Source organism: Natrinema pallidum DSM 3751, from assembly GCF_000337615.1.
GTDB classification, from domain to species: Archaea; Halobacteriota; Halobacteria; order Halobacteriales; family Natrialbaceae; genus Natrinema; species Natrinema pallidum.
The window spans coordinates 1-91,548 of the sequence record NZ_AOII01000042.1 but is presented as its reverse complement, the minus strand read 5'-3'; the positions used below and the strand labels follow the sequence as shown (position 1 = coordinate 91,548).

Sequence of the window (91,548 nt, the reverse complement as noted above, 5' to 3'; positions counted from 1 at the left end):
GATGGGCCGGAGAGAGAGCCGGATGCCTGCGTCGATATTTTGCCGGCTCCGCTGGTCGATCCCGCGCCGTTCAGGGACTATCTGAGCTACAATCTGCGGTGTCAGATTCGCGACTGCTATCTCATGCGGGGCATGGAACCGCCCGCAGAATACAAAGTGCTCGGACACGGCCAGTATCGCTTTACCGGCAAATACGAGAACTTCGATCTCTACCCACCTTACCATCTTATCGACGCCGATATCCCCGGCTACACCCACGAGTTCCGCCCCGACCTCCCGATAACCTGGGGCGAACTCGCCGGAATGACCGATCCCGGCCGTGGTGACTCGCTTTACGCACAGATCAAGGGTGCTCTGTTCAGTCGATAGCTGTCCATCAGCGTGAGCCGGTGACACGGGGCCGTTCCTGGGTGGGTGCCCCAATACCGCTACTCCACTCGCCTCGAGTCAGTGCTGGTCGGCGGTGCCGGGATACTGTCGTGGACGCGAACGTATTTCATCCGTCGCGGACCAACCATCGGTCAATGGTTTCGGAACTGTTCGACGCGGAGCAGTGGGAGCCGATCGACGGATTCGATTTCCGGGATATTACCTATCACCGCGCGGTCGATTCCGGGACGGTCCGGATCGCGTTCGACCGGCCCGACGTGCGCAACGCTTTCCGGCCGGGGACCGTCGACGAACTCTACGACGCGCTCGACCACGCCAAGCGCCAGACCGACGTGGGCTGTATCCTGCTGACCGGGAACGGGCCGTCATCGAAGGACGGCGGCTGGGCGTTCTGTTCCGGCGGGGATCAGACGATCCGCGGCGAGGACGGCTATCAGTACGAGGGCGACGAAAAGCGGGCGTCCGAACAGGGCCGACTGCACATTCTTGAGGTACAGCGGCTGATCCGTCACGTTCCGAAAGTGGTCGTCGCCGTGGTGCCCGGGTGGGCCGTCGGCGGAGGGCACTCGCTGCACGTGGTCTGCGATCTGACGCTCGCGAGCGAGGACCACGCGAAGTTCCTCCAGACCGACCCCGACGTGGCCAGCTATGACGCCGGCTTCGGCTCGGCCTACCTCGCCAAACAGATCGGCCAGAAGAAGGCCCGAGAGGTGTTCTTCCTCGGGAAGACCTACGACGCCGCGGAGGCCGCGGAGATGGGCATGGTCAACGAGGCGGTCCCCCACGAGGAGTTAGAGGCGACCGCCCTCGAGTGGGGCGAGCGCATCAACTCCAAGAGTCCGACGGCGATGCGGATGCTCAAGTACGCCTTCAACATGACCGACGATGGCATGATCGGCCAGCAGGTCTTCGCGGGCGAGGCGACGCGGCTGGGCTACATGACCGACGAAGCGGCGGAAGGCCGGGACGCGTTCGTCGAGGGCCGCGATCCGGACTTCGACGACGTCCCGTGGCACTACTGATGCGACCGAGCGGGGACGACGGAAGACGAAACTACAGTTGACATGCACCGACGAACGTTCCTCCGGCGGGCGACCGCGCTCCCGGCGACACTGGCCGTTGCGGGCTGTGCGGCACCGGGCACCGAGTCCGGCGGGAGCGACGGCAGCACCGACGGGGCAGGGAACGCGGACGGGGCGGGGATCGCGCCGATCCCGCGGATCGAGAACCCGCCCGAGGCGGTCTACCTCCCCGGACACCGGAAGTCGATGCGGGTCCTCGAGCCGGTCGCGGCCGGCGACTACGCGCTCGCGCCGATGCTCACGTATCCGCATCCGTTCTGGACCGTCACCGGAACCGACCGGCACCGCGTCGACCCGACGGCCGGTCGCGGTGTCCACCTCATGCTCGTTTGCTGGGACCGGGAGACGGGGATCGTCCTTCCCGGGGACGCCGAACCGAGAGTGACGATCACGCGGCGGGGCGAGCGGGTCGCGTCCCGACAGCTCTGGCCCATGCTCTCCCAGGAGATGGGCGTCCACTTCGGCGACAACGTCACGCTGCCGGCGGACGACACCTACACGGTCAGCGTTTCCCTCCCGCCGCTCCCGACGCGGCGGACCGGCTCCCTCGCGGATCGATTCACCGAGGGCGGGACCGCGACGTTCGAGTTCACGTACGATCGGGCGTTCCGCGAGGACGTGGTCGAGGGGATCGACCTGCTCGAGCGGGAGCGCTGGGGAGACCGCGGGGCGCTCGAGCCGATGACAGGCGGCGACGGGAGCGCGAACACCGCGCTCCCGTACTCCGCGCTGCCGCCGGCCGCCGACGTGCCCGGGACGCGGCTGGTCGATCCGGACGCAGCGGCCAGCAGCCTCCCCAGCAGCGGCGACGCGACGTTCGTCGTCACCTTGCTCGAGCCCGACTCACGCCTGGCGGACGGCGAGCGGGGGTACCTGCTGGTCTCGCCGCGGACGCCGTACAATCGCGTCCCGCTGGTGAACACGTCGCTGCGCGCCGCGGTCCGCCGGAACGGGGCGGGAGTCGGCGACGAGGCCCTCGAACTGACGGCGACGCTCGACGCCGAGGTCGGCCTACACTACGGCCGCTCGGTGGCGGACGTCCGCCCGGGTGATTCGATCACGTTGACGGTCGCGTCGCCACCGCAAGCGGCCCGTCATCAGGGATACGAAACGGCCTTTTTCGACATGGAGCCTCTCGAGTTGGCGGTCCCGCCGGCGTAACGCGCGGTCCCGTCAGCGGCCCGCAATGCCAACGTTGACACTCTTTCGAGTGGGACACTCGTACAATGAGTTCGGCCGAGGTCGAAATCTCACGGACGAAGGCGTGGCTGATGGCGGCCCGCCCCCAAACGTTGCCCGCGGCTGCGGCCCCGGTCATCGTGGGGACGGGGGTAGCGATCCACGAGGGCGTGTTCGCGCCGCTGCCGGCGGTGCTGGCGTTCGTCGGGGCGGCGCTGATTCAGGTCGGGACGAACTTCGCGAACGACTACTACGACGCGATCAAGGGTGCCGACACCGAGGACCGCGAGGGCTTTACCCGGGTCACCCAGTCGGGGCTCATCTCCCCCGAACAGGTCAAGCTCGCGACCATCGTGACGTTCGGACTGGCGATCCTCACCGGTACCTATCTCGTCTACGTCGGCGGACTCCCGATCCTCGTCGTGGGGCTCGTGAGCGTCTTCTGCGGGTGGGCCTACACTGGCGGCCCCTATCCGTTGGGCTATCACGGACTGGGCGACCTCTTCGTGTTCGTCTTCTTCGGAGTGGTCGCCGTGACGGGGACCTACTACGTCCAGGCCGCGGCCGTCCGCGCGGAGCCGCTTTCGACGGCGGTTCCCGACGGCACGGTTACGGGCGCGGCCGTCGCGGCGAGCCTGCCGATTGCGGGGCTCTCGACGGCCATCATCATCGTGAACAACGTTCGCGACAGGGAAACCGACGCCGAGACCGGCAAGCGGACGCTGGCGGTCCGGCTCGGTTATCGCTGGAGCCGCATCGAGTACGTCGCCATGCTCGCGCTCGCCTACGTCGTGCCCGGCTGGCTCTGGCTCCGGACGGATGTCGGGCCCGGTGTGTTGCTCCCGCTGGTGACGCTCCCCTATGCCGCGATGGTCGCCCGCACGGTCTGTACGCGAACCGACGGTGAGGCGCTCAACCCGGCGCTCGAGCGGACGGGCAAACTACTCGCGCTGTACGCGATCTGTTTCGCCGGCGGGCTGGTGGTGCTATGAGCCTGCCCGACGAACTCGATCTGGAGTATCGGTCGTTCTCGCTGGCGCTGGGCGAGCCCCTCGAAACGGCGGACGGGACGATCGAGAGCCGGGACGGCTTTCTCGTTCGGCTGGTCGACGGCGGCGCAGCGGGTGGGAACGGCCCCGACGATGGGTCGGCCGTCGGCTACGGCGAGGCGACGCCGCTGTCGGGCTGGACGGAGTCGCGCGAGGACTGCGAGCGAGCGCTCGAGCGCGCACGCGACGCGATCCGGACCGGCGGCCCGAGCGAGGCGCTCGAGGCGGTCGACCGGCAGGTCGCGGCCCGACATGCGCTGGCGCTTGCGCTGGCGGACCTGCAGGCGACCCGCGAGTCGACGCCGCTGTACCGCTATCTCGGGCAGGGACCGATGGTCGGCCGGGTGCCGGTCAACGCGACGATCGGCGACGGATCGCCGGCCGAGACCGCCGACGCGGTCCGCGCCGCCGTCGGTCGCGGGTTCGACTGCTGTAAGCTCAAAGTCGGGCTCCGGAGCGTGGATGCGGACATCGAACGCGTCCGGCGCGTTCGCGAGACCGTCGGCGACGGCGTCGAACTACGGGCCGACGCCAACGAGGCCTGGACCTACGAGGAGGCCCGGTCGGCGATCGACGCCTTCGACGACCTCGGTCTCTCGATCCTCGAGCAGCCGCTGCCGGCGGGCGCGCTCGAGGGCCACGCCGCCCTCCGCGACCTCCGGACCGGCGTCTCGGTCGCGCTCGACGAGGGGCTGCTCGAGCACGGCGTCGACGCGATCTGTGACGCCGAGGCGGCGGACGTGGTCGTCCTGAAACCCATGGCGCTGGGTGGGATCGACGTGGCCCGCAAAGTCGCGGCCTGGCTGACCGAACTCGATATCACGCCGCTGGTGACGACCACGATCGACGGCGTCGTCGCCCGGACGGGTGCGGTCCACCTCGCGGCGGCGATCCCCGACGTGCCGGCCTGTGGGCTCGCGACCGGCGATCTGCTCGCGACCGATCTGGGTCGCGATCCCGTGTTGTTCGAGAAGGGGTCGGCCGTCGTTCCGCAGGCGAAAGGACTCGGCGTCGGCGACGTGTGGGGTGAGCGATGACCGCTCCCGTCGACTGGCCGACGCGCGACCTGCTGTCTCATCGTACGTCGACGACACCGGACGAGACGGCGCTTATCGACGCCGATAGCGGTCAGACGTGGACGTACGGGGAGTTCGATCGACGTGTCGATGCAGTCACGGAACGGCTCGAAAACGTCGTCTCCGGACCCGACGACCGTCTCGGCGTCCTCATGGGGACGCGAGCCGCGTTCGCCGAAATCTACTTCGCCGCGATGCGTCGCGGCGTCACGGTCGTTCCGCTGAACGTCCGCGAAACGGCCGCTGAACTCGAGTCGAAGGCGACTCGAAGCGCTCTCGACGCGGTCGTCTGTGAGTCGGAGACGGAGGCGCTCGCGCTCGATATCGCCGACTGTCCCGTCGTCTCAGTTGACAGTCCCGAGCACGACGGCGTCGAATCGCTGCAGCCGGTCACCGAGGCGGACGCGATCCCAGTGCCGCTCGAGCGGGACCAAACGCAGCTACTCATGTTCACCTCGGGGACCTCCGGCGAGCCGAAGGCCGTCCGGTTGACCGTCGGCAACCTCGTTGCAAGCGCGACCGCCTCCGCGTTCCGGCTCGGTGTCGGCCCCGACGATCGGTGGCTGTGTTGTCTCCCGATGTATCATATGGGCGGGCTGGCACCCGTCGTCCGGTCGACGCTGTACGGAACGACCGCCGTGATTCAGCGCGAGTTCGATCCCCGGGAAACCGCCCGCATCATCGACGACGAGGACATCACGGGCGTCTCGCTGGTTCCGACGATGTGCAAGCGCTTACTCGATGCCGGCTGGACGCCGCCTGACACGTTGCGATTCGTCCTGTTAGGCGGCGCGCCGGCCTCGAGCGAACTGCTCGAGCGCTGCCGCGAGCGTGACGTGCCGGTCTGTCCGACCTACGGCATGACCGAAACGGCCTCGCAGATCGCGACGGCGCTGCCGGACGTGGTCGCCGCCCACGAGGGGACTGTTGGACAGCCGCTCATGTTCACAGACGTCACCGTCGTCGACGAGACCGGCGCGGCGCTCGAGCCGGGCGAACAGGGCGAACTCGTCGTCTCGGGGCCGACGGTGACGCCGGGCTACCTCGCCGCCGACGAGACCGCGGCGGCGTTCGGCGACCACGGCCTCCACACCGGCGATGTCGGCTACCGCGACGAGGGCGGCCGGCTCTGGATTCTCAATCGCCGCAGCGACCGCATCGTCACCGGCGGCGAGAACGTCGATCCCGGCGAAGTCGTCGCCGCGCTCCGGGACCATCCCCGCGTCGACGACGCCGCGGTGGTCGGACTCGCTGACGAGGAGTGGGGAGAGCGCGTCGCCGCGCTCGTCGTTCCCGAACCGGGGGCGGCGAGTTCGCTCGAGCCCGGGTCGCTGCTCGCCCACTGTGACGAGCGCCTCGCGGGGTTCAAGCGACCGAAAACGATCGGTATCGTCGACGCGCTCCCACGGACGGCCTCGGGGACCGTCGACCGCGAGGCGGTTCGGGAGCGACTGCGCGCGGACGGACCGGACGTCACCGACGGGGCGTGACCGCCGTTCGCTCGCCGTTCGCTTCCCCTCGAGACTGCCGCTGGAACCGAAGTTAAGGCGGTGGCGTTCCTACCGTCGTTCCGTGTGTACGCTCACCCTCGCCTGGCAGGTCTTCGACGACGCGCCGGTCGCGGTCGCCGCCAACCGCGACGAAGCCCTGGGCCGAGACTCGACTTCGCCCACCGTCTACGCCGAGGAGCCGCTGATCGTCGCGCCGCGGGNCACCGAATCGGGAAGCGAAGAGCCGGTCACGATTACGGAACCGATCAACGCGCCGATAGTGCAAAGAACGGCATGGAAAAGGCCCTTCCAGAGCGCCAACGCGATGGCTGGTCCACTCCGTCGGAGCAAGCACTCAGCGACGATGACGCCGCCGACCAGCGACGCAAGGAGTGTCGATCGCCCCGTGGGCGACATACCGACGACAGGTGTGATACTGAGCAGAAGCCGAACTTGCGGGACGAGAGCGAACACGGCCAAGAAACGCGTCGTCGGCCCGATCGGGTCCGGGCCGTCGCTCGAGGGATCGGGTGCGTCGAGCGACGACTGCGAGGACACCGATTCCCGCGACTCGAACTCGGCAAGTCGTTCCTCGAGAGAGTCGTCCGCCATCAGTGAACTTCGACAGAAAACAGGTCTCAGGCGTCTCGACCGAGCTCCGCCAGCAGGTGCGAGACGTGAATCCGATCGCTCGTTCCCTCGTGCATCTCGAAGTCGATATCCGCGGCCAGCTGGTGGATTCGGGCGAGACGTTCACCCTGATAGCGTTTGCGAGCGATTCGAAGTATTTCCTCGAGCACCTCGTTGCCGTCCAGTCCGTCGTCGACGAGCAGGTCGTCCAGCGTCGACCGGGCGTCGGTAAAGTCGCCGGCCTCGGCGTCGTCGAGCATCGATTCGATTTCGTCTTCGAGGCCGACCTCGCCGAGCGTTTCGTAGGCCGCGCTCATCGTGAGTTCGCCCGCGTCCTCGACGGTCGTCTGGGCCGCCAGGATCGCCTGTCGGAGGTTGCCGTTGGCGTATCCCGCGACGAACTCGAGGCCGTCGGCGTCGTAGTCGACCACCTCGCGCTCGACGATGCGCTCGAGGACGGTGACGATCTCCTCGCTGGTCGGCGCGGGCAGGGAAACGGGGAAACACCGTGAGCGGATCGGCGGGATGAGCTTGGTCGGCTGGCGCGTCGCGACGATGAACTGCGTCGTCCGGTGGTGTTGCTCCATGATCCGGCGAAGGGCCTGCTGGAAGTCCTCGCGGACGTTCTCGGCGTTGTCGAGTAAGATCGTGGTGTACCCCCCCGAGACGGGCGCGTAGCTGGCCGATTCCTTGAGGACGTGGTTGATCATGTCCCGTTTCGACATCGAGGATCGGCCGACGAGGAAGTGTTCGAACCGGGGGTCGTTCGTGATCTCGGTTTTGGTCCGGCTGAAGAAGTCGGCAACGTTGATCTCGACGAAATCGTTGTCCGGGTCGGCGTGTGCCTCGCGGGCTAGTGCGCGCGCCGCGGCCGTCTTCCCGCTCCCGGGCGGTCCCTGTAGGAGGAGGTTGATCGGCTCCTCGACGGCCCGCTCCAGATACTCGCGAGCGTCGTCCTGGGGCAACTCGGCCAGCTCCGGGGCGTGGGTCTCGGTCCACAGCGGCGCGTCCATCGCCAGCGAGTACGAACGGGCCGGGTAAGAATCGGTCGGTTACTCGGCGGCCGAATCGGACCCCGAATCCTCACCACCGGAGTCGTCGCCGCCCTCCGCGTCGGCCGCGTCCCCGATAGTGACCGTCGTCCGAACTGATCGGTTATCGACTTCGATCGGCGATGCCGAATCGACATCGCCCGGATCGCCCGCGTAGAGCGCCGCCGTCAGTTCGTCACTCTCGTTGCTCGCGGCGTCTTCCGGGAGGTCGACGGTGACGTTCTCGTGATCGCCGGGCTCGAGCTGAACGCTCGTTCCGATCACCGAGCCGTTCCGCTCGAGGGCGACGAATCCGCGCTCGGGAATCGCGGTCTCGACGGTCACGCGTTCCGCGCTCGCGTCGGTCACCGAGACGCTCGGCTCCGTGTGGAACGCGAGTTCGATCCCCGCGACCGCACCGTCGCCGTCGGTGTAGACGCCGATCGTCCGGTTCCCGGGGGGTGCACCGCTCGTATCCGTCTCGAAGGTCACGCGCCGTGAGTCGCCGCCCTCGAGTTCGAGCACCCGTCGCTCGAAGACGGTACCGTCGATACGGACGGTGACGGATTGTTGGGTCTGGAACGCGGTCGGATTGCGGAGCGTCGCGTTCACCCGAATCGTCTCGTTGGTCGTCGCGGCTGCGGGCGCATCGATCGATTCGACGACGAACGAGTCGTCGAGCGCGTCCGTCTCGCCCATCGTCACCGTCGCGGTGTCGCTGACCGGGAACCCGTCCTCGAGATAGGGGTGGTCTTCCTCGCCGTCGGTTTCATAGTAGGCGAACGGATCGTCGCCGGTGTCCTGGTGGACCGTCGCCGTCAGCTGCCCGACCAGTTCGTGGGTCGCGTCGTCCTCGCGCTCGAGGGTCACGTTCTCGTGGGTGCCGGCCGCGAGGTGTTCGGAGACTGCCAGCGGCTCGTCGCCGCTGTCGGTAAGCACGACGTAGCCGCCGTCGGAGAGGGAGACCTCACGAACCGTGACATTTGTTCCCTCGCCATGCTGGTCTTCGAACGTAATCGAGGCCTCCGGATCCGCCTCGACACCGAAAATAGCCGGGGCCTGCCCGACAACGATACCGGCGGCGAGCACGATCGCGATCGCGATCAGGATCGCGACGATGCGCTTGAGCGTGCCGAACGTCAGTCTCGAACTCATTGGGGTGTGGTCGTCGTCCCTTTGGCACTCGACGGATGTAAAACGCGCAGTCCGTTTGCAGGACGGCGAATCGTTCCGAGACGATTTACGGGAATAGTCCACAGTTACCACAGTGTACGAACACCGTTCGTCGTCCGCTTCGAGCGCCCGCGGTGATCGATCCGGCGAGCGCCAGCGTTGGGGAGTGGTGCGTGCCGGGTTCGAGACCCGGGAGTCCCGGACGATCCGAAGCCGGTTTAGTCGCGGCCCGCCGAGGGGTTACCGATGCCACTGCGCGTGACGTTTCTGGGGACAGCCGGGGCGATTCCGACGACCGAGCGGAACCCGAGCAGCGTCTTCGTCGCCCGCGAGGGCGACGGGTTGCTGTTCGACGCCGGCGAGGGGACCCAGCGTCAGATGATGCGATTCGGGACGGGGTTTGCCGTCTCGCACCTGTTCGTCACGCATCTCCACGGCGACCACGTCCTGGGGATTCCGGGCCTGCTGCAGACGATGGCGTTCAACGACCGCGAGGAGCCGCTGGCGATTCACACGCCCCACGGCACGCGCCGCCAACTCAAGGGGCTGGTGAACGCCCTCGACAATCGCCCCTCGTTTCCCGTCCGGATCAACGAGATCGGGGCCGGCGACGTCGCCTACCGTGCCGAGGAATACGAGGTCCGCGCGTTCGAAACCGACCACGACACCCGCTCGGTCGGCTACGCGCTCGTCGAAGACGATCGCAAGGGTCGGTTCGACCGCGAGCGCGCCGAGGAACTCGGCGTCCCCGTCGGCCCCAAGTTCTCGAAACTCCACGCGGGCGAGTCCGTCGAACTCGAGGACGGGTCCGTCGTCGATCCCGACCAAGTCGTCGGCGACCCCCGCCCCGGCCGGACGATCGTCTACACCGGCGACACTCGCCCGGCCGAGGCGACGATCGAGGTCGCCGACGACCCCGACCTGCTGATCCACGACGCCACCTTCGCCGACGATCGAGCCGAGCGCGCCGCCGACACCGCTCACGCGACGGCCCGCCAGGCCGCCGAAATCGCGAACCGAGCCGGCGCGGCCCGGCTCGCGCTGTTGCACATCTCCTCGCGCTACGCCGGGCGGGCGGACGATCACCTCGAGCAGGCTCGCGAGGTCTTCGCAGGTGATCCCGCGGACGTGTTCGTCCCCGACGACGGGCAGGGGGTCGATGTCCGGTACCCCGACGACGGGGAAGACTGAGCGCCGGCGGATCGCTGCCGCCGAAGCCGCGTTCGGGACCGTCTTGAAGCGAGTGCAAACCCGCGCCGGATTTATAGCGATCTCGTTCCTAGCAGCCTCTGTGAGTACGCGAACGAGTGCGCTCGATGCAGTCGTCTTCGGTGTCGATATTCAGAGCGGTGACGTGCGCGGCGATGCACCGTCGTACGCACTGGCCGTCTACGACGGCGACGACGTCAGTCGGGACGTCGTCTCTCACCGGAAACTCAGGCGACTGATCGACGACGAGGAGCCGGCGATCGTCGCAACCGACAATATGTACGAGCTGGCCGCCGACAAGGACCAGCTCATCCACTTCCTGGGCTCGCTGCCCGCCGGCACCCGACTCGTCCAGGTGACGGGTGCCGAACAGCCCGAGCCGCTCTCCCGCGTGGCGAACCGCCACAACGTCCCCTACGGCAAGGACCCGATGCAGGAGGCCGAAGCCGCCGCCCGACTGGCCGCCCACAACGTCGGCCACGAAGTCTCCGCGTTCACCGACACGACAGCAGTCAAGGTCGCACGCGGTCGCTCGACCGGCAGCGGCGGCTGGAGCGAGGACCGCTACACCCGCCGTATCCACGGTTCGGTCAGGAAACGCGCCCGCGAGGTCGAGTCCGAACTCGAGGACGCGAACCTCGAGTACGAACGGGAGGTCCGGGAGGCGTACGGCGGCTTCGCCAACGCCGTCTTCACCGTCGCGGCCCGGCCCGGGGATATCCCCGTTTCGCGCACTCGGTCGGGTGACGTTCGCGTCGAGATCGAGCGCCAGCGCCGCGACGGCATCGAGTTCGAGCCGCTGGTCAAGCGCCGGGATCACGTCATCGTCGGGATCGATCCCGGCACGACGACCGCCGTCGCCATCGTCGGACTCGAGGGTGAGGTCCTCGACGTCTGGAGTTCGCGAACCAGCGACACCGCCGCGGTGATCGAGTGGATCGTCGAGCGCGGGCGGCCCGTCATCGTTGCAGCGGACGTGACGCCGATGCCCGAAACGGTCGAGAAATTCCGCCGGAGTTTCGACGCCGCCGGCTGGGCACCCGAGAGCGACCTGCCGATCGACGAGAAACAACACCGCACGCGCGACCAGCCCTACGACGACGATCACCAGCGCGACGCGATGGCTGCCGCGCTGTATGCCCTCGACGCCCACGAGGACCAGTTCGAGCGGATCGCCAGCAAGCTCCCGCCGGGGATCGACCGCGGTGAGGTCACCGCCCGCGTCGTCGCCGGTGAGGAAAGCGTCGAAGCCGTCCTGACCGACCTGAACGACGAGGAGGAGCCCGAATCGGAGCCCACCGAGCACGAGCCACGCGAGCTGAGTGAGGAGGAAAAACGGATCAAGGACCTCGAACGCCAGGTCGAGCGTCTCCAGTCACACGTCGAACGGCTCGAGGGTCGCGTCGCCGAGCGCGACGAGCGGATCGACGACCTCGAGACGGAGCTCAGTGTCACCCGTAGCGAGGAGCGGAAGGAAGTTCGCCGGGATCGGGAGGTAAATCGCCTCGAGCGGAAGGCGAACCGACTCGAGCGCGAACGCGACGCGGCTCGTGACGAGGTCGAGACGCTCGAGAAGAAAGTCGAGCGAATGAAAGCGCTCTGGAAGCTCGATCACTCGAACTTCAGTGACGTCTCCGCGGAGAAGGAGGGGCTGGTTCCGGTCAAGGTCGTCGAGAAGTTCACCAAGGGGGCGATCCGCGAGGCCAACGAGCAGTACGGCATCGCGAGCGGCGACGTCGTCTACATCCGGGACCCCAGCGGCGCGGGCCGGTCGACGGCCGAACTGCTCGCGGGGTTCGATCCCCGCGTCGTGCTCAAGGACGGCGGACTCTCCGAAATCGCCGACGAACTCCTCTTCGAGAACGAGATTCCGGTCGGTCCCGCCGCCGACGTCGCCATGCAGGAGGTCGACGAACTCGCCGTCGCACGCGAGGACGATGTCGAAGCGGCCATCGACGACTGGCACGAACGCGCCGAGGATCGAAAACGGGATCGCAAAGCGGCGATGGTCGACCAACTCATCAGCGAACATCGAGCCGGCGACAACGAGGTTTAACCCGTCCGTCGGTTCGACGGCAGTGGCGCACCGGTGGATCGAGAGGACCGCTGGCGAGAAGAAACGTATGGGATCGCAGCGAACGCAGTCGGAGACGGTTAGAACATCCCGAAGTTCTGGAGCATACCCGAGATCAGGGACTTGACGACCAATCCCAATCCGGCTACGATGAGTGCCATTCCGGCAGCAATCAAGAGGTTCTGCGAGGCGATCAGGCCGATACCAGCAACCAGAATCACGAGACCGGCGATTCCGAGCGCACCGAGATTCCGTAACATACGGAGGGTTGCAGAGCCGAGCGAAATAAACGGCGTGGTTCCCCGCTCAGCGGACGAGAACCGCCAGCCACCGGTCATTGCGCTAGATGGAACGATAAAGCGTTAAACCCCTCGAACGTGAATCCGCGGCCATGAGCGACGGAGATGGCGGTCGCAAGAACCTCCGGATGCCCGAGAACGACGAGGTCTTCGCGACCGTCACGGACATGCTCGGGGCGAATCGGGTCAAAGTACGCTGTGCCGACGGGACCGAGCGCACCGCGCGCATCCCCGGGAAGATGCAGAAACGCATCTGGATCCGCGAAGACGACGTCGTGCTCGTCGAACCCTGGGACTGGCAGGACGAGAAGGCCGATATCACCTGGCGCTACGAGAAGAGCGAAGCCGACCAGCTTCGGGAAGAAGGCCATATTCAATAGAACCGAACGTTTGCTCTGCGGGCGCGCCTACGGCGTACCCTCGGCAAAACGTCGACGAAAAGCACTTCTCTCTCCGTTTTGGCCCCTTCGGGGCCTCCACATCGGTCGTCGGCCTGCTCGGGCCTGCGGCCCTCGCGGTGAACGGCGTCACTCGGGTTCCTCGAACCGCTCGTTCGCCGACAAAACCAAGGGGGTTTCTGCGATTCGGCATCCGAGAAGTGATTGAGGGGGGTCCGACTCGAGCGGGACTACGGTACTGTGATTTACTGATTCTAGACGATCACCGAGCTCGCCATCGAATCCGCGTCAGCGGATGCAGCGGATTCACACCGAGAACGTCGTAGGTCACGTCGGTCACGTCCAGCGATTCCGACGTTCGAAACTGGTCGGAAACGTCATCACTGTAGCCGCGTTCCCGTGAATACCCGCGGCGCAGGTACCCCAGAACGGTCACCGAATGAGGGCCGACCTATTCGAGATGAACGCCGGCGGTAACTGATCGGTCGGCTGCGAGCGTCTCGAGTCGCTCGATCCCGAACGACGGATTACAGATCCGCGATGTCTTCGATCGCGTCGGTCAGTTCTCTGATGCTCTCGAGGTCGTGTTCGCCCATGTGGCCGATGCGGAACGTCTCCTCGCCGAGTTGCGAGCCGTAACCGTTCGAGAAGACCATGTCGTACTCCTCGCTGACGGCCTCGATCGTCGCGGCGACGTCGATCCCCTGCGTATTCTCGATACAGCTCACCGTCTGGGACTCGTACCCTTCCTCGGGGAACATGTCGAAGTGGTCGCGCGCCCACTCGCGGGTGTACTCGGCCATCTCCCGATGGCGCTGGTCCCGTGCGTCGTGGCCCTCCTCGAGCATGTGCTTCATCTGTTTGCGGTAGGCCAGCATGATCGGAATCGCGGGCGTGGAGTGGGTCTGTCCCTTTCGGTCGTAGTAGTCGATCGTGCGCTGGAAGCCGCCGTACCACGACGCCGAGTCCTTCTCGAGTTCGCGCTCGTAGGCGTCGTCGCTGACGACGCAGATCGCTAGCCCCGGCGGCATGGCGAACGCCTTCTGACTCGAGGCGAAGATGACGTCGATGTTGTGCTCGTCGATGTCGACGATGTCCCCACCCAGCGCGGAGACCGCGTCGACGACGAAGTACGTGTCGGGGTAGTCGGCGACGACGTCGCCGATCTCCTCGATGGGATTTCGCACGCCCGTCGAGGACTCGTTCATCACGGTCGCGACGACGTCGTAGTGCTTGTCGCTTGCCTCGAGTTCCTCACGGATGTCCGCGGGTTTGATGGCCTGTCCCCAGTCGTACTCGAGTCGGTCGACGTCCTTGCCCAGTCGCTCGGCCACGTTGGCGTGGCGCTCGCTGAAACTGCCACAGGTCGGGACGAGGATGTTCTCGTCGACGAGGTTGAGCGTCGAGGCCTCCCAGAACTCGGTGCCAGACCCCGTCAGGATGACGACCTCGTTGTCGGTGCCGAGGAACTCCTTGGTGTCCTCGACGATAGTCGTATAGAGGTCGGTCATGCGGTCCATCCGGTGGCCGAACATCGGCTCGCACATCGCGTCGATCACGTCGTCGCGCACTTCGGTCGGACCGGGGATATACAGCGTCTTGTCGGGATAGTCGCCCGTGTATTCGCGTTTCTTCGTCACGGATGTCACCTGATACGGGCTACTGCGGAACGAGGTGGTATGGTACTTTTGATGCCACCCAGTGAGTGAGCGATCACCGGCGGGACGTATTCCCTTCGCGAGCAGGCGGACAGTTCGATCAGGGACGTGCGCTCACTGCTCGAGCGTGGAACGGCTCGAGATTGACAGAACAATAAGGAGAGGGACGTTGATGCTGCATCGGGACACTCCCCGACGACGATAGGGTATCAGTAGTGATTACTGTTGTGTGGCTATCGGAGCCCACCGAGAAAAAGCGTCAGAAAGCGATCGGAAACTGCAACGGTCAGACAGTGTCGACCGTTCCGCCCGAACCGTGGCGTAGAATCCGTTATTCGAGTTTGATGCTGCCGTGCATCCCGACTCGGTAGTGGGGCTGACAAACGTACTCGACGGTATCGCTCGATGCTTCGAACTCGACGCTCAGGCCGGGTTCGCTGTCATCGGTCTTTTCAGTCGGTCCTGCGACGGCCGACTCGCTGTCGTCGTAGATCGCGAGGTTGTGTGTGCCCTGCTCGTTCTCCGCCCAGGTGATCGTGTAGGTCTCACCTTCGGTGAGGCTGAGGTCGGGGTTCTCCACGCCTTCGATCTTGGACGGCGCCATACCTTCCCAGGACTGAGCATTCGATTTGAGTTTGATTTCTTTCCCGGACTCGATCGTGTACGGCCCCTCACTGCCGCCGTTGCCGTCACCGTTGCCGTCACCGTTACCGTCGCTGCTACAACCGGCGACGAGCGCCGTCGATGCAGCCGCACCAGTAAGCTTCAGCGCTGTCCGCCGCGAAACCGGGTTATCTCGTGCCATCATCGGGGTTTGGGCCTGAGCACATAAAAATTGATACCTTCTTCCCATACAACGTTATGTGACTACATAGCACAACATAGAACGATTAGACGAGCTCGAACGGGTCCGCGATCAGGCGTTTTCGCGGTCGCCCGACCGAAACCGGTCGGGAGGCTCGAGCGAGAGCCGCAAGAATACGGGCACGGTGACGACGGCGATCGCGATCTCGAGGCCGCCGACGACGAGGAAGGCCAGATCGTAGCCGTAGCTGCCGGCGACGGTGCCGCCGATGAGAAAGCCGCCGAGGAAGCCGAGGCTGCCGGCCAGGTTGAACCCGGCCATGGCGACGCCGCGCTCGCTCTCGTCGGCGAGGTCGGTGACCAGCGCCATCGTCGCGGGGGCGACGAGCGCCCCGAGGACGCCGACCCCTGCCATCGCGATCGCCGCGGTCGGGACCGAGGGCGAAGCCCCGACGAGGAGGATACCGCCGCCGTAACACACCGAGCCCACGACGATCGGCACCGTCCGACCGATCCGATCCGAGAGGGCTCCCATCGGATACTGCAGGATGGCAAAAGGTGCGAAAAAGCACGCCAGCAGGAGGCCGGTCGTTCCCGCGCCGAGGCCGAACGTTTCCTGAAAGTAGAGGGTGCCCACGAGCGCGAAAAACCCCGCGGTAAGCCGGTCGACGAAGCCGAAGGCGTACGGGATCGACAGCGTCGGCCGGTGGCGGATACCCTCGACGAGGGCTCGAGCGGTCCGGTGCTCGTCGGGGGCGCGATCGTCGACGAGCGAGACGAGGCCGCCGACACAGACCAGGAGACCGGCGGCGACGAGCAATGGCGCGACTGGATCGACCGCCGTGAGCTGGCCGCCGACCGGAGCGCCGAGAGCGGCCCCGAGCCCGATGGCGATCCCCGCCGCACCCATGTTCCGGCCGTGGCCGCCCTCCAAGTCCATCAGCATGGTCATCGTCAGGGAGAACGCGCCGATGGTCATCGCGCCCTGAACGATTCGCAGGAGGAGCACCCCTCGAAGGGGATCGAGCCGACGATCGGGACGGCGGCGAGGGCGGCATACCCGAGCGCGCCGGCGATCGAACCGGCGACGATAAACGGCGTGCGTCGACCGGTCGCATCGCTCACGACGCCCCAGACGCCGACGAACGAAACGTAGGCGGCGAACTCGGCGACCAGAAACCACATGCTCGCGTCTAGCGGGGTCGCCGCGAACGCCGACGCCGTCGCGTCGGCACCCAGCGTCTCGACGAGCGTCGCGACGCCGGGATAGAGCAGCACTTGCGAGAACAATACCGCAAAGACCAGGGCGGCGAGCACGACCCGGTCGCGGTCACTCGAGTGCACGACCGGCTCTTTGCGCTCGGGAACTATCAAGTCGTTCGTCTCGGACCGAACCGATTCGGGCAGTATCATGCACGGCAATACGGTCGGAATCGATACGCGTTCGGTCGTCCTCGTCGTCGTCGCCGTCGTTGAGCGGACCGTCGGCCGGTTCGGGCTCGAGCGCGCCATCGATCAGGCGTGACACTCTCTAGCCTGCGCTTTTTGCCGTTACTACGACGCATATATATCTATAGAAGTATGCATGTTAAACATGAGCGACGACGCGAGCGACGGGCACGACGCCGGCGGCGAGACCGAAACGTCGGCGACACCGCCGGAGGACGGCAGCGCGGAACGGTGTCGTTCGAGGGACGACGAAGCCGCCACCGACGAGCGCGGCCTCGGCACGCGGAGCGTCCATGCAGGTCAGTCACCGGACCCGGAAACCGGTGCGATGGCACCGCCGATCCACCAGACGACCTCTTACGTCTTCGGCGACGCCGACACCGCCGCCGCCCGGTACGCCCTCGAGGACGACGGCTACATCTACTCGCGGATCGCCAACCCGACCGTCACCACGCTCGAGGAGCGCCTCGCCGCCCTCGAGGGCGGCGCGGGCGCGGTCGCGACCGGCAGCGGCATGGCCGCGCTCGACTCAGCCGTCCTGATTCTCGCCGAGGCGGGCGACAACGTGGTCTGTTCGACCGACACCTACGGCGGGACGACGGCCTACTTCTCGAAGACCGCGACCCGGCGGGACATCGAGCCGAAATTCGTCCCCACCCTCGAGTACGACGAGTACGAGGCGGCCATCGACGAGGACACTGCCTTCGTCCACGTCGAGACGATCGGCAACCCGTCGCTGGTGACGCCCGACTTCGAACGTCTTGCCGAGATCGCTCACGAGCACGGGGTTCCCCTCGTCGTGGACAACACGTTCGCGACGCCGGCGCTCTGTCGCCCGCTCGAGCACGGGGCTGACATCGTCTGGGAGTCGACGACCAAGTGGCTCCACGGCTCCGGCACGACCGTCGGCGGCGTGCTGGTCGACGGCGGCTCCTTTCCCTGGGGCGACCACGGCTACGACGAGATCGCGGGCCGGAACCACGCCTACCACGATGTCGACTTCTCGCGGGACTTCCCGGACGCTCCCGTCGCCGCCGCGGCCAGGTTCCGCTCGCTGCGCAGTCTGGGCAACCAGCAGTCACCGTTCGACGCCTGGCAAACGTTACAGGGACTCGAGTCCATGCCGCTTCGCGTCGAGAAACACTGCGAGAACGCGGCCATCGTCGCGGCGTACCTCGACGACCACGAGGACGTCGACTGGGTCACGTACCCCGGACTCGAGGAGCATCCAACCCACGACAACGCCACCCGCTACCTGTCGGATTTCGGTGGCATGGTCGCGTTCGGGCTGGAGGACGGCTTCGAGGCGGGCAAGGCCTTCTGCGAGAACGTCGAGTTGGCCTCGTTCCTCGCGAACATCGGGGACGCCAAGACGCTGGTGATCCATCCCGCCAGTACAACCCACGGCCAGCTGACGCCCGCGGAACGCGAGGAGGCGGGCGTCACGGCCGATCTGATTCGGATGTCCGTCGGGATCGAGGACCCCGAGGATATCCTGGCGGATCTCGAGGGAGCGATCGCGGCGGCGACGCGGGCGGCGGGTGAGACAGCGTGACAACGAAGGAGACGGCCAGCATCGGGACGTTCGAGTTCCTCTCGGGGGAGTCGGTTCCGAACTTCGAGATCGCGTACGAGACCTACGGCGACTTTACCGGCGACAACGCGGTCTTGGTCTGTCACGCGCTGACCGGCAGCGCCCACGTCGCTCGCCGGCCCGATTCGGGGGGCGAAACCGCCGGCCAGGCTCGCGCCTGGTGGGGCGATGTCGTCGGCCCCGGGAAAGCGATCGATACGACGGAGTACTACGTCATCTGTGCGAACGTCCCGGGGTCGTGTTATGGGACGACCGGCCCGGCGAGCGAGAACCCCGAGACGGGCGAACCCTACGGGACCGACTACCCGCCGGTCACGGTCGGCGACTGGACCCGCGCCCAGCGGCGGCTGCTGGACGCACTCGGCGTCGGCCGGCTCCACGCCGTCATCGGCGGCAGCGTCGGCGGGATGAACGTCCTCGACTGGTTGCGCCGGTTCCCCGACGATGTCGAACGTGCCGGTGCGGTCGCGACCGCCGCCCGCCTCGACGCCCAGTGTCTCGCGCTCGATACCGTTGCCCGGCGGGCGATCACGGGCGACCCTAACTGGAACGGCGGCCACTACTACGGCGGACCCGGACCCGAGGAGGGGCTGGCTCGAGCGCGCCAGATCGGACACATCATGTACCTCTCGAAGGCCTCGATGGGCCGGAAGTTCGGTCGCCGATCGGCGGGCCGGGAAGCGGTCCGCGAGGAGCCGCCGGACCCCGCCGCGGCCTTCTTCCCGTATCGCGAGGTCGAGTCCTATCTGGACTATCAGGCCGACAAGTTCACCGATCGGTTCGACGCCAACAGCTACCTCTACCTGACACGCGCGATGGACGACTTCGATCTGGCAGCCGGCTACGAATCCGACGCCGACGCGCTGGCGGCGTTCGAGGGCGAACTCCTGCTCCTCTCGTTTACCGGGGACTGGCACTTCACCGTCGACCAGGCCGAATCGCTGGCGGGGGCCTGTCGCGAGGCCGCCGTCGACATCGCACACCACGTGGTCGAATCCGACCACGGCCACGACGCCTTCCTCGTCGAACCCGAAAAAGTCGGCCCGCCGCTGTCGAACTTGCTCGAGGAGGGACTCGCCGGGCGGGCGATCACGGATACGGTGCCGGAGTCCGACGAGCAAACCGAGTTCGCGCCGGTTCACACGAGTCTCTTTTCCGAATGACGGGCTGACGGCGGGACGGGTCTCGAACGGCTGTGTGATCGTGTCGGCGGTGGCTATCCGCGACTCGAGAGACCGGAGCGGACGTTATCGGGGGGTCCCGTGGCCGGCACCGCGGTCAAAGGAGACGTACTGGTCGGCGAGCGACCGATCGGACCGGCGGCGCGCGAGCCAGTAGCGAAGGTCGGAGACGAACAGCGCGAGGTTCTCCCGGGCGAACAGGTTCATCGAGACTCCCTGTGGGGACCGGAACAGGGCGATCAACGACCACATCGAGCCGGCGGCGAACGCGCCGGTCGCCGAGAAGGTCATTCCCAGCGTAAAGAAGGTCAGACTGTAGACGAACCCGATCCCCATCGAGGGGAGACTCGTGCCGAGAGGGACCCGTGCGTTCGGGTCACGCAACGTCGGCGCGAGAAAGACGATCGAGAGGCCGCTTCCGAGCATGAAGACGAAGTCCTGCCACATCATCAAAAGCACTTACTCGAGTACGAGTTAAAACCTTCTCGGTCGAGAAATCGGAACTTAGAGCGGATATTCACGGATCGATGACCGTCCGACCGACCCAGCGGTCAGCGGCGCTTCGCGCCGCTCAGTCGCGGATCGAGTGCGAGCACGAGCACACAACAGCTGGTTACGCTCGATAAGTCAGTAGTACCGGTGGAATCAGCGGTCGGCGAGCACGCCGTCTTCGACGAGCGTCTCTCGGGCCTCGGCCATCGACGTGACGACGACATCGCAGTGGGGTTCGACCGCCGGCTTGGGTTCGAAGCCGATCGCGAGACCGGCGACCTCGAGCATCGGCAGGTCGTTGGCCCCGTCGCCGACCGCGACGGTGTCCGCAAGGTCGACGCCGACATCGTCGGCGAGGTCCGCGAGCGCGTCGTCTTTGGTGCCCTCGATCAGCGGCCCGTCGACCGCGCCCGTGAGTTCGCCCGCCTGCATCGGGAGCCGGTTCGAGACGATGTGATCGACGGAGACCCCCTCGCGCTCCAAGGCGGCCGCGACGCCGCGTTCGAATCCGCCCGTGAGAATCGCGGTCGTAACGCCCGCGTCGTTCAGTTCCTCGATGAGATCGGCAGCACCCTCGCGGAGGACGACCTCGTCGAAGGCGGCGTCGGCCTCGGCCTCTGGGAGCCCCTCGAGCAGGGCCGCGCGCCTGCGGAGACTCTCGGCATAGCCGATCTCGTCGTTCATCGCACGGTCGGTGATGTCGGCCATGTCTTCGGCGACACTGCGGCGGTCGCCGAGCAACACGGTCATCTCGGAGTCGGAAAGCGTCCCGTCGAAGTCGAAAGCGACGACTGTCATGGTGGCCCGGTTGTCGGCCCCCGGATAAACCAGTTCAGGTTTCCAGCCGCCGCGGCGCACTGGTTCCACGTATCGAGCGACCGAAACGTATTATGACGCCGGCTCCGTTGCCGCCCACATGTCGCAGAATCGACGCTTCGAGTACGACAAAGGACCGCGTCTCGAGGACGACACGACACCTCCTGAGAGCGACGATGACGCGGACGCTGACGAGCGACCCGCGCCCGACGCCGGCGATCGACGTATCGCGGTCGCCCCCTGGAAGGCCGGGTCCGTCGCGGGCGTGAGCGCGTTCGTGATCGTGTTCGCCGCGTTCTACCAGTTGATCACGGCGTACGCCGCAACGGGTTCGTACGGACAGGGCGACTCCGGCCCGAGTAACTGGGTCATCGCGGGACTCACGACGCTGGCAAACCACGGCGCGGCGATTCAACAGGGCGGCGAACCGATCGACGGGATCGGAATGTATCCCGTCGGCCTCGTCCCGTCCGTCTCGGCGCTGATTCCGGCAGTGGTCCTGCTCGCCGCCGGCTACTTCCTCGTCCGATACGTTGCCCTCGAGACGCGCCGGGAGGCCGGAGTCGCGGTCGGCGCGTTCCTCGTGAGTTACGTCGTTCTGGCCGTCGGACTCGCAGTACTCGCCCAGTGGACGCCCGGGACGGGGACCGAAGGGATGGAGGAGGGTGCGATCACTGCCGCGACGGACCTCTCGCTGATCGTCACCGTCGGCGGAACGGTCCTCACCTTCGCGCTACTCGGTGCCGGTGTCGCCGCTCTGCCGCGACTGCGACCGGCGGGCGACGAGTAACCGTCCGACCGATCCGACTCGGGGTCGCGTACAGCACTGCCGACATCCGCGCCGTCGGGCGATACGGCCGACCTCTATCTCCGGTGTTTATATAACTCGCCCGGTACGTTACCGTCGCGTGGCCAGCGACGACCGGGCGGGCGAACGACCGACCGCAAGCGAGTCCCTCGAGTCCCCGCTTTGTTCGTTCGACGACAGCGATTTCTTCCAGCAGTTAGTGGCAAACACGTCCGAGGGGCTGCTGACGATCGACGAGGAGAGCACGATCGTGTTCGCGAATCCCGCGATCGAGGACATCCTCGGCTACAGTCCCGCGGCGCTGATCGGCTCCTCGAAGACGACGCTGATCCCCGATCGACTCCAGTCGGCCTACGCTGCCGGGCTCGAGACGTACCTCCGGACGGGCGAGCGGAACATCGATTGGGACGGGATCGAACTCCCCGCGGTCCACGAGGACGGCCACGAGGTGCCCGTCTTGGTGAGCCTTCGGGAACACACACACGAGGGACAGCGCCTGTTTACGGGGCTGTTCCGCGACATCTCCGATCGGAAGGCGCGACAGCGCCGCTTCGAGGCCGTCTTCAACAATACCTACCAGTTTACCGGGCTTCTCGAGCCCGACGGGACGATCCTCGAAGTAAACGAGACGGCGCTGTCTTTCGTCGACCTCGAACTCGACGACGTCGTCGGCGAACCGGTCTGGGAGACGGAGTGGTTTCAGTTGCGCGACGCCGCGCGCGACACGGCGCTCGAAGGAGTCGAACGCGCCAGACAGGGGGAACTGTTCCGGGACGAACTCCGAATCCAGGGGGCCGACCGAACCGCGATCATCGACTTCTCGATCCGCCCGATCACCGATCGGAACGGGGAGATACAGCTGCTCGTTTCCGAAGGGAGGGACATCACCGCCCTCAAACTACGCGAACGACACCTTCGGGTCCTCCATCGACTGCTCCGACACAACCTTCGAAACGACCTCAACATCATCAACGGCTTCGCAGAAACCCTCCAGTCGGCGGTCGAAAACGAGACCCACCGCGAGTACGCGGCCGAGATCGTGGACACGTCGAGCGCGCTGATCGACACGACCGAAACGGCGAAACAGCTCGCCGATGCCACCCTCGACGAGGACGGCGGCCGGACGGCGATCGACGTCCGGGACATCCTCGAGACGGTCGTCGCGGATCTCCGGACGCAGTATCCCGCGAGTTCGATCACGGTCGTCGACTCCGTCGATGCCGCGGTCGCCGCCGATTCCCGCCTGAACACCGTCCTCGAGGAAGTGATCCACAACGCGATCGTCCACGCCGAGGGCTCCGATCCGACGGTGGAGATCAGCGTCGTCACCGTCGACGCCGATACGGTCGGCGTTCGCGTCTTCGATACCGGTCCCGGGATTCCCGTGTCCGAGCGGACGGGGATTTTCAACGACGAACAGATCACGCAGGTCAGACACGGCAACGGGCTCGGGCTCTGGCTCGCCAGCCTGATCGTCGACGACTACGGTGGCTATCTGGATTACGAACCTCGAGCCGACGGTTCCGGAAGCTGCGTGACCGTGTGCCTTCCGCGAGCGCAGCCCCCGTGAGCAACCCTGCGAATCGAACGGCCCGGCCGACTTCAGTCGTCGTCCTCGACCGGCGTCTTGACGATCGTCACCGGTCGGCTAGCCAGCCGTGCGACGCGATCGGTGACGCTCCCGAGCAGTTGGCGGTACTCGCCCGAGCGTTCCTTCGATCCCATAACGAGCAGATCGACGGCAGCCTCGTCGGCGTACGTGAGGATCTGTTCGTGGGGTCGGCCGTGTCTGACGACCGTCGTCGGCTCGAGTCCCGCCTCCCGGGCCGCGTCGGCCGCCGACTCGAGGGCCTCCTCGCCGACGTGCTCGAGGGCGGCCTCGAGACTTTCGAACTCGTGGACGTATTCGTCGCCGCTGTACGTGTTGTAGACATCGCTGTCGACGACGTACAGTAGGTGGAGCTCCGCACCGGTGTGCTCGGCGAGGGCGATGGCGTGTTCAGTCGCTAGTTCCGTCCCCTCCGCAGCGTCGGTCGGCAGCAGGACTCGATCGTACATACGGGACAATACACGCGTTCGACATATAGATATGGCCCACAATTCCTGCGTCGTGGGAGTTCCACATCGGATCGGTCGCCCCGTGCGCCGATACGGGCTATGGGACCGGCCGCTGTCGCGAAGTGTGAGTGTGCCGGACAGCGGTATTTTTTGCCGCCCTCGACCACAACGGAAGGGTTTACGTGCTCCGCGCGGTTGTCTCGCGCATGAAGGTTCTCGTCACGGATCCGATCGCGGACGCGGGTCTGGACGTACTCAGAGAGGCCGGCCACGAAGTCGAGACGGGTTACGAACTCGAGGGCGACGACCTCCTCGAGGCGGTATCCGATGCGAACGGACTGATCGTTCGCTCCGGGACCGAGGTCACCGCGGCGGTCCTCGAGGCCGCCGAGGACCTCGTGATCGTCGGCCGCGCCGGGATCGGTGTCGATAACATCGATATCGACGCTGCGAAGGACCACGGTGTTATCGTCGCCAACGCGCCCGAAGGGAACGTTCGCGCGGCCGCCGAACACACCGTCGCGATGACGTTCGCGACCGCCCGCTCGATCCCCCAGGCCCACATCCGCCTGCAGAACGGCGAGTGGGCGAAAAGCGACTACCTCGGGACCGAACTCAACGGCAAGACGCTGGGCGTTGTCGGCCTCGGTCGCGTCGGCCAGGAGGTCGCCAAGAAACTCGACTCGCTCGGTATGGACGTCGTCGCCTACGATCCCTACATCAGCGAGGAGCGCGCCGAGCGTATCGGTGCCGAACTCGTCGAGTTCGAGCCGTGTCTCGAGGCCGCCGACTTCGTGACCGTCCACACCCCGCTGACCCCCGAAACGGAGGGGCTGATCGGCGAGGACGAACTCGACCTGCTGGGCGACGGCTACCTGGTCAACTGCGCCCGCGGCGGCGTCGTCGACGAGGACGCCCTCGCTGCCAAGGTCGAGGACGGCACCCTCGCCGGCGCGGCGATCGACGTCTTCGCCGAAGAGCCCCTGGCGGCCGATTCGCCGCTGCTCGAGCACGACGAGATCATCGTGACGCCCCATCTGGGCGCGTCGACGGAGGCCGCCCAGGAGAACGTCGCCACCTCGACGGCGGCCCAGGTCAACGCCGCACTGGTCGGGGAGCCCGTCGCGAACGCGCTGAACGCCCCCTCGATCGACGAGAGCGCGTTCCCCCGCGTCGAGCCCTACATCGACCTCGCCGAAACCGCCGGCAAGGTCGCCGCCCAACTGCTCGAGGGCCGCATCGAAGACATCGAAGTCGTCTACGAAGGCGATATCGCCGATGAGGACATCGAGTTCGTCACTGCGAGCGCACTCAAGGGCGTCTTCCAACCCCTCGAGTGGCAGGTCAACGCGGTCAACGCGCCCCAGATCGCGGAGGATCGGGGCGTCGACGTCACCGAATCCAAGACCCGCCAGGCCGAGGACTTCCAGAGCCTGGTCTCCGTGACCGTCAGCAACGACGACGACGAGGTCTCGGTCGACGGGACCCTCTTTGCCGGCGACGATCCGCGGATCGTCCGCATCGACGGCTACCGCGTCGACGCGATCCCCCACGGGCGGATGGTCGTCACGCGTAACACCGACGAACCCGGCGTCATCGGCCTCATCGGGTCCGTCATGGGCTCCCACGACGTCAACATCGCCGGTATGTTCAACGCCCGCGAGACCATCGGCGGCGAGGCCCTGACCGTCTACAACGTCGACAGCGAGGTTCCCGACGCGGCCAAGGCGGAACTCGAGTCCGACGACCGGGTCATCGGCGTCAGCGACATCACGCTGAACGGGCAGGCCTGATCGGTCTCGAGGACCGAACCGACCGACGCAGCGATATTTTTCGTCACGGTCCGGTGAGAGATCCCGTCAAGCCGCAGGATCAGGGCCGATACACCGACGAAGAGCAGCCTCGAGGACGCCGCAGAGACGAGAGAGGGGATTCGAGAAGGGATCGGATTATCGACCGCTTCGTCGTCGGCCGACTGCTGCTCGCGGTCGGACTCATGGTGGTGTCGGGTCTGGTCGCGGCGTCGATGGCGACCGCCACAACGATCGCCGTAGCGATCGGCTTCCCGGTGTACACGGCCGTACCGTTCGTCCTCGGCCGCTGGAGTTGGACCGGCCGCTAGCACCACGCCCCCGTTTTCGGACCCGTGATTTTCGAAAGCGCTACGTGCGGGTCACCCGCGGCAAAAGACCTATCGCTCGGCCGACCGATATCACGAGTATGGACGACGACGTTTCGGTCGACTTCGGCGAGGACGGGCTCGTCCCCGCCGTCGCACAGGACGCCGAGACCGGCGAGGTACTGATGCTGGCATACGTCTCGCCGGAGGCCCTCGAGCGGACGCGCGAAACCGGCCGAGCGCACTACTACTCCCGGAGCCGCGACGAGCTCTGGGAGAAAGGCGCGACGAGTGGCCACGTCCAAGCGGTCGAGGAGGTCCGCGTGGACTGTGATGCCGATACGCTCCTCTATCTGGTCGACCAAGAGGGCGGTGCGTGTCACACCGGCCACCGGTCGTGTTTCTACCGGACGATCGAGGGCGAGAACGTCGGCGAGCAAGTGTTTGACCCCGACGCGGTCTACGAGTGAAATGAGCGAACGCGCCCCTCCCGCCGACGCCGGCTCGAGCGCTCCCGACCGGCGTACCGACGGCGAGCCGACGCCCCTCGAATCGCTCGAAACCGCCCGAAAGCGATTCGCGACGGCAGACGAACGGATCGAAGACCACGGCGAGGAGACCGTCGAGGCAGTGACAGCGGCCTACCGCAACGCGACGACGCTCCTCGAGGACTACGTCGACCGCGCGACCGGGACCGGCAAGGAGAACTTTCAGGCCTACATCGAACTCGAGGGCAAGTTCGACGGGCTCGTCTCCGGCCTCGCCGAGGACCTCCCCGAGTACGAGGTCTTCGAGGACGCCCTCGAGGCGATCGACAAGCGCCGGCTCAGCGAGTCCGACTTCGAGCGCGCCCACGACTGTCTCGAGCCGGCCGCCGAGTACGCCGACCTGTTAGAAGAACGCGAGGCCGCCCGCGAGGAGGTAGCGGAGGCCCGAAAAACGGCTGCCAAACGTCTACGGGGACTTGACGACGAAATCGACGAGCACGAACGGCTGCTCGAGTTGGCGAACGCGGACCTCGATGCTCCGGTCGAGCGGCTCCGGGAGCCGATCGAGCGGTACAACGAGGCGGTCCGCGAGGCCTTTCGGGAGTATCGGCTCGCGGCCAGTGCGCGCGAGGTGTTCGCCCTGCTCGAGCGGAGCCGGTGGTATCCGTTCGTGGATTACGAGCAACCGCCCGCCGATCTGGCGGAATACGTCCGCGACAACCCGGCCGGCGAGTGTACGCTCCCGGAACTGCTTGACTATGCGAGTTACTCCCGATCGAAGCTCTCACACTACGTCAACAGCGCGGACGAACTCAAGCGAAACGTCGCCACACAGCAGACGTACCTCGACGGAATCGACGCCGAACCGCTGACGATCGACTGGCCGCCGGAGCCGGCCGGCGCGCTTCGCTGCCGGGCGCGGGAGTATCGCCCCTTCGTCACCCGAATCGCCGACGAAGACACCGTCGCGGCACTGCGCGAGGTCCGCCTGCTCGCGACCGGTCCCGACTACGATCGCCTGCAGACCGCCGCACAGGCGGTTGCACAACTCACGCCCGCCGAACGCGAGCGCCTGAGCGACGGCCGCGTCGCGGACAAACTCGAGGCCCTGCGAACCGAACGGGAGCGACTCGAGGACGCCCTCGAGATCGAGGACCCGGTCTGAGTCCGCGACTCCGACGGTCCGGACTCTCGACCCCGGATTTTAGCCGCTACTCCCCGAATAGTCGCGTATGCCCAGACACGTCCTCGTCCCGATGGACGACTCCGAGCCGGCGCAAGCGGCACTCGAGCACGCCCTCGAGTGGGTGCCGGCCGATCGAGTGACGGTCGTCCACGCGGTCGACGACCTCGAGACGGACTACGGTGGCGGCGTCGCGGGGGATGACGAGCCCGCGTTCTTCGCCGACGTCCGGGACACCGCCGCCGCGTACGACGGCACCCTCGAGATGACCGTCATCGAGGGCAGCGGGGTCGCGGACGCGATCCTCGAGTACGTGACCGAAGCGGATGTCGACGCGATCGTCATGGGCAGCGAGGGGAAAACCGGCGTCTCGCGAGTGTTGCTCGGCAGCGTCGCGGAGGCCGTCACGCGGCGCGCGGAACTTCCCGTGACGATCGTTCCGTGAATAGGTGGGTGGCAGTCGAAGGATTCAGATGTCAGCCTTCGCGGCGGCCAGTGCATCGTACATGTCGCCGGCGAGTTCCTCGGCGCGGTCGCCGTCGCGGGCTTCGGCGTAGATCCGGACGAGCGGTTCGGTTCCGGAGGGGCGGGCGAGCACCCACGCGTCGCCGTAATCCAGCCGGTAGCCGTCGCGCGTGTTGAGGTCCGCGTCGGCGGCCTGGGCCTGATTGGCCGCCGCGTCGAGCATCGCGTCGCGTTCGGCCGTCGATTCGTACTCGACGTTGTGGCGGACGTTGACGTAGCCGCCGTAGGGCGCGACGATCTCGCTGACGGGGCGCTCGGCGACCAACTCGAGGAAACGCGCGGCCGTGAAGGCCCCGTCTCGCGAGAGCCGGTAATCGGGGAAGAAGATCCCGCCGTTGCCCTCCCCCGCGACTGGCACCCGCTCGCCGTTCTCCTCGAGTTCCTCGATCCGGGTGATGATGTTCGTCGAGCCGATCGGGGTCAACTCGAGTTCGGCCCCGACCTCGGTGACGACGTCGACGAGCCGCTGAGAGACGTTGACCGCCGAGACGGTGGTGTCGCCGGCCTCGAGTTCGGCAGCCGCGAGCGCGGCGAGCGTGGCGTCACCCTCGACGTACGAGCCGGTTTCGTCGAAGAAGATGGCGCGGTCGGCGTCGCCGTCGTGAGCGATGCCGATGTCGGCGTCGGTCGCGCGGACGAGTCGGCCGAGGTCGGTGAGGTTGTCGGGGACCGGCTCGGGGTCCCGACCCGGGAAGTGGCCGTCGGGTTGGGCGTTGACCGTGACCACTCGACAGCCCAGCGCTCGGAAGAACTCGGGGCTGGTCAGCGATCCCGCGCCGTGACCCGGATCGAGCGCGACGGTGAGGTCGGCGTCGGCGATCCGGTCCCGATCGGCGGCTGCAAGCAGTTCGTCGACGTACGCCTGCGTCACGCCGTCAACCTCGCGAACGCAGCCGGTCTCGTCCCAGGGGGCGACGGTGAACGATTCGGCGAGCAGCGTCTCCTCGATGGACTCGAGGTCGGCAGTCGAGAGCTCCACGCCGTCGTCGCCGACGAGTTTGACGCCGTTATACGGTGGCGGATTGTGCGAGGCCGTGATGACCAGTACTGGGACGCCCTCCCGTTCGGCGTAGGCCTGTGCACCTGGCGTCGGGACGATTCCGAGGCGGTCGACATCGGTACCGGTACTCGCCATCCCGCTCGCGGCCGCGTCGGCCAGCATCCGCCCGGTATGGCGAGTGTCGCGGGCGATAGCAACTCGGTCCCCACCGTGCCCGTCTCCCCAGGTTGTCCCCGCCGCTTTCGCGACGCGCAAGACGAACGCGGGCGTCAGCTCCTCGTTGGCGACGCCTCGTGTCCCGCTCGATCCGAAGACTTGCATCACGCCCTAGTCCGACCGGACTCCTGAAAGGGATTCCGCAAACCGACCGACGGTGGCCGTCCGTGACGGAACGTTTTCGGCCCGTCGCCGCCACGGATTCGTATGGACTCGATCGAGGAAAAACGCGTCTACGGCGACCGCAAGGGCGCGAGTACGGCCTACGTCACGAGCGAGATGGGCGTCGTCCGCGTTCGCGTCGCCGGCGATACCGTCGGCGAATTCGGACTTTGTGAGCGCTGTCACGCTCGAGACGTTGCGGCAATCGGTGACGGCGTCGCCATCGCGACCGACGACGACGTTCGCGTCCGCACGCTCGAGGGCGGGAACGGTACCGGCGACGAGACGTTCGTCGGAACGGGATTCGGCCCGGCAGTCGCCGTTGGCTACGACGACCGCGATCTGATCGCCGCCGATCCGGACGGCCGCATCGCGCGGCGAGCGGCCGGGACCGACGAGTGGACCACGCTCGAGAACGGGAGCGGTGCCACGGTGCGGGCGATCGATGACGACCTCGTCGGCACCGATGACGGCGTCTCCCGCGTCCACGGAGGCAGGCTCGAGCACGCGGGGTTGACGGCCGTCCGCGACGTTTCGGCCGCCGGTGTCCCGCTCGCCGCAACCGTCGACGGGCTCTATAAACTCGGGAACGGCTGGCTGGAACTCCTCGGAGGGTCGTTCGAGACCGTCGCGGCGGACCCGCGCTCGGAACCCGGGCGACTCGAGCGCGCACACGCGGTTGCGGACGATGCGTGCTACGAGTATCCGATCGACGGCGAGTGGGCGCAAAGCGAGCGTTCGAACGACGCTATCGTCGGATTCGGGTACGGTGACACGGTCTACGCCGTCACGGCCGACGGGACGTTTCTCTCGGCGAGCGGAGGGGAGTGGCGGACACGATTGCTCGGTATCACAGATGTTACAGGAATCGCCGTCCCGCCGCGAGGGACGGAGCGCTGAGTCCGTGAACGCGGCCGCTGTCTGACGTATATTTAACTACACCGAATTACTCTCGGTGGATACATGATGGGATACCCACGGCGGCGGCTCTTGGCCGCAACCGGCACCGCGCTTACCGGCGCAGTCGCCGGCTGTATGGGCAGTGATGGGGACGGGGACGGGAACGAGGACGGGAACTCGGACCGCGACGCGGCGGCGTCGGACCCCGATAGCGGGACCGACGGGACTCTCCTCGGGACGATTTCGCTCGAGAACTTGGACGACGAGACGCACACCATCGACGCGATCGTCGAGTTCGGCGACGGACCGGAACACTGGTCGACACACGAACTGACCGGCGACAGCGGGGCGGAACTCGAGCGAAACTGGCCGTCCGAACCCGGTGATTTCCGGGTACTGTTCCGACTGGACGGGGGCGAACCCACCCAGGTCACCCCGGCAGAGTTGGGCGACTCGAGCTGTGTCAACGTCTTCGCACTGGTCGATCGCGACGGCGGGCTGAAGATCCTGAGCGACACCGACGGCGGCCCGTGTGGCGATGGCGACGCGGCCGTCGACGACGCCACGGCGTGATCGATCCGCCGCGGTGAGCCACCGATCGGGGGCGATACATCCCGAACCCGCGTGGGCGGTTTAAGTACGTCTCGTCACAAGGTGAAGCTACGAAGGGCGTTTTCGCGGCGGAAGGTCACCCGAAACGGTGAGCACCGGCTGTCGGTTCCTCGGTATTGCGGACCGGTCGAGCGCTGCACCGAGTCTGCCGATCGAATACGGGCCGATCGAGAACGAAAACTGGTTTAGCCCCCGGGCTGTCCCACCGATTATGATCATCAGCGGATCCGCGTCGCAATCTCTGGCCGCGGCGCTCGCACGCGACCTCGAGGAACCGCTCGCCGCCGTCGAGTACGACCGCTTTCCCGACGGTGAACTGCTCGCCGCCGTCCCCGGCGTCGCCGAGGCCGAGCCGGAGCGGGCGGTAATCGTCGCCTCGACCGTCTCGAGCGACGCCCATCTCGAGGTGCTCCAACTCCAGGACGCCGTCCGCGAGGCCGGCGTCGAGGAGGTCGTCACCGTTCTGCCCTACATGGGCTACGGCCGGCAGGATGCGGCCTTCGAGCCGGGCCATCCCGTCTCCGCGCGGGCAGTCGCTCGTGCGATTTCGACCGGAACGGACCGGGTACTGACCGTCAACCCTCACGAGCGGGCGGTCTGTGACTTCTTCGAGCCGACGGCGACGGCGGTCGACGCGGCCGGGCGACTGGCCGCCCCCCTGCCCGAGGACCTCGCGGAGCCGATTTTCCTTTCTCCCGACGCGGGCGCTATCGAACTCGCCGAAACGGTTCGGGATACCTACGGCGCGGGCGAGACCGACTACTTCGAGAAGACCCGCCGATCCGGAACCGAAGTCGACATCTCGCCGAGCGATGTCGAGGTCGCCGGCCGCGACGTCGTCGTCGTCGACGACATCATCGCGACGGGGTCGACGATGAGCGAAGCCGTTGCCGTCCTTAAAAAGCGAGACGTCGGCCGAGTCTTCGTCACCTGCGTTCATCCCCTGCTGGCTCGTAACGCCGTCACGAAGCTCTCGCGAGCCGGCGTCGAAGCGATATACGGCACCGATACCATCGAGCGAGGCGTCGACACCGTCTCCGTCGCACCGACGCTCGGGGCACACCTGTAAGTAAACGATTAAGTAGCCCCCAGACGCGGGTCTAGTTGTTAGCGCGTGGCACGAGAGCGGCTCGGCCACACGAGCCGTCACGGAGAACGACCGGAACTCTCAGATGCACGGAATCGTCCACAAGACCCTCAAGGAGTACGTCGTCGAACGGACCGACGACGGTACCTGGGATACGATCGTCGAGCAGTCCGGCTTCGAGCCGAAGCTCTACCTCCCCGTTTCTCACTACGACGACGGGGAAATCGACGCTATCCTCGAGACGCTCTCGACGATGGCGACACAGGACCGTCGGGCGATCGAGCGCGACTTCGGGACGACGCTCGCCCCGAAACTGCTCTCGACGTTCAGCGCCCACATCAACCGAGACTGGGAGCTGCCCGACCTGCTCGCCGGGCTCGAGGACGTCTACAACGACATCGAGGCCGCCACGGATGACACGTCGCTTCCCGAACTCTCCTGTACGTCCGAGGCCGATCACGCCATCGTCAGCTACGACACCCACCGCGACCAGCGATACTGCGCGCTCGCCCACGGCATTCTCGAGGGCGTGGTCGCCGCGTTCGACGCGGACGCGACCGTCACGAAAACCGACTGCGTCGACGACGGAGCCGACGCCTGTCGGTTCCGCGTCGACCTCGAGTGATCGCGAGGGGGTCGTTCGCCGCCACCGTCGGAACGCGATCGGTCGGTCAGGAGTTCTCGAACGCCGGTTCGGGCAGGTGTCACGGCGACCGGAGCGGGACGGACTCGATTAGCTGCGCCGACGACCCGCCCCGACAAATACGAGTGCGATCGCTATCAGCGCCGCCGACACGCCGAAACCGGGCAGTTCCTCGCTCATTGGTGTCGACGCGTCGCCGCCGACATCGACCGTCATCGTTCGATCGCCAACGGCGACCTCGTACTGACCGTCCTCGTCGAACCAGAGCGTGGCGTCGACCGTCGTCGTCTCGCCGGGCCGGAGCGCCACCGCGCGTTCCGCGGCGACGCCGTCGGCCGTCCGGAACGCGAGGCTAGCCGCGGCCGGCCGATCGCCGGCGGCCGCGACCGTCGCAGTCGCCGTCACCGACTCGCCGGGTTCGATGCGGTCGGGCGAGACCTGCAGCTCCCTCACGGTCACGCTCGAGGACGACCGGACGACCGCCGTCAGCCGCCCCGAGCCGACGCGGATATCGTATTCACCTGGTTCGGACGGCGTCCACGAGAGGGCGTGGGTCGCATCCTCGCCGGGCGCGAGCGTCCCCCGGCGGTGATCGACGACGCGGCCGTCGACCTGTAGCGTCGCGTCGTAGGTCCCCTCGTGCTCGCCGACGTTGGCGGCCGCGCTCGGAACCGTCACGGATTCGCCGGCCGGCACCGCGATGAGCGTGCGGTCGTCGCCGTCGGTACCGCCGGTTGCCGACGCCGACCAGCGCGGCCACTCTCGATCGGCTACGTCGATCGGCCCGGACCCCAGTCCGTGCTCGAAGACCGCGGCCGACCGGCCGAAGGCGGCCTCGTGTTCGCGTCGGGTCCACATCTCGGGCGTCTCCGCCGTCCGCGTGTATCGCTCCGCGACCGTACGGACCGCCGGTCCGCCTTCGTCCTCGAGCGCGTCCATGAACGCCGCCTCGGTCACGGGTTCCTCCTGGGCGTTCAGCGACCGGAACACGTCCGCAAGCGTCCGATCACCCTCCGTCGCGAGCCGCAGCCGGCGGTCGATCTCACCGTAGACGAGTGTGCCCTTCGCGTAGTGGGTCTCCGGGTGGTCCCACGTGGACCGGTCGGCGAGGACGCCACCGGCGTACGGCTCGCGCTCGCCGCGCTCGAGGAGCGATCGGAACTCGCCGAAGTCGGTCGCGCCGCTCTCGAGGGCGAGCAGACCGGCGTAGTAGTCTGCCTGCCCCTCGGAAACCCACGCCACCGCGGGGTCGACCTCGGTCCCGTCGGCGAAATCCTGCCGGATGTGGACGTATTCGTGGAGCCAGACCGGGTTCCGCTCGTCGAGCGTGGCGTTGTCGACGACCCACGCGTCCGACTCGCCGTACTGGAGCCCGCGCTTCGAGCCCCAGTCGGTCTCGTTCGGTACCGCGACCATGAATACGTCGTCGCTCCGTGCGCCGACGGTGAGGCGGTCGCGTGCGTCCGCGAGTGCGGTCAGTACCGCGTCCGGCGACTCTTCGAGCGTCGCAGCGTCGGGGACGGCCAGCCTGATCGTCCCGCCGTCGACGGGTCGCTCGTGGACCGTTACCGGGCCGAAGAAAGCGATATCACCGCCGGTCGCGCCCGGGCCGTCGACCCGGACCGTCCGCTCGAGTCCGACGGGCGCGGTTCGCCGGTAGAAAAGCGACACGTCCGGAACCGCTACCACGCCCCAGTCGCCGGTATCGACGAACGTGTACCCCTCTCCGGAGCCGTCCCCCTGCTGTTGGCTCCCCCGCCGCTCGGCCGGCATCGCGTACCGGATCGTCGCCTCGGCGGCGTCTCCGGCCCACTCGAACGTCCGCTCGTCCGTCCGCTCGAGTCCTGCAGTCTCCTCGACGGTCGCGCCCGGTTCGAGTTCGATCTCGAGTGCCGTCACGGCCTCGGGGACGTGAACCGTCGTCTCCACCTCGAAGGTGTCGGGGTCGTCCTGCCGGTGGCGGAGGACGGTCGTCCGGGAAAGGACGTTATCGGTATCGCTGCTCGCCGTCGACCCGGCACTCGTCCCAACCGAAGCGGGCGGCTCGTCGGCGGGTCCGATATCGACGCTGGCTGCCGACGGCGAGTCGACCGGTCGGGACGGCTCCCCGGCACCGACGCCGGCCGGCAGGCTTCCGACGAGCAAGACGACGACCGCGAGACCGACGACACGGGAGTTCACTACTCGATTCTGGTGAGTCAGCGATCAAGACGTTTGTGGCAGCGTCACTGTCACGTTCGGGTGACTCCCTTCTGTCGGGACCGGTTACGCACAACTCCGGCCAGAAAACAACCGCCTCACCGCTCACGGTCACTCCGTTCCCCGCTCAGGTTCGAGGGGTGCGCATCCGCTGCAGCTCTCGCGACGTTCGGGGGACGCGATAATACCAACTGCAACGATCGACACACTGATCGCACAGCCGTCGCGTGAACGGGTGTGCGGTGACGGACAGCGGCTCTCTAGTCCGATGCTTCCGCCGCCGCCAGCGGCTCGATCGCGATCTCCATCGACACGTCCTCGACATCCCACTCCTTCCGGTGGCCGTCCTCGACGGGCCGGCGTTCGTCGGCACGAACCTCCTCGCGGATCAGACTCTCCCGTTCGTCGACGAGATCGGCGATCCGATCGTCGTCGATCGCGAACTCGAGTGCGATCCGCTCTTCGACATCGAGTTCGAGGTCCTTGCGCATCTCCTGGACGCGGCGGATGACCTCGCGGGCGTAGCCCTCGCTCTCGATGTCGTCGGTCAGCGAGGCGTCGACGTAGGCGACGCCCCGGTCGTCGCCGTCGGTGCTAAACGCGGTGCCGGCGACGCTGTCCGGCGTCTGGGTCACGAAGGAAACCATCTCGTCGGTGATCTCCTGTCGCGCTCGCGGCTCATCGCCGCTCGCGTCTTCCGCGGAGCGTGGCTCCGCGCTCTCCTCGAGGACATCCGAAACGGCGTCCTCGATCGCGTCGAGGCTCGGCTCGTCGATGCGGGCCTCGTTGAGCGCGGTCATGACCTGGCCGGCGCGGTCGCCGAACGCCGGACCGAGTTCGCTCATGTCGGCCTCGGCGCTGTACTGCAGCTCCTCCCAGCGGTCGTCCGGCGAGACGAGTTCGATCTCGCGGGCGTTGAGCCGGTCCTCGAGCAGTTCGGTGTGGCGGGAAACGGCGTCGACGACCCGCTGATCGTCGGCGGCCACGACGACGCGCGGAACGGGCCAGCGAAGCTTGCGGCCGGCCTGCTGACGGGCGTTCGCGCCGGCCTCCTCGATCGCGCGCAGGAGCGCGACGTCTGTCTCGAGTTGCTCGTCCTCCCAGTACTCGTCGACGGCGGGCCAGTCCTCCATGTGGACGGTATCGAACCCGTCGTCGCCGGTGAGCGTGCCGTAGATCTGCTCGCTGATGAACGGCGCGTACGGTGCAAGCAGGGCGACGCCCTCCCGGAGGACCCGATAGATCGTCGCATAGGCGGCCGTCTTCGAGCCGCTGTCCTCCTCGGCCCACATGCGCTCGCGGACCGCCTGCACGTAGAACCGCGAGACGTCCTCGACGACGAACTCGATCAGCGCCTCGAGCGCCCGATCCTGCCGGCGGTCCTCGAAGGCCGCGGTCATCTCGGCCTTCGTGGACTGCAAGCGGGCGAGGACCCACTCGTCGATCAGTTCGAGGTCCGCGTCGACCTCCTCGAGCGTCGTCGCCGTGGGGTCGAACTCGTCCAACCGCATGTACGGCAGCGGGAACCGGAAGACGTTCCAGAGCGTCCGGAGGTGGTTCTCCATCGTCTGCATCCCGTCCCAGTCGAAGCGCATGTCCTCGCCCTGCGGGTTGTTCGAGAGGAGGAACAGCCGCATGACGTCCCGGCCGTGGCGATCGATCGCCTCGTGGGGGTCGATCAGGATGTCCTTGGATTTGCTCATCGCGCGGCCGTCGGGCATGAGCGCGTGGCCGTGCATCAGAACCTCCTGATACGGGCTCTCGCCGAGCGCCGCGGTCCCCATCCCCAACTGGGACCAGAACCAGCCCCGCGTCTGGTCGTGAGCCTCGAGGATGAAGTCGGCGGGCCAGAGGTCGTCGAACCGGCTGTCGTCCGAGGGGTAGTTCAGGGTGCCCCACGACGCGACCGAGGAGTCGAGCCAGACGTCGAACACGTCCGGAACGCGCGTGTAGGTGGTCCCGTCTTCGGTGATCGTCAGATCGTCGACCGTGTCCTTGTGGAGGTCGACGGCGTCCGGGTCGATGTCCTGATCGACGCGGTCCGCGAGTTCCTCGCGGTCGCTGATGACGAGCCGCTCTTCGTCGTCGTCCCGGTCTTCGGGCGTCCAGATCGGGAGCGGAATGCCCCAGTAGCGCTGCCGGGAGACGTTCCAGTCGGGTGCCTCCTCGACGAAATCACGGAAGCGGTTGTCCCGCGCCCACTCGGGGTGCCACTCGCTGTCTTCGATGTTCGCGAGGAGGTCGTCTTTGACGTCGGTGATCGTGATGAACCACTGGTCGGTGACGATCTGGAGGATGCCCGTGTCACAGCGCCAGCAGTGACCGTAACTGTGCTGGACCGTCCCCGAGGCGAGCAACGCGCCGTTGTCCTCGAGGTCGGCCGTGATCTCCGGATCGGCGTCTTTGACGAACTGGCCCGCGTACTTGCCGGCCTCTTCGGTGTAGACGCCGTCGCCGCCGACCGGACAGAAGATCGGGAATCCGAGTTCGCGGCCGCGCTCGAAGTCCACTTCACCGTGGCCGGGCGCGGAGTGGACGAGTCCGGTGCCGTCGCCGTCGGTATCGACGTAGTCGGCCGCGTAGACCTCGAACGTCCCCTCGGCGTCGACGTGATCGGGCACCTCCTCGGCGAGCGGGTGCTCGTAGGACCAGCCGATCAGGTCCTCGCCGGAGTGTTCCGCGACGACCTCGTAGTCATCGTAGCGGCCCTCGCGCAGGACCGCCTCGTGTTTCGCTTCGGCGACGTACAGCAGTTCCTCCTCGCCGTCCCTCTCGGCCCGGACGCCGACGTAGTCACCGTCCTCGTCGACGGCGACGAAGGTGTTCGCCGGGACCGTCCACGGGGTCGTCGTCCAGACGACGAGTTTCCCGTCCCGATCCTCGAGATCGAATTTGACGTAGATCGAGGGGTCCTCGACGTCCTCGTACTCGACCTCGTTGTTCGCGATCGCGGTCTCACACCGGGGACACTGCGAGATCGAGCGGTGGCCCTTCTCGACGAGTCCGCGGTCGGCCGCCTTCGAGAACCCCCACCAGGCAGCTTCCATGTACTCGGGTTCGACCGTCCGGTAGGGGTCGTCCCAGTCCATCCAGACGCCGAAGTCCTGGAAGTCCTCCTGAAGCCCCTCGAGTTGCTCGTCGGCGTAGTCCTTGCACTCCTGGATGAAGTTCTCCTCGCCGAACTCCTCGATGTCCTGTTTATTTTCGAATCCCAGCCGTTCCTCGACACGGGTTTCGATCGGGAGCCCGTGCATGTCGTAGCCCGGCCGATCGGTGACGTCGTACCCCTGCATTCGCAAAAAGCGGAGGTAAACGTCCTTCAGCGATTTGTTCCATGTCGTCCCCATGTGCGCCGACCCCGACGTGTACGGCGGACCGTCGACGAAGAAGAAGGACTCGCCGTCCGATCGGTGCTCGACCGTCTGCTCGTAGGCATCGACGTCGTCCCAGTACTCGAAGACCCGCTGCTCGAGTTCGTGTGGGTCGTACTGGTCGTCGACCTCGCCGAACCTGCTCATACCCCACCTAATCGCCTCCGACAGTAAAGAGGAATCGATATTGCGGGTCACCGCATGGTTGCCACCGGTCGCTGGTAAGGGCTATCGGAACCGCTGACAGCCGAGCGCACCCGTCGCACGACGGCTGTGCGTTCGGTGTGCGAACGGTACGGCGAGCATCTATAAGAGTTCGAAAACCGAGCCAGTCCTGCGGCGCTCAGACGTACTGCGAGAGTACCTTCTGGTAGCCCAGTCCGTACGCGCCGGCATAGAGCATAACGCCGCCGAGCGCGGCCAGCCACAGCGCGATCATCGCCTCGCCGGACCCGTAGTGCTGGACGCTCGCCTGTTCGACGAGGACGCCGCCGACCGTCAACACGCCCCCGATGAGAGCGTAGAGGACCAATTGGAGTGATTCCGCGAGTAGTTCCGGGCCGATCGATGTCATTAGCACACCGTTAGCCGCCCGTCCAACGTAAACTTGTCCCCTCGAATGTGACAAGATACCGTTGTTCACATGTTCGGATCGACCGGGCTAAACCGCTGGAAGCGTATCTCCGACCGTGCCCGCGTCAGCTCCCGATACCGACCCCGACTCCGCAGGCACCGACGACCCAACCTATCCGACCAGTCGCAACGTCCTCGAGCCCGGATGTACCCGTTGCTCAGCCCTTGCCGACTCCCGGGAGTGCATTTCGTGGGGAACCGGCGACCTCGACACCAGCATCGTGGTCGTCGGCGAGGCACCTGGCCGCGGCACCCCCGACGCCGATCGCTGGCGGGGCGGGAACTGGACCGGCAAGGCCTACACCTCGCGCCACTCCGGACGGCGCATTCGTCGGCTGGTCGCCGACATCGGCTACGGTGACGACGCCTACTACACGAACGCGGTGAAATGCGTTCCAGTGGACCCGACCGACCCGACGAGCAATCGCGAACCCACTCCCGAAGAGCGAACGAACTGCCGGCCCCATCTGCTGACCGAACTCGAGACCGTCGATCCTGAGACAAGCGATTTGCTCTATACAAAGCTTAAACCAGTGAGAACAAACGTCTTCGCTCACACATTCTTCGCTGAACTACGTGAAAAACACGATGTCGATGACGCCGTGTTTCCCATCAATGGAGCAACACCGCTTCAAGACGCTTGCTCTCGACACAGCCTCGATTTCAGCAACGAACTATATCATTTTCGAACTGCTTTCGTAACACCAAAGCAGAAATTGCTGATGAGTGGTTGAGATCATTCGCCTTCGCATGGAATCGGCGTATCTGAACACTATCGAGGTGATGACCGTCATCTCCGACTACATCAAACACGAGTGCAAGGAACCGAAGGAAAACAGTGGTACACTGCTAACCTCAGCCTATGGTTGGGTAGCCAAGTCCACACTATATCATGATACCACGTCAGTAAGTGTCTGAGGTGACCGTGCGTACTCGAAGCATAACAAGCACAAGTGCGATAAGAGCATTGGTACCTATGACCTTCGGCGTAGTTCAGTCACCCGTATGCGGGGAAAATAGCTTTCGTGGGAGGTAATCAGTGGTCGAGTAAACGCAGCTCCTGATACCCTCCGGAAACACTACGACAGTTCCATGTTCGAGGAAGATGCACAACGCCGAGGGAAAGAGATAGCGAGTGAGTTGTAGAAGCAAGAAAGTACGAAGACTGAACGAAAGCAACCGTTGCAAAACTACCGCAGACACGCTTAGGCGTTCATTCGATGTCGCCGCACTGAAGGGAGACATGAACGACAGTACGTTGCAGGAGGCGCTCGATCATGTAAACTGGAAACGGTAGAGATACACATTGATTTATCCGAAGGGTGGAATTCAGTAGGTCAGTGTTGCAAAAACAACCGTAAAAGAAGTAAGTGGGAAAGACATATTATGCATGAGGATATATTGGAGTATATGGGGTTCAAGAAGTTTACCAAGAAAGGTGGTAAAGCAGGTGGCAAATCCGGAGTTGGACCTCGTGTTTCGCTTCGCAAAAGCGGCACAGTAGGAATTAATCATGCGGCTGTCTCGGAATATTTCGAGGAAAAGGACTACGTTGAGCTGTTCAACGACGCTGTGAACCAGAAAGTTGGCCTCCATCCGAGAGTCGATGAGACGGATGCATCGTATAAGGTTCGAAAAAGTGACCGAGAAGGGCACGGTGGACAAGTCAACTGTAGAGCGTTCTTAAATGAATACGACATCGTACCAGAGAAGACAACAAGATACAAAGCGACATGGGATGACGAACAAGAACTCATTGTAATTGACCTCACAAGCCCGGACCACGTATACGACAGCAGTAGTTGATACGACAGCGATATCAAACGATACAATAGTGGCACATCGCGGACGCCGCCAACTGTCCGATCGAAACCGATCCCCGATCGACTCGTCGGTAACCTTCATACGCCGAGCCGACACATACCCGCGTATGAGTACGATCTTCAGCCAGATCGTGGAGGGAGAGATCCCGGCGCGAATCGTGTACGAAGACGAGACGACCGTCGCGTTCCTCGACGCCAACCCGCTGGCTCCGGGCCACACGCTGGTGATCCCGAGAGACGAGTACGAGCGGCTGAACGACGTGCCGGACGACGTCGCCGCAGCCCTCTACGACACGGTTCACCGCATGGTCCCCGCCGTCGAGGAGAGCGTCGACGCCGACGCGACGACCGTCGCGTTCAACAACGGCGAGGCGGCAGGGCAGGAGGTCCCCCACGTCCACTGTCACATCGTCCCCCGCTTCGAGGGCGACGGCGGCGGCCCCATTCACGCCATCACGGGCGATCGCCCCGACCTCGCCGACGACGAACTCGACGACATCGCCGCGGACATCGAGTCTCGAGCCTGACCCGGGCGTGGGAGTCGCCGCTCCGTGTCGGCGCGACGCGAACAGCATCCAAACCGTGACGGCGTCCGCGTCCGTCCGCCTCGAGCGCCAGCCCACGCGGCCGGCCGAGAGGGCGCGCTCGAGCGACCGGCAGCGACGCGTCGCGAAGACGATGCTGTCGGCGACGGCTGCCGTCGGCGGTCCCAGTGCCGTGACGTTTTTGCCGTCCCCGTGTGTGGCTCGGGTATGGCCCTCGCCGGCATCGTCGCCCAGTTGCGTGCCCATCCCGTCGCCGTGGCTCTCGAACTCGGCAGCGTCCTCGTTTGCTGTCTGTTGTTCGCCGGGACCTTCGTCCTCCTCGCGATGGGCGCGCCGACCGGCAGGGGCGACCCGTGGCTGGCGCTGATCGGCGTCGGCGTCGCCTTCGTGCTCTTCTGGACGGTGCTCGTCCCGCTGTACGAGCGGACGCTGTAAGCGGCTACAGTAACACGTTACGACCACCTCGGGCGGGTGCTCCTCGCGGGCACTCGAGGAGGCGATCCCGTCCGGAGCACCCGCGTCGTGCCGTCCGCCGCCCGTTCGTGTGGGCGACGTGAAACGCCGTTCGGCGCTCGCTACCGCGTCGGGAAAGCGAAGCGCGTCGCCATCTCCCGTCAGAACACCGTTCCGAGCAGGAGATCGCCGTACACCAGCGCGATCAGCAGTCCGACGAAGATCGGGACGAGAAACGGCGTCCCGGGCGAAATCCAGACCGTCTCCGCGGTCGCGAGCACCTCGAGCCCGTCGCGGAGCGTCTCGGGCGTCGTCCCGTAGGCCGAGCCGTCGATATCGTCCAAGAACGCCGCGGCACCCCAGGGGTCGTCGGACGCCGAAGGCATCTCGGACTCCCGTTCGAGCCCCGCGTCGTCGGCGGCCGACTCGAGCGTGCCGCCGTCCCCGCAAACGGGTCCATCCGCGGTCACCGCGCCGTCGGTCGGCGGGTTCGGCTCGGCTGGCAGCGTCGCCGGGTTCCGGTACCGATCGGGTCGGTCGCGAAGCTCAGACAGCGAGAGCCCCCGCCAGCGGAGGTACATCCGCAGCGCGTCGAGATCGAGCCCGCCCTGAGAGAGTCCCGCAGGCGTCTCGAGCAGGCGACCGTGAGTCTCCGGCACCCGATCCCACGCGACCGGCCAGCCGACGATCATGACCGGTGCGATCCGTCCCGCGGCGGCGTTGCGAACGGCGAGGACGAGCGGCAACACGACGCCGACCAGGACGGCGTTGGTGAGGATGGTAAACGAGAACGCACCGATCGTCGTGGTCGGCTCGAGCGGGAGCGTCCACGAGCCGAGCGCGTACTCGGGAAACGTCGGGAAGAGGACGGCGAGGACGAGCAGGGCCTTGGCGTCGGCCCCGCCGAAGCCGCCGAACCACCAGAACAGGTAGGCGATGGGGACGACCAGTCCGAGACTGATCGCCGTCGGAATCAGGAACGAGTCGGTCCAGGCGGTCCCGCCGGCGTGCCAGGCCAGCCAGCCGTCCCAGAGCAACAGCGCGGTCCCCAGCAGGGAGAGGGGTATCCAGACGGTGCTCGAGACCCGGCGGGTCTCGATGTCGCGGTACGCGGTCCAGGCGAAGACGGGGACGGCGACGAGTCGAAGGAGGTCCGGACCCGTCGCGACGGCACCAGCGAGCGTCACGACCGTTCCTCCGAAGCGCGGTCCCCTTACGTTTTCGGCCTCCCGGGCGGACGGTCGCGACGTGACCGCGGAACGAAACGACGAGCGGTATCGACCACGGCCACCGGTAATGCGCCGGTTCCGCGAAAAGCGTCGGAACAAACGGTATATCCGTCGGTACTGACAAGGGGCCGCCCATGAGAGAGGGCGCGGCGGTTTCGACCCTGTACGTCGGCGTGCTGCTTGCGGTTCCGGGCCTGCTGGCCTGGCTGACCGGCCAGGCGTTTATTTTCCCGAGTCTGGGACCCACCGCCTTCCTGTTAGCGACGGTTCGGGAAGGGAACGTGACCGCGCCGCGGCGCGTGATCGGCGGTCACGTCATCGGCGTCATGGCGGGGCTGGTCGCGTATCACACGATCGCGCCCGGGGTCGGTGTGAGCATGACCACGGCCGCGCCGCTGCTCGCGACCGCACAGTTCCGCGTCGTCGCCAGCGGCGTGGTCGCCGTCGTCCTCACGACGGGCGGGATGCTCGCGACCGAGACGGTCCACCCGCCCGCCTGCGCGACGACGCTGATCGTCTCCCTGGGGCTCCTCCCGTCGCTCGCCGACGGCGCGCTCATCGTGGTCGCCGTCGTCGTCCTCGTCGCCGTGCACGAACTCGTCCTGCACGGGCCAGCGGTCAGTGGCTAACTCCCGGAGACGTCGCTGAACTCATCGAAGAGCGCGGCGACTCGGGCCTCGATTCCGTCGCGGATCTCACGGACTGCCTCGAGATCGCGACCGTCCAGGTCCTCGAGCGCCCAGTCGCGAACGTCGACGGCTGTCCACGTCGCCGAGTTCGAGCGTCGAACAGCCCATCGTCGCGACGGTGTCACACGAGCGGAGGTCGTCGGGCGTGATCTCCCTGGGTGTTCGGTCGGTGAGATCGACGCCGACTTCGTCCATGACGGCGATCACCGCCTCGTGAACGCCGTCGGCGGGACGGGTGCCGCCGGTCAGGATTTCGACGGGGTCCACCAGGCCGCGGCGGTCGCGTTCGCGTTCGGCGAACGCGGTGGCCATCTGAGAGCGGCCGGCGTTCTGGACGCACACGAAGGCGAGACGAATCGAATCGTCGGTAGTGTCTGTGGTGGACATGATCGTGGAATTCGGTGGGGGGGTGGTCGTCGGCAGGTGATGCAGCAGTCGGCTCGAGGCGACCGGTTTCGAACCCCGTCCGGTCGAACCGCCGCTGGAAGGGCAGCGCGACGTGAACCAGCGCGAGCAAGACGGGGAAAACGCAAAGTTCCTCGTCCTCGAGGTACCGCCGTAACCGCTCCGTTGCTCGCGCTATCGATAGTCAGTTGAAAAAGTATTCAATTAATAGTTCCGAGTGGGAGAGACATAGATCGCAACAGGACATGTTAGCCCAACTGAAGTGGCGGTTGGTGCGTCATTCGCCACATGACAATTGAGAGGTAATTCAAGTAGTGGGGCGGGCGAGCGACGGAGACAGCACGTCCGCGAACGGGCCGCAGACCGATGCGGTGACGCGGCCCGCCCGCTACTCGTCTTCGAGCGACTGCTCCCGACCGGTCCGTACCGGCCGCGACGAACCGAATGTGGAACCCGCGAATCGACCGTCGAGGCCGGCGCTGCTCGTGTGATGTGACGCTGCGGAAAGAGTGACAATGCGACCCCGGAAAACGGGGGGATCGATAACTGCGCGGCGAAGCACCGTCAGTCGGTTTAAATGACGCGGTTCTGCAGGTAGTCGAGGTGCTTGGCGTTGTAGACGATTTTGACCTCGTCGGTCTCGGCGGACCCGATGCAGGTCAGGCGGACGTTTTTCTCCTCGACCTCCTCGTCGGAGAGGATCTGCTGCATGTCCATGTCGATCTCGCCCTCGAAGACGATCGCGGCGCAGTTCGCACAGGCACCGGCGCGACACGAGAAGGGCCAGTCGTAGCCCTGTGCTTCGGCCGCCTCGAGGATGTATTCGCCCTCGGCGACATCGAGCGAGCCGTAGTCCTCCTCGTCGAGGCCAGCATCGGCGGCCTGCTCGAAGAGGTCGTCGTCGTCCATGTCCCAGCCCTGATCGTCCAGTACTTCGTAGTTGAGGTATTCTACCGTGGGCATCACTCTGCGATTCGAGTCCCGCACTGGTATAGCTTGCTGTTCAGTCCTAAATTGTCTTTGAGTCAGAATTGACCAATTCGGAGGAAACAATGCCATGGTTCGTTACAAGACCCGTGCTCGAACGGCAGAGGAAACAGAAATGTCCGAACGTATTCGCAGGACCGATGCGTTCGTTGCCGGGTCCGAAATCCGGAGGGACGCCCAGTGACACGCTCCCGGGTCGGGGGATCGGATCCGGTAACCGGATAACGGAAACGGCCGGTCCGGTCGAGCACCGCCGTTGGGTCAGAACCCGAAAATCGGGATGAATCGGAACGTGAGATAGGCGCCGACCGTCGAGATCGCCGGTACGACGTTCTGCATGAGGATCACGCGAGCGGTCGTCGAGGGATCGAACAGGTCCGACGCCTTCGGGATGTCTTCGGGTTCCTCCTCGCCGATCTCGGGCGACTGTTCGCCCTCCTCCTCGGCGGTCAGCGCGCCGACCGAAACGCGGGTCTCCTCGCCGGCCCTGACGCCCGACAGCGTCGTCGTCCGGGTCGCACGGCCCCAGCCGAGACCGATAATACTCATCGTCGCCACCACGACGAAACTCGCGGGAATACCGATGATCGACAGCGAAATCACGATCGCCGATGCGACGACTGCGACGACGATCGCCGCCGTCAGCGGGAGGTTCGTGATGTCGTTGCCGAGCGTATCGAGCGTTCGGCGAGCGATGGTGAAGCAACCGACCGTGACCGCCGCCGAACCGATGAGGATGAGCGGGACCATGTCGACGTCACCGGTCCCGTAGATCGGGGCGATGGCGTTCGCGATGTTACTCGTCCCCGAGGAAAACGCCATCAGACACCCGATTCCGACGACGGCGAACGCACCGGTGATTTCCCGTTGCGTCGCGTTCTCCCCGAACCGGAACCGGGGGACGAACCCCGAGGAATCGATCGTAATCATCTCTCTGCCGCCATCGTTCCCCTCGATCGCGATCCAGGCGTTGATCCGCGGGTAGAAGTATCGGCCGACGACCCCCGCGACCCAGAAGCCGATGATCGGCGCGACGATCCACCAGACGACGATCTCGCCCATCACCGCCCAGTCGAGTTCGCCCGTCGCGAGTCCGAGCGCGGCGATCGCTCCAACCGCTGTCATCGATGTCGACGCGGGGACGCCGGCGTAGTTCCCGATGAACAGCGCGCCGCCGATGAAGAAGAGCACGGCGACGTTCGACTGCGTGGTAAAGATGCTGGGGTCCTGCACCAGTTCTCCGCCGAGCGTCTCGACGACCTGCGGGCCGATGGTGATCGCCCCGAGGAAGAAGAAGACCGACATCAAGCCCGCCGCCATCAGTTTCGTGATCACGTTGGCTCCGACCGCCGGCCCGAACGCGGGTCCGGTGGTCGAACCGCCAATGTTGAATCCGACGAAGATAGCGACGAGAATCCCTACGATAAGCAGTACTTCTGTCACGGCAGATAACTCGTACGTCCGATCGTAAAAACGCGCCCATTTGCAGTTCCCATTGTCGAATCGAAGACACACGTGGCGGCTTGAGACGTGCGTCGGTCCGGTCTTCACGACAACGGCGGCCCACCAACCTACCGGACGACCACCACCGGAACCGGGGAACTCCGGAACACCTTTTCCGCGACGTTGCCGACGAAGATACGATTCGCAATGGACCCACTGTGGGTACCGATGACGACCGTCTCGTAGTCACCCGCCCGGTTGATAATCGCACGAGCGGGATGGCCGAATTCGATCGCGGTCTCGAGGTCCACGTCGCCGCTGGCGTCCGCGACGATTTCGCGTGCGCGATCGAATACCGCATTCGCGTGTTCCTCCGCGGCGTCCTCGAGATCGTCGGCGAGTGCAATCCCCGTCGCGTGTCCCCACATCTGGGACGGTTCGCCGACGACGTGTAAGACGGTTATCTCGGCGTCCGGATAGACCTCAAGGGCGTACTCGAGGGCGCGGTCGCTCATTTCCGAGTCCTCCATCGGAACCAAGACGCGTGAAACCATACGCCCCGTTCCACACCGGGAAGAATAAACACGCAGGGACGGCACGGCCCCGGGTCGGACCGGCGGCCGAGCGGGTGCGGGACACAGTCTGCGGCTCTACGGGCGGAGCAGGCCGAGTGCCTCGGGGCGTGCTCCCGAGGCGGTTCACCGAACGCGAGACGAGAGTGGGCCGAGTGTACAGTGTGTCGAACTGAGAGGCGCCCTCGAGTCAGAGTCCGAAGATCGGAACGAACCGGAACGTGGCGTACGCTCCACCTGTCGCGATGACCGGGACGATGTTCTGCATGAGGACTACGCGGGCCGTCGTCGCCGGATCGAAGAGGTCGGACGCGCTGGGGATCCGCTCCGGGTCCTCGCCGCCGATCGGCGGCAGCGTTTCGCCCTCCTCGTCGGCGGTCAAGGCGTCGACCGAGAGCGGGACCGACTCCTCGCCCCGGACGGCGTCGGCCACCGTTATCGGGCGCGTCGCCCGCCCCCAGCCGAGACCGATGATACACATCGTCGCGATGATCACGAAACTCGCGGGAATGCCGATCGCGGAGAGAAAGATAACGAGCGAGGCGCTCACCGTCGCGGTGACGATCGCCGCCGTCAACGGCAGCTCCGTGAGATCGTTCCCCATCGTCTCGAGGGTGCGCCGTGCGATCGTGACCGTGCCGATCCCGACCGCGGCACAGCCGATGACGATCGCGGGGTTCATCGCAAGTTGGCCGCTGCCGACGAGCGGGGCGACCGCGTTCGCGATGTTCGAGGTGCCGGAAGAAAAGGCCATCAGACAGCCGATGACGATTACCATCGCCACGCCCCCCAGCTCGCGCCAGTTCGTGGTGTCGGTCGGAACCGGAACCGGGACCCGACGGGACTGATCGAGCCGGTAGAGAGGCCCCTCACTGCGCACCATCGCGAGCCGTCGATTGAGAGCCGAGTAGAAGTAGCGGCCGATGATCAGCGAGACCCAGAACCCGATAAACGGCGAGACGACCCACCAGATAGCGATCTCGCCCATGACTGCCACGTTGAGTTCGCCGGCGGCGAGCCCGAGCCCCGCGATCGAGCCGACGGCCGTCATCGACGTCGATGCGGGGACGCCGAAGAAGTTGCCGATGAACAACGCAGCGCCGATAAAGAAGAGGACGCCGATACTCGCCTCGAGCGTGAAGACGCCGGGATCCCGGACGAGTTCGCGGCCGAGGGTATCGACGACGCGGCGACCGATCGTCCACGCCCCGACGAAGAAAAACACCGTCATCAGCACGCCGGCCGCGGTCTTCGAGATGGCATCGGCACCGACGGCCGGGCCGAACGCCGGTCCGGTCGTCGCACCGCCGACGTTGTATCCCACGAAAACGGCCACGAGAATGCCGACGAGAAGCAACACGGACACCATACTGAGAGACAGGTATCACGTCGATTCGGATATTCGTTATGCCGTCTCGTACGCAGAGAAGATCGACGGCCGTCGGACGCGGCTTTCGATCGGCGGAAGGTATCGGCGACGAGGGGCTATCGAGCGGCGTCGCCGGTCTCGTCCGGTTCGTCGGTGTCGACGACCGTCTCCTCGAGGAGATCCTCGATTTCGTCCTCGCGTGGCCGACGGTCGATACGTTCGTCGACGGTTTCGATCCGTTGCTGGACCGTGTCGACTTGCTCGCCGATCGTCTGTTCGATGGCCTCTTCGACCGTCTCTTCCATCTCCGTCGTCATCCACTCCGGATCGAAGCGTGCCATCTTCCAGATGACGTGTAGTGCGTACGAGACGAGGACGCCTAACCCGAGCGCTAACCCGACTCGCGTTCCCTCGACGACGATCAAACCGACTGAGACGAAAATCAGACCGCCGTAGGCGAGATCGATAATCGCGTCGATATAGCGTGGCTTCATCGTTCGGCTGGCCCCGTCAGCGCAGTCGCGAGTTGATTTCGAACTCGATCCATACGGGATCACATCACGTACCGTCATTTCAGCACAACGTGTGAAATCACTTTGGGGATTCTGCATGGCGTCGTAGCCTTCGTTCGACTCGAGGAGGCCCGTGACGACCATCCCAATAACGCCGGTCAGCGCGGGGACAGTGTCGCAGCGATGGCAGTCGACGAAACCGTCGCCTTTACTCGCGCCGGCCTCGCGCACTCGAGTATGGGTACTGAGGCCAACGACGCAGACGGCGAGTTCGAGGTGATCCCCGCGGTCGACGTTCAGGACGGCGAGGTCGTCCAGCTCGTGCAGGGCGAACGCGGCACCGAAAAGACCTACGGCGAGCCGGTCGGGGCCGCCCGGCGGTGGATCGACGCCGGTGCGGAATCGCTGCACCTGGTCGATCTCGACGGGGCGTTCGAGGGCGAACGGGCGAACGCCGACGCCATCGACGCGGTGATCGACGCCGTCGACGTACCGACGCAACTGGGCGGTGGTATCCGCACCGTCGACGACGCCGTCGCCCTGCTCGAGCGGGGCGTCGATCGGGTCATCCTCGGGACGGCGGCGGTCGAGAACCCCGAGATCGTCGGCGAGATCAGCGAGCGCCATCCCGAGAGCGTCGTCGTCAGCCTCGACGCGAAAGACGGCGAGGTCGTCGTCGAGGGCTGGACCGAGGGCGCGGGTATCAGCCCCGTCGAAGCGGCCAAGCGGTACGAGAACCTCGGTGCCGCCGCGATCCTCTTTACGAACGTCGACGTCGAGGGGCGACTCGAGGGGGTCGCGACCGAACCCGTCCGCGAACTGGTCGAGGCGACCGATATCCCGGTGATCGCCAGCGGCGGCGTTGCGACCCTCGCGGACGTACGGACCCTCGCGGACGCCGGCGCGGCGGCAGTCGTCGTCGGGAGCGCGCTCTACGAGGGGAACTTCACGCTCGAGGAAGCGCAGGCGGCGGTCGACGCCAACGAGTAGCCGACGCGAGCGACGAAGGGAACCAATGCGGCAGACGACGAACCGTCTCCCAGTGGCTGACGCGGACGAGCACTCTGACCACGTCCGAATGGCCGCGGTGTTCGCCTCCTGCCGGCGATGCTCTTCGTCGGCCCGTTCATCGCCGTCCTCGGACGTGGTCGTGCTCTTCGTGCTTCCCGACGGTGACTCGAGGGGCGACCGGCGGGCTTAGCTGTTGTAGCCGTGACCGACGTAGAGAGCGAAAACGTTGGCGACCAACAGGAGGACGAACGCGAGCGTGACGGCTGGATCGCCGAGTCCCTGTGCCAGGAGGGGGAGGTGCACGAAGGGCAGGGCGATAGCGATCCAGAACGACAGGAACTGAGCGGGGCCTTTGAGCGAGCGGACGAACCGATCGGCGTAGTCACGGCTCGGCTCCGCATCAGGGCTCGACGGGGCGATCGATTCGTTCGAAACGGGGGAGGGGTTGGACATCGAAACGGGTCACCTCTTCTCGAGTATGACATTCAGCTACCGGAGTATATAATCGGCCGAAGATTGGCGTCGTTTCGGACCGTTTCACTCCCGCTAAGGAGTGGCAAACGACGTTTTGAAACCCGACATGCGGCCAGGAGACATTTTATAACTCGGTTTGAGCCGATATTCGCGAATCGGGACGGACACGGGAATCGGAGTCGATCGACCCGGTCGACGGTCCGTCGACTACGGCGAGCGGAACCGCCTTGTATCGGGGGCGGCATGACTCTCCCATGAGCGAGCGAACGGCGACTGTCACCCGTGCGACGGCCGAGACGACGATCGAGTGTACGCTCGAGATAGACGGCAGCGGGACGGCCACGGTCGAGACCGGTATCGGCTTCTTCGATCACATGCTAGCGTCGTTCGCCAAGCACGGCCTGTTCGACCTCGAGATCGACTGTGACGGCGACCTCGAGATCGACGACCACCACACGGTCGAGGACGTCGCGATCGTGCTCGGCGAGGCCATCGACGACGCACTGGGTGACCGGGCGGGGATCGTCCGCTACGCCGACCGGCGGGTTCCGCTCGACGAGGCCGTCGCGGAGGCGGTCGTCGACGTCAGCGGGCGACCGCGATTCTACTTCGACGGCAGCTTTTCGCAGGCACGGATCGGCGGGTTCACCAGCGACATGGCCCGCCACTTCGCCGAATCGCTGGCGATGCACGCCGGGTTGACACTCCACCTCGAGGTCGACGGCGAGAACGCCCACCACGAGGTCGAAGCCCTGTTCAAAGTGCTCGCCCGGAGCCTCGACGACGCGACGCGACGCGACGAGCGACGGGAGGGGACGCCGAGCACGAAGGGGACGCTGTAGCCGTTTGTCGCGCGGACGCGAGAACCGAACTGGGTTACGGCTGTCAGCTTACGAGCGCCGAAGCGTGCCCCGTTCGTCGACGAACTCGTCCTCGGCGATGGCATAGTCGACGATCGCCGCTGCTTCGTGGGGCTCGAGGTCGTAGGCCCCCACCGCTAACTCCTCGACGGCGCTGCGGTCCATTGGAAACTCGCGGTTGCGAAGGAGACGAAGGACCTTGCTGTAAGCCGTTGGCGGACCGGTCGGTGCGTCGGTCGTGGCGGCTTCGTCGGACAGCGACTCGTCGTCCGACGACCCGTCGGTCGAATCGGCCGCGGCCGCCGTCCCTGTCTCGGTCTCGTCCGACTCGGTCGAGCCGTCCCGGGCCGCCCGCTCGGTGCGCTCGAAGGTGATCCCGTCTTCGAGGACCGGCTCCGCGGGCGCGTCCGACTGCGATCCCGATTCGGGGTCGGAAGCAGGGTCACGGTCGGCTTCAGCCCCAGTGTCGTCTCGAGGGCTCGTCCGCTCGTCGTGCTCCGCCGACGCGTCCGAGACGGTCGCGTTCGGGCTTGTGGTCCGCCGTCGCTTCTCCGTCGATCGGCCGGCGCTGGCGACGACATCCTCGGAGCCGTCGGACGCGTCGGTCGGGCTTCCGTCCCGATCGCGATCCGCGGCGTCGGTTTCGCGCTCGGCACCGGCCCGGGAGAGCAGCGGTTCGAGCAGCGTCTCGAGTCGAACCTTGCAGTCACGGCAGGGAACGACGCGGCGCTGTTCGGCCTCGGTCGGCTCGAGTTCGGGGGGCACGATCTCGAACGCGCCGATCGCCTCGGCACCACAGAAGTCACAGCTCCGGAGTTCGCGCATAGTGTCGGCCTGCACGGGAACGGTGAAAAATCATCCGTCAGACGACGTGCCGGGCGGCCACCCGCGAGCGGGTCGCCGCCGACGCCGGCCGAGACCGATCACCGGACATTATACCGGCGCGGCCGTACACTCGGCAACGAATGTTCGACGAGATCATGGAGAAGTTCGAGGGATCGCCGAGCCAGCAGGCGGTGATCCGACTGCTGCTCGAGCGCGGGTTCTCGGTCAACGACGACGGCCGGGTCGTCTCCGGCGGCATCGAGATTCCGAACACGGGAATCGCCCGCGAGATCGGCGTCGACCGGCGAGTCGTCGACTCGACGACCGACGTCATTCTCGAGGACCCCGAGCTACGGCGGATTTTCCAGAACATCTCGCAGGTACCGAGCCTGATGGACCTGGCACCGGTCCTAGACCTGACCGTCCTCTCCGTCGAGGTGACCAACGCCGAACAGGAGGGGATCGTTGCCGACGTCACCGGCACGCTGGCCGACCACGACATCTCGATCCGCCAGACGATCAGCGAGGACCCCGAGTTCACCGACGAACCGCGGCTCTACCTGATCACCGACGAGGAGCTATCGGGCGAGGTCATCACCGCGATCCGGGACCTCTCGTTCGTCCGGAAGATCGAGATTCAGTGACCGACAGTCAGTCGTCGTCCCCGACGGCGACGGTGTCCGCGAAGTCGTCGAGGATCGACTCGAGTGCGCTGGTGAGTTCCTCGAACCGTTCCATCGACAGATCGTCGGTCGTCACCCAGACGCCGTGTGGCCCGCGAATGACCCGGGACAAGTAACCGTTCTCGAACATCCGGATCGTCGCCTGGTACTCGCCGAGTTGCGTGTTCCGGTAGGCCGACTGCGAGCGAAAGCCCAGCCGCTCGTGCTCGGCGAAGCCGATCAGGTCCGCAGTCTGTTCCAGGTCCGAACGGAGGTACAACTGCTCGATGTCGTCCGCGGTAAAGTACGTGATGCTGCGCAGTTCGTCACCCACCGTCGTCCGACAGCTACTGTAGATTTCGTCCGCGAGTTCGGCGTCGATGGTCTCGCCGTTCATGTGTCCACACAGCGCATGGAGGACCAATAGCGTACGGGTCCCAGCGAAACGTTCCCACGATTCGGCCCCGTTCCCCGAGGCGAAACGGGCGGGACCGACGGTCTCTTTTCGTGGCCCAACGTAGCACCGCTATGACCCGCTTCGAGACGCCGTCTCCGCGTCGGTACGTCCGCCGACGAGACGAGGGAGGGCGGCCGTGAGCCGGGCGTATCGCACCGTTCCGGAACCGGCCACCGCCGAGTTCGTCGTCCAGGGCTCGGAGTTCATCGGGCACGTCCGGCCCGTCGAATCCGTCGACGCGGCCGAAACGTTCGTCGACGCCGTTCGCGAGGAGTACGCCGACGCGACCCACAACGTGCCCGCCTATCGTGTCCGAGCCGGCAACGAGGAGACGGACGGCCACTTCCTCCGGGAGTACTCGAGCGACGACGGCGAGCCCTCCGGCTCGGCCGGCAAACCGGCGCTGAACGTCCTCGCACAGCAGGACCTCGAGAACTGTGCGGTCGTCGTGACGCGCTACTACGGCGGGACAAACCTCGGCGTCGGCGGCCTCGTTCGGGCCTACTCCCGCGCCGTGACAGAGGCAGTCGAAGCGGCCGGCATCGTCGAGGAGCGGCCACACGAACGGGTCGTGATCACCGTCGCATACGACGATTCCGGAACCGTGCGCTCGATCCTGGAGAGCGAGGGTTACGAGTTCGAGGCCGACTACGAGGCCACGGTCAGTTTCGACGTGCGCGTCCCGCGCGCAGAGGGCGAGGCGTTCCGGGACCGCATTCGGAGCGCAACGAGCGGCCGCGCCGACCTCAAGTGATGGATTGACGCGGGAGACGTCGGGCGGCCGCCACGAGGCGTCAATCGGCGGGTCAGTTCGGAAGCCGTCGTTCGATTTCCTCGTGCGCTGCCTCGAGCGCCGCGAGTTCGTCGCGGTCGAATCGCACGTCGAACAGGCTACGGTCCAAGACGAGGTCGTCCGCTCGGAGTCTGACGTGGTCGACATCGTCCCACAGGACGATCAATCGGGTGTACGGTCGTTGCTTGACCAGTCCGGTTTCGTGAACGCGGATTTCGGGCGTTGCCCCCATCGACCCGATCCGCCATCGACCCTCGGTGAGGCCGCTACAGAGCCAGAGTAGCGCCAGACCGGCCCACACGATCGATTGCAGCCAGTCGCCGCGATACGCGTTGGCAGCGCCGAGCAGCAGCCACATGGCGAACACGACGGCGTCCAGCGTGGGACTGCTCGGCGGCTCCCACTGCCACGTGGCGACTGGCGCGTCACTCGTAACGGCGTCCACGTACCGGGTCTGTGCCATCCACGTGACGAGACCGCCCGTGAGAGCGACGACAACCATCGACACGAGCGCGACGAACGCCAACCGCGACTCGAGCGGCCCGACCAGTGATGCGGCGACCGCCAGTCCGAACGGGACGGCCGGGAGGAGGAGCGCCGCTCGTCGGCGTCGGGTTCGACCGAGACGGACGGCCAGCCCGGGGCTGTGTCCCGCGAAGGCGACGCCAGCGAGACACCCGCCTCCCAGACCGGCGACGGCCGTGCCGGTCACCGCAGTCGAAGCCATCGCCGGGCGACGCAGAACGGCCATCGCCGTCACGAGTCCCGCGACGAGAACGCCGATGTAGCCGCCGAACGCGAGTCGAAAGGCACGGTCCGGGGGAGGAACATCGTCGGGCACACGCGAGCGAGCCGCATCCCGGTTGGTCATAGCCGACCTTCGACCGGTCGTGTTAAAATAGTAATGAGAGAGTTACGCGTCGGCCGGAGCCGGCGCGGCGGACCCGAACTCGGACCCGGACGAGCGGGTGGCGTTCCGGTACGACAGCGAGACGAAAATCGCCAGTCCGAGCGTCCGGAGCGGGAGCGTTACGGAGAGGCCGGTGAGGCCGACGGACAGCCCGACCAGCGAGAGGACGGCCTCGAGGACGAGGAGTGGCATTTCGGGGACCATCAGGAGGATCCACTGCCTCGGAACGGGGGGCGAAATATATAACCGATCGAATGCGACAACAAATATGAACAAAATCGAGGCGACAGACTACCACGGCATCGTGGGCGTCGAGGACCCCCGACTCTCGCCGGACGGCGAGCGCGTCGCGTTCGTTCAGCGGCGTCCCGAGGACGAGGAATCGTACACGGGGACGATTCACGTCGTTCCGATCGGCGGCGGCGAACCGACGCAGTTCACCGTCAGCAACGGCGTCGACAGCGAGCCCCGGTGGAGTCCCGACGGCGAGTACCTCGCGTTCGCCAGCACCCGCGGCGAGGGAGACGATCGCGAGCAGCTCTGGATCGTCCCGACAGGCGGAGGTGAGGCTCGACGTGTCACGTCGGTCGTCGGCGGCGTCACCGACCTCGCGTGGAGTCCGGACGGCTCCCGACTGCTCTTCACCCAGCAGGTCACCGCGGCCGATCGAGAGATGGGACGCGATCGGGCGGTCGACTCCGAGTACGAGCGCGGCGAGCCGGACCCGCGAGTGATCGACCGCATGATCTACCGCGCGGATATGGCGTACGTCGATGGCCGGCGCAATCACGTCTACGTCCTCGAGGTCGAGACGGCGCTCTCGAATACCCCGGAGCCCGACGGCGACGCGGTCACGCGAGTCACCGACGACGGGGAGCCGACCGACGCGGACGTCGACTACGTCGCCCCAGCGTGGGGTGACGACGAGACGATCTACTACGCCGCCAAGACCGGGGAAGCGGCCGACGACTCGCTAGAATACGAGCTGTACGAGCACGACCTCGAGTCGGATGCGGTCGACGCGTTCACGGAGACGACCGGCTGGATCGATTCGATCGACGCCACCACGGACGGCAGGGTCGCGTTCGAGTACACGCCGGAAGAGCAGGCCTCGATGCGCCAGACGGAACTTCGCGTCCACGACCGCGAGAGTGGAACGGAAACCACCCCGACGGAGTCGCTGGATCGAACCGTCGGTCATCAGTGTGAGTTCCAGTGGGGACCTGACGGCGACGCGCTCTACTTCAGCACGCCGGACAGGGGATCGCGCGTCGTCTGGACGGTGCCCGGAGATGCGAGCGAGGAGCCGACGGCGATCTACGGCGACGGCGTTACCGTCGAGTCGTTCGACGTCGGTCGGAACGCGATCACCTACGTCCAGAGCGAGTGGGACCACCCCGGTGATGTCTTCGTGACGACACGGGATGGCAGCGAGACGACCCGGCTGACCCGGGTCAACGACGAGTATCTTGCGGATCGAGCCGTCTCCCAGCCGGAAGCAGTTTGGTTCGAGAGCGACGGCGCTGCTGGCCAGCTACAGGGGTGGCTCCTCACCCCGCCCGACTTCGATTCCGACGAACTCTATCCGCTCGTCGTCGAGATCCACGGCGGCCCACACACCCACTGGACGACGGCCGGCACGATGTGGCACGAGTTCCAGACGCTCGCAGCGCGGGGGTACGTCGTCTTCTGGTGTAACCCGCGAGGGTCGACAGGTTACGGCGAGGCCCGGGCGACAGCGATCGAACGCGACTGGGGAGCGGTCACGCTGACTGACGTCCTCGCCGGCGTCGACGCGGTCTGCGAACGCGAGTTCGTCGATGCCGACGACGCGTTCGTCACCGGCGGCAGCTTCGGCGGGTTCATGACCGCCTGGACGGTCGGCCACACCAACCGCTTCCGCGCGGCCGTCTCCCAACGGGGCGTCTACGACCTCACCGGATTCTACGGCTCGACGGACGCCTTCAAACTCCTCGAGGGCGATTTCGGGACGACGCCCTGGGAGGAGCCCCAGTTCCTCTGGGAGCAGTCACCCGTCGCTGCCGTCCCAGACGTCGACACACCGACGCTCGTGGTGCACTCGGACCGCGACTACCGCACGCCGGCGAACACCGCCGAGCTGTTCTACCACGGGCTGAAGAAACACCGTGTCGACACTCGGCTCGTCCGCTACCCCCGCGAGGGCCACGAACTCTCCCGCTCCGGCGAGCCAGCACATGTCGTCGACCGCCTCGAGCGCATCGCTCGCTGGTTCGACGGCTACTCGGCCCACCACGAGACACCGCCAGCACTCGAGCGCGACCGCGACGCGGGCCTCTCCGCGCAGTCGGACGAAGCGGACGAGGACGACACGGCGGCGTGACGCGAGGAGCGCTCGAACGCCCGCTTCGTCCGGATCCGACCGAGACGAATTCCGCCGACGGGAACGGGGTTCGACTGGAAACGTGGGGGGAGAAGGAGCAGCTATACGTACGCTCCCGTTCGTCGGTTCGACATGGACAGAAACGTCGGCGGGGCCGACCGCATCGGGCGGGTCGTCCTCGCAGCGATACTGCTCTCGCTGGGCTACCGACACCGGAAGCACACGCTCGGCACGCTGGCGTTCATCGCCGGAAGCGATCTCCTCGCAACGGCGGTCATCCAGCGGTGTCCGGTCAACGCCGTGCTGGGAATCGATACCGTCGAGACGGACGCGTCGTAGCGGTGCGACCGACCGCTCCCTCGGCGTCGCCGGGGTTGTACGCTCGGTGTAGCGAGTCCGGCTGGACCGCGAACATCGAGTCCTCGGAGACGACGAATCCTCTCCCCGGTGTCTCGACGTGAAGCGTTCCCGAGAGGACGAGAAACACCTCCTCCTGCGTTTCGTGGCCGTAGGAGGCCAGCGGCAGCTGTTCGCCCGGCTCCGTGTCGAACCGATTGATCGCGAGGTTGTTCAACCCCGCCGCCTCGCTCAGTCGGCGGAGGCCGCGCAGGGTCGTTCGGCGACTCGCTCGAGGTCGTCGAGATCGACGACGACGTACTCCATAGGAGGCCCGGTTCGGGGGACCCGCAAAAGTCCGTCGCCACCCGTTCGCTCGGTGACAGTCGGCGGTCGAGCGCTCAGGTCGTTCGGAACGCGCGGTCACCGGCGTCGCCGAGACCGGGGATGATGAACCCATCGTCGTCGAGGCGGTCGTCGATCGACACCGTCAGCAGGTCGGCCTCGTCGAACTCGTCGTTGACCCGAAGCAGCCCCTCCGGTGCCGAGACCGCAGAGAGGACGATCAGGTTCTCCGGTTGGACCGCGTTCTCGACGACGTGCTCGAGGACGGTACACATCGTACTTCCCGTCGCGAGCATCGGATCGGCGATGATGACGGTGTCTTCCTCGTGAATTTCGGGCAGTTTCACGTAGTCGACCGAGATCGGGAAGGAACCGTCCTCCGCGCGGCCGGCTTCCTCGTCGCGGCTCGCGCTGATGACGCCCTGTCGTGCCCGCGGGAAGGCCTTTAGCAGTCCCTCGACGAACGGTGTTGCCGCACGCAAGACGTTGATGATGACGACATCGTCGAGCCCGCGGACGCGCTCGCCCATCGTCTGCTCCAGGGGCGTCTCGATCTCGACGTACTCGGTCTCCATTCGACCGTCGATGATCTCGTAACCACAGATCCGGCCGAGTTTGACCAGCCCCTTCCGGAAGCTGACCTGCTCGGTCTCGACGTCGCGCAGGTGCGAGAGCGTGTCCTTCGCCAGTCCATGCGTAATGAGATAGGCATTGTCCCGGTTTTCGATCGGCATACCCGTACAGCCACTCGCCGGGTAGTTCACAGTGTCGATCACCGGCGACCGTCTGTCAGCTCGCGATCCGAATCAGCGGTAGCGCAGGAAACACCACCTTGAAAGAGCTAATCCGTGATTACTGGGTCGAGCGTGGACCGGCGGTCCGAGTTCGCGTGTCGTCGTCACGAGGTGAAAACGGCGGTTTGCCGCCGGAAACGGTCGTAACGGTGCGTCCGGTTTAATCAACCCATCCGTGTAGCGCTCGATGCCTCATCACGGGCGCTGAACAACGATGGGACACCAGTACGAGCAACAGCAACGGCGAGGGCGGACCGAACAGCAGCCGACACGAATGCCCAGCGAGCGGACGATGAGCGGCAGCCAAGGAGCGCCGCAAGGAACGAACAGTGGCCAGCAGCCAATGAGGAGCGGACAGCGATCAATGGCCGGCGGCCAACAACCGCAATCGATGAGCAGCGGCCAACAGCCGCAGTCGATGAGCGGCGGCCAACAGCCGCAGTCGATGAGTAGCGGACAGCAACCGATGGCGGGACAGGAGATCCAGAGCGGGCAGTCGTTCGAGAACCACCTCACCAACGAGCTTCGGATCGCGCTCGAGGACTTCACCGAACTCTCACACGTCGCCGACTGGTGTGCGAAGATGTGCGCGTCGGAGGGACCACAGCTCGCGACGTGCGCGGCGATCTGTCGTGACATCGCGGAGTTGGCCGAGTTCAACGAGAAACTGATCGCGCGCGACTCGATGTTTGGCCCGGAGGTCGCGGACACGTTCGTCCGGATCGCCGAGGAGGGCCTGCCGGAACTCCGGCAGTTCCAGCAACACCCCCACGTTGCCGAGACGATTACCGTGATCGATCGGACGATAGACTCCTGTCTGACGCTACTCGAGACGGTCGAAGGCGGCCAGCAGATGGGGGGCCAGCAGATGGGCGGCCAACAGATGAGTGGGCAGGCGATGGGAACACAGCAGCCAAGCGGCGGCCGGACCAGATGATGACCGGCGGCCAGCAGCTGGGTGGCAAGGGAACGGACGGGGAGCGGTAGCTCCCTGCAGACCACCGCCGTCCAAGCGGTCGACGGGAGAAGTTTATACCTATCCGCACGCTACCACTCGCCCAGCCGAATGGAAGAGAGCATCTCGGGGTTCAAAGTTCGCGGTGACTGGGGCGACATCGTCGAACACGGCGAGCGCATCACGCGCGCGCTTCGAGACGTCGACGTCGACGATCCTGACGGAGAGACCGGTTCGCGCTTCGCGCGCGCCTTCGAGGAGTGGGAAGAGTGGCGTCCCAAAGCCCACGAAACCCTCGACTCCGACGTCAGCGAAAAAACCGCGGATCAGGCCAGCGTCGAAGAAGGAAAAGGCGAGAAAGCCGGAAAAGAGCCGGACGAGGACATCAAGACCGCCGGAGAGAAACTCTCGGAGTCCTACGAGCAACTCGAGGAGGACGACGCCGGGGCCGCGGTCGACAACTGGAAGGAATCAGTCGATTACGTCGCACGGGCAGCCGATTCGGCGAGCCGGAAGGCATTGCGCCGCGTCGAGGACACGGTCTATCAGAACGTGATGACCCAACTCGCGCCCTACTACTTCGACAACGAACTCGTCAGTGCCAACGTCCAGCAGTCGACGCGCAACGGCGGCAACGGCGAGCAGTTCGTCTTCGAGGTCAACGTCAACGACGACGAACTGAAAGAGGCGGTCTCCGACCGCCTCGCCGAGTACGAGGACGAGATCGACCGCTGGCACGTCGAAGTGGAGAAAAACACCGACGCAGCCGAAGCGATCGAGGGTGCGGAGCCGCCGCCGGATAACGGCGATAACTCGAAATCGACGACGAACTGACCGCTCGAACCGGTTCGAGTGAGAGGTGTCCGGCGGGAGTGCCCTCGAGAACGGCGGCGGCTCATCGACCGCAGTCCACGCAGTTGACTACTTTTTTAAATGAGATAGACGATATGTCTCCGGAGCGTGCATCTACGACAGCAGACACGTAGTGACGATGGTACTGGCGAGACCCACGACGCGAAGCGGTCTGCTCGAGCCGAATACAAATACAGCACCGCTCAGCGTCGGAATACTGGGATGGCTAGTCCTCATCAACGGAATTCGGATCGGTAGTCAAAGCATTAGTGGGGATAACCTCCTCGGGATCTGGCCAGCAATCGTCGTCGGTGTGTGTGCAATCGGTCTCGGCTGGACGCTCATCACTGGCCGACCGATCGGTCTCGCCGGGGGAGTCCTCGGGTGGAGCTTGCACATTACATTGGGATTTTTTGAGGTTCTCGACTCGGGGACTGTCCAAGACGATGTCGATCTGCTACTAAGTGTCGTGGCTGCCGCAACACTCTGGCTGACCGGCCTATGGATTCTGTACAAACACAGGGCGTTCTTTCTCGAGCACGCCGCGGCCGATGCCGAGCCGGTCGAGTAAGTCGCCGCGTTCGCAGGCGTTCTCGCGTCGGAGTCACGCGTCGGTTCGTGGCGTGGGTAAACGGGGCCGACTCGAGCGGCGGACCGATAGCGAAGTCGCTACTCGTTTGGCTCCTGTTGGCGACCCTCGGCACCGCCGAGTCCCGGGACTGCGACGCGACGTTCCACGCAGCCCATGACGTTCGTCGCCGACAGCACCAGACCGAGATAGACGATCGCGAGCAGCCCGAAGATCGACGTGTACTCGAGGGTGGAAGAGGCGATGTCGTTGGCGCGATAGTACAGTTCGGGCACCGTGATGAAGCCCGCCAGCGAGGAGTACTTGATGAGGTAGACGAGTTCGTTCGTCCAGGCCGGAATCGCGTATCGGAGCGTCTGCGGCAGGACGACGTGGCGGATACCCTCGAATTTCGACAGGCCGAGCGCGCGCGCAGCCGTCAGCTGCCCCTCGTCGACGGTCTCGAGCGCGCCGCGAATGTACTCGGCCTGGTAGGCCGAGCCGTTGATCGTGAACCCGAGGATGGCGATCCAGAACGCGTACCCCGGGACGAACCCGCGTCCGACGACGGAGAAGTCGTTGAGCCAGGCCGACAACGGCAGCCCGTAGTAGAGAACGAACAGTTGCGCGAGCAGCGGCGTCCCGCGAATCAGTTCCGTGTACGCGAGCGCGAGCCACCGCATCGGGCCGCCGTAGACCCGCAGGATCGCGAGGGGAACTGCGATACAGAACCCGAGCGTGAGGCTGCTCAGCGTTAGGACGATCGTGTACCAAGCGCCGGTCGCCAGCGCCGGGCCGATGTCGACGCCGAGCGCCGCCGCATCGGCCGCGGACGCGAGCCAGCCGACCGGGACGCCGAGTGGGCCGAACGACCCGGCAGCGGACGAAAGCGACGCGGCCAACGCCTCGAGCGGGGCCGGCGAGAGGAAGGCCTCGCCGGCACCCGGGCCGATGCCCACGCGCGCGAGCACCCAGTCGTAGAGCCAGCGCGTCAGCAGCCAGCCCCAGAAGACGAGTCCGGCGAGCACGGCGAGCAGGTGCCCGGCGCGATCGAACGAACTGCGGAGTCGGTCACGGGCGGTCGGTCGCGGCTCCGTTCCGGCCACCGGGTCCCGCTCGGTCGCGGTCGTGACGTCGGTCCCCTCAGTCATGGTCGTGGCTGATGTTCTCGAAGAACTGCGCGGTCCGCTCGTGGGAGGGGTTCTCGAACAGTCGGTCGGGCGGCCCCCGCTCGACGATCTGCCCGTCGGCGAGGAACGTGATACCGCTGGCCGCGCCGCGGGCGAAGCGCATTTCGTGGGTAACGACGACCATCGTCATCCCCTCGTCGACGAGTTCGTCCATCACCGCGAGCACCTCGTTGCTCAGTTCGGGGTCGAGCGCGCTCGTGGGCTCGTCGAACAGCATTACCTCGGGGTCCATCGCCAGTGCACGGGCGATCCCGACGCGCTGTTTCTGCCCGCCCGAAAGCTGTGCCGGGTACGAGTCAGCCTGGTCCGCGAGACCGACGCGGTCCAGTTCGGAATCGGCCCGCTCGCGGGCCGCTTCCGCGCTCATCCCCCGGACTTTCCGGAGGCCGAGGGTAATGTTTTTGCGGGCGGTGAGGTGGGCAAACAGGTTGATATCCTGGAAGACCATCCCGATCTGCTGGCGGATTTCGTTCGGGTCGGTCTCCGACGCCGTCACCTCGGTGTCGCCGAGATAGATATGGCCGCTGTCGATCTCGGTCAGGCGATTGAGACACTGCAGCAACGTCGACTTGCCGCTCCCGCTCGGGCCGACAAGCACCTCGACGTCGCCGCGGTCGATCTCGAGGGAAACGCCCCGCAGGACCTCCTCGGCCCCGTAGGACTTATGGAGGTTCTCGATCCGCAAGAGCGGGTCCGTCGCCGCGGTCGCGGACGACGGCGAAGCGGTCCGCTCGTCGCCGTCGCCACGTTGTTCGTCTGCTGTGCGTCCGTCACCGTCGTTCGTCCGAGGAACTGTCACGACGAGTCACCTGGAATTGCGAAGTAGTTGCTTCCGTAGTCGAGCGTCCGATTAACGGCGAACGTCAGGACGAAGTAGATCAGACTCATAAAGAGGACGATTTCGAGGACTGCGGTGGTCTGCTGGAGGAACAGATCGTGGCTGCGCTTGAGCAGTTCGGCGAGGCCGATCGCGAACGCGATCGAGGTGTCCTTGAGTACGATCGTGAACTCGTTTTGGAACCCGGGAACGCTCCGGCGGAGCGCCTGGGGAACGACCACGTGTCGGATTCCTTCCAAGCGGCTCATCCCGATCGATCTGGCCGCGGCCAGTTGGCCCTCGTCGATGCTCTCCAAAGCGCCGCGGAAGATCTGTGACTGGTAGGCCGCGCTCCGGAAGCCGAGCGCGAGCGTCGCCGCCATGAAGGTATCCGGCACGCTCGTCGGCACGGTAAACGGCGTCGGCCCGAGTGCGGCGTCGACGGCCGTCAGGACCGCGACGATCGCGTTGATCGGAATCTCGATGGGCAACACGTAGTAGGTAAAGATCATGATGACGATGATCGGCGTTCCGCGCAGTACCACGCCGAACTTGCGGACGAGCGTCCGCAGGACACCGTCGCCGTACACCTCGATCGCACCCGCAGGAAAGCCGAGCAGGAAGCCGAGCACGAGGCTGGTCACTGTGAGGAGAACGGTCAATACCGTCCCCCCGAGCAGGTAGTCAGCATTCGCCGCAACGAACTCCCAATCACCGGCCTGGAGCGGCCCCGCTGCGACCGGATCGACCAGCGCCGGGACCGTCTCCGCGACGGCGAGGACTCCGTCCGGGCGGTGTGCAAGCGCTGCCAGGGACTGTCCCAGCCAGAGCGTGAGGTCCATCTATGATCTCTCGGTTAGCCGCTGAACCACTCTTCGGAGATTTCGTCGTACTTGCCGCTCTCGCGGACCGCAGCCAGCCCTTCGTTGAGCGCCTCGAGCAGGTCGTCGTCGTCCGGCCGGACGGCGAAGCCGAACTCCTCGCCGGTCTCCTGGACGAACGCGACTTCGACGTCGCGCTCGGACGCGAACGTCTCTGCGACCGGATCGTCGAGCACGACGGCGTCGATCGTTCCGGATTCGAGTTCCTCCGTCGCCAACACGTAGTTGTCGTAGGAGTTGAAGTCGCTCTCGGCGATCAGGCCGGCTGCGATCAGGTCGTCCTTGACGAGCACCGCGCCGGTCGTTCCGCTCTGGGCACCGACGGTCGTTCCCTCGAGGTCCGCGAGCGACTCGGGTTGAAAGTCGCCGCCGGACTGGACGAGGATCGCCTGGTCGGCGCTGTGGTACGGGTCGGTGAAGTCGAAGGACTCCTGGCGCTTCTCGTTGATCGTCATTGCCGCGGCAATGACGTCGATCTTGCCGTCCTTGAGGGCTGGCGGGAGCCCGTCGAACCCCTGGTCTTTCCACTCGGCCAGTTCGTACTCGGTCTCGCCGACGATGGCCTCGAGCAGGTCGATGTCGAACCCGACCAGATCGCTCCCCCGTTTCATCTCGAACGGCGGGAAGCCGGCGGCCGTTCCCGGGACGATCACGTTCTCGTCGTCGGGGTCCGGGGAGTCGCTGCCGCTGCTCTCGAGACAGCCGGCGAGTCCAGTGACAGCGATGCCCGCAGTACCCGACAGTTTCAGATACTGTCGGCGGTCGAGTGCGTCCGTTTCGTCCGTCCGTTCCATGTTCTCCATACCCGGCACTAGAATAGCAATGGTTTATGTGTTAAGATACGGCTCGAACGGGACTCAGGACGAGGCCGATCGACGATCGGGTCGGACCGACACGAACGTGATCGGGTCGAGCCGGTCCCGTACCGTGTGTTGTCGTCCGCTCTCCCGGCGGCAGGAGGTCGGCACACACTTGTAGGGGCCGCTAATAGGGACCGAGTAGATGGTCGATATCGCCACGTTCGGCACCTTTGCCGTGGCCGCAGTCGCGAGTCTCTTCATGGCCTGGGCGATCGGTGCCGGCTCGAGCGGCTCGACACCCTTTGCGCCGGCGGTCGGCGCGAACGCGATTTCGGTGATGCGGGCCGGCTTTCTCGTCGGCCTGCTCGGCTTCGCCGGGGCGGTCCTCCAGGGTGCGAACGTCTCCGAAGCGGTCGGCACGGAACTGATCGCCGGCGATGTCACGCTCTCGTCGATGGCGGCGACGCTCGCCCTGCTCATCGCGGCCGGGCTGGTGGCGATCGGCATTTTCACCGGCTACCCGATCGCGACGGCGTTTACCGTTACCGGCGCGGTCATCGGCACCGGGCTCGCCATGGGCGGCGATCCCGCGTGGGCGAAGTATACCGAAATCGCTACGCTGTGGGTACTGACGCCGTTCGTCGGGGGCTCCATCGCCTACGCGGTCGCCCGCGCGCTCCGCGCGGAAGTGATCGCCGAGGAGTCCCTGATCATCGTGTTGGCCGCCATCGTCGGCGCGATCGTCGCCAACATCGAGTTCGCGATCCTCGGTTCGTCGGCGGGCGGCGGCGCGTCGATCGCACAGGCCTCGAGCACGTCGCTTCCGGGTCCGGCGGTCGTCGGCACCGCTCTCGCGACGCTCGCGATTGCGGTGCTGTGGGCGGTCGCGATCGGGGTCGACCTTCGCAACGGGACGGAGCGGGGCGAACGCCACTTCCTGCTCATCCTCGGTGGGCTCGTTGCCTTCTCCGCCGGCGGCAGTCAGGTTGGGCTGGCAATCGGGCCGCTGATCCCGCTCTCGAGCGACCTCGACCTGCCGCTGCTCGCGATGCTCGTCGGCGGCGGGTTCGGCCTCCTGATCGGATCGTGGACCGGCGCACCGCGGATGATCAAAGCCATTTCGCAGGACTACTCCTCGCTGGGGCCGCGCCGGTCGATCGCCGCGCTCATTCCCTCGTTCATCATCGCGCAGGCCGCCGTCTTCTACGGCATCCCGGTCTCGTTCAACGAGATCATCGTCAGTGCGATCATCGGGAGCGGCTACGCTGCGGCCGGTGCCGGTGGCGGTGTCAGCGCGCGGAAGATGGGCGTTACCGTCCTCGCGTGGATCGGCTCGCTGGCCGGCGCGATCACCGTCTCCTTTATCGGCTACACCACCGTCGCCGCGCTCGTGCTCTGATCCGTGCGACATCGAACGGTCTTTACCCGAGAGGTCGTGAGTTCGACGCATGGACGAGGACGCCGTCGACGGCACCGACACCGCCGACGAAACGATGCAGTGGCGGCGCGACGCCAGTACCTCACGCACCGTGCGACTCCTGTGGGCGTTCGGCGTCGGGACGTTCTTCGCCGCGATCGGGACCGTCGTCTGCTGGCGACTGTACAGGCTCGGCAGCGAAGCCGCGGGCGGCCCCGGCGGAACCGTCGTGCTTGCGTTCATCGCGGCGTTCGCGGCGACCGTTCTCGCACTGGCCGCCTCGAGCCACACCGAGGCCCATCTGGCGCGGATCGCCGAGGTCCTCCCCATCGACGCACCGGCGGGAACGAATCTGAATCGTGCGATCGACGCCGCCGTCGGCACGGTCGTCATGGGAGCGGTCATCGGCGCGCTGATGGGCATCGGGCGGTACGTCTCACAAAACGAACTGCTGGCCGCCGGTGCCGGCCCGTTTACCGGCCTTGCCGCCCTGTTGATTCCGGGGGCTCTCATCGCACTCGTCCTCGCCTCGTTCCTGCAGTCGGTCGGGGCGTTCGACCGCGAGGAGGGGACGATCTACCTCTACGAACCCGAACAGCGAATCGATCTCGCGCTGGTCAACGCCGTGTCCAGCCGGCAGATTGGCGATACGGCCATCGTCTCCCTCGAGTACGAACAGCCCGACGGGCAGTACGTTGCGGGACCGCGCCGAATCGCCGTGCCACCCGCGATCGCCGTCGAAATTCGAGCGATCGTCAAGACGCGTCGACTCCGGTTCTCCGAGCGGGTCAGACGGCGGCTACGGGGTATCGGACGCCGACTGCGGCGTCTCGTCGGACGGCGGCTACGGGGTATCGGACGCCGACTGCGGCGTCTCATCGGACGGTGAGCAGTCGGCACCGTGTCGCTACGACGCAGGGGCGACGATGCCGTTTCGGTCGTCGGCAGCGAATCGTCGTGAGACGCCCCTCGTGAGCTACTCGAGCGGGCTGTCCGTCACGTCGCCGGCATCGGGTTCCTCTTCGACCGACTCGTCCCCGTCGGAGGCGGTCGCATCCGCCTCGAGTCTCGTCAGTCGGGCCATCATGATCCGGGTGTTTTCGACGTCTTCGACGGTGATACGGACGCCGTCGTAGGTGATCTCCTCGCCTTCCTCGACGAGCCGCCCGGCGCGGTTGAAGATGAAGCCGGCGATAGTCTCGAACTCCTGTCCCTCGGGCAGATCGATCTCGAGCGCCTCGTTGACGTCCTCGATGTTGACCTCCCCGCGGACGAGGACGGTGTCGTCGTCGATCTCCTCGATGGGCTGTTCCTCACCGCCCTCGAGAATCTCGCCGATGATCTCCTCGATCATGTCCTCCATCGTCACCAGCCCCTCGGTGGTTCCGAACTCGTCGATGACGATCGCCATATGCATCCGGTTCTCCCGCATCTCGGTCAGGAGTTCGTCGACGTTCTTCGATTCGGGGACGTGCAGCGTCGGCTGGATGAGGTCCGCGAGCTCGAGTTCGCCGTCTTCCGCCTCGCCGTAGTTCAGGTCTCGGACGAGATCGCGGATGTGGACGACGCCTTGCACGTTGTCGAGGCTGCCCTCGTAGACCGGAATGCGGGCGTGGCCGCTCTGGATACAGGTCTCGATCGCTTCGTCGATACCGGCGTCTTTCGGGACCGCCGTCATGTCGAGACGCGGCGTCATCACCTCCTTGACGATGGTGTTGTTAAAGCGGAAGATACGCGTGAGCATCTCGTGTTCCTCCTCCTCCAAGACGCCCTCGCGCTCGCCGGACTCGATCATCTCCTGGATCTCGTCGCGGGTCACGTACGGCGACTCGATCGCGCCCGTCGACCCGATGAGGTTGTTGATCTGTCGGGTGAGGTAATCGAAAAGAACGATCAGCGGGAAGAGGAGGTACTCCGTGGCCTTCAGCGGTCTCGCGATTCGAATCGACCACGCTTCCGTGTTCTCGACGGCGTAGGACTTGGGGACGCTCTCGCCGAACAGGAGGACGAGGGCAGTGATCCCAAACGTCGCCAGGAAGACGCCGACCAGCCCACCGAAGTGGATCGACAGGATCGCCGTCGCGATCGAGGACATCGCGATATTGACGATGTTGTTGCCGACCAGGATCGTCACGAGCAGCCTGTGGGGGTCGTCCTTGAGTCCCTTGACCAGGCTCGCACCCGGGATATCGTCCTCGATCATTCCCTCGAGACGGTGTTTCGGGAGATTGAACATCGCGATCTCCGAGGACGAGAAGAATCCCGAAAGGGCGATGAGGACGACAATCGCGAGCGCGCCGACGACCGTCACCGTCGACTGATCGAACCCGACACCCACGACTGGGACCTCGTAGGCGGCCAACGGGACCGCAAACAGCGGAGACAACGCCATTGATATACAGCGTTATAGCTGGATCGGTTAACCGTTTCCCATTTTCTACCGACTCACGGCCATCGACGCCGGCGACGACACGTTTACCCGGGCGTTTCCCGTACGGGCGGCCATGAGCGAGACCGCCGAGCCACCGATCACGTTCTATCGACTGCAGGGCTGTCCGTACTGTGAGCGCGTTACCCGACTGCTAAACGAGTACGATCTCGCGTACCGCTCGCGGTTCGTCGAGCCGATGCACTCCGATCGCGACGTCGTCAAACGGGTCGCCGGCGTCCGGACGGTTCCCGTCGTGGTCGACGAGAACACCGGCGTCACCATGGCGGAGAGCGCCAACATCGTCGACTACCTCGAGTCCACCTACGGCGAGGGCGACCGCCCCGACGCGGCCGCGGCGAGCGCCGGAGGTGACGCCTGATGCCGGAGTTCGACGTCGTCGAGTTGGGGCCGGCGGATCATCCCGGCCCCGGCGCGGAAGCCCCCGACTTCACGCGGCCGCTCGTCACCGACGAGTTCTGGGAGGACCGGACGCTCTCGAGGCTCGTCAACGAGACCGATGGGTCGACTATCCTCGTCTTCACGCCGATGACCGGTTCCTTCCTCGCCACGTACGTCTGGGACGAACTCGCGGAGCGAAACTGGGACGACCGCGCGGGCCGGATCGTCGGCGTCACGGCCACGACACCCTACGGCATCAAACGCTTCCTCGACGACACCGAACACCCGTTCGCGTTCTTCGCCGACCCGAGCAACCGGGTGGCGGCGTCGTACGGCGTCGACCACGATCTCGACGGGATGACCGGTATCAGCGAACCCCGCGTCGCTTTCTTCGCGCTCGACGACGACCGCACGGTCGCGGGCGCGTGGGTCGCCACCGACTGGCCCGACTTCCCCGACTACGACGCGCTCGAGGCGGAACTCGGCCTCGAGTAAGGGCTCGAACCCGAACGATACCTTTTTGCTCGGCATCCGCCGACTTCGAACCGAATGAGCGAACTCGACCGCGCGGCCGACGCGATCGAATCGGGGGATCTCGTCGTCTATCCCACCGAAACGGTCTACGGCCTCGGCGGAGCGGCGCTCGAGTCCGAGACCGTCGAGCGCGTTTTCGAGGTAAAAGGACGCGACCGTACGAAGCCGCTCTCCTTCGCCGTGCCGTCGGTGCCGTCGGCGCTGCAGTACGTCCGTGCGACCGACCGGGAGCGGCGGTTCATGGCGACGTTCCTCCCCGGGCCCGTGACGGTGCTCTGTCGGCGACGGGCGGCCGTGCCGGACGAACTCACGGCGGGCCGCGAGCGCGTCGGCGTCCGCATCCCCGACAACGATCTCGCGCTCGCGCTCTGTGAGCGAGCCGGGACGCCGATCACCGCGACGAGCGCGAACGTCAGCGGCCGCGAGAGCGCCCGCCGACTCGACGACCTCGACCCCGAAATCCGCGAGGCGGCCGCAGTCGTCCTCGACGGCGGCCGAACCGACGGCGGGACCGAGAGTACCGTCGTCGACGTCTCGAGCGGGACGATCCACCGCCACGGAGCACAGGCCGACGAGATCGAGGCCTGGCTCGAGCAGCACTGACGGCGGGACGAATTGCGCCAGCGGAGCCGGGACGATCCGGCGGTGACAGCGCCGCTCGCGAACTGTCCGGCCGGGAAATGTTATGTGGTTTCGGCCGAATATATCTCGCATGTCTCCACATGAGCCGTCGTTCCCAACACACCGATTCGTGGGTTCGGACGCGCCCGGTTCTGTGGTCCGTCCTCGCTATCACCGTCCCCGGACTCGGCTATACCGTGAGCCAACTCGTGATCGCCGATCGAGCGCTCGCGAGTGCGGCACCGGTCGGCCTCGTCTTCGGTCTCGTCTTCGCCGCCGGGACCGCGCTCCTGAAAGTCGCGCTGGATCGGTAGGCGTCTCGAGGCGAGCCCGCATGGGCTACTCGATCCCCAACAACGATCGGAGCGTTCGCATCTTGACGCCACACTCCGCGGCGAACTCGCAGGCCTCGCACTTCGAGCGGTTGGTCGTCCGCGCTGGTGGACCATCCAACTCCCGGACCGCCCGGAGCGCGCTCCGATACTGTGCCGTCCGCCGCGTCGTCAATTCGAACGACCGGATCACGCCGTAGGCGGGATACTCGAGCCATGCCCGGTCGACCGTCTCCTGGTGCTCCCAGGCCAGCGCCTTCGCGGCCGCGACCGCGTGCACGGACTGGGGTTTCCAGACGCCGTTTTCGGGCGGCCGTCCCGACGAGATCAGCGTCGGCTCGAGCGGCTCGGCGAGGACCTTGTGAACGACGCCGTGACAGTGGCGGCCGGTCGCGAACACCGCTCGGTCGGCGGGGGTACAGAGACGCTCCCACTGACCCGCGTCGACGAGTCGCTCGCGGGTCGCCCCAAGCCGGTCGCGGTAGCGAGCGGCCGGGACGGCGATCGGTTCCTCGTCGAGGGCCTCCGGCGGGGACTCGAGCAGGTCGTCGTACCGGGTCGCAAGCGCTCGAACCGACTCGACCTCGGGCGGCGGCTCGCGATCCTCGTCCGGCAGCCGTCGCTGGTAGTAACACTTCCGCGGACAGTAGGCGGCGGTCCGCAGATCGCTAAACGAAACCGGAGTACGTGTCACAACCCGTCTGGTCCCGGCTTCGTATAAGAAGTCTCGTAGCGGGGCGGCGGACAGGTCACCGGACGGACCGGATCGTTGCGGCCGCGAACGAGTCCGACGGATGAGCGAGAGGGCCGACGATCTCGCGATGCTTCGAGTCACCCAGTCACGGGAAGCCGACGCCCGCTCACACGATCGCGGACAAAATCGGCCTCAGAATTCCACGTCGGTCTCCATGCCCTCCGTCGCGTCCTCGAGACCGTCCTCGCGGAGGTCGGAGGTCATGCGCTCGGAGAGATCGGCGTCGGCGAGGATGCTGTCGAACTCGTCGCGATAGCGGTCGTTCGCGGCTCGTGACTGGTCTTTCGCGTCGGCGACGCGGCGGTAGCGACGAATTCGGGCTTCGCTGACGTCGTACTCCGCAGCCAGCGTCGTGTCGTCCTCCTCGCGGTCGCGGATCGCCGCGAGATCGACCTCGTCGGCGTCGTCCTCCCCGACGAGATGCAACGACAGTCGCGCCTCGAAGACCTCGGCCGCCTCGACGCCGAGTTCGTCGGCGATTTCCGCGTCGCTAGTGCCGTCGTAGAAGGCTTTGGCGACCCGTATGAGTTCGTCGTCCGAGAGTTCCGTCTCGAACTCGTAGCGCTCGCGCATCTGCTGAACGACGCTCTCGAGCCGGTCCGCGTCGGATCGCTCGTCTCGCTCGAGGGACCCGCGGGTGTTCTCCTGCGATTCGGTGACCGTTTCCTCGCCGTCGGTGACGTCGGTGAAAATATCACGGAGTTCCTCGGTTTTATCGTTCATGGGTGGACACTCCAGACGGGAGTCTATTTAAGCCTGTTGCCAGATCACGTTGGGCGGCCGAGTCGCACATGGTCGACAATTATAAACTCGAAATAGTGCGGAAATTTTCGCAAGACGGCGTCGGGGTTGTCGCCCAGACGGTGTGACAAGAATTAAGTTACAGCCCTCCCCGTCATTGGACATGAACGCCTTCGCACAGTCGGACGTGGCCAGGGAGACGTACTGGGGGATCACCAGCGTCGAGTACGCGGTGTTCTACCTCCTTGCGTTTACCGCCATCGCCGTCTTCACCTACGGCGTCTATCAGCGGTTCGCCCGCTACGCAGCGGGGGACGACGATTCGTTCCCCCGACTCGATGACCTGCAGCACCGCGTCGTGAGCGCAACCAAGATCGTGCTCTCGAACGAGAAACAGTTCAACAGGGACCTCTACGGCGGTCTGATGCACTCGTTTATTCTGTGGGGCTTCCTGACGCTGTTCGTCGCGACGCTCATCCTGATGGCCGAGGAGTACGCCGCGAAGAAACTCCTCCACATGTCGTTTTGGAACGGCGACTTCTATCTCGCCTACCAGTTCATGGTCGACGCGCTGGGGCTCCTCTTCGTCGTCGGCATCGGAATGGCGATGTACCGCCGCTACTGGGTTCGTAACACTCGTCTCTGGGATCGACACACCTCCAACGAGGACGACGTCTTCATCCTGTCTCTTATACACANCGCTCGGCATCGGCGGCTTCCTGCTCGAGGGATTCCGTATCTACATCGCCGGGATTCCGGACCACGAAATCGTGAGCTTCGTCGGCTACGGACTCGCAACGGTGTTCAATGGAATCGGCCTCCCGAGCACCGAAGCCGCAGTGGCCGCCGGCCCCGAGTACAGCGCGTCCGCCAATCTCGGTGCCAACGCCGAGACGCTCCACTGGCTCACGTGGTGGTCCCACTCGCTGCTCGCCTTCTTTTTCATCGCGTGGATTCCCTACGCCAAGCCTTTCCACATGATTTCCTCCTTTGCGAACGTCGTCACGCGCGACGAGAAAGCAGGGCAGCGCCTGCCCAACGTCCCGTCGGACCTGGACGCGACTAACGCCGACTCCATCGACGACTTCACCTGGAAGGAAATCCTCGATCAGGACGCCTGTACCAAGTGCGGTCGCTGTTCGTCGGTCTGTCCGGCCAAGGCTTCCGACCGCCCGCTCGACCCGCGGAACGTCATCCTCGACCTGAAATCCTACCGTGAAGAGCTTGCAGCCGGCGGCGAGGAGAAACCGATCATCGCCGACGGCGGCACCTCGGTGATCAACTCCGAGACGATGGACTCCTGTATGGCCTGCATGGCCTGTATGGACGCCTGCCCCGTCGAGATCGAACACCTCAAGAGCTTCACCCGGCTCAACCGCCAGCAGACCGATCAGGGTGACGTCTCCTCGAGCATGCAGGACGTCTTCCAGAACGTCATGCAGAACGGCAACACCTTCGGCGACTCGCCGCGCAACCGGGGCGACTGGGCCGACGAACTCGAGTTCGACGTCACCGACGCCCGCGAGGAGGAAGTCGACTACCTCTGGTACGTCGGCGACTTCCCGAGCTACGACGAGCGCAACAAACAGGTCGCCCGTTCGCTGGCGACGATCCTCAAAGAGGCCGACGTCAGCTTCGGCATCCTCTTCGACGACGAGAAGTTCGACGGCAACGACATCCGCCGCGTCGGCGAGGAACTGCTCTACGTCGAACTGGCCGGCCACCACGTCGAGACGTGGGAGGACTGCGAGTTCGACAAAATCGTCTGTACGGACCCCCACTCCTACAACACGTTCAAGAACGAGTATCCGGAGGTCAACTTCGACGAGTTCGCCGACGACCCGATGATGCCCTTCGAGTACGACGACCAGTGGAACGACGACGGCGAAATCGACGTCTACCACTGGACCCAGGCCGTCGAGGAACTGGTCGAGGAGGGCAAACTCGACCTGAACGGAACCGAACTCGATTACACGGTCACCTACCACGATCCGTGTCACCTCGGCCGGTACAACGACGAGTACGAGGCCCCGCGCGAACTCATCAAAGCGACGGGCTGTACGTTGGACGAGATGCCCCGCAACCGCAGCAACTCCTTCTGCTGTGGCGGCGGTGGCGGCGGCCTCTGGATGGACTTCGAGGAGGAGCCAAAGCCCAGCGAGGAACGCATTCGAGAGGCGCTCGAGGACACCGACGCCGGCAGCGGCATCGAGAAGTTCGTCGTCGCCTGTCCGATGTGCATGACGATGTACGAGGACGGCCGCAAGACCGGCGACTTCGAGGACGAGATCGAGATCGTCGACGTGGCCGAACTCATCGTCGAGGCCATCGGCAAGGCAGACGAAGCGCAGGTCGAAGTCGCCGCCGACTAATCGGTCTCCAGTCGGTTCGGCAGCCGACGAATCGGATCCGCCTTTTGAATCGAACGAGGAAGTTCGAACAGCGGTCCCGTTACCCGTCGCCGATCATCGTCGGATCGATTCGATCAACGAGGCCGTCGAAATCGTCGTCGAAACTGAGAACAACGTCGATATCACTGTTTTCGACGAGCGCGACGAGGCTCGCGTCCGTGAAGCTGAGGTCATGGTCGTCGTAGCGGTCGAAAACGCGGACCGTTTGCTCGAATCGGTCGTCGGAGACGAACAGCATCTTGATCCGATCGGGAAACGGACCGCGCCCGGCGATCCGATCGCCGACAGTCCGTGCTTCGCGGTGACTGCCCGTCCGCAGTCGGGTGAGCGTCACCGCTTCGTCGTACACGTAATCGTTCGTATATAGTGCACCAAACTCACCGGTCAACGCGGCTTTCAACGCGTTCGTCGCTGCTTCGTGGTGTTCGTCCCGCTCGTTTTGAACGGCAACGAAAACACCGGTATCGACGAGGAGGCTCATTCGCCGTACAGTACCGCATCGATCTCGTCTTCGTTCGTTTCGACACCCCAGTCCGAACTGCCGGACAACCACTGCTCGATTTCGTCGTCCGAGAGCGGTTCGAAATCATCGCGGAAGGAATCGATCAGTTCGTCTTTTGATTCGTACGTTTCGGTTATGATTCGCTCGAGCAGTTCCTGTTGCGTCACTTTTCGGCCCGTCTCCAGGCGGATCTCGGCCTGTAGCTCCTCGAGATGGGACTTCGTCCGATCGGTGACTTTGACCGACGTGCTCATACACAGTAGTAGCGGATTCCACTAAAAATACGTTTCTCCCGAATCGGAACGGAATACGGACGGTCCGGCGTACAGGAGTGGTTACGGCTACAGTACAGGGCGCAAAACGAACGACAGGGAAAGACGGTCAGTCGGAACGACCGGTCGATGCCGCCGAATCCTCGCTCTCGGCCATGACTACGGCGTCTTCGGCCTTCACCTCGCGGACGAACTCGAGGAAGTTGTCGAAGACGAGTTTCGCCTCGCAGGAGCGGCGATAGTTCTCGTCGGTGATCTCGGCGAGGATCGACTCGCGGCGGTCATCGGAGAGGTCCTTGCGGCCGACGAGTTCGCGGGCGGTTTTCGCGTCGTACTCGGGGTGGAACTGGACGCCGAAGACGCGGTCCTTGCGGAAGCCGTGATTGGAGTAGTCGTTGGCCGCGAGGGGGTCGGCACCGGGCGGAAGGGCAGTGACCGCATCGGAGTGGCTGGTAAAGGACAGGAAGGTCTCGTCGATGCCGTCGAACAGCCGCGACTCGCCGGTGTGTTCGATCTCGCTGTAGCCGACTTCGTAGACGCCCATGTCTTCGACGGTGCCCCCGAGGACCTCGGCGAGCAGCTGGTGGCCCCAACAGACCCCGAGGAAGGGGATGCCGCGGTCGATCGCCTCGCCGACCCACTCCTTGACCGGTCGCATCCAGTCGTCGTCCCAGTAGACCGACGATCGGGAGCCGGTAACGACGACACCGTCGTAGTCGAAGTCGTCGGGGACCGTCCCGTCGGTGGCGTCGAACTCCGCGAGCGAGCCGTCGAGTTCGCGCCGGAAATTTCGCGTCGTGTTCTCGTCCCGGTGAGCCGCGTTCAGGACGGCGATTCGGGGATGACTCATTACGCCATAGTGGCCACTCGATAAGAATAGGTGTTCCGTCCGGTGCCGTGGTTGCCGCGACCGCCGACGGCGAGACGCGCCACTGGGACGAGTGGCGCGCTGACATCTCGAGACTCGAGTCCGGGAGATCGGGGGCGGGAACGGATCGGCTCGCCGCGTCTCACGGCAGGTGATAGTTCCCGGTGTCGTCCCGGCGGGCCCGATCGCCCGTATCGAACCAGCCGTCGGCGACCCAACCGCTATCGCCGGCATCGTTCTCGGCGCTCGGGAGCGGAGCCGGCTCGTCCCGGCGTTCGTCGGCGGTTCCGGCAGCGTTTACGTAGCCGTCGGCGACGACCGGTCCCGAAAGTTGGATGCGGCCGACGGCTGCCCCCTCGAGGACCGACCCATCGTCGTCGACCAGCCGGGCACGACAGTCCGGAACCGGGCGGCCGACCGGTGACTCGTCGGCGTCGCCGACGCGGGCATCATCGGCAACTCCCTCACTCAGGGCCGTCGGACACTCGAGACGACCGTAGACCCGTGCGACCGGTACGTCACGGTCTCGGTAGGCATCGATCACGCCCCCGTCGACCGGGGCCGCACAGATCGCCCGCTCGAGTGAGTCGGCGGCCGCGTCGAAACCCGATTCGGCCGCGATATCGCGGAGGGCCGCCGGCCGGCCGGGCAACAGCGTCGCTCCCTCCGCGGCGATGGCCCGCGTCGCGTCGCCGGGATCGAAGGCCCGATCGAGCAGGAGCGTCCCGCCGACGTACAGCACCGACAGCGCGACGCGGACGAGTCCGTCCGGGGCCGAAAGCGGCGTCGTCAGCGGGACGACGTCGTCGGCCGCCAGCCCCCACGTAGCGATCCCCGTCCGGCAGTTGCGCTCGAGCGTCTCGCTCGCGTAGCCCGCGACCGGTCGTCCCGACCGGCCGTGGAGGGCGAGCAGGGGGGCCTCGCCCGGCCGTCGGTCGTCGACCGCGAGACCGGCGTGATCAGTCTCGGACAACTCCTCGAGCGTCACCCACCGGTCGAACGGGACCGACCGGATCAGATCTCGCTGGGCCGCCTCCGCGACGACGAGCTCGGGCTCGAGGATGTCGAACGGGCGCTCGACGGATGCAGGTGTCAGGAGATGGGAGACTGGCGCGAGCGTCGCCCCGAGCCGTCGGCAGGCGAAAAACAGCCCCACCACTGCGATCCGGTTTCGCGTGATGAGACAGACCGTATCGCCGGAGCCGATCTCGAGCGCGGCGAGCCGTTCGGCGGTTCGGGCCGCGATCGCCGACAGTTCGCCGTAGGAGACCCGATCCTCGTGGATCGTCGCCGCGGGCGCGGAGAGGCGGGCTTCGGAGATGTCGACGATCGCCGTCCGGTCGGGAAAGTGGTCCGCCCGGCGGGCCAGCGAGAGGGTCACGGCGGTCGCTTCCACCCTCGCGTACGTAGTAGGGCGGGGCTCAGTCGCAAGCACGGGAACGGGAGCCGAACGGACGACTGGGACGGCGCGCTGAGCAGCGATGAGCGGGGGGCGAATCGCTGCTCGAAGCGCGAGGGATGAGCGAGCGGTGCGAGGGGCGAACGAAGTGAGTCCCCTCGGTAAGCGAGCGAATCGGGTGGGGAGGGCGTGGCTCACTCTGGTGTCACAATCGATCGGGTAAGCGTCGCTGTCGCCGAGCCGACGCCGCGAACGCTCTCTCTCGAGTCCTCCCGCCGCCCGACCGAATCACTCGGACTCGTCCGTCTGCGCCTCGAGAGCGCCCAGCAACAGATCGTTGACCGTCCGCGAGCGCTCGACGAAACAGAGGTGGCCCGCGCCCTCGAGCGCCCGGAACTCCCCGCGGGGCAGCCCTCGCGCCAACTCCTTCCCGGCCGCGGGCGACACGAGTTCGTCCGCGCCGCCGTGGATCACCCGCGTCGGCTGGGTCACCTCGACCAACCAGTCGGTCGCGTCGAACTCCTCGAGCGCCGCGACCTGTGCCTCCCAGCCCGCCCGGTCGGCGTCGCCGTCGGCCCGCCAGTCGACGATCCCCTCGCGCGCGTCGGGCTGGGCCTCGAGAAACGCCGGGGAGAGGGCCGTCTCGAGCGACGCCTCGAGCGCATCCCGATCGTCGGGCGGGGCAAACAGCGGCGCGAGGTCGAACGCCGAACCCTGCGCTGCGGTTCCGAACAGCGTCAGCGTCGCGACGCGACTCGAGGTCCGGGCGGCCTCGAGCGCGATCGCTCCGCCGAGGCCACAGCCCACGAGGTGCGCGGCGGTGAGTTCGCAATCGGCCAGCACCGCCTCGAGATCGGCGACGAGCGTCTCGAGGGTGTAGGGACCCGGCGGCGAATCGGAGCGGCCCGTTCCCCGCAGGTCCCAGACGACGGCCTCGTGGGGGCCGGCGACGGCGGCGTGTTGCCAGCCCCACAGCCAGCCGCCGAGACCGGCCTCGGGGACGAAGACGACGGGCTCGCCCTCGCCAGCGCGGTCATAGTACAGCGAGACGGCTCCGTTCGATGCGGTCGGCATACGAGGACTATCCGGGTGGAGCAAGGCGACGGTTTCGATTCCAACCGACGGCTCGCGTCACCGGGAGCGGTACGACGAGGTGGCTCGCGGGAAACGACCCAGGGACGAGAAAACGCAGTCGGGAGCCAGGTCCGTGAGCATGCCGTTCCCGACTGTGAAGGCGAACCCGGACGGATGAGGCCAACCGTTGGTATCACTGTTCGATAGGTTGCATGTGTTTACCCCCATAGAGTTCCTGGCTGAGCCACTGAGACGGCTGAAAACAGCACCCTCTATTTGATTTATATATCTCTCAGTNCGGCGGTCGAATTTTACGGATTTCTAATTGAATTCCCCGATTTTGAACCTACTGTCCTCCTGCGATTTCTGGGGGTAAACACATACGATAGGTTTTTCGCAGACACGTGTCAAGCAACAGCGTCTATGCGAACGCATTTATCTACTCCACTGACGGACACGCAGCAATCACAGACGGTCGTTATCATCTTTGCGAGTACGCTCGTGAGCGTAATGGGCGTCTCCCTCATCAGCCCGGTACTGCCGACGATTCAGACGGCGTGGGACATTTCGGCGAGTCAGGCAAGCCTGCTCATTTCGGCGTTTACTTTGCCCGGTGTCGTTCTCACACCGTTCGTCGGACTCGTTGCCGACCGCGTTGGCCGCAAGCGCGTCCTCGTCCCGGCGCTGTTCCTGTTCGGCGTGAGTGGCATTGCAGTCGTGTTTGTCGGCGGCTTCACGACGATTCTCGGTCTCCGCGTCGTCCAGGGAATCGCCGGCAGTGCCATTATGAGTCTCACCGTGACGTTGCTCGGTGACCTGTTTTCGGGAGCCCAACGGAGCCGCCTCATCGGACTGAACGCGGCAATCCTCGCCATCGGCGCGGCCGGCTACCCCCTACTTGGTGGGAGCCTCGCACTGCTCTCGTGGGCCGCCCCGTTCGTCTGTTTCGGGCTCGGGATCGTCGTCGCGATTGCCGGCTCCGCGGTCCTTACCGAACCCGAGGGGGGCGAAAGCTCGTCCGGCCTCTCCTACGTCGCTAACGCGGTCCAGGCGGTCCCACTGTGGAGAGCGATCGGGCTGTATGCGGCTGTGTTCGGCATTTTCCTGATTCTCTACGGCGCACAGCTCACGGTCATCCCGTTCATTCTCGACGAATCCTACGGGTTTTCGTCCGGAACGATCGGGCTGTTGCTCGGACTCCCGGCAGTCACGATGGGACTGACATCCTCGCAGTCGTCCCGGCTCATTCGCCATCTCTCGCCCCCGCGACTCATCACGCTCGGGTTTGTGACCTACGGGATCGGGATGACACTCGCCGCACTCACCCACTCGGTCGTCGTCCTTGCCGGCGCACTGTTCCTGTTCGGTATCGGGCAGGGGTTTGCGGAGCCCATTACTGATACCGCACTGAACACACTCGCACCCGATGCGTTCCGTGGCGGCATTATGAGTATCCGAACAAGCGTGCTGCAGTTCGGAACGACTGTCGGACCGCCGGTGTTCGTTGCTGTCGCCTCGATCGTCGGCTACGCCAATACGCTCCTCATCGCCGGGATCGCCGCGGTCGCCCTCGGTGTCTCCGCGTTCGGCGTCCTCACGTTTTCGAAGACCGCGTAACTGACGCCCCATTGAACGGAGACACGGCTGGGGGCGTACAATCGGAGTCCGGAAGAAAAAACGTCGACCGATCAGGCGTTCAGGACCTGTCGCAACACGTCGGGCGCGTCCTCGAGCGCGTCGTCCAAGTCCTCGACGTTGGGGCCCCCGCCCTGGGCGAAGTCCGGCGGGCCGCCGCCGCCGCCGCCGACCTTCCCGGCGAGTTCCCCGACGACTTCGCCGGCGTTGACGCCGACATCGTCGGGAACGGCGACGACGAACTGGGCACTGCCCTCGCCGCTCCCGAGGACGGCGATCTTGCCCGCCTCGACGAGGGCGTTCGCAGTCGCCCGCAGTTCGTCGACATCGGCGTCGATCCTGTCGATGACGGCCGTCGCGTCGCCGACCGCGACTTCCTCGCCGCCGACAGCGCCGCCGGCGCGAGCCTCCGCGAGTTGCTCCGTCAGATCCTCGATCTCCTTGCCTCGAGCCTTCCACTCCTTGAAGAACCGGTCGGCGGTTTCGGGGACGTCTTCGGGCGACACGTCGAGGATTTCGGCGGCCTCGTAGAGAGCGTCCTCCGTCTCCTGCGTCGCCTCGATGGCGGCCTCGCCGGCCGCGAAGGTGAGCCGCTCGACGCCGTCCTGAACGCGCTCGGTGTTCAGGACTTTGATCGCCCCGATGTCGCCGGTACGGGCGACGTGGGTGCCACCGCAGGCCTGGGTGTCATCGTCGACGTGGATCAGCCGGATCTGCTCGCCCGGCGGAATCCCGCCCTGATAGAGGTCGAACCCGTGTTCGGCCTCGGCGTCGTGGCGATCCGGCCACTCCTGGGAGACCGCAGTGTTGTCCATCACGATTTCGTTTGCACGGTCCTCGATCCGCTTGACGTCCTCGCGGCCGATTCGATCGTAGTGGCGAACGTCGATCCGCGACCGCTCGACGCCCTTCTGGGCACCGGCTTGCCGGATGTGCTCGCCGAGGACCTGCCGCGCGGCGTGGATGACGATGTGGGTCGCCGTATGATGGCGCATGAGCTGTCGACGACGACCGCCGTCGACCTGTCCGTTGACCAGTTCGCCTTTCCCGGGGTCCTCGTCAGTCCGGTGACAAATGACGCCGTCCTCGATCTGGACGTCCTCGACCTCGACGGTCGTCTCGTCCGTCGAGAGCGTCCCGGTGTCGGCGGGCTGGCCACCGCCTTCGGGGTAGAACATCGTCTGGTCCAGGACGACATCGTAGCCCTCGTCGCGCTCGAAGACATCGAGAACGACCGCTTCGAACTGGGTCCGCTGTTGATCATCGTAGTAGAGCTTCTCCGTCTCGGGGAGGTCCTCGAGACGCTCGTCCTCGTCCTCCTCGGCCTCCGTAACCGTCTCGGGCGTGTCGTGGCGCTTCGCGACGAGGCTGTAGAAGTCGTCGGGAACCGCGACATCCGCGCCGGTTTCCGCGGCGATCTCGGCGACCATATCGGGCTGGATGCCGTGGGAGTCGTAGAGTTCGATCAGTTCGTCGGTCGGGATGGCCTCGCCTTTCTCGGCGTACTCCTCGGCCAGCGCTTCGACCCGGCGACCGCCGCGCTCCAGGGTCTCGCGGTACTTCTCGACCTCGGTGCGGACGATGTCGCGGATCGTGTCGCGGTTCTCGTAGTCGAGTCGGTCGGCCTGCATGTCGACGAGTTCGTCCAGCGGCGCGTCGACGCCGACCGTGTCACAGAGTCGCTTCGTGCGTCGGAGGACCATCCGGGCGAGATAGCCCGTCCCGACGTTCGAGGGGACGATCCCGTCGCCGAGCATGTACGCGAGGGTGCGGCAGTGGTCCGCGATCGCGTAGATATCCTCGAGAGGCTCCATCAGGGCCTCGAGTTCGGCGGCGTCGACGTCGAGTTCGGCTGCGATCTCGCCGCGAGCGGTTGCCATGTCCTCGGCCTCGTCGATGTCCATGTGGCCCGCGAGTTTCGCGGCGCGATGGATCAGAGCCTCCTGCTCGTCGGTGTGCTCGAGGCCGGCGTTGTCCTTGAGGAAGGCGATCATATCGGGATAGACCGCCTCGTAGACGGTCGGGGTGCCCTGGGAGACCCAGGTCCACCGCTCGAGGCCGTAGCCCGTGTCGACGATGTAGGTGTCCATCGGGCTGTAGCGGTTCCCGTCTTTCATCTCGTACTCGCCGTCGGGGTCTTGCTCCATCGACATGAAGACCAGCGTCGCGAGTTCGACGCCGCGGTAGATGACCTCGATGGCGGGCCCGGCGTTGCCGCCGCCGACCCACGGGTCCTCGATGTAGATGACCTCCTCGAGATCGACGCCCATCGACTCGAAGAAGCCGTCGCAGAGTTCGACGGTATGGTCCTTCCAGTAGACCTCGCCGTGATAGGCGTACTCGTCTTCGGCGACATCCTCGCGCGTGTTGAACGCGTGGTGGGCCATCATCTCGAAGGCCATCGTATGCCGGCCCGTCTTCCCGACGTTGTCGATGTCCTGCATTCGAATACAGGGCTGGGAGACCGTCAACGGGTTCGCGGGCGGGGGCGTCTCGCCGCTGGTCACCAGCGGCTGGAAGTCATAGATCGACGCCTGTGTCAGCAAGACGTCGTCGCGCCAGCGGTTCGCCGCGACCGGATAGGGTTCGATGCGCTCGTGATCGTTCGCCTCGAAATAAGAGAGAAAGGCCTCGCGCATCTCGGTCAGGTCGTACGACTCGTCGAATCCCGAGTTATCGATGAAGTCGTACTCTTCACAGGGTGGTTCACCACAGGTCACCCTGCTCTCGTCGCGCGTCCAGAAGTGAGCACCACACTCCGGGCACTCCTTGCGCTCGAATCCTTCCTCCTCGAAGTACTCGAGGCGGTACTCCTCCTCTAGTTCGCTCATTACGCGTGTATTGACCCTGCAGCGCGTAAAACAGTTCCGCAACTGACGCCGCGAAAGGATCGTCCGACACGAACGTGATCGGCCGCAACACGCGTCTAGTTTATCGAAAGCAACGCACAGCGACGTGATCACTCCAGTGGCCCCCACTTGTCTATCCAGCAGTCAAGTCAGTCCACTGTCACTACTTACACGACGGCATTCTGACCGCTAGCGATCCGAATTTCTAGACTCGTCACGGAATCCCTCACAGGAGAGGACAATGCATGCGAGAGCCACACACGTGTTGCACAGGTCGTAATCGAGCCGGACCTATTCCTCAGCATAGGATACCATCAGCTCTGCTACGTCCGTTTTCCCGATCCGTCTCAACCACTCCAGCACCGATTCTCCAGACTGATCCGATGCCGTCGGATCAGCACCATGCTCGAGGAGCATTTTTAATTTATCACCTCTTTGTCCTCTCGTCACCGCCATCGAAAGTGCGCATCTCCCGTTATTATCGAAGACATTCGGATTCGCACCCTCCTCAAGCAACACCTTCGCTGTGTCATAGTTTTCAACTTCCAAAGCAGTAAGCAACGGGGTGAGGCCCCCGTCGTTCTGAACATCAAGGTCGATTCCTCGATCAATCAGTTCCCTGGCTATGTCTGGGCGACCTGAGCCAGCCGCCTCGTGTAAGAGCGTATTCCCATTATTAGCTCGATGCGTCAGGTCAGCGTCGTCGATGAGGTCGTCGAATGTCCCTCTCTCGCCCTGGATAATCGCATTCTCGATGTCGGTACTACTGTACAGATCGTCGGACTCATTGTCAGTCATAGGTTATCACTCCAGTGGCCCCCACTTCTTTTTCCAATACTGTCCGTTTTCTTCATGTTTTCCGGAACTACTCGCGTGTGGACATTCCGGTTGATAATGGTCAGGGTTTCTATACTCTGTTAAGAATTCCTCACGGGAAATGATTCCTCTCAGATAGTACTCGACCAGATACCGATACTCTCGTCTGGGTTTGTGCCCCATACACCAGTTATCCCGATCAAGCGGTATGCCCTCAACTGCACAAAGCACATCGCCATCAGGATCCTGCCACCTGTTCCACACCGCTTCTCGCTGTCCCGGTGCGTAGTCAGGACGTCTCTCGTATCCGTAGGGTTTCTCCTTGCGTTCGGTTCGCTGTGCAGCGATCTCCTCTTTTAGCGGTCCAAACTTTCCGTTCTCCCATCGGATCTGATCGTCGTGGTGCCGCTGGATATGGACAGTCGTCCCCATCCGACTGATCGTCAGTGGTTCGTCGGAGAGCGCAGCCCTCGCCGCATCATCGGCCTCCCGTTCCAAGCGCGGATCGGGATCGATCTCGAGATCAGCCCCTTCCCGGGGCATCATGCTGATCGTCGCGCCGCTGCGTTGCTGTGTGACGTGGGCGAGTTCGTGGGCCAGCAATGCTCCATCCGGCGACTCAGGATCGTACTCGCCGTCGCTGAATCGATTTTAGTAATTTAATCAGTTTCAATAAGACCGTAGATCAACGCGTTATTTCTTTTTCCACTAGAATTCCCGTCTCTACGTCGACCCGACATCGTGCACCGATTGGGTTTACAACCCAAACACCACGCTCATTTATATATATATTAACATATGCTTGGTCTGCAGTCGGGTCGTCACTAATCGGTTCTATTTCCCAAAGACGATCTCCATTTTTCGAGAAGGCTATAACGTTCTGATTATCTATCGTTCCGATCGGTACATCGAGTAATACCACGACTACATCATTAACTCGAACTGTCTCCTTTATTGGGTGGCGGAGAGTAACCGTTGTCTCCCCAATCGTCAACTCTTTCCCATCAACGCTTACAGTTGTCATGGCGATTTACCTCTTGGTTCGTCACTAGACTCTTCAAATGTTTTCGTGATCTCGTATGCATCATCACTTAGACGAGTTTCAAGTTCGACCTGCGGCCAGCCCCCGTTCTGGCCAAAATTCGGCTTGATGGTGCTTATACGCATTGCTGTTTCTGCAGGGACTGTAACCGTTGAGATGTATTTTGGACGTTCCGGAAGAGCCAGATTGTTTTGTAGTTCTTCTGCTGTCACGTTATCTATCTCAGTTGGATCTAGCCCACCAACCTCTTCCGGAGGGATGAGCCAATACCCATTTTGGTTGTCATTTCCGTGCGCTCGTAGCATCTCAACATCATCATTCATATCACCGCTAGAAATGAATTGAAGAACTAGCGAGTCTGGATCGTGCGGAGGGTCGTACCAATCAGGGTACCGCTCTTCCTGACTAGCTTCCGAGCCGGATAGAATTTGAGTTAATTTTTCGTGGTTCTTCTGAATCCACCGTATTCTGGGTTCAGCTTTTCGAACCTCGCTTTCTTTTTCGATTCCAAAAATATCCGTTATAACAGTAACATCTTCCTCCGATAATGGTTGGAGATCCAGAAACCTTTTGATTGTTTTCGCATCACTTGTTGAAAGGTTTCGTGAGACATCAATAGATAGCCCCATATTTTCTCCCAACAATTCCGTTATATCTTTTGTATTCGGACCTTCTTTACTCCGCTGGATAGAAATATCGCTTCCCATCCGATTGACGACCAGCGGCTCCTCACCCGCCAACGCCTGATCAGCGACTTCGTCGGCTTCCCGTTCCAAGCGCGGATCGAGATCGATCTCGAGATCAGCCCCTTCCTGGGGCATCATGCTGATCGTCGCGCCGCTGCGTTGCTGTGTGACGTGGGCGAGTTCGTGGGCCAGCAAGTGCTGTCCCTCCGGTGACTCAGGATCGTACTCACCGGCATTGAACACGATGTCGGTCCCGCAGGTAAAGGCCCTCGCGTCGATCGCCTCCGCGGCCTCGGCGGCCTTTCCGCCCGTGTGAATTCGGACGGTCGAGAAGTCGGCATCCATCCGTTCCTCGAGAGGGCGTCGGAGGCTGAGGTCCAGGGGCATGCCGCCGCTGCCGATAACGGCCAGTACCTGCTCGGGGACATCGTCACGCGAAGTGTCGGTCCCCGCGAGGGAGCGCTGGATGTTCCGCTCGCGTTTGCGGCGGGCGCGGTCGCCGGGTGACGGGACCGCGGCGCCGTCGGGGACGGTCGCTGCCTCCGGCACTGCGGTGTCCGGTTGTGCTGGGGCCGGGTGCGCCGCTGGCGACTGTTCCGCCAGCGGACGGGGATCGCGCTCGGAGTGGTCGGCGGTCCGCGTGGCTGACTGCGTTTCGGCCGCCGATTCGTCGGCGTCCGATGTCGATGACCGCGTGCGCCGCTGTTTCTCTCGCATTTAGCCACCCCCTCGAGTCGCGGGGCCACACCGTCGGGTCCGGTCGTCGGGATGCGGGTACATTTTATTCAAAAAAAAATATACGTCTATATAAATATTTCCCGCAGATGATCCATATCGTACGCCGATCGACGGCTTCGCCCACGCGATGACCGTCTCGGTCACCGCCCTCCTCGAGCGCGCGGTCGCGCGACGTCGGGCGTCGATCCCAACCGATCAGTATCCTAACGTTCTTTAGGATAGATTGCGTACCGCACGGATGCGCACGAAAGTGCGCCAAGCCGGAGTGCCACAGCATCCAACCAAGCACTCCGGCTCAACGATCCGCCCCCGCGTAGCGGGAGCAATCCACCATTGGCGTTGGCGAAATAAAGACCTGCCGACGTCCGTCGACCAGTCGCAACCCTCGCTGGCTCGCTCGCCGGATCGCTTCCTGTCGCGTCGGGGCCTGTACACGGAGCTACACATATGGTCTCGAGACTCACACTCCGCTGCGACTGTGGTACAGACATCCGTCTCGCGCCGACGGACGACACGACGACCTGCTCCGACTGCGAGACGACGTTCGCGCTCTCGCTCGTCGAAGACCCCGAGCACGATGCCCATGCATCCAGCACTCGCCACGGCTCTCGATCGTATCGCGGCCCGTAAGGGCTGTGCCCCGGCAGCCCTCCCCCCGCTGTACGAGGCCGTCGATCCCGACGCGCTGACTGCCGTCCTCGAGTCGAACCCGGACGTGACCGTTCGCTTCGACTATGCCGGCTATCGCGTCGTGATCGGGCCGGAGCCTGACGAGATCGGGGTAATCGACCGTCGTGTGTAGGGACGCGTGAACGGTGAAGCGGGGCGTTTTCACGCGTCCTCAAACGCGGTCCGGGACGGACGGCAAAGCTTTACCCTGACGGACGGTCACAGCACGTAGACAATTGAACGGCGAGGGGATGACGACGGCGACAGCGACCCAGCGACCGCGAACAGTGCTCTACGTGGCCGACGCGGAGGCGGCTGCCAGCGACGGCGCTGGCGCTCTCGAGGCGGTCGACGCCGGACCGGAGCGATCGGTCCACGCCGTGACGGCCGTCGATCGCGTCCGGAACTGGGCCCCCGAGGCCGACTGCGTCGTCTTCGCCGAGACGCCGACGACGGCCGCGGGTGCCTCGCTGCTCGAGGTGATCGAGGGCTGTGGCTCGACGCCGGTGATCCTCTTTACCGAGCCGTCGTTCGCGCCGACGGCCGCGCGGTCGACAGACGGCATCGACGGCTACGTCCGCCGGGACACCGACGACGCCGTCGCCCACCTCGCGGACGAGATCGAGTGGGTCTGTCGTGAGACCGGGGACGCGGTGAGCGCCGACCGCGCCGCGTCGACCCCCGGACCCGCCGAGCGCTTCCTCGAGTCGGTCCCCGAGGTGGCGGCCTGTCGCGACCGCGACCGACTCTTCGAACGCCTGGTCGAGACTGCAGCGGACGCCCTCGACTGCGAGACCTGCTGGCTCTCGACGGTCCACTTCGGGGAGTTTACCCCCCGAGCGACCGCGTCGGGGGTCTCAGACGACGACCTCGAGCCGATCTCGCGCGACGGGGTCCTCGACGAGACCCTTCGAACCGGTGAGACGCTTCGGATCGACGAGATCGACAGCGACGACCGACTGACGGCCCCCCTCGACGGGGTGACGTCGCTGTGTTGCGTTCCGGTGGGCGATATCGGACTCCTGCAGGTCGCCGCCGAGGAGGCGGCCGCGTTCGACGACCGCGACTGTGACTCGCTGGCCGCGTGGTGTCGCGTCGCCGCCGCGGTCCTCGAGCGGATCGATGCCGACGCGAGCCACAGGACGGCCCGCGAGCAACTGCAGCGGGAGCGCGATCGGCTGCGGACGGACCGCGACCGACTGGCCAGCGAGCGGGACGAGCTGGCGGCCGAGCGCGACCGCCTCGCCGACGAACGCGACCGCTTCCGTGCGCTGTTCGCGACCATCCCGGAGCCGGCGGTCCGCTACGAAATCGACGACGGACGGGTGCTCGTCCGGGACAGCAACGACGCCTTCGACGAGGTCTTCGGGACCGCTCCAGAGGGGGTCGGCGGCGAGGAGCCCGTCGCGCCGGGACTCGAACACCGACGGGCGGCGCTGCTCGAGTCGCTCCGGGCGGGCGAGCGCTGCCAGCTCGACAGTCGTCGAGAAACCGTCGACGGCGTCCGCGAGTTCCTGCTGACGCTGGTACCGGTCGACGCTGGCGCGAGCGACGGGGGGGCATCCGACGCTCACACTCCCGAAGGGCTGCTCGTCTACAGCGACGTGACCGAGACGAGCCGCCGCGAGCGGGAAGTCGCCGCCGCCGAGGCCCGACTCGAGACGATCGAGACGCTGGTCGACGAGGAGATGCGGACGCCGCTGAACGTCGCCCGTGGCTACCTCGAACTCGCCGCCGAAACCGGCGCTGCCGAACACTTCGCGGAGGTCGACGACGCTCAGGAGCGGCTGCGGGAACTCGTCGATCGGCTCGTCTCGATCGTCCGGCGGGACGACGTGCTCGTCGAGACCGAACCCGTCGCCATCCACGACGTCGCGCGGCGGGCCTGGGTCACCGTCGAGACCGGCGATGCACGGCTCGTGACGCACACGGCCGACGACCGCGTGCTCGAGGCGGACAAGGCGCGGCTACGGGAGTTGTTCGAGCAGTTGCTGGGGACCATGATCGACACGGCCGAGAGGAGCGACTGCGGAACGAAAAGCGGCGACGAAACGCCGGCCGAGACGGCGGTCGTCACCGTCGGTGCAACCGATGACGGGTTCTACGTCGCGCGACGCGACGCCGAACCCGACGCCGCGGACGCCGACGGAAGGATCGAGACGGAGCCCGACTCCGACCAGTTGACCGCGGCCGACGGCACCGGCTTCGGACTCGAGACTGTCGAGCGCATCGCCGACGCCCACGGCTGGACCGTCGGCGTTGCGGCGGACGACGGACGTATCGCCGTCGCGTTCCGCAGCGTCGACGCCAGCGACGGCCACTAGCCGGGGCGTCGACCGCCGATCAGGCGTCCGTCTCGAGCGCCAGCGACGCCAGCATCGCCTCGAGTTGCAGGCGCTCGTTTGCGCCCTCGGTAATGCGGTAGTCGACTTCGCCGAGTCGCTCGAGCAACCGCACGGTCGCCCGCTCGGGAACGTCGAACTCCCAGGCCGACCGGTGGAGTTGGTCGATGACGTCGCCGCCGGCGAGCCCGCGCTCGGTCAAGAGGTCCTCCAGGGCGGCACGGGCAGCGGTGAAGTCGCCGTCGATGGCGTGGTCGACCATGGCCTCGACCTCCTCGGGGCGGGCGGTGGCGGTGATCGCGAAGACGGTCTCCTCGTCGACGGTTTCGCCCATCACCGCGGCGGCCTGCAACGCGTTGATCGCCTTGCGCATGTCCCCGTCGGCCGCGTAGACTAACGCGTCGACGCCGTCGTCAGTCACCGCGATGTCCTCGGTGGCCGCGATTTCGCGTACCTGTGCTTCGATCGCGTCCGCGGAGAGTTCGGTAAAGCGAAAGACCGCACAGCGGGACTGAATCGGGTCGATGATCTGACTCGAGTAGTTACACGAGAGGATGAATCGGGTGTTGTTCGAGAACTGCTCCATCGTCCGGCGCAGCGCGGACTGGGCGTCGGAGGTCAAGGCGTCGGCCTCGTCGAGGAAGATGATGCGATGGGAGTAGCCGCCGAAACTCGAGCGGGCGAAGTCCTTGATCCGGTCGCGAACGACGTCGATCCCCCGCTGATCGGAGGCGTTGAGTTCGAGGAAGTTCTCCTGCCAGTCGTCGTCGTAGACCTCTCGAGCGATGCTTTTCGCCGCTGTCGTCTTTCCCGTGCCGGCCGGCCCTGCAAAAAGGAGGTGGGGGAGATCGTCCTGCTCGACGTAGTTTTTGAGCCGCGGAACGATGTCCGTGTGGCCCTTGATGTCGTCGAGTCGCTCCGGGCGGTACTTCTCGATCCAGACTTCGGTTTTGCCGGGTGTTGGCTCCGCCGCCTCGGCGTCGGCCTCGCTCATACCGGTCGAAGGTGGGGCCGCAAGATAAAACGACCGAAGGTCGCCATCGGATCGCGTCGCCGACAGTCCAGGGGTGGCGAACCGATCACGAGACCGGACCGTTTTCGTCCCTGACACCGTGGTGTCGGGTTTTACACCCTGCTCGAAGAAGGAACACGCGCAATGGTTGGCTCAAGCACACGATCGCGGCTCGTCGTCATCGCAGTGGTCGTCCTCGCCGTCGTCGGCACCGTTCCGGTGCTGGTCGCCGCACAGAGCAACGGGCAAACCGGCGGAACGATCGTCGTCGAAGAGGGCGAGACGGTCGATACCCTCGAGGGGATCGCCGGCTCAGTCGTCGTCCGCGGGACCGTCACCAACGATGTCAGCGCCGTCGGGGGCGACGTGCGGATCGAGCCGACCGGTTCGGTCGGCGGCGATCTCGAGGCGGCCGGCGGGAGCGTGACTATCGCGGGACCCGTCGAGGGCGACGTGAATGTCGGCGCGGGGAGTCTGATACTCACCGAGAACGGGACCGTCGGCCAGGACCTCACGGCCGGCGTCGGGAGCGCGACGATCGACGGCACGATCGACGGCAACGCCGAAATCGGTGCGGAAACGATCCGGCTGGGAGAGAGCGCCTCGATCGCGGGCGATCTCCGGTACGACGGCGACCTCGAAGGGAACACCGACGCGGTCGCGGGCGACATCGTCGAGGACTCCTCGCTCGGCGTCGACGTCGCACCGACGATTCAGCCCTTCGCATCGTGGCTGTTCACGGCCTACGCGCTGGCAGTGAACCTGCTACTCGGAGCCGCATTGCTCGCGCTGTTCCCGCGGTTCTCCGACGGGGTCGCCGACCGCGTCGCGTCGGGTCCCATTCGCTCCGGGCTCGTCGGGTTGCTCGTGTCCGTTGGGATCCCGGTCCTCCTGATCGCGCTCGCGATCACCGTCATCGGGCTTCCGCTGTCGCTCGTGGGCGGCTTCGCGTTCGGCCTGCTGCTGTGGATCTGTCTCTTATACACATCTCTGAGCGGGCTGGCAAG

General features: G+C 65.5%; 87 protein-coding genes and 7 pseudogenes. 49 read left to right on the top strand and 45 right to left on the bottom strand.

Annotated features, from left to right (window positions below; all coding sequences use genetic code 11):
• From C487_RS07510 to C487_RS22205, 7 genes and pseudogenes are all read left to right on the top strand, one after another.
• Positions 1-369 (top strand): annotated as a pseudogene (locus C487_RS07510) (hypothetical protein); the annotation flags it as partial.
• 155 nt (positions 370-524) lie between these two features.
• On the top strand, positions 525-1,412 hold the full coding sequence (locus C487_RS07505) for a 1,4-dihydroxy-2-naphthoyl-CoA synthase (protein ID WP_006185113.1): 888 nt from the start codon (positions 525-527) through the stop codon (positions 1,410-1,412).
• A 42-nt stretch (positions 1,413-1,454) separates the two neighbouring features.
• Positions 1,455-2,633, top strand: coding sequence for a DUF7350 domain-containing protein (locus tag C487_RS07500; protein ID WP_006185112.1), 1,179 nt, complete (start codon positions 1,455-1,457; stop codon positions 2,631-2,633).
• A gap of 65 nt (positions 2,634-2,698) precedes the next feature.
• Positions 2,699-3,643, top strand: a complete 945-nt coding sequence (locus C487_RS07495; protein ID WP_006185111.1) for a 1,4-dihydroxy-2-naphthoate polyprenyltransferase — start codon at positions 2,699-2,701, stop codon at positions 3,641-3,643.
• Positions 3,640-4,737 carry a mandelate racemase/muconate lactonizing enzyme family protein gene (locus C487_RS07490; RefSeq protein WP_006185110.1) on the top strand — a complete coding sequence of 366 codons (1,098 nt, stop codon included), beginning with the start codon at positions 3,640-3,642 and terminating at the stop codon, positions 4,735-4,737. Before C487_RS07495 ends, C487_RS07490 begins: the two co-directional genes overlap by 4 nt.
• On the top strand, positions 4,734-6,266 hold the full coding sequence (locus tag C487_RS07485; protein ID WP_006185109.1) for a class I adenylate-forming enzyme family protein: 1,533 nt from the start codon (positions 4,734-4,736) through the stop codon (positions 6,264-6,266). Before C487_RS07490 ends, C487_RS07485 begins: the two co-directional genes overlap by 4 nt.
• Positions 6,267-6,348: 82 nt before the next feature.
• Positions 6,349-6,501, top strand: a pseudogene (locus tag C487_RS22205) (NRDE family protein); the annotation flags it as partial.
• Positions 6,502-6,904: 403 nt separating this feature from the next.
• On the opposite strand, the gene C487_RS07475 reads toward C487_RS22205, so the two are convergent.
• Both C487_RS07475 and C487_RS07470 read right to left on the bottom strand, forming a co-directional pair.
• Positions 6,905-7,909 carry an AAA family ATPase gene (locus C487_RS07475; protein WP_006185107.1) on the bottom strand — a complete coding sequence of 335 codons (1,005 nt, stop codon included), beginning with the start codon at positions 7,907-7,909 and terminating at the stop codon, positions 6,905-6,907.
• A 39-nt stretch (positions 7,910-7,948) separates the two neighbouring features.
• Entirely contained in the window at positions 7,949-9,082 is a 1,134-nt protein-coding gene (locus C487_RS07470; protein ID WP_006185106.1) for a DUF7282 domain-containing protein, read from the bottom strand.
• Between the two features lie 264 nt (positions 9,083-9,346).
• On the opposite strand from C487_RS07470, the gene rnz reads away from it, so the two are divergent.
• Positions 9,347-10,291: a ribonuclease Z gene (rnz, locus tag C487_RS07465; RefSeq protein WP_006185105.1), complete on the top strand. Its 945-nt coding sequence runs from the start codon at positions 9,347-9,349 to the stop codon at positions 10,289-10,291.
• Positions 10,292-10,391: 100 nt separating this feature from the next.
• Entirely contained in the window at positions 10,392-12,365 is a 1,974-nt protein-coding gene (locus C487_RS07460) for a DUF460 domain-containing protein (RefSeq protein WP_049908011.1), read from the top strand.
• Positions 12,366-12,463: 98 nt separating this feature from the next.
• On the opposite strand, the gene C487_RS07455 is transcribed toward C487_RS07460, so the two are convergent.
• Positions 12,464-12,643, bottom strand: a complete 180-nt coding sequence (locus C487_RS07455; RefSeq protein WP_049908010.1) for a DUF7470 family protein — start codon at positions 12,641-12,643, stop codon at positions 12,464-12,466.
• A 131-nt stretch (positions 12,644-12,774) separates the two neighbouring features.
• Between C487_RS07455 and eif1A the strand changes: the two genes are divergently transcribed.
• Positions 12,775-13,062 (top strand): translation initiation factor eIF-1A, encoded by a 288-nt coding sequence (eif1A, locus tag C487_RS07450; RefSeq protein WP_006185102.1) that lies wholly within the window; start codon positions 12,775-12,777, stop codon positions 13,060-13,062.
• A 545-nt stretch (positions 13,063-13,607) separates the two neighbouring features.
• Here the strand turns inward: eif1A and C487_RS07445 are convergent.
• The 3 genes and pseudogenes from C487_RS07445 to C487_RS07435 all read right to left on the bottom strand — a co-directional run bounded on the left by C487_RS07445 (position 13,608) and on the right by C487_RS07435 (position 16,886).
• Positions 13,608-14,720: a pyridoxal-phosphate-dependent aminotransferase family protein gene (locus C487_RS07445; protein ID WP_006185101.1), complete on the bottom strand. Its 1,113-nt coding sequence runs from the start codon at positions 14,718-14,720 to the stop codon at positions 13,608-13,610.
• Positions 14,721-15,069: 349 nt separating this feature from the next.
• Positions 15,070-15,543, bottom strand: coding sequence for a plastocyanin/azurin family copper-binding protein (locus C487_RS07440; RefSeq protein WP_006185100.1), 474 nt, complete (start codon positions 15,541-15,543; stop codon positions 15,070-15,072).
• A gap of 111 nt (positions 15,544-15,654) precedes the next feature.
• Positions 15,655-16,886: pseudogene (locus C487_RS07435) on the bottom strand (MFS transporter).
• Positions 16,887-17,136: 250 nt separating this feature from the next.
• On the opposite strand from C487_RS07435, the gene C487_RS07430 reads away from it, so the two are divergent.
• Both C487_RS07430 and metX read left to right on the top strand, forming a co-directional pair.
• A complete protein-coding gene (locus C487_RS07430; RefSeq protein WP_006185099.1) occupies positions 17,137-18,546 on the top strand; it encodes an O-acetylhomoserine aminocarboxypropyltransferase/cysteine synthase family protein in 1,410 nt (469 codons plus the stop codon).
• Positions 18,543-19,748: a homoserine O-acetyltransferase MetX gene (gene metX, locus C487_RS07425; RefSeq protein WP_006185098.1), complete on the top strand. Its 1,206-nt coding sequence runs from the start codon at positions 18,543-18,545 to the stop codon at positions 19,746-19,748. The genes C487_RS07430 and metX overlap by 4 nt, the downstream gene beginning before the upstream one ends.
• An 84-nt stretch (positions 19,749-19,832) precedes the next feature.
• On the opposite strand, the gene C487_RS07420 is transcribed toward metX, so the two are convergent.
• Positions 19,833-20,216, bottom strand: coding sequence for a hypothetical protein (locus tag C487_RS07420; RefSeq protein WP_049908004.1), 384 nt, complete (start codon positions 20,214-20,216; stop codon positions 19,833-19,835).
• 195 nt (positions 20,217-20,411) lie between these two features.
• The gene (gene serB / locus C487_RS07415) at positions 20,412-21,056 is read right to left on the bottom strand and encodes a phosphoserine phosphatase SerB (protein WP_006185096.1); all 645 of its coding nucleotides are present in this window, start codon (positions 21,054-21,056) and stop codon (positions 20,412-20,414) included.
• 118 nt (positions 21,057-21,174) lie between these two features.
• Here serB and C487_RS07410 point away from each other — a divergent pair, with 118 nt between their 5' ends.
• Together C487_RS07410 and C487_RS07405 are read left to right on the top strand one after the other, a co-directional pair.
• Complete coding sequence (locus C487_RS07410; protein ID WP_006185095.1) at positions 21,175-21,864, top strand: hypothetical protein; 690 nt, start codon at positions 21,175-21,177, stop codon at positions 21,862-21,864.
• A gap of 118 nt (positions 21,865-21,982) precedes the next feature.
• The gene (locus tag C487_RS07405) at positions 21,983-23,452 is read left to right on the top strand and encodes a sensor histidine kinase (RefSeq protein ID WP_006185094.1); all 1,470 of its coding nucleotides are present in this window, start codon (positions 21,983-21,985) and stop codon (positions 23,450-23,452) included.
• Positions 23,453-23,484: 32 nt separating this feature from the next.
• Here the strand turns inward: C487_RS07405 and C487_RS07400 are convergent, their stop codons facing one another.
• The gene (locus C487_RS07400) at positions 23,485-23,940 is read right to left on the bottom strand and encodes a universal stress protein (protein WP_006185093.1); all 456 of its coding nucleotides are present in this window, start codon (positions 23,938-23,940) and stop codon (positions 23,485-23,487) included.
• A gap of 206 nt (positions 23,941-24,146) precedes the next feature.
• Between C487_RS07400 and serA the strand changes: the two genes are divergently transcribed.
• The 5 genes from serA to C487_RS07375 all read left to right on the top strand — a co-directional run bounded on the left by serA (position 24,147) and on the right by C487_RS07375 (position 28,175).
• Entirely contained in the window at positions 24,147-25,733 is a 1,587-nt protein-coding gene (gene serA, locus C487_RS07395) for a phosphoglycerate dehydrogenase (protein ID WP_006185092.1), read from the top strand.
• A gap of 53 nt (positions 25,734-25,786) precedes the next feature.
• Complete coding sequence (locus C487_RS07390; RefSeq protein ID WP_006185091.1) at positions 25,787-26,062, top strand: hypothetical protein; 276 nt, start codon at positions 25,787-25,789, stop codon at positions 26,060-26,062.
• A gap of 98 nt (positions 26,063-26,160) precedes the next feature.
• Positions 26,161-26,529: a phosphoribosyl-AMP cyclohydrolase gene (hisI, locus tag C487_RS07385; protein ID WP_006185090.1), complete on the top strand. Its 369-nt coding sequence runs from the start codon at positions 26,161-26,163 to the stop codon at positions 26,527-26,529.
• A gap of 1 nt (position 26,530) precedes the next feature.
• Positions 26,531-27,712 carry a DUF7118 family protein gene (locus C487_RS07380; protein WP_006185089.1) on the top strand — a complete coding sequence of 394 codons (1,182 nt, stop codon included), beginning with the start codon at positions 26,531-26,533 and terminating at the stop codon, positions 27,710-27,712.
• 67 nt (positions 27,713-27,779) lie between these two features.
• On the top strand, positions 27,780-28,175 hold the full coding sequence (locus tag C487_RS07375) for a universal stress protein (protein WP_006185088.1): 396 nt from the start codon (positions 27,780-27,782) through the stop codon (positions 28,173-28,175).
• A 24-nt stretch (positions 28,176-28,199) separates the two neighbouring features.
• On the opposite strand, the gene glmM is transcribed toward C487_RS07375, so the two are convergent.
• Positions 28,200-29,576: a phosphoglucosamine mutase gene (gene glmM / locus C487_RS07370; protein ID WP_006185087.1), complete on the bottom strand. Its 1,377-nt coding sequence runs from the start codon at positions 29,574-29,576 to the stop codon at positions 28,200-28,202.
• 102 nt (positions 29,577-29,678) lie between these two features.
• Between glmM and C487_RS07365 the strand changes: the two genes are divergently transcribed.
• The 4 genes from C487_RS07365 to C487_RS07350 all read left to right on the top strand — a co-directional run bounded on the left by C487_RS07365 (position 29,679) and on the right by C487_RS07350 (position 32,857).
• Positions 29,679-30,533, top strand: a complete 855-nt coding sequence (locus tag C487_RS07365; protein ID WP_006185086.1) for an HVO_0234 family beta-propeller protein — start codon at positions 29,679-29,681, stop codon at positions 30,531-30,533.
• Positions 30,534-30,596: 63 nt separating this feature from the next.
• The gene (locus C487_RS07360) at positions 30,597-31,106 is read left to right on the top strand and encodes a hypothetical protein (RefSeq protein WP_006185085.1); all 510 of its coding nucleotides are present in this window, start codon (positions 30,597-30,599) and stop codon (positions 31,104-31,106) included.
• 250 nt (positions 31,107-31,356) lie between these two features.
• Positions 31,357-32,214: a ribose-phosphate diphosphokinase gene (locus C487_RS07355; RefSeq protein WP_006185084.1), complete on the top strand. Its 858-nt coding sequence runs from the start codon at positions 31,357-31,359 to the stop codon at positions 32,212-32,214.
• A gap of 103 nt (positions 32,215-32,317) precedes the next feature.
• Positions 32,318-32,857 carry a heme NO-binding domain-containing protein gene (locus tag C487_RS07350; RefSeq protein WP_006185083.1) on the top strand — a complete coding sequence of 180 codons (540 nt, stop codon included), beginning with the start codon at positions 32,318-32,320 and terminating at the stop codon, positions 32,855-32,857.
• 108 nt (positions 32,858-32,965) lie between these two features.
• Here C487_RS07350 and C487_RS07345 read toward each other — a convergent pair whose 3' ends face one another.
• The 3 genes from C487_RS07345 to C487_RS07335 form a co-directional block, all read right to left on the bottom strand.
• Positions 32,966-35,056, bottom strand: a complete 2,091-nt coding sequence (locus tag C487_RS07345) for a hypothetical protein (RefSeq protein WP_006185082.1) — start codon at positions 35,054-35,056, stop codon at positions 32,966-32,968.
• A 278-nt stretch (positions 35,057-35,334) separates the two neighbouring features.
• Complete coding sequence (gene ileS, locus C487_RS07340; RefSeq protein WP_006185081.1) at positions 35,335-38,592, bottom strand: isoleucine--tRNA ligase; 3,258 nt, start codon at positions 38,590-38,592, stop codon at positions 35,335-35,337.
• 196 nt (positions 38,593-38,788) lie between these two features.
• The gene (locus tag C487_RS07335) at positions 38,789-39,019 is read right to left on the bottom strand and encodes a hypothetical protein (protein ID WP_006185080.1); all 231 of its coding nucleotides are present in this window, start codon (positions 39,017-39,019) and stop codon (positions 38,789-38,791) included.
• Between the two features lie 115 nt (positions 39,020-39,134).
• Between C487_RS07335 and C487_RS21465 the strand changes: the two are divergent.
• The 4 genes and pseudogenes from C487_RS21465 to C487_RS07320 all read left to right on the top strand — a co-directional run bounded on the left by C487_RS21465 (position 39,135) and on the right by C487_RS07320 (position 41,881).
• Positions 39,135-39,847: pseudogene (locus C487_RS21465) on the top strand (uracil-DNA glycosylase family protein).
• Positions 39,848-40,488: 641 nt separating this feature from the next.
• Positions 40,489-40,884 carry a hypothetical protein gene (locus tag C487_RS20220; protein ID WP_138651521.1) on the top strand — a complete coding sequence of 132 codons (396 nt, stop codon included), beginning with the start codon at positions 40,489-40,491 and terminating at the stop codon, positions 40,882-40,884.
• A gap of 124 nt (positions 40,885-41,008) precedes the next feature.
• The gene (locus C487_RS07325) at positions 41,009-41,428 is read left to right on the top strand and encodes an HIT family protein (protein WP_006185077.1); all 420 of its coding nucleotides are present in this window, start codon (positions 41,009-41,011) and stop codon (positions 41,426-41,428) included.
• A 225-nt stretch (positions 41,429-41,653) separates the two neighbouring features.
• On the top strand, positions 41,654-41,881 hold the full coding sequence (locus tag C487_RS07320; RefSeq protein WP_006185076.1) for a hypothetical protein: 228 nt from the start codon (positions 41,654-41,656) through the stop codon (positions 41,879-41,881).
• Positions 41,882-42,060: 179 nt separating this feature from the next.
• On the opposite strand, the gene C487_RS07315 is transcribed toward C487_RS07320, so the two are convergent.
• The gene (locus C487_RS07315; RefSeq protein WP_006185075.1) at positions 42,061-43,086 is read right to left on the bottom strand and encodes an A24 family peptidase C-terminal domain-containing protein; all 1,026 of its coding nucleotides are present in this window, start codon (positions 43,084-43,086) and stop codon (positions 42,061-42,063) included.
• 176 nt (positions 43,087-43,262) lie between these two features.
• On the opposite strand from C487_RS07315, the gene C487_RS07310 reads away from it, so the two are divergent.
• The gene (locus tag C487_RS07310) at positions 43,263-43,757 is read left to right on the top strand and encodes an HPP family protein (RefSeq protein ID WP_006185074.1); all 495 of its coding nucleotides are present in this window, start codon (positions 43,263-43,265) and stop codon (positions 43,755-43,757) included.
• On the opposite strand, the pseudogene C487_RS07305 reads toward C487_RS07310, so the two are convergent.
• From C487_RS07305 to C487_RS07280, 6 genes and pseudogenes are all read right to left on the bottom strand, one after another.
• Positions 43,754-44,204: pseudogene (locus C487_RS07305) on the bottom strand (arsenate-mycothiol transferase ArsC). The gene C487_RS07310 and the pseudogene C487_RS07305 sit on opposite strands and share 4 nt — an antisense overlap.
• 591 nt (positions 44,205-44,795) lie before the next feature.
• Complete coding sequence (gene fer / locus C487_RS07300; protein ID WP_006185072.1) at positions 44,796-45,185, bottom strand: ferredoxin Fer; 390 nt, start codon at positions 45,183-45,185, stop codon at positions 44,796-44,798.
• A 285-nt stretch (positions 45,186-45,470) separates the two neighbouring features.
• Entirely contained in the window at positions 45,471-46,652 is a 1,182-nt protein-coding gene (locus tag C487_RS07295) for an inorganic phosphate transporter (protein WP_006185071.1), read from the bottom strand.
• 128 nt (positions 46,653-46,780) lie between these two features.
• The gene (locus C487_RS07290; RefSeq protein WP_006185070.1) at positions 46,781-47,206 is read right to left on the bottom strand and encodes a universal stress protein; all 426 of its coding nucleotides are present in this window, start codon (positions 47,204-47,206) and stop codon (positions 46,781-46,783) included.
• A gap of 208 nt (positions 47,207-47,414) precedes the next feature.
• A complete protein-coding gene (locus C487_RS07285) occupies positions 47,415-48,593 on the bottom strand; it encodes an inorganic phosphate transporter (RefSeq protein ID WP_006185069.1) in 1,179 nt (392 codons plus the stop codon).
• Positions 48,594-48,709: 116 nt separating this feature from the next.
• Positions 48,710-49,087 (bottom strand): hypothetical protein, encoded by a 378-nt coding sequence (locus C487_RS07280; protein WP_006185068.1) that lies wholly within the window; start codon positions 49,085-49,087, stop codon positions 48,710-48,712.
• A 255-nt stretch (positions 49,088-49,342) separates the two neighbouring features.
• Here C487_RS07280 and hisA point away from each other — a divergent pair, with 255 nt between their 5' ends.
• Positions 49,343-50,095 carry a 1-(5-phosphoribosyl)-5-[(5-phosphoribosylamino)methylideneamino]imidazole-4-carboxamide isomerase gene (hisA, locus tag C487_RS07275; protein ID WP_049908009.1) on the top strand — a complete coding sequence of 251 codons (753 nt, stop codon included), beginning with the start codon at positions 49,343-49,345 and terminating at the stop codon, positions 50,093-50,095.
• A 207-nt stretch (positions 50,096-50,302) separates the two neighbouring features.
• Here the strand turns inward: hisA and C487_RS07270 are convergent, their stop codons facing one another.
• Positions 50,303-50,569, bottom strand: coding sequence for a hypothetical protein (locus C487_RS07270; protein WP_006185066.1), 267 nt, complete (start codon positions 50,567-50,569; stop codon positions 50,303-50,305).
• Between the two features lie 275 nt (positions 50,570-50,844).
• On the opposite strand from C487_RS07270, the gene hisB reads away from it, so the two are divergent.
• Positions 50,845-51,432 carry an imidazoleglycerol-phosphate dehydratase HisB gene (gene hisB / locus C487_RS07265; RefSeq protein WP_006185065.1) on the top strand — a complete coding sequence of 196 codons (588 nt, stop codon included), beginning with the start codon at positions 50,845-50,847 and terminating at the stop codon, positions 51,430-51,432.
• A 48-nt stretch (positions 51,433-51,480) separates the two neighbouring features.
• Here the strand turns inward: hisB and C487_RS07260 are convergent, their stop codons facing one another.
• Complete coding sequence (locus C487_RS07260) at positions 51,481-52,275, bottom strand: prolipoprotein diacylglyceryl transferase (RefSeq protein WP_006185064.1); 795 nt, start codon at positions 52,273-52,275, stop codon at positions 51,481-51,483.
• Between the two features lie 140 nt (positions 52,276-52,415).
• On the opposite strand from C487_RS07260, the gene C487_RS07255 reads away from it, so the two are divergent.
• Entirely contained in the window at positions 52,416-52,919 is a 504-nt protein-coding gene (locus tag C487_RS07255; protein ID WP_006185063.1) for an amino acid-binding ACT domain protein, read from the top strand.
• Between the two features lie 7 nt (positions 52,920-52,926).
• Here C487_RS07255 and C487_RS07250 read toward each other — a convergent pair whose 3' ends face one another.
• Positions 52,927-53,334, bottom strand: coding sequence for a DUF7522 family protein (locus C487_RS07250; protein ID WP_006185062.1), 408 nt, complete (start codon positions 53,332-53,334; stop codon positions 52,927-52,929).
• 196 nt (positions 53,335-53,530) lie between these two features.
• On the opposite strand from C487_RS07250, the gene C487_RS07245 reads away from it, so the two are divergent.
• Positions 53,531-54,148, top strand: a complete 618-nt coding sequence (locus C487_RS07245) for an IMPACT family protein (RefSeq protein ID WP_006185061.1) — start codon at positions 53,531-53,533, stop codon at positions 54,146-54,148.
• Between the two features lie 52 nt (positions 54,149-54,200).
• Here the strand turns inward: C487_RS07245 and C487_RS07240 are convergent, their stop codons facing one another.
• Together C487_RS07240 and C487_RS07235 are read right to left on the bottom strand one after the other, a co-directional pair.
• Entirely contained in the window at positions 54,201-55,058 is an 858-nt protein-coding gene (locus C487_RS07240) for a hypothetical protein (protein WP_006185060.1), read from the bottom strand.
• 42 nt (positions 55,059-55,100) lie between these two features.
• A complete protein-coding gene (locus C487_RS07235; RefSeq protein ID WP_238705318.1) occupies positions 55,101-55,289 on the bottom strand; it encodes a hypothetical protein in 189 nt (62 codons plus the stop codon).
• A gap of 76 nt (positions 55,290-55,365) precedes the next feature.
• Between C487_RS07235 and C487_RS07230 the strand changes: the two genes are divergently transcribed.
• Together C487_RS07230 and C487_RS07225 are read left to right on the top strand one after the other, a co-directional pair.
• Complete coding sequence (locus C487_RS07230) at positions 55,366-57,459, top strand: S9 family peptidase (protein WP_006185058.1); 2,094 nt, start codon at positions 55,366-55,368, stop codon at positions 57,457-57,459.
• A gap of 132 nt (positions 57,460-57,591) precedes the next feature.
• Complete coding sequence (locus C487_RS07225; protein WP_006185057.1) at positions 57,592-57,798, top strand: YgaP family membrane protein; 207 nt, start codon at positions 57,592-57,594, stop codon at positions 57,796-57,798.
• On the opposite strand, the gene C487_RS07220 is transcribed toward C487_RS07225, so the two are convergent.
• Complete coding sequence (locus C487_RS07220; RefSeq protein ID WP_006185056.1) at positions 57,752-58,033, bottom strand: cupin domain-containing protein; 282 nt, start codon at positions 58,031-58,033, stop codon at positions 57,752-57,754. The two genes, C487_RS07225 and C487_RS07220, sit on opposite strands and share 47 nt — an antisense overlap.
• 163 nt (positions 58,034-58,196) lie before the next feature.
• Entirely contained in the window at positions 58,197-58,874 is a 678-nt protein-coding gene (upp, locus tag C487_RS07215) for a uracil phosphoribosyltransferase (RefSeq protein ID WP_006185055.1), read from the bottom strand.
• A gap of 274 nt (positions 58,875-59,148) precedes the next feature.
• On the opposite strand from upp, the gene C487_RS07210 reads away from it, so the two are divergent.
• The 3 genes from C487_RS07210 (at position 59,149) to C487_RS07200 (ending at position 61,312) form a co-directional block, all read left to right on the top strand.
• Positions 59,149-59,871 (top strand): hypothetical protein, encoded by a 723-nt coding sequence (locus C487_RS07210; protein ID WP_238705317.1) that lies wholly within the window; start codon positions 59,149-59,151, stop codon positions 59,869-59,871.
• 129 nt (positions 59,872-60,000) lie between these two features.
• Positions 60,001-60,723: a DUF5828 family protein gene (locus C487_RS07205; RefSeq protein ID WP_006185053.1), complete on the top strand. Its 723-nt coding sequence runs from the start codon at positions 60,001-60,003 to the stop codon at positions 60,721-60,723.
• Positions 60,724-60,880: 157 nt separating this feature from the next.
• Positions 60,881-61,312, top strand: a complete 432-nt coding sequence (locus tag C487_RS07200) for a hypothetical protein (RefSeq protein ID WP_006185052.1) — start codon at positions 60,881-60,883, stop codon at positions 61,310-61,312.
• A gap of 98 nt (positions 61,313-61,410) precedes the next feature.
• On the opposite strand, the gene C487_RS07195 is transcribed toward C487_RS07200, so the two are convergent.
• From C487_RS07195 to C487_RS07180, 4 genes are all read right to left on the bottom strand, one after another.
• On the bottom strand, positions 61,411-62,460 hold the full coding sequence (locus C487_RS07195; protein ID WP_006185051.1) for an amino acid ABC transporter permease: 1,050 nt from the start codon (positions 62,458-62,460) through the stop codon (positions 61,411-61,413).
• Positions 62,453-63,184, bottom strand: coding sequence for an amino acid ABC transporter ATP-binding protein (locus C487_RS07190; protein ID WP_049908007.1), 732 nt, complete (start codon positions 63,182-63,184; stop codon positions 62,453-62,455). The genes C487_RS07195 and C487_RS07190 overlap by 8 nt, the downstream gene beginning before the upstream one ends.
• A 110-nt stretch (positions 63,185-63,294) precedes the next feature.
• Entirely contained in the window at positions 63,295-64,158 is an 864-nt protein-coding gene (locus C487_RS07185; RefSeq protein ID WP_006185049.1) for an amino acid ABC transporter permease, read from the bottom strand.
• A gap of 14 nt (positions 64,159-64,172) precedes the next feature.
• Complete coding sequence (locus C487_RS07180; RefSeq protein ID WP_006185048.1) at positions 64,173-65,000, bottom strand: basic amino acid ABC transporter substrate-binding protein; 828 nt, start codon at positions 64,998-65,000, stop codon at positions 64,173-64,175.
• 199 nt (positions 65,001-65,199) lie between these two features.
• On the opposite strand from C487_RS07180, the gene C487_RS07175 reads away from it, so the two are divergent.
• Together C487_RS07175 and C487_RS07170 are read left to right on the top strand one after the other, a co-directional pair.
• The gene (locus C487_RS07175; RefSeq protein ID WP_006185047.1) at positions 65,200-66,396 is read left to right on the top strand and encodes an inorganic phosphate transporter; all 1,197 of its coding nucleotides are present in this window, start codon (positions 65,200-65,202) and stop codon (positions 66,394-66,396) included.
• Positions 66,397-66,445: 49 nt separating this feature from the next.
• Positions 66,446-67,303 (top strand): hypothetical protein, encoded by an 858-nt coding sequence (locus tag C487_RS07170; protein ID WP_006185046.1) that lies wholly within the window; start codon positions 66,446-66,448, stop codon positions 67,301-67,303.
• An 87-nt stretch (positions 67,304-67,390) separates the two neighbouring features.
• Here C487_RS07170 and C487_RS07165 read toward each other — a convergent pair whose 3' ends face one another.
• Complete coding sequence (locus C487_RS07165) at positions 67,391-68,806, bottom strand: hemolysin family protein (protein ID WP_006185045.1); 1,416 nt, start codon at positions 68,804-68,806, stop codon at positions 67,391-67,393.
• Positions 68,807-68,918: 112 nt separating this feature from the next.
• Here C487_RS07165 and C487_RS07160 point away from each other — a divergent pair, with 112 nt between their 5' ends.
• The 4 genes from C487_RS07160 (at position 68,919) to C487_RS07145 (ending at position 70,713) form a co-directional block, all read left to right on the top strand.
• A complete protein-coding gene (locus C487_RS07160) occupies positions 68,919-69,224 on the top strand; it encodes a glutaredoxin family protein (protein WP_006185044.1) in 306 nt (101 codons plus the stop codon).
• A complete protein-coding gene (locus C487_RS07155) occupies positions 69,224-69,739 on the top strand; it encodes a redoxin domain-containing protein (protein WP_006185043.1) in 516 nt (171 codons plus the stop codon). The genes C487_RS07160 and C487_RS07155 overlap by 1 nt, the downstream gene beginning before the upstream one ends.
• Positions 69,740-69,793: 54 nt before the next feature.
• The gene (locus C487_RS07150; RefSeq protein WP_006185042.1) at positions 69,794-70,381 is read left to right on the top strand and encodes an L-threonylcarbamoyladenylate synthase; all 588 of its coding nucleotides are present in this window, start codon (positions 69,794-69,796) and stop codon (positions 70,379-70,381) included.
• Between the two features lie 119 nt (positions 70,382-70,500).
• Positions 70,501-70,713: a hypothetical protein gene (locus C487_RS07145; protein WP_006185041.1), complete on the top strand. Its 213-nt coding sequence runs from the start codon at positions 70,501-70,503 to the stop codon at positions 70,711-70,713.
• A gap of 25 nt (positions 70,714-70,738) precedes the next feature.
• Here C487_RS07145 and C487_RS07140 read toward each other — a convergent pair whose 3' ends face one another.
• Together C487_RS07140 and C487_RS07135 are read right to left on the bottom strand one after the other, a co-directional pair.
• Positions 70,739-71,425 carry a CRISPR-associated protein Cas4 gene (locus C487_RS07140; protein WP_006185040.1) on the bottom strand — a complete coding sequence of 229 codons (687 nt, stop codon included), beginning with the start codon at positions 71,423-71,425 and terminating at the stop codon, positions 70,739-70,741.
• A 192-nt stretch (positions 71,426-71,617) separates the two neighbouring features.
• A complete protein-coding gene (locus tag C487_RS07135) occupies positions 71,618-72,208 on the bottom strand; it encodes a hypothetical protein (protein ID WP_006185039.1) in 591 nt (196 codons plus the stop codon).
• Between the two features lie 181 nt (positions 72,209-72,389).
• On the opposite strand from C487_RS07135, the pseudogene C487_RS07130 reads away from it, so the two are divergent.
• A pseudogene (locus C487_RS07130) lies at positions 72,390-74,598 on the top strand (heterodisulfide reductase-related iron-sulfur binding cluster).
• A 79-nt stretch (positions 74,599-74,677) separates the two neighbouring features.
• Here C487_RS07130 and C487_RS07125 read toward each other — a convergent pair.
• The 5 genes from C487_RS07125 to C487_RS07105 form a co-directional block, all read right to left on the bottom strand.
• Positions 74,678-75,118: a type II toxin-antitoxin system VapC family toxin gene (locus C487_RS07125; RefSeq protein WP_006185036.1), complete on the bottom strand. Its 441-nt coding sequence runs from the start codon at positions 75,116-75,118 to the stop codon at positions 74,678-74,680.
• Positions 75,115-75,393, bottom strand: a complete 279-nt coding sequence (locus tag C487_RS07120; protein WP_006185035.1) for a hypothetical protein — start codon at positions 75,391-75,393, stop codon at positions 75,115-75,117. Before C487_RS07120 ends, C487_RS07125 begins: the two co-directional genes overlap by 4 nt.
• A 127-nt stretch (positions 75,394-75,520) precedes the next feature.
• Positions 75,521-76,261, bottom strand: coding sequence for a type 1 glutamine amidotransferase (locus C487_RS07115; RefSeq protein ID WP_006185034.1), 741 nt, complete (start codon positions 76,259-76,261; stop codon positions 75,521-75,523).
• A gap of 160 nt (positions 76,262-76,421) precedes the next feature.
• A complete protein-coding gene (locus C487_RS07110; RefSeq protein WP_006185033.1) occupies positions 76,422-77,675 on the bottom strand; it encodes a class I adenylate-forming enzyme family protein in 1,254 nt (417 codons plus the stop codon).
• 291 nt (positions 77,676-77,966) lie between these two features.
• Positions 77,967-78,752, bottom strand: coding sequence for an alpha/beta fold hydrolase (locus tag C487_RS07105; protein WP_006185032.1), 786 nt, complete (start codon positions 78,750-78,752; stop codon positions 77,967-77,969).
• A gap of 423 nt (positions 78,753-79,175) precedes the next feature.
• Here C487_RS07105 and C487_RS07100 point away from each other — a divergent pair, with 423 nt between their 5' ends.
• Positions 79,176-80,369, top strand: a complete 1,194-nt coding sequence (locus C487_RS07100) for an MFS transporter (protein WP_083864548.1) — start codon at positions 79,176-79,178, stop codon at positions 80,367-80,369.
• Positions 80,370-80,440: 71 nt separating this feature from the next.
• On the opposite strand, the gene alaS is transcribed toward C487_RS07100, so the two are convergent.
• The 5 genes and pseudogenes from alaS to C487_RS21450 form a co-directional block, all read right to left on the bottom strand.
• On the bottom strand, positions 80,441-83,218 hold the full coding sequence (gene alaS / locus C487_RS07095) for an alanine--tRNA ligase (protein ID WP_006185030.1): 2,778 nt from the start codon (positions 83,216-83,218) through the stop codon (positions 80,441-80,443).
• A gap of 309 nt (positions 83,219-83,527) precedes the next feature.
• The gene (locus C487_RS07090) at positions 83,528-84,034 is read right to left on the bottom strand and encodes an ankyrin repeat domain-containing protein (protein ID WP_006185029.1); all 507 of its coding nucleotides are present in this window, start codon (positions 84,032-84,034) and stop codon (positions 83,528-83,530) included.
• A gap of 6 nt (positions 84,035-84,040) precedes the next feature.
• Positions 84,041-84,697: pseudogene (locus C487_RS21890) on the bottom strand (GH-E family nuclease); the annotation flags it as partial.
• A 40-nt stretch (positions 84,698-84,737) separates the two neighbouring features.
• The gene (locus tag C487_RS20210; RefSeq protein WP_138651475.1) at positions 84,738-85,076 is read right to left on the bottom strand and encodes a hypothetical protein; all 339 of its coding nucleotides are present in this window, start codon (positions 85,074-85,076) and stop codon (positions 84,738-84,740) included.
• A complete protein-coding gene (locus tag C487_RS21450) occupies positions 85,073-86,497 on the bottom strand; it encodes an eCIS core domain-containing protein (protein ID WP_006185027.1) in 1,425 nt (474 codons plus the stop codon). The genes C487_RS20210 and C487_RS21450 overlap by 4 nt, the downstream gene beginning before the upstream one ends.
• A gap of 468 nt (positions 86,498-86,965) precedes the next feature.
• On the opposite strand from C487_RS21450, the gene C487_RS19400 reads away from it, so the two are divergent.
• The 3 genes from C487_RS19400 to C487_RS07070 all read left to right on the top strand — a co-directional run bounded on the left by C487_RS19400 (position 86,966) and on the right by C487_RS07070 (position 89,511).
• A complete protein-coding gene (locus C487_RS19400; RefSeq protein ID WP_083864546.1) occupies positions 86,966-87,148 on the top strand; it encodes a hypothetical protein in 183 nt (60 codons plus the stop codon).
• Entirely contained in the window at positions 87,102-87,320 is a 219-nt protein-coding gene (locus tag C487_RS07075; RefSeq protein WP_006185026.1) for a HalOD1 output domain-containing protein, read from the top strand. Before C487_RS19400 ends, C487_RS07075 begins: the two co-directional genes overlap by 47 nt.
• A gap of 118 nt (positions 87,321-87,438) precedes the next feature.
• Positions 87,439-89,511 carry a GAF domain-containing protein gene (locus C487_RS07070; protein WP_006185025.1) on the top strand — a complete coding sequence of 691 codons (2,073 nt, stop codon included), beginning with the start codon at positions 87,439-87,441 and terminating at the stop codon, positions 89,509-89,511.
• 19 nt (positions 89,512-89,530) lie between these two features.
• Here C487_RS07070 and C487_RS07065 read toward each other — a convergent pair whose 3' ends face one another.
• Positions 89,531-90,523, bottom strand: a complete 993-nt coding sequence (locus tag C487_RS07065; RefSeq protein ID WP_006185024.1) for a replication factor C small subunit — start codon at positions 90,521-90,523, stop codon at positions 89,531-89,533.
• 162 nt (positions 90,524-90,685) lie between these two features.
• Between C487_RS07065 and C487_RS07060 the strand changes: the two genes are divergently transcribed.
• Positions 90,686-91,548 (top strand): bactofilin family protein (locus tag C487_RS07060; RefSeq protein WP_006185023.1); only part of this gene is annotated, 863 nt, incomplete at its 3' end.

Excerpts from the sequence above, each read along its gene's own strand:
- C487_RS07375 (WP_006185088.1), top strand. The coding sequence starts at position 27,780 with ATGCCCAGACACGTCCTCGTCCCGATGGACGACTCCGAGCCGGCGCAA.
- C487_RS07185 (WP_006185049.1), bottom strand. The coding sequence starts at position 64,158 with ATGGACCTCACGCTCTGGCTGGGACAGTCCCTGGCAGCGCTTGCACAC.
- fer (WP_006185072.1), bottom strand. The coding sequence starts at position 45,185 with ATGCCCACGGTAGAATACCTCAACTACGAAGTACTGGACGATCAGGGC.
- C487_RS07410 (WP_006185095.1), top strand. The coding sequence starts at position 21,175 with ATGTCGCAGAATCGACGCTTCGAGTACGACAAAGGACCGCGTCTCGAG.
- C487_RS07470 (WP_006185106.1), bottom strand. The coding sequence starts at position 9,082 with ATGAGTTCGAGACTGACGTTCGGCACGCTCAAGCGCATCGTCGCGATC.
- C487_RS07360 (WP_006185085.1), top strand. The coding sequence starts at position 30,597 with ATGATGGGATACCCACGGCGGCGGCTCTTGGCCGCAACCGGCACCGCG.
- C487_RS07155 (WP_006185043.1), top strand. The coding sequence starts at position 69,224 with ATGCCGGAGTTCGACGTCGTCGAGTTGGGGCCGGCGGATCATCCCGGC.
- C487_RS19400 (WP_083864546.1), top strand. The coding sequence starts at position 86,966 with ATGGTCTCGAGACTCACACTCCGCTGCGACTGTGGTACAGACATCCGT.
- C487_RS07475 (WP_006185107.1), bottom strand. The coding sequence starts at position 7,909 with ATGGACGCGCCGCTGTGGACCGAGACCCACGCCCCGGAGCTGGCCGAG.
- C487_RS07495 (WP_006185111.1), top strand. The coding sequence starts at position 2,699 with ATGAGTTCGGCCGAGGTCGAAATCTCACGGACGAAGGCGTGGCTGATG.
- C487_RS07320 (WP_006185076.1), top strand. The coding sequence starts at position 41,654 with ATGGCCCTCGCCGGCATCGTCGCCCAGTTGCGTGCCCATCCCGTCGCC.
- C487_RS07310 (WP_006185074.1), top strand. The coding sequence starts at position 43,263 with ATGAGAGAGGGCGCGGCGGTTTCGACCCTGTACGTCGGCGTGCTGCTT.
- C487_RS07065 (WP_006185024.1), bottom strand. The coding sequence starts at position 90,523 with ATGAGCGAGGCCGACGCCGAGGCGGCGGAGCCAACACCCGGCAAAACC.
- C487_RS07380 (WP_006185089.1), top strand. The coding sequence starts at position 26,531 with ATGAGCGAACGCGCCCCTCCCGCCGACGCCGGCTCGAGCGCTCCCGAC.
- C487_RS07235 (WP_238705318.1), bottom strand. The coding sequence starts at position 55,289 with ATGCCACTCCTCGTCCTCGAGGCCGTCCTCTCGCTGGTCGGGCTGTCC.
- C487_RS07260 (WP_006185064.1), bottom strand. The coding sequence starts at position 52,275 with ATGCGCGAACTCCGGAGCTGTGACTTCTGTGGTGCCGAGGCGATCGGC.
- C487_RS07105 (WP_006185032.1), bottom strand. The coding sequence starts at position 78,752 with ATGCCGACCGCATCGAACGGAGCCGTCTCGCTGTACTATGACCGCGCT.
- C487_RS20210 (WP_138651475.1), bottom strand. The coding sequence starts at position 85,076 with ATGACAACTGTAAGCGTTGATGGGAAAGAGTTGACGATTGGGGAGACA.
- C487_RS07400 (WP_006185093.1), bottom strand. The coding sequence starts at position 23,940 with ATGTACGATCGAGTCCTGCTGCCGACCGACGCTGCGGAGGGGACGGAA.
- C487_RS07120 (WP_006185035.1), bottom strand. The coding sequence starts at position 75,393 with ATGAGCACGTCGGTCAAAGTCACCGATCGGACGAAGTCCCATCTCGAG.
- C487_RS07100 (WP_083864548.1), top strand. The coding sequence starts at position 79,176 with ATGCGAACGCATTTATCTACTCCACTGACGGACACGCAGCAATCACAG.
- C487_RS07430 (WP_006185099.1), top strand. The coding sequence starts at position 17,137 with ATGAGCGACGACGCGAGCGACGGGCACGACGCCGGCGGCGAGACCGAA.
- C487_RS07180 (WP_006185048.1), bottom strand. The coding sequence starts at position 65,000 with ATGGAGAACATGGAACGGACGGACGAAACGGACGCACTCGACCGCCGA.
- C487_RS07420 (WP_049908004.1), bottom strand. The coding sequence starts at position 20,216 with ATGATGTGGCAGGACTTCGTCTTCATGCTCGGAAGCGGCCTCTCGATC.
- serA (WP_006185092.1), top strand. The coding sequence starts at position 24,147 with ATGAAGGTTCTCGTCACGGATCCGATCGCGGACGCGGGTCTGGACGTA.
- C487_RS07135 (WP_006185039.1), bottom strand. The coding sequence starts at position 72,208 with ATGAACGATAAAACCGAGGAACTCCGTGATATTTTCACCGACGTCACC.
- C487_RS07205 (WP_006185053.1), top strand. The coding sequence starts at position 60,001 with ATGGAAGAGAGCATCTCGGGGTTCAAAGTTCGCGGTGACTGGGGCGAC.
- C487_RS07200 (WP_006185052.1), top strand. The coding sequence starts at position 60,881 with ATGGTACTGGCGAGACCCACGACGCGAAGCGGTCTGCTCGAGCCGAAT.
- C487_RS07115 (WP_006185034.1), bottom strand. The coding sequence starts at position 76,261 with ATGAGTCATCCCCGAATCGCCGTCCTGAACGCGGCTCACCGGGACGAG.
- C487_RS07485 (WP_006185109.1), top strand. The coding sequence starts at position 4,734 with ATGACCGCTCCCGTCGACTGGCCGACGCGCGACCTGCTGTCTCATCGT.
- hisB (WP_006185065.1), top strand. The coding sequence starts at position 50,845 with ATGAGCGAGCGAACGGCGACTGTCACCCGTGCGACGGCCGAGACGACG.
- C487_RS07325 (WP_006185077.1), top strand. The coding sequence starts at position 41,009 with ATGAGTACGATCTTCAGCCAGATCGTGGAGGGAGAGATCCCGGCGCGA.
- alaS (WP_006185030.1), bottom strand. The coding sequence starts at position 83,218 with ATGAGCGAACTAGAGGAGGAGTACCGCCTCGAGTACTTCGAGGAGGAA.
- C487_RS07160 (WP_006185044.1), top strand. The coding sequence starts at position 68,919 with ATGAGCGAGACCGCCGAGCCACCGATCACGTTCTATCGACTGCAGGGC.
- C487_RS07210 (WP_238705317.1), top strand. The coding sequence starts at position 59,149 with ATGGGACACCAGTACGAGCAACAGCAACGGCGAGGGCGGACCGAACAG.
- C487_RS07250 (WP_006185062.1), bottom strand. The coding sequence starts at position 53,334 with ATGAACGGCGAGACCATCGACGCCGAACTCGCGGACGAAATCTACAGT.
- C487_RS07125 (WP_006185036.1), bottom strand. The coding sequence starts at position 75,118 with ATGAGCCTCCTCGTCGATACCGGTGTTTTCGTTGCCGTTCAAAACGAG.
- C487_RS07225 (WP_006185057.1), top strand. The coding sequence starts at position 57,592 with ATGGACAGAAACGTCGGCGGGGCCGACCGCATCGGGCGGGTCGTCCTC.
- C487_RS07335 (WP_006185080.1), bottom strand. The coding sequence starts at position 39,019 with ATGACATCGATCGGCCCGGAACTACTCGCGGAATCACTCCAATTGGTC.
- C487_RS07230 (WP_006185058.1), top strand. The coding sequence starts at position 55,366 with ATGAACAAAATCGAGGCGACAGACTACCACGGCATCGTGGGCGTCGAG.
- C487_RS07365 (WP_006185086.1), top strand. The coding sequence starts at position 29,679 with ATGGACTCGATCGAGGAAAAACGCGTCTACGGCGACCGCAAGGGCGCG.
- C487_RS07195 (WP_006185051.1), bottom strand. The coding sequence starts at position 62,460 with ATGACTGAGGGGACCGACGTCACGACCGCGACCGAGCGGGACCCGGTG.
- serB (WP_006185096.1), bottom strand. The coding sequence starts at position 21,056 with ATGACAGTCGTCGCTTTCGACTTCGACGGGACGCTTTCCGACTCCGAG.
- C487_RS07280 (WP_006185068.1), bottom strand. The coding sequence starts at position 49,087 with ATGAAGCCACGCTATATCGACGCGATTATCGATCTCGCCTACGGCGGT.
- C487_RS07175 (WP_006185047.1), top strand. The coding sequence starts at position 65,200 with ATGGTCGATATCGCCACGTTCGGCACCTTTGCCGTGGCCGCAGTCGCG.
- glmM (WP_006185087.1), bottom strand. The coding sequence starts at position 29,576 with ATGCAAGTCTTCGGATCGAGCGGGACACGAGGCGTCGCCAACGAGGAG.
- C487_RS07500 (WP_006185112.1), top strand. The coding sequence starts at position 1,455 with ATGCACCGACGAACGTTCCTCCGGCGGGCGACCGCGCTCCCGGCGACA.
- rnz (WP_006185105.1), top strand. The coding sequence starts at position 9,347 with ATGCCACTGCGCGTGACGTTTCTGGGGACAGCCGGGGCGATTCCGACG.
- C487_RS07285 (WP_006185069.1), bottom strand. The coding sequence starts at position 48,593 with ATGGTGTCCGTGTTGCTTCTCGTCGGCATTCTCGTGGCCGTTTTCGTG.
- upp (WP_006185055.1), bottom strand. The coding sequence starts at position 58,874 with ATGCCGATCGAAAACCGGGACAATGCCTATCTCATTACGCATGGACTG.
- C487_RS07490 (WP_006185110.1), top strand. The coding sequence starts at position 3,640 with ATGAGCCTGCCCGACGAACTCGATCTGGAGTATCGGTCGTTCTCGCTG.
- ileS (WP_006185081.1), bottom strand. The coding sequence starts at position 38,592 with ATGAGCAGGTTCGGCGAGGTCGACGACCAGTACGACCCACACGAACTC.
- C487_RS07270 (WP_006185066.1), bottom strand. The coding sequence starts at position 50,569 with ATGTCCAACCCCTCCCCCGTTTCGAACGAATCGATCGCCCCGTCGAGC.
- C487_RS07455 (WP_049908010.1), bottom strand. The coding sequence starts at position 12,643 with ATGTTACGGAATCTCGGTGCGCTCGGAATCGCCGGTCTCGTGATTCTG.
- C487_RS07170 (WP_006185046.1), top strand. The coding sequence starts at position 66,446 with ATGGACGAGGACGCCGTCGACGGCACCGACACCGCCGACGAAACGATG.
- C487_RS07255 (WP_006185063.1), top strand. The coding sequence starts at position 52,416 with ATGTTCGACGAGATCATGGAGAAGTTCGAGGGATCGCCGAGCCAGCAG.
- C487_RS07165 (WP_006185045.1), bottom strand. The coding sequence starts at position 68,806 with ATGGCGTTGTCTCCGCTGTTTGCGGTCCCGTTGGCCGCCTACGAGGTC.
- C487_RS07440 (WP_006185100.1), bottom strand. The coding sequence starts at position 15,543 with ATGGCACGAGATAACCCGGTTTCGCGGCGGACAGCGCTGAAGCTTACT.
- C487_RS07240 (WP_006185060.1), bottom strand. The coding sequence starts at position 55,058 with ATGACCAACCGGGATGCGGCTCGCTCGCGTGTGCCCGACGATGTTCCT.
- C487_RS07150 (WP_006185042.1), top strand. The coding sequence starts at position 69,794 with ATGAGCGAACTCGACCGCGCGGCCGACGCGATCGAATCGGGGGATCTC.
- eif1A (WP_006185102.1), top strand. The coding sequence starts at position 12,775 with ATGAGCGACGGAGATGGCGGTCGCAAGAACCTCCGGATGCCCGAGAAC.
- C487_RS21450 (WP_006185027.1), bottom strand. The coding sequence starts at position 86,497 with ATGCGAGAGAAACAGCGGCGCACGCGGTCATCGACATCGGACGCCGAC.
- C487_RS07355 (WP_006185084.1), top strand. The coding sequence starts at position 31,357 with ATGATCATCAGCGGATCCGCGTCGCAATCTCTGGCCGCGGCGCTCGCA.
- C487_RS07070 (WP_006185025.1), top strand. The coding sequence starts at position 87,439 with ATGACGACGGCGACAGCGACCCAGCGACCGCGAACAGTGCTCTACGTG.
- C487_RS07090 (WP_006185029.1), bottom strand. The coding sequence starts at position 84,034 with ATGACTGACAATGAGTCCGACGATCTGTACAGTAGTACCGACATCGAG.
- C487_RS07505 (WP_006185113.1), top strand. The coding sequence starts at position 525 with ATGGTTTCGGAACTGTTCGACGCGGAGCAGTGGGAGCCGATCGACGGA.
- C487_RS07145 (WP_006185041.1), top strand. The coding sequence starts at position 70,501 with ATGAGCCGTCGTTCCCAACACACCGATTCGTGGGTTCGGACGCGCCCG.
- hisI (WP_006185090.1), top strand. The coding sequence starts at position 26,161 with ATGGACGACGACGTTTCGGTCGACTTCGGCGAGGACGGGCTCGTCCCC.
- hisA (WP_049908009.1), top strand. The coding sequence starts at position 49,343 with ATGGGTACTGAGGCCAACGACGCAGACGGCGAGTTCGAGGTGATCCCC.
- C487_RS07350 (WP_006185083.1), top strand. The coding sequence starts at position 32,318 with ATGCACGGAATCGTCCACAAGACCCTCAAGGAGTACGTCGTCGAACGG.
- C487_RS07075 (WP_006185026.1), top strand. The coding sequence starts at position 87,102 with ATGCATCCAGCACTCGCCACGGCTCTCGATCGTATCGCGGCCCGTAAG.
- C487_RS07290 (WP_006185070.1), bottom strand. The coding sequence starts at position 47,206 with ATGGTTTCACGCGTCTTGGTTCCGATGGAGGACTCGGAAATGAGCGAC.
- C487_RS20220 (WP_138651521.1), top strand. The coding sequence starts at position 40,489 with ATGGGGTTCAAGAAGTTTACCAAGAAAGGTGGTAAAGCAGGTGGCAAA.